109 protein-coding genes and 1 riboswitch (1 of these 110 running past the window's edge) are annotated in these 111066 nt (G+C 67.8%); of the genes, 60 read left to right on the forward strand and 49 right to left on the reverse strand.

The genetic code is table 11. The features are described 5' to 3' along the window. On the reverse strand, positions 1–460 hold the start of the coding sequence (locus tag GGR03_RS15510; protein WP_183209639.1) for an MHYT domain-containing protein. It extends 1085 nt beyond the left edge of the window; only the first 460 of its 1545 coding nucleotides appear in the window; the start codon lies at positions 458–460; its stop codon lies off the left edge, out of view. A gap of 391 nt (positions 461–851) precedes the next feature. Then, positions 852–1637, reverse strand: coding sequence for an ArsR/SmtB family transcription factor (locus GGR03_RS15515; RefSeq protein WP_183209641.1), 786 nt, complete (start codon positions 1635–1637; stop codon positions 852–854). Positions 1638–1770: 133 nt separating this feature from the next. On the opposite strand from GGR03_RS15515, the gene GGR03_RS15520 reads away from it, so the two are divergent. From GGR03_RS15520 to GGR03_RS15535, 4 genes are all read left to right on the forward strand, one after another. Beyond that, the gene (locus tag GGR03_RS15520) at positions 1771–2676 is read left to right on the forward strand and encodes a DMT family transporter (RefSeq protein WP_183209643.1); all 906 of its coding nucleotides are present in this window, start codon (positions 1771–1773) and stop codon (positions 2674–2676) included. 235 nt (positions 2677–2911) lie between these two features. After that, positions 2912–3310, forward strand: coding sequence for a DUF1622 domain-containing protein (locus GGR03_RS15525; RefSeq protein WP_183209645.1), 399 nt, complete (start codon positions 2912–2914; stop codon positions 3308–3310). A 380-nt stretch (positions 3311–3690) separates the two neighbouring features. Beyond that, on the forward strand, positions 3691–5220 hold the full coding sequence (locus GGR03_RS15530) for a cryptochrome/photolyase family protein (protein ID WP_183209647.1): 1530 nt from the start codon (positions 3691–3693) through the stop codon (positions 5218–5220). Beyond that, positions 5217–5399 carry a DUF2256 domain-containing protein gene (locus tag GGR03_RS15535; RefSeq protein WP_183209649.1) on the forward strand — a complete coding sequence of 61 codons (183 nt, stop codon included), beginning with the start codon at positions 5217–5219 and terminating at the stop codon, positions 5397–5399. Before GGR03_RS15530 ends, GGR03_RS15535 begins: the two co-directional genes overlap by 4 nt. 33 nt (positions 5400–5432) lie before the next feature. Here the strand turns inward: GGR03_RS15535 and recQ are convergent, their stop codons facing one another. Beyond that, complete coding sequence (gene recQ / locus GGR03_RS15540) at positions 5433–7337, reverse strand: DNA helicase RecQ (RefSeq protein WP_183209651.1); 1905 nt, start codon at positions 7335–7337, stop codon at positions 5433–5435. 136 nt (positions 7338–7473) lie between these two features. After that, on the reverse strand, positions 7474–8553 hold the full coding sequence (locus GGR03_RS15545; RefSeq protein ID WP_252920280.1) for an ABC transporter transmembrane domain-containing protein: 1080 nt from the start codon (positions 8551–8553) through the stop codon (positions 7474–7476). A 295-nt stretch (positions 8554–8848) separates the two neighbouring features. On the opposite strand from GGR03_RS15545, the gene GGR03_RS15550 reads away from it, so the two are divergent. After that, complete coding sequence (locus GGR03_RS15550) at positions 8849–10555, forward strand: HAD family hydrolase (protein WP_183209653.1); 1707 nt, start codon at positions 8849–8851, stop codon at positions 10553–10555. Positions 10556–10590: 35 nt separating this feature from the next. Here the strand turns inward: GGR03_RS15550 and GGR03_RS15555 are convergent, their stop codons facing one another. Then, positions 10591–11139, reverse strand: a complete 549-nt coding sequence (locus GGR03_RS15555; RefSeq protein ID WP_183209655.1) for a cupin domain-containing protein — start codon at positions 11137–11139, stop codon at positions 10591–10593. Between the two features lie 152 nt (positions 11140–11291). Here GGR03_RS15555 and hisD point away from each other — a divergent pair, with 152 nt between their 5' ends. Further along, positions 11292–12569: a histidinol dehydrogenase gene (gene hisD, locus GGR03_RS15560; RefSeq protein WP_246368071.1), complete on the forward strand. Its 1278-nt coding sequence runs from the start codon at positions 11292–11294 to the stop codon at positions 12567–12569. A gap of 199 nt (positions 12570–12768) precedes the next feature. Then, the gene (locus GGR03_RS15565) at positions 12769–13671 is read left to right on the forward strand and encodes an MBL fold metallo-hydrolase (protein ID WP_183209659.1); all 903 of its coding nucleotides are present in this window, start codon (positions 12769–12771) and stop codon (positions 13669–13671) included. A 1-nt stretch (position 13672) separates the two neighbouring features. Here the strand turns inward: GGR03_RS15565 and GGR03_RS15570 are convergent, their stop codons facing one another. From GGR03_RS15570 to GGR03_RS15580, 3 genes are all read right to left on the reverse strand, one after another. Next, a complete protein-coding gene (locus GGR03_RS15570; protein WP_183209661.1) occupies positions 13673–14770 on the reverse strand; it encodes a YeeE/YedE family protein in 1098 nt (365 codons plus the stop codon). Between the two features lie 130 nt (positions 14771–14900). Continuing rightward, complete coding sequence (locus GGR03_RS15575; RefSeq protein WP_246368073.1) at positions 14901–15275, reverse strand: ArsR/SmtB family transcription factor; 375 nt, start codon at positions 15273–15275, stop codon at positions 14901–14903. Between the two features lie 13 nt (positions 15276–15288). Continuing rightward, the gene (locus GGR03_RS15580) at positions 15289–15723 is read right to left on the reverse strand and encodes a thioredoxin domain-containing protein (protein WP_425486721.1); all 435 of its coding nucleotides are present in this window, start codon (positions 15721–15723) and stop codon (positions 15289–15291) included. Between the two features lie 91 nt (positions 15724–15814). Between GGR03_RS15580 and GGR03_RS15585 the strand changes: the two genes are divergently transcribed. The 11 genes from GGR03_RS15585 (at position 15815) to GGR03_RS15635 (ending at position 25285) form a co-directional block, all read left to right on the forward strand. Next, positions 15815–16549, forward strand: a complete 735-nt coding sequence (locus tag GGR03_RS15585) for a cytochrome c biogenesis CcdA family protein (protein ID WP_183209665.1) — start codon at positions 15815–15817, stop codon at positions 16547–16549. 39 nt (positions 16550–16588) lie between these two features. Continuing rightward, entirely contained in the window at positions 16589–17173 is a 585-nt protein-coding gene (locus tag GGR03_RS15590) for a thioredoxin family protein (RefSeq protein ID WP_183209667.1), read from the forward strand. Between the two features lie 153 nt (positions 17174–17326). Further along, positions 17327–17785 (forward strand): sulfur oxidation c-type cytochrome SoxX, encoded by a 459-nt coding sequence (gene soxX, locus GGR03_RS15595; RefSeq protein ID WP_183210059.1) that lies wholly within the window; start codon positions 17327–17329, stop codon positions 17783–17785. Positions 17786–17798: 13 nt separating this feature from the next. Continuing rightward, entirely contained in the window at positions 17799–18254 is a 456-nt protein-coding gene (soxY, locus tag GGR03_RS15600) for a thiosulfate oxidation carrier protein SoxY (RefSeq protein WP_183209668.1), read from the forward strand. A gap of 83 nt (positions 18255–18337) precedes the next feature. Further along, positions 18338–18664, forward strand: a complete 327-nt coding sequence (gene soxZ / locus GGR03_RS15605) for a thiosulfate oxidation carrier complex protein SoxZ (protein WP_183209670.1) — start codon at positions 18338–18340, stop codon at positions 18662–18664. A gap of 75 nt (positions 18665–18739) precedes the next feature. Further along, complete coding sequence (gene soxA / locus GGR03_RS15610; RefSeq protein ID WP_183209672.1) at positions 18740–19606, forward strand: sulfur oxidation c-type cytochrome SoxA; 867 nt, start codon at positions 18740–18742, stop codon at positions 19604–19606. Positions 19607–19686: 80 nt separating this feature from the next. Further along, complete coding sequence (gene soxB / locus GGR03_RS15615; protein ID WP_183209674.1) at positions 19687–21381, forward strand: thiosulfohydrolase SoxB; 1695 nt, start codon at positions 19687–19689, stop codon at positions 21379–21381. Between the two features lie 75 nt (positions 21382–21456). Then, entirely contained in the window at positions 21457–22743 is a 1287-nt protein-coding gene (gene soxC / locus GGR03_RS15620) for a sulfite dehydrogenase (RefSeq protein WP_183209676.1), read from the forward strand. Then, positions 22727–23416, forward strand: coding sequence for a c-type cytochrome (locus GGR03_RS15625; protein ID WP_183209678.1), 690 nt, complete (start codon positions 22727–22729; stop codon positions 23414–23416). Before soxC ends, GGR03_RS15625 begins: the two co-directional genes overlap by 17 nt. Before the next feature lie 51 nt (positions 23417–23467). Further along, positions 23468–23989 (forward strand): DsrE family protein, encoded by a 522-nt coding sequence (locus GGR03_RS15630; RefSeq protein WP_246368075.1) that lies wholly within the window; start codon positions 23468–23470, stop codon positions 23987–23989. 207 nt (positions 23990–24196) lie between these two features. Next, entirely contained in the window at positions 24197–25285 is a 1089-nt protein-coding gene (locus tag GGR03_RS15635) for a YeeE/YedE thiosulfate transporter family protein (protein WP_183209680.1), read from the forward strand. An 88-nt stretch (positions 25286–25373) separates the two neighbouring features. Here the strand turns inward: GGR03_RS15635 and phnN are convergent, their stop codons facing one another. From phnN to phnK, 8 genes are all read right to left on the reverse strand, one after another. Then, on the reverse strand, positions 25374–25994 hold the full coding sequence (phnN, locus tag GGR03_RS15640; protein ID WP_252920281.1) for a phosphonate metabolism protein/1,5-bisphosphokinase (PRPP-forming) PhnN: 621 nt from the start codon (positions 25992–25994) through the stop codon (positions 25374–25376). Further along, positions 25984–27123, reverse strand: a complete 1140-nt coding sequence (locus tag GGR03_RS15645) for an alpha-D-ribose 1-methylphosphonate 5-triphosphate diphosphatase (RefSeq protein WP_183209682.1) — start codon at positions 27121–27123, stop codon at positions 25984–25986. The genes phnN and GGR03_RS15645 overlap by 11 nt, the downstream gene beginning before the upstream one ends. Positions 27124–27201: 78 nt before the next feature. Further along, entirely contained in the window at positions 27202–28023 is an 822-nt protein-coding gene (gene phnE, locus GGR03_RS15650) for a phosphonate ABC transporter, permease protein PhnE (RefSeq protein ID WP_183209684.1), read from the reverse strand. A gap of 109 nt (positions 28024–28132) precedes the next feature. Continuing rightward, a complete protein-coding gene (gene phnD / locus GGR03_RS15655; RefSeq protein WP_183209686.1) occupies positions 28133–29140 on the reverse strand; it encodes a phosphonate ABC transporter substrate-binding protein in 1008 nt (335 codons plus the stop codon). Positions 29141–29178: 38 nt separating this feature from the next. Next, positions 29179–30033 carry a phosphonate ABC transporter ATP-binding protein gene (gene phnC, locus GGR03_RS15660; protein ID WP_183209688.1) on the reverse strand — a complete coding sequence of 285 codons (855 nt, stop codon included), beginning with the start codon at positions 30031–30033 and terminating at the stop codon, positions 29179–29181. A gap of 117 nt (positions 30034–30150) precedes the next feature. Continuing rightward, a complete protein-coding gene (locus tag GGR03_RS15665) occupies positions 30151–30768 on the reverse strand; it encodes a DapH/DapD/GlmU-related protein (protein ID WP_183209690.1) in 618 nt (205 codons plus the stop codon). Next, on the reverse strand, positions 30768–31490 hold the full coding sequence (phnL, locus tag GGR03_RS15670; protein ID WP_183209692.1) for a phosphonate C-P lyase system protein PhnL: 723 nt from the start codon (positions 31488–31490) through the stop codon (positions 30768–30770). The genes GGR03_RS15665 and phnL overlap by 1 nt, the downstream gene beginning before the upstream one ends. A gap of 3 nt (positions 31491–31493) precedes the next feature. Then, positions 31494–32267 carry a phosphonate C-P lyase system protein PhnK gene (gene phnK / locus GGR03_RS15675; RefSeq protein WP_183209693.1) on the reverse strand — a complete coding sequence of 258 codons (774 nt, stop codon included), beginning with the start codon at positions 32265–32267 and terminating at the stop codon, positions 31494–31496. Positions 32268–32551: 284 nt separating this feature from the next. Between phnK and GGR03_RS15680 the strand changes: the two genes are divergently transcribed. After that, complete coding sequence (locus GGR03_RS15680) at positions 32552–32962, forward strand: endonuclease domain-containing protein (protein WP_252920282.1); 411 nt, start codon at positions 32552–32554, stop codon at positions 32960–32962. A gap of 221 nt (positions 32963–33183) precedes the next feature. On the opposite strand, the gene GGR03_RS15685 is transcribed toward GGR03_RS15680, so the two are convergent. Continuing rightward, a complete protein-coding gene (locus tag GGR03_RS15685; protein ID WP_183209695.1) occupies positions 33184–34059 on the reverse strand; it encodes an alpha-D-ribose 1-methylphosphonate 5-phosphate C-P-lyase PhnJ in 876 nt (291 codons plus the stop codon). Positions 34060–34298: 239 nt separating this feature from the next. On the opposite strand from GGR03_RS15685, the gene GGR03_RS15690 reads away from it, so the two are divergent. Together GGR03_RS15690 and GGR03_RS15695 are read left to right on the forward strand one after the other, a co-directional pair. Further along, positions 34299–34493, forward strand: coding sequence for a hypothetical protein (locus tag GGR03_RS15690; protein ID WP_183209696.1), 195 nt, complete (start codon positions 34299–34301; stop codon positions 34491–34493). Between the two features lie 12 nt (positions 34494–34505). After that, positions 34506–34931, forward strand: a complete 426-nt coding sequence (locus GGR03_RS15695) for a type II toxin-antitoxin system HicB family antitoxin (protein ID WP_183209697.1) — start codon at positions 34506–34508, stop codon at positions 34929–34931. A 32-nt stretch (positions 34932–34963) separates the two neighbouring features. Here GGR03_RS15695 and GGR03_RS15700 read toward each other — a convergent pair whose 3' ends face one another. Genes GGR03_RS15700 through phnG form a run of 3 tightly spaced genes read right to left on the reverse strand, consistent with a single transcriptional unit; the run spans position 34964 to position 37153 of the window. Further along, positions 34964–36076 carry a carbon-phosphorus lyase complex subunit gene (locus tag GGR03_RS15700; RefSeq protein ID WP_183209698.1) on the reverse strand — a complete coding sequence of 371 codons (1113 nt, stop codon included), beginning with the start codon at positions 36074–36076 and terminating at the stop codon, positions 34964–34966. A gap of 1 nt (position 36077) precedes the next feature. Continuing rightward, on the reverse strand, positions 36078–36686 hold the full coding sequence (gene phnH, locus GGR03_RS15705; RefSeq protein ID WP_246368077.1) for a phosphonate C-P lyase system protein PhnH: 609 nt from the start codon (positions 36684–36686) through the stop codon (positions 36078–36080). Further along, positions 36686–37153 carry a phosphonate C-P lyase system protein PhnG gene (phnG, locus tag GGR03_RS15710; RefSeq protein ID WP_183209699.1) on the reverse strand — a complete coding sequence of 156 codons (468 nt, stop codon included), beginning with the start codon at positions 37151–37153 and terminating at the stop codon, positions 36686–36688. Before phnG ends, phnH begins: the two co-directional genes overlap by 1 nt. Before the next feature lie 117 nt (positions 37154–37270). On the opposite strand from phnG, the gene phnF (GGR03_RS15715) reads away from it, so the two are divergent. Continuing rightward, the gene (gene phnF / locus GGR03_RS15715) at positions 37271–37996 is read left to right on the forward strand and encodes a phosphonate metabolism transcriptional regulator PhnF (RefSeq protein ID WP_246368079.1); all 726 of its coding nucleotides are present in this window, start codon (positions 37271–37273) and stop codon (positions 37994–37996) included. Positions 37997–38061: 65 nt separating this feature from the next. On the opposite strand, the gene phnE (GGR03_RS15720) is transcribed toward phnF (GGR03_RS15715), so the two are convergent. The 3 genes from phnE (GGR03_RS15720) to GGR03_RS15730 are packed head-to-tail and all read right to left on the reverse strand — an operon-like array spanning position 38062 to position 40548. Further along, complete coding sequence (gene phnE / locus GGR03_RS15720; protein WP_183209701.1) at positions 38062–38868, reverse strand: phosphonate ABC transporter, permease protein PhnE; 807 nt, start codon at positions 38866–38868, stop codon at positions 38062–38064. Next, the gene (locus GGR03_RS15725) at positions 38861–39682 is read right to left on the reverse strand and encodes a phosphonate ABC transporter ATP-binding protein (protein WP_246368080.1); all 822 of its coding nucleotides are present in this window, start codon (positions 39680–39682) and stop codon (positions 38861–38863) included. Before GGR03_RS15725 ends, phnE (GGR03_RS15720) begins: the two co-directional genes overlap by 8 nt. An 8-nt stretch (positions 39683–39690) precedes the next feature. Then, positions 39691–40548: a PhnD/SsuA/transferrin family substrate-binding protein gene (locus GGR03_RS15730; RefSeq protein ID WP_183209703.1), complete on the reverse strand. Its 858-nt coding sequence runs from the start codon at positions 40546–40548 to the stop codon at positions 39691–39693. Between the two features lie 100 nt (positions 40549–40648). On the opposite strand from GGR03_RS15730, the gene GGR03_RS15735 reads away from it, so the two are divergent. Continuing rightward, positions 40649–41833: an alpha-D-ribose 1-methylphosphonate 5-triphosphate diphosphatase gene (locus tag GGR03_RS15735; protein WP_183209704.1), complete on the forward strand. Its 1185-nt coding sequence runs from the start codon at positions 40649–40651 to the stop codon at positions 41831–41833. Positions 41834–41837: 4 nt separating this feature from the next. Further along, positions 41838–42608 (forward strand): phosphonate metabolism transcriptional regulator PhnF, encoded by a 771-nt coding sequence (gene phnF, locus GGR03_RS15740; RefSeq protein ID WP_183209705.1) that lies wholly within the window; start codon positions 41838–41840, stop codon positions 42606–42608. 85 nt (positions 42609–42693) lie between these two features. Here the strand turns inward: phnF (GGR03_RS15740) and GGR03_RS15745 are convergent, their stop codons facing one another. Next, complete coding sequence (locus tag GGR03_RS15745; RefSeq protein ID WP_183209706.1) at positions 42694–42867, reverse strand: hypothetical protein; 174 nt, start codon at positions 42865–42867, stop codon at positions 42694–42696. 237 nt (positions 42868–43104) lie between these two features. Between GGR03_RS15745 and GGR03_RS15750 the strand changes: the two genes are divergently transcribed. Then, a complete protein-coding gene (locus tag GGR03_RS15750; protein WP_183209707.1) occupies positions 43105–44469 on the forward strand; it encodes an aspartate aminotransferase family protein in 1365 nt (454 codons plus the stop codon). A 22-nt stretch (positions 44470–44491) separates the two neighbouring features. Here the strand turns inward: GGR03_RS15750 and GGR03_RS15755 are convergent, their stop codons facing one another. From GGR03_RS15755 to GGR03_RS15770, 4 genes are all read right to left on the reverse strand, one after another. Beyond that, entirely contained in the window at positions 44492–46009 is a 1518-nt protein-coding gene (locus tag GGR03_RS15755; protein ID WP_183209708.1) for a tripartite tricarboxylate transporter permease, read from the reverse strand. An 18-nt stretch (positions 46010–46027) separates the two neighbouring features. Next, positions 46028–46516, reverse strand: coding sequence for a tripartite tricarboxylate transporter TctB family protein (locus GGR03_RS15760; protein ID WP_183209709.1), 489 nt, complete (start codon positions 46514–46516; stop codon positions 46028–46030). Then, a complete protein-coding gene (locus tag GGR03_RS15765; protein WP_418884985.1) occupies positions 46513–47466 on the reverse strand; it encodes a Bug family tripartite tricarboxylate transporter substrate binding protein in 954 nt (317 codons plus the stop codon). Before GGR03_RS15765 ends, GGR03_RS15760 begins: the two co-directional genes overlap by 4 nt. Positions 47467–47912: 446 nt before the next feature. Next, the gene (locus GGR03_RS15770) at positions 47913–48422 is read right to left on the reverse strand and encodes a winged helix-turn-helix transcriptional regulator (RefSeq protein ID WP_343058828.1); all 510 of its coding nucleotides are present in this window, start codon (positions 48420–48422) and stop codon (positions 47913–47915) included. Here GGR03_RS15770 and GGR03_RS15775 point away from each other — a divergent pair. Beyond that, positions 48421–49293, forward strand: a complete 873-nt coding sequence (locus GGR03_RS15775) for an NmrA/HSCARG family protein (protein WP_183209712.1) — start codon at positions 48421–48423, stop codon at positions 49291–49293. The genes GGR03_RS15770 and GGR03_RS15775 overlap by 2 nt on opposite strands. A gap of 377 nt (positions 49294–49670) precedes the next feature. On the opposite strand, the gene GGR03_RS15780 is transcribed toward GGR03_RS15775, so the two are convergent. Further along, positions 49671–50432: a Uma2 family endonuclease gene (locus GGR03_RS15780; protein ID WP_246368082.1), complete on the reverse strand. Its 762-nt coding sequence runs from the start codon at positions 50430–50432 to the stop codon at positions 49671–49673. 15 nt (positions 50433–50447) lie between these two features. Between GGR03_RS15780 and metH the strand changes: the two genes are divergently transcribed. Both metH and GGR03_RS15790 read left to right on the forward strand, forming a co-directional pair. Continuing rightward, positions 50448–54245: a methionine synthase gene (metH, locus tag GGR03_RS15785; protein WP_183209713.1), complete on the forward strand. Its 3798-nt coding sequence runs from the start codon at positions 50448–50450 to the stop codon at positions 54243–54245. 68 nt (positions 54246–54313) lie between these two features. Continuing rightward, positions 54314–54604 carry a DUF1289 domain-containing protein gene (locus GGR03_RS15790; RefSeq protein WP_183209714.1) on the forward strand — a complete coding sequence of 97 codons (291 nt, stop codon included), beginning with the start codon at positions 54314–54316 and terminating at the stop codon, positions 54602–54604. Between the two features lie 86 nt (positions 54605–54690). Here GGR03_RS15790 and GGR03_RS15795 read toward each other — a convergent pair whose 3' ends face one another. Together GGR03_RS15795 and GGR03_RS15800 are read right to left on the reverse strand one after the other, a co-directional pair. Further along, positions 54691–55173, reverse strand: a complete 483-nt coding sequence (locus GGR03_RS15795; RefSeq protein ID WP_183209715.1) for a Dps family protein — start codon at positions 55171–55173, stop codon at positions 54691–54693. Positions 55174–55270: 97 nt separating this feature from the next. After that, on the reverse strand, positions 55271–55744 hold the full coding sequence (locus GGR03_RS15800; protein WP_183209716.1) for a hypothetical protein: 474 nt from the start codon (positions 55742–55744) through the stop codon (positions 55271–55273). Positions 55745–55904: 160 nt separating this feature from the next. Here GGR03_RS15800 and GGR03_RS15805 point away from each other — a divergent pair, with 160 nt between their 5' ends. After that, complete coding sequence (locus GGR03_RS15805; protein ID WP_246368084.1) at positions 55905–56177, forward strand: DUF1289 domain-containing protein; 273 nt, start codon at positions 55905–55907, stop codon at positions 56175–56177. Between the two features lie 19 nt (positions 56178–56196). On the opposite strand, the gene GGR03_RS15810 is transcribed toward GGR03_RS15805, so the two are convergent. Then, complete coding sequence (locus GGR03_RS15810; protein ID WP_183209718.1) at positions 56197–58101, reverse strand: vanadium-dependent haloperoxidase; 1905 nt, start codon at positions 58099–58101, stop codon at positions 56197–56199. A 486-nt stretch (positions 58102–58587) separates the two neighbouring features. Between GGR03_RS15810 and GGR03_RS15815 the strand changes: the two genes are divergently transcribed. After that, positions 58588–58740, forward strand: coding sequence for a hypothetical protein (locus tag GGR03_RS15815; RefSeq protein WP_183209719.1), 153 nt, complete (start codon positions 58588–58590; stop codon positions 58738–58740). 195 nt (positions 58741–58935) lie between these two features. Here GGR03_RS15815 and GGR03_RS15820 read toward each other — a convergent pair whose 3' ends face one another. Together GGR03_RS15820 and GGR03_RS15825 are read right to left on the reverse strand one after the other, a co-directional pair. Further along, complete coding sequence (locus tag GGR03_RS15820; protein WP_183209720.1) at positions 58936–62190, reverse strand: autotransporter domain-containing protein; 3255 nt, start codon at positions 62188–62190, stop codon at positions 58936–58938. A 340-nt stretch (positions 62191–62530) separates the two neighbouring features. Then, positions 62531–63319 (reverse strand): DUF4394 domain-containing protein, encoded by a 789-nt coding sequence (locus GGR03_RS15825; protein WP_183209721.1) that lies wholly within the window; start codon positions 63317–63319, stop codon positions 62531–62533. A gap of 357 nt (positions 63320–63676) precedes the next feature. On the opposite strand from GGR03_RS15825, the gene GGR03_RS15830 reads away from it, so the two are divergent. The 3 genes from GGR03_RS15830 (at position 63677) to GGR03_RS15840 (ending at position 65691) form a co-directional block, all read left to right on the forward strand. Next, on the forward strand, positions 63677–64213 hold the full coding sequence (locus GGR03_RS15830; RefSeq protein WP_183209722.1) for a sigma-70 family RNA polymerase sigma factor: 537 nt from the start codon (positions 63677–63679) through the stop codon (positions 64211–64213). Beyond that, a complete protein-coding gene (locus tag GGR03_RS15835; RefSeq protein ID WP_183209723.1) occupies positions 64210–64935 on the forward strand; it encodes an anti-sigma factor in 726 nt (241 codons plus the stop codon). Before GGR03_RS15830 ends, GGR03_RS15835 begins: the two co-directional genes overlap by 4 nt. Positions 64936–65133: 198 nt before the next feature. Then, complete coding sequence (locus tag GGR03_RS15840; protein ID WP_183209724.1) at positions 65134–65691, forward strand: DUF3291 domain-containing protein; 558 nt, start codon at positions 65134–65136, stop codon at positions 65689–65691. 74 nt (positions 65692–65765) lie between these two features. On the opposite strand, the gene GGR03_RS15845 is transcribed toward GGR03_RS15840, so the two are convergent. After that, complete coding sequence (locus GGR03_RS15845) at positions 65766–68915, reverse strand: multidrug efflux RND transporter permease subunit (protein ID WP_183209725.1); 3150 nt, start codon at positions 68913–68915, stop codon at positions 65766–65768. Next, positions 68912–70306 carry an efflux RND transporter periplasmic adaptor subunit gene (locus GGR03_RS15850; protein ID WP_183209726.1) on the reverse strand — a complete coding sequence of 465 codons (1395 nt, stop codon included), beginning with the start codon at positions 70304–70306 and terminating at the stop codon, positions 68912–68914. The genes GGR03_RS15845 and GGR03_RS15850 overlap by 4 nt, the downstream gene beginning before the upstream one ends. Before the next feature lie 89 nt (positions 70307–70395). Between GGR03_RS15850 and GGR03_RS15855 the strand changes: the two genes are divergently transcribed. The 4 genes from GGR03_RS15855 (at position 70396) to GGR03_RS15870 (ending at position 74044) form a co-directional block, all read left to right on the forward strand. Next, positions 70396–71091: a TetR family transcriptional regulator gene (locus GGR03_RS15855; RefSeq protein WP_183209727.1), complete on the forward strand. Its 696-nt coding sequence runs from the start codon at positions 70396–70398 to the stop codon at positions 71089–71091. 166 nt (positions 71092–71257) lie between these two features. After that, entirely contained in the window at positions 71258–72082 is an 825-nt protein-coding gene (locus tag GGR03_RS15860) for a ferredoxin--NADP reductase (protein WP_183209728.1), read from the forward strand. 365 nt (positions 72083–72447) lie between these two features. Continuing rightward, on the forward strand, positions 72448–72858 hold the full coding sequence (locus GGR03_RS15865; RefSeq protein WP_183209729.1) for a hypothetical protein: 411 nt from the start codon (positions 72448–72450) through the stop codon (positions 72856–72858). A gap of 31 nt (positions 72859–72889) precedes the next feature. Further along, entirely contained in the window at positions 72890–74044 is a 1155-nt protein-coding gene (locus GGR03_RS15870) for a CaiB/BaiF CoA transferase family protein (RefSeq protein WP_183209730.1), read from the forward strand. A 26-nt stretch (positions 74045–74070) separates the two neighbouring features. Here the strand turns inward: GGR03_RS15870 and GGR03_RS15875 are convergent, their stop codons facing one another. After that, positions 74071–75630, reverse strand: coding sequence for a phospholipase D family protein (locus GGR03_RS15875; RefSeq protein WP_183209731.1), 1560 nt, complete (start codon positions 75628–75630; stop codon positions 74071–74073). Between the two features lie 204 nt (positions 75631–75834). Between GGR03_RS15875 and GGR03_RS15880 the strand changes: the two genes are divergently transcribed. Further along, entirely contained in the window at positions 75835–76698 is an 864-nt protein-coding gene (locus GGR03_RS15880) for an endonuclease/exonuclease/phosphatase family protein (protein WP_183209732.1), read from the forward strand. A gap of 19 nt (positions 76699–76717) precedes the next feature. Here GGR03_RS15880 and GGR03_RS15885 read toward each other — a convergent pair whose 3' ends face one another. The 4 genes from GGR03_RS15885 to GGR03_RS15900 are packed head-to-tail and all read right to left on the reverse strand — an operon-like array spanning position 76718 to position 81301. Then, on the reverse strand, positions 76718–77419 hold the full coding sequence (locus tag GGR03_RS15885; protein WP_183209733.1) for an ABC transporter ATP-binding protein: 702 nt from the start codon (positions 77417–77419) through the stop codon (positions 76718–76720). Next, entirely contained in the window at positions 77412–78188 is a 777-nt protein-coding gene (locus GGR03_RS15890; RefSeq protein WP_183209734.1) for an ABC transporter ATP-binding protein, read from the reverse strand. The genes GGR03_RS15885 and GGR03_RS15890 overlap by 8 nt, the downstream gene beginning before the upstream one ends. Beyond that, complete coding sequence (locus GGR03_RS15895) at positions 78185–80056, reverse strand: ABC transporter permease (RefSeq protein WP_183209735.1); 1872 nt, start codon at positions 80054–80056, stop codon at positions 78185–78187. Before GGR03_RS15895 ends, GGR03_RS15890 begins: the two co-directional genes overlap by 4 nt. A 36-nt stretch (positions 80057–80092) precedes the next feature. Continuing rightward, the gene (locus GGR03_RS15900; protein ID WP_183209736.1) at positions 80093–81301 is read right to left on the reverse strand and encodes an ABC transporter substrate-binding protein; all 1209 of its coding nucleotides are present in this window, start codon (positions 81299–81301) and stop codon (positions 80093–80095) included. Positions 81302–81488: 187 nt separating this feature from the next. Here GGR03_RS15900 and minC point away from each other — a divergent pair, with 187 nt between their 5' ends. From minC to GGR03_RS15975, 15 genes are all read left to right on the forward strand, one after another. Further along, a complete protein-coding gene (gene minC / locus GGR03_RS15905) occupies positions 81489–82250 on the forward strand; it encodes a septum site-determining protein MinC (protein WP_183209737.1) in 762 nt (253 codons plus the stop codon). Between the two features lie 27 nt (positions 82251–82277). Then, on the forward strand, positions 82278–83093 hold the full coding sequence (gene minD, locus GGR03_RS15910; RefSeq protein ID WP_183209738.1) for a septum site-determining protein MinD: 816 nt from the start codon (positions 82278–82280) through the stop codon (positions 83091–83093). Continuing rightward, positions 83090–83353: a cell division topological specificity factor MinE gene (gene minE / locus GGR03_RS15915; protein WP_183209739.1), complete on the forward strand. Its 264-nt coding sequence runs from the start codon at positions 83090–83092 to the stop codon at positions 83351–83353. The genes minD and minE overlap by 4 nt, the downstream gene beginning before the upstream one ends. Before the next feature lie 73 nt (positions 83354–83426). Beyond that, on the forward strand, positions 83427–83576 hold the full coding sequence (locus GGR03_RS15920) for a hypothetical protein (RefSeq protein ID WP_183209740.1): 150 nt from the start codon (positions 83427–83429) through the stop codon (positions 83574–83576). Between the two features lie 146 nt (positions 83577–83722). Then, positions 83723–83973, forward strand: a riboswitch (cobalamin riboswitch). 129 nt (positions 83974–84102) lie between these two features. After that, a complete protein-coding gene (locus GGR03_RS15925) occupies positions 84103–84744 on the forward strand; it encodes a HupE/UreJ family protein (protein ID WP_183209741.1) in 642 nt (213 codons plus the stop codon). Continuing rightward, a complete protein-coding gene (gene cobU, locus GGR03_RS15930; protein ID WP_183209742.1) occupies positions 84734–85270 on the forward strand; it encodes a bifunctional adenosylcobinamide kinase/adenosylcobinamide-phosphate guanylyltransferase in 537 nt (178 codons plus the stop codon). Before GGR03_RS15925 ends, cobU begins: the two co-directional genes overlap by 11 nt. Before the next feature lie 4 nt (positions 85271–85274). After that, the gene (gene cobW / locus GGR03_RS15935) at positions 85275–86360 is read left to right on the forward strand and encodes a cobalamin biosynthesis protein CobW (protein WP_183209743.1); all 1086 of its coding nucleotides are present in this window, start codon (positions 85275–85277) and stop codon (positions 86358–86360) included. Positions 86361–86369: 9 nt separating this feature from the next. Further along, positions 86370–91238 (forward strand): cobaltochelatase subunit CobN, encoded by a 4869-nt coding sequence (locus GGR03_RS15940; RefSeq protein WP_246368086.1) that lies wholly within the window; start codon positions 86370–86372, stop codon positions 91236–91238. Between the two features lie 18 nt (positions 91239–91256). Then, the gene (locus GGR03_RS15945) at positions 91257–91685 is read left to right on the forward strand and encodes a GNAT family N-acetyltransferase (RefSeq protein ID WP_183209744.1); all 429 of its coding nucleotides are present in this window, start codon (positions 91257–91259) and stop codon (positions 91683–91685) included. Positions 91686–91737: 52 nt separating this feature from the next. Next, a complete protein-coding gene (gene cobO / locus GGR03_RS15950; RefSeq protein WP_183210065.1) occupies positions 91738–92346 on the forward strand; it encodes a cob(I)yrinic acid a,c-diamide adenosyltransferase in 609 nt (202 codons plus the stop codon). Between the two features lie 213 nt (positions 92347–92559). Continuing rightward, the gene (locus GGR03_RS15955) at positions 92560–93570 is read left to right on the forward strand and encodes a type I restriction enzyme HsdR N-terminal domain-containing protein (RefSeq protein ID WP_343058830.1); all 1011 of its coding nucleotides are present in this window, start codon (positions 92560–92562) and stop codon (positions 93568–93570) included. Positions 93571–93998: 428 nt separating this feature from the next. Beyond that, the gene (locus GGR03_RS15960) at positions 93999–95000 is read left to right on the forward strand and encodes a sensor histidine kinase (RefSeq protein WP_183209746.1); all 1002 of its coding nucleotides are present in this window, start codon (positions 93999–94001) and stop codon (positions 94998–95000) included. 83 nt (positions 95001–95083) lie between these two features. Then, on the forward strand, positions 95084–95401 hold the full coding sequence (locus GGR03_RS15965) for an ArsR/SmtB family transcription factor (protein WP_183209747.1): 318 nt from the start codon (positions 95084–95086) through the stop codon (positions 95399–95401). Positions 95402–95414: 13 nt separating this feature from the next. Next, positions 95415–95954: an SRPBCC family protein gene (locus GGR03_RS15970; RefSeq protein ID WP_183209748.1), complete on the forward strand. Its 540-nt coding sequence runs from the start codon at positions 95415–95417 to the stop codon at positions 95952–95954. Between the two features lie 208 nt (positions 95955–96162). After that, the gene (locus tag GGR03_RS15975; RefSeq protein ID WP_183209749.1) at positions 96163–96870 is read left to right on the forward strand and encodes a DNA helicase; all 708 of its coding nucleotides are present in this window, start codon (positions 96163–96165) and stop codon (positions 96868–96870) included. Positions 96871–97114: 244 nt separating this feature from the next. Here the strand turns inward: GGR03_RS15975 and GGR03_RS15980 are convergent, their stop codons facing one another. Together GGR03_RS15980 and GGR03_RS15985 are read right to left on the reverse strand one after the other, a co-directional pair. Further along, a complete protein-coding gene (locus GGR03_RS15980; protein WP_183209750.1) occupies positions 97115–97501 on the reverse strand; it encodes an ester cyclase in 387 nt (128 codons plus the stop codon). Between the two features lie 26 nt (positions 97502–97527). Continuing rightward, positions 97528–98313 (reverse strand): helix-turn-helix domain-containing protein, encoded by a 786-nt coding sequence (locus GGR03_RS15985; RefSeq protein WP_183209751.1) that lies wholly within the window; start codon positions 98311–98313, stop codon positions 97528–97530. A 107-nt stretch (positions 98314–98420) separates the two neighbouring features. Here GGR03_RS15985 and GGR03_RS15990 point away from each other — a divergent pair, with 107 nt between their 5' ends. Together GGR03_RS15990 and GGR03_RS24340 are read left to right on the forward strand one after the other, a co-directional pair. Continuing rightward, the gene (locus GGR03_RS15990) at positions 98421–98780 is read left to right on the forward strand and encodes a nuclear transport factor 2 family protein (protein WP_183209752.1); all 360 of its coding nucleotides are present in this window, start codon (positions 98421–98423) and stop codon (positions 98778–98780) included. Next, on the forward strand, positions 98777–99115 hold the full coding sequence (locus tag GGR03_RS24340; RefSeq protein ID WP_183209753.1) for an antibiotic biosynthesis monooxygenase: 339 nt from the start codon (positions 98777–98779) through the stop codon (positions 99113–99115). The genes GGR03_RS15990 and GGR03_RS24340 overlap by 4 nt, the downstream gene beginning before the upstream one ends. Here GGR03_RS24340 and GGR03_RS16000 read toward each other — a convergent pair. From GGR03_RS16000 to GGR03_RS16010, 3 genes are all read right to left on the reverse strand, one after another. Next, positions 99112–100062, reverse strand: a complete 951-nt coding sequence (locus GGR03_RS16000; RefSeq protein ID WP_183209754.1) for a DMT family transporter — start codon at positions 100060–100062, stop codon at positions 99112–99114. The two genes, GGR03_RS24340 and GGR03_RS16000, sit on opposite strands and share 4 nt — an antisense overlap. 88 nt (positions 100063–100150) lie before the next feature. Beyond that, positions 100151–101176: a fatty acid desaturase gene (locus tag GGR03_RS16005; RefSeq protein WP_183209755.1), complete on the reverse strand. Its 1026-nt coding sequence runs from the start codon at positions 101174–101176 to the stop codon at positions 100151–100153. A 525-nt stretch (positions 101177–101701) separates the two neighbouring features. After that, the gene (locus tag GGR03_RS16010; RefSeq protein ID WP_183209756.1) at positions 101702–102763 is read right to left on the reverse strand and encodes an SDR family oxidoreductase; all 1062 of its coding nucleotides are present in this window, start codon (positions 102761–102763) and stop codon (positions 101702–101704) included. A gap of 97 nt (positions 102764–102860) precedes the next feature. Here GGR03_RS16010 and GGR03_RS16015 point away from each other — a divergent pair, with 97 nt between their 5' ends. Beyond that, complete coding sequence (locus GGR03_RS16015; RefSeq protein WP_183209757.1) at positions 102861–103241, forward strand: winged helix-turn-helix transcriptional regulator; 381 nt, start codon at positions 102861–102863, stop codon at positions 103239–103241. Positions 103242–103296: 55 nt separating this feature from the next. Here GGR03_RS16015 and GGR03_RS16020 read toward each other — a convergent pair whose 3' ends face one another. After that, complete coding sequence (locus GGR03_RS16020) at positions 103297–104196, reverse strand: AraC family transcriptional regulator (protein ID WP_183209758.1); 900 nt, start codon at positions 104194–104196, stop codon at positions 103297–103299. Positions 104197–104356: 160 nt separating this feature from the next. Here GGR03_RS16020 and GGR03_RS16025 point away from each other — a divergent pair, with 160 nt between their 5' ends. From GGR03_RS16025 to GGR03_RS16040, 4 genes are all read left to right on the forward strand, one after another. Next, positions 104357–105112, forward strand: a complete 756-nt coding sequence (locus tag GGR03_RS16025; RefSeq protein WP_183209759.1) for an SDR family NAD(P)-dependent oxidoreductase — start codon at positions 104357–104359, stop codon at positions 105110–105112. 286 nt (positions 105113–105398) lie between these two features. Beyond that, entirely contained in the window at positions 105399–106409 is a 1011-nt protein-coding gene (locus tag GGR03_RS16030) for a sensor histidine kinase (RefSeq protein ID WP_183209760.1), read from the forward strand. Between the two features lie 76 nt (positions 106410–106485). Beyond that, positions 106486–106896, forward strand: coding sequence for a DUF1801 domain-containing protein (locus GGR03_RS16035; protein WP_183209761.1), 411 nt, complete (start codon positions 106486–106488; stop codon positions 106894–106896). 10 nt (positions 106897–106906) lie between these two features. After that, positions 106907–107539, forward strand: coding sequence for a LysE family translocator (locus GGR03_RS16040; protein ID WP_183209762.1), 633 nt, complete (start codon positions 106907–106909; stop codon positions 107537–107539). Positions 107540–107567: 28 nt separating this feature from the next. Here the strand turns inward: GGR03_RS16040 and GGR03_RS16045 are convergent, their stop codons facing one another. Further along, complete coding sequence (locus GGR03_RS16045) at positions 107568–108797, reverse strand: MFS transporter (RefSeq protein ID WP_183209763.1); 1230 nt, start codon at positions 108795–108797, stop codon at positions 107568–107570. Between the two features lie 218 nt (positions 108798–109015). Then, entirely contained in the window at positions 109016–110779 is a 1764-nt protein-coding gene (locus GGR03_RS16050) for a peptidoglycan D,D-transpeptidase FtsI family protein (RefSeq protein WP_183209764.1), read from the reverse strand. Positions 110780–111066 lie beyond the last annotated feature (287 nt).

Below are 111066 nucleotides of genomic sequence, written 5' to 3' on the forward strand. Positions count from 1 at the left end.
AGGTGTCCATCCGCACCTCCGCCGCAGGCGTCAGTTCCAGGGCGGCCATCGCGGTGTAGTGCATTCCGACGATCGCCGCGCCGAGCGTCAACGCCGCAATGAGCCGCCAGAAAAACGCCTGCTCCCGGCGGGTTGCAAGCAGAGCCGCGGTGGAAGCTGCGATCGCGATCGCCAGCGAGAGGACGACCAGACGGGCGTCATAGCCCATGGAAACGGCGGTGCGCAGCGCTGCCATGCCGACGTAATGCATCAGACAGATGCCCACGCCCATCGCGGCGCCGGCTAGCAGCACATGCGCAAGTCGAGCACCGTCGCGCGCTGCAAAGAAGAAGGCGCCTCCTGTTGCACCGATGGCGAGAAGCAGTGAGACCACGGTCAGGAATGGATCGTATCGCACGGCCGAGCCCGGATCGAAGCCCAGCATGGCGACGAAGTGCATCGACCAGATGCTGAGGCCCATGGCGACGGCCGCCGTTGCCACCCAAACGAGCCTTGCCTGCCCGTGGTTTGTCCTCACCCGCCGAAAGAGGTCGAGGGCTGTCCACGACCCGAAGACCGCGACCACCAGGGACAGGAGGACGAATGTCGGATCGTGGCTGGTATGCATCTCACCTCGCTTCGATAGCTGGCTGCAGGAGCATGCCTGCAGACAGAAGCGCAGACGCTGAGGCGGGCTAGCGTCTTCACCTTGAACTCCACCTGAACAGCATGAAGCAGTGATTCGCGAGCGCGTTCTCTTTTCGCGGCTGTGGCCGGATCGATTGCCGTCGCCTCTGGTGCCGCAAACCGAGCTCCCGCGATGCAACGCGGAGGGGACGCCCGAGGCCGCCAGCCTGCAAGCTTCTGAGAATTCATGCCCTGCGGCTGGTCCGATCAGTGCTCCTTCTGGTTTGCGAGGCGGTGAGGATGATGCTTTCCCTTCTGGCCTCTGCCGGCGCCGGCGCGATCCACACCGGCTCGCACCGGAACGTCCCGGCAAAGCCGCGCTCGCCGGCCTGGCTGATCCGCAGCGTCCGGCTGGCCGGTACACGCAGGAGCCAGCCGAGCGCGATCGAACGGTCGAGCAGTGCAGCGCCGAGCCTGCCGGCCAGATGCGCACGGCGCTCGCTCCAGTCGAGGCAGGTCCGGCAGAGCGGCCGCTTGCCGGCGTGGAGCGCGCCGAGATCGATGCCGAAGTCCGAGAGGAAGCGGCGGCCATCGTCGGAGACGACGCCATCATCGAGCTGGATGAAGCCCTGCCGCTGGAGCGCGTCGGCGATGGCGACGCCGAGCCGGCCCGCCAGATGGTCGTAGCAGGAGCGGGCGAGGCGCATTGCCGCGTCGCGGGGGCCGCGCACGCGAGGAACCGGTCCCTTGCCCGAGAGCGCCATCAGCCCCTCCAGCGCCTCGGCGACCTGCGGCGACGCGAGGCGGAAGTAGCGATGCCGGCCCTGCCGCTCGACGGCGAGGAGGCCGCCGTCCCGTAGCCTGGCGAGGTGGCCGCTGGCGGTCTGCGGCGTCACGCCGGCATGGGCGGCCAGTTCCCCGGCGGTCAGCGCCTCGCCGCCCATCAGCGCCGACAGCATGTTGGCGCGGGCGGGATCGCCCATCAGGAAGGCGTTTGCGGCAATGCTGCCGCCCGTCGGTGGATCGATCATGAAAGCCAGGATAGGCGGCGCGGCACGGCTTGTCAGGCGCCTATGCTTCGGCGAAGACCGTAGCATCGTAGGCCGGCGATCCTCTAGCTTTCGCCATCGTCGACGCTCCTCCTCGAGACCCGAAAGATCCGACATGGCGGACCATCCCCCGCGCCTTGCCATCAGCCTCGTCATGCTGCTCGCCCTGGCGACGCTCTGGGGCGCCTCCTACAGCTTCATCAAGATCGGCGTCGAGACCATCCCGCCGGTGACGCTGATCGCCGCGCGCACGCTGATCGCCGGCGGCCTGCTGCTGGTCATCCTGCGGATGCGCGGGCTTCGCCTGCCGACGGACGGGCGCAACACCAGGCGCTTCCTGATCCAGGCCTGCCTCAACTCGGTGCTGCCCTTCACCTTCGTCGCCTGGGGCGAGCAGCACGTGGACGCCGGCCTCGCGGTGATCCTCAACTCGCTGACGCCGGTCTTCGCCTTCCTCATCAACGCGCTGGTGACGCGCCACGAGGCGGTGACCGGCCCGAAGCTGTTCGGCGTCGTCGCCGGGCTCGCGGGCATCTGCCTCGTCGTCGGCCCGGCAGCGCTCGCCGGTTTCGGCACGATGCTGACGGCGCAACTCGCCATCGTTGTTGCGGCCGTCGCCTATGGGGCGGCGGTGACCTTCGGGCGGACCTTCCGTGATCTCGATCCGATGATGCCGGCGGCGGGATCCTTGATCTGGGGCGCCGCGATCCTGATCCCCGTCAGCCTCGTCGTCGACCAGCCCTGGACGCTGGCGCCGTCGCAGGAGTCGATGCTCGCACTGCTGGCGCTCTCGGTGTTCTCCACGGCACTCGCCTTCGTCATCTACTTCACGCTGCTCCAGCGCCTCGGGTCGGTCGGCACGACGGCGCAGGCCTATCTGCGCGTGCCGATCGGCGTCGGCATCGGCATCGTCTTCCTCGGCGAGGTGCCGCAGCCGAGTGCCTGGCTCGGCCTGGTCTTCGTCGTCGTCAGCGTGATCGCCATGACGCTGCCGGCGCGGAGGCGACTGCGCGCGGCGTGAGGGCTCCGGGAACAGCCTCGTCTCGGAGGGTTCGAGGTGCCCTGACGCGTGCCGGACGAGAACCTGCCGACCCTCCTTGCCGCGGCGAGCCTTCCGACTGTTGCGGCGAACCCGGCAAATGGCGGGACGCCGGGTGCGTGCCGTCGCCGCCGGGCATGCTAGGAGGGTTTTGCGCGGCGCCGGTCCCTTGCCTGGCATGATCGTCGCCGCCTGCTTCGGGGAAGGGGAGTATTGGATGGACGAGACCCTCAGCCAGGCGCTGCACTGGACGACGCGCGGCATCGAAATCGCCGGCATCCTGGTGATCGTCGTCGGCACCATCATCGCCACGGTCACCTTCCTGCGGCAAAAGCTGCGCGGCGACAGCGCCGGTTCGTTTCACGAATTTCGCGCCAGCCTTGGACGGTCTATCCTCCTGGGGCTGGAGTTCCTGGTCGCCGCGGACATCATCAACACTGTCGCCATCGAGCCGACATTGGAGAGCCTGGCCGTCCTCGCCGGCATCGTCCTGATCCGAACCTTCCTCAGCTTTGCCCTGGAGGTGGAGATCGACGGCCGCTGGCCCTGGCAGAAGAGCCAGTCGCACGGTCGCGAGAAGCGGTTGGAGCCGTCGCGGGAGGGACATCCGGACTGAATGGCGAAGCCGGCATCGCCTGGTGGCGGGCCAGCCGAGGGGCATCCGCTGTTCGTCGGAACGCGCCGAAAGAAACGGTCATGGCCTTGTCGGCGAGGGCCGTCCGGGTGCGACAGATCGTGACACCGCGCTCCCTGCCGCTCCGCTCGCCGCCATGCCGGCCTATATCGCTCCGATGCTGGCGGGGAGCGCTCATGCTCCCGCTGCTTCGAAGCCGGGCCGGCATTTGCGAGATTCGTCCGTGAAAGGCTTCTCGCTTCGGAAGCTTGCAGCGTCCTGAACGCAGGAGGAAGACTTGTCGTGACAGCCTCGCGTCGATGCCATGACCGCTTCTTCCCGGCCGGCATCGCCGACACCCGGCGGCCGTCGCCACCCTGTTGATGACGAAACCCCGCAACCTCATTCTCGTCCTCGGAGATCAGCTGACGCCGACGCTGACCAGCCTCGCTGCCGGTGACCCGGCGCAGGATCGCGTGCTGATGGCCGAGCTGCACGACGAGACGACCTATGTGCGGCACCACAAGAAGAAGATCGCCTTCCTGTTCTCGGCTATGCGGCACTTCGCCGAGGAGCTGCGCCGCGCCGGCTGGACGGTCGACTATGTGACCCTCGATGCACAAGGCAATCGCGGCAGCTTCACCGCGCAGGTCGCAGAGGCCGTGGCCGAGCTGAAGCCCGAGCGCATCCTCGTCACCGAAGCGGGCGAGTGGCGGGTGGCGCAGATGCTGGAAGGCTGGCGGACGACTTTTCCGGTCCCGGTCGAGATCCTGCCCGACGATCGCTTCCTCTGCTCCCCGACCGAATTCGGCGCATGGGCCTCGGGCCGCCAGCAGCTGCGCATGGAGTATTTCTATCGCGACATGCGGCGCCGGACCCGGCTCCTGATGGACGGCGACCAGCCGGCCGGTGGCCGATGGAACTTCGATGCAGAGAACCGCAAGCCTGCCGACATCGACCTCTTCATGCCGCAGCCGAAAACCTATCAGCCCGACGCCATCAGCCAGGACGTGCTGGCGCTGGTGGCAACGCGCTTCGGCAACCATTTCGGCGACCTGCTGCCCTTTCGCTACGCGGTCACCCGCGCCGACGCCGAGGCAGCCTTCGACGCCTTCGTGCGAGAGGCGCTGCCGAATTTCGGCGACTTCCAGGACGCCATGCTGACCGGTCAGCCCTTCCTCTATCATGCCGTCATCGCGCAATATCTGAATTGCGGGCTGCTCGATCCGCTCCGCATCTGCCGGAAGGTGGAGGAAGCCTATCGCTCCGGCACCGTGAAGCTGAACGCCGCGGAGGGCTTCATCCGCCAGATTATCGGCTGGCGCGAATATGTCCGCGGCATCTACTGGCTGAAGATGCCGGGCTACGAGCGCAGCAACCATTTCGGCCACACGCGGCCTCTGCCGGATTTCTACTGGACGGCCGTGACCGACATGGCCTGCGTCCGGGCAGCGGTGACGCAGACGAAGGAGCTGGCCTACGCCCATCACATCCAGCGCCTGATGGTCACCGGCAATTTCGCGCTGCTGGCCGGGGTCGATCCGCACGAACTGCACGAATGGTATCTGTGCGTCTACGCCGACGCCTATGAATGGGTGGAACTGCCCAACACGGTCGGCATGAGCCAGTTCGCCGATGGCGGCCTGCTCGCGTCCAAGCCCTATGCCGCGAGCGGCGCCTACATCAACCGCATGTCGGATTATTGCGGACATTGCCGCTACGACGTGAAGCAGCGGACAGGGCCCGATGCCTGCCCGTTCAACGCGCTCTACTGGGACTTCATCGCTCGGCACCGCGAGAAAATCCGGCACAATCCCCGCATGGCGCAGATGGTCCGCAGCTACGAGAAATTCGCGCCCGACGAGCAGCAGCGCATCGCCGAAAGCGCAGCGACCTTCCTGGCCAGCCTGTGACCGGCAAGCGCTTCACCAAATCGACCCTGCCGCAGAAGACCTGCGCCGCCTGCGGCCGGCCCTTTGCCTGGCGCCGGAAATGGGCCCACGACTGGGACGCGGTGAAGACCTGCTCCGAGCGCTGCAAGGGCGATCTGCGGCATCGAAACGCCGCAGCACGGACCGACGCGGACGCATGACCCGGCGGGTATGTGGTCGCGGGGGCGGAGGCGTTACAGCGCGTCCGCTTCCCGGACGACGGCGATGAAGAGGTCGCCATATTTGGCGAGCTTGGCTTCGCCGACGCCGGAGATCGCCGCCATCTCGTCGGTGTCCGTGGGCCGGGCTTCCGCCATGGCACGCAGCGTCGCGTCGTTGAAGATCATGTAGGGCGGCAACCCTTGCGCCTTGGCGAGGCGGAGCCGCTCGCGCCGCAGCATCTCGAACAGCGCGCCATCCGCGTCCGAAAGGCCCTCGATGGCGCCCGACGTGCCGCGGAACCGCGTCGCCTTGCTGTCGCGATCCTTGCGGAAGGTGAGCTTGCGCTCGCCCCGGAATACGGCGCGGGCGCCTTCCTGCAGCTTCAGCACGCCGTAGCTGTCGGCATCGACGGCGAGCAGCCCGATCGCGGTGAGCTGCCGCGTGACCGACTGCCAGATCCGCGGCGCGACGTCCTTGCCCTGGCCGAAGATCGGGATCTGGTCGTGCCCGGCCTTCTTCACCTTATCGGTCGCCTTGCCGGTGAGGACGTCGATCACGTGCCCGGCGCCGTAGCGCTGGTCGGTCCGGTAGACCGCGGCGAGCAGCTTGATGGCGGCTTCGGTGGCGTCATAGGTCTCGACCGGCGACAGGCAGGTGTCGCAATTGCCGCAGCCGCCTGGATGGCTCTCGCCGAAATGCTTGAGCAGCGCCGAACGGCGGCAGTCGGCGGTCTCGCAGATCGCCAGCAGCGCGCTCAGCTTGGCGTGGCCGTTGCGCTTCACCGCCTCGTCCGCCTCGCCCTCGTCGATCATCCGGCGTCGCTGCACGACGTCCTGCATGCCGTAGGCCATCCACGCCTCGGCCGACTGGCGGTCGCGCCCGGCGCGGCCGGTCTCCTGGTAGTAGGCCTCGACGGAAGATGGCATGTCCATATGCGCGACGAATCGCACGTCCGGTTTGTCGATGCCCATGCCGAACGCGACCGTCGCCACCAGCACGAGACTGTCCTCCTGCAGGAAGGCGTCCTGGTTGGCTGCCTTCACATGGTGCGGCATGCCGGCGTGATAGGGCAAAGCGCGGATACCCTGCTCGTTGAGCCAGGAAGCCGTCTCCTCGACCTTGCGGCGCGACAGGCAGTAGACGATGCCGCTGTCGCCCTTGTGGCCGGAGAGGAAGGCGGCGAGCTGCTTCTTCGGGTTGTCGCGCTCGACGATCGAGTAGCGGATGTTCGGCCGGTCGAAGCTGGTCATGAACACGGGCGCCTCGACGAGCCGCAGTCGCTCGGCGATGTCGGCGCGGGTCGTGGGGTCGGCCGTCGCCGTCAGCGCGATGCGCGGCACGCCCGGATAGTCGTCCGCCAGCGTCTCCAGCTCGCGATATTCCGGCCGGAAGTCGTGGCCCCAGGAGCTGACGCAATGGGCTTCATCGATCGCGATCAGCGACAGCTTCACGCGCGACAGCGTGTTCTTGAAGCCGCCCATCACCATCCGCTCGGGCGTCACGTAGAGCAGCTGCAATTCGCCCGCGAGCAGCGCCCGGCGAACCTCCGTCCGCTCCTCCTCGCTCATCGACGAGTTGATCGCCGCGGCACTGACGCCCGCCTGCCGCAGCGCTTCCACCTGATCGCGCATCAGCGCGATCAGCGGCGAGACGACGATCGCCGTGCCGGGGCGGCAGAGCGCCGGCACCTGATAGCAGACCGACTTGCCCTCGCCGGTGGGAAACAGCACCAGCGCATCGCCGCCGTCGACCAGCTGGTCGACGACAGCACGCTGCTTGCCGCGGAAATCGGCATGGCCGAACACGGTCTTCAGCGCCTCGCGCGGATCCTCGAAGACGGCCTTCTTCGGCGAGGCGGCGACGGGCGCGAATTCCTCGTCGGCGAATGGCCGTTGATCCGACGTCGGCTCGAATTCCTCGGAAGCGTGTCTCGGCATGTGATTCTCCTCGCAAGCCGCAGCTTCCGCATTACGGCGCCCGTCGCAAGGCGAGGGTGGCTGGTCCGTCTGGTGGCGCAATCGCCCGCCGTATTCAAGCCGGGCGGTCGCTTCCTCCCTCGCGCCGGAGATGTCCCTAACCGACAGCAGGCTCTGCAGGAGGGGAGGGAGCCAAGGTCGAAAGTACCTGGGTGATCAGGCCGTATTTGGTCTGCGTGACGCGCAACTCGCGGTACCAGTCGACAAGATCGCCCCAGGGCGCGTTGACCTGGGCGAGGCCCGAGATGAACGCCACGACGGTGCCGATTTCCGTTTCGCCGCGCGCCACGAAATATCCGCCCACTCCGAGCGCCGCGGCGACGCCTAGATGGTGGAAGAGGTTCATCACGAAGTTCATCGAGTATTTCAGCTTGAAGATTCCCATGTTCAGCGCGAACACCGCGCCGATCTCCCGGTCGTAGGGTCGCTCGGCCAGCTTGGCGTCGACCGGCGCATCGATGATCTCGATGCTGAGGGTGCGCAGGGTGGCGATGCGCTGGCCGACACGCCGGTTGATCGCGTTCTGCATGAGCGGAACGAAGACGATCTGCGGCGAGAAGATCGCCACGGCCGCCAGCGCCATCAGCGGGTTCAGGTAGGTCAGGTAGCCGAACACGCTGAGCAGGATGCCGCCCTGCAGCAGCGGTTCGGATATGCTGACGCCGACGAAGCTGCCGATCGGTTCGGCTTCGCTGAGAACCAGTGAGACTTCCACGCCCGGCGGCAGCGGGCGGCGCGAGCCACCCCGGAAGTGGCCGATATCGCCGAGAATGGCCGCCCGAAGCCAACGCACCGCGCTCTCGCTGGTGCGCCCGCGATAGATGTTCATGCCGAGCTTCAGGAGGCCGAGCGTGATCGCCAGCAGCGCGTAGAGGCTGGCCATCCAGGCGATGTTCGTCCAGCCGGCACCGTCCGTCGCGTCGTTGACGATCCGGCGCTGCAACTCCAGCGGCAGGATGTTCACGAGGAACACCGCGACGGAGAGGGCGACGAGCAGGATCTGCTCGCGCCATCCACTGTGGAAGATCAGGCCGGCCAGGTCGCGGGGAACCGCCAGGGGAATCCGCTGGTCGGCAGCAATGGATGGCGGCGTTGCAGCCTTGGACCCCTGGCGCTCCTTCGGACCGAAAAGCGGCAGCAGGGCTCTGAACGCGTCGATCCATGAAGATTTACGCACTGACGGCTCCGCTCGCCCGGCGGCGGTCCTGCCCCGGAACGCGTCATCCTCTCTGCAGGCCCGACCGGTGCGGCATCATTGATCCTGATCAACCCGGCCGCTTGAATGGAGCTATACGAAGGGTACGGTACGCTGGAAGCAACGCCGGAAGTAGCGGCTTTCCTATCGCCGTGACGCGTCGGAATCGCGCCGATAGTATTGGCCGAGTGATCGAAAATTCGTGCGCCATTGGGCATCTCTCGACCCACCGGTGCGGCGACGCCGGATTGCACGTCGGACGTTTTCGGGAGTCAGCTTGTACTTTCTCGCACTCGCCACCGATTTCGACGGCACCCTTGCCCATGACGGCCTCGTCGTGGCGCAGACCTGCCGATCGCTCGAGCGGCTGAAGGCGTCTGGCCGCCGGCTGATCCTCGTGACTGGCCGCGAACTTCCCGATCTCGTCAGGATCTTCCCTGAGACCGCGATGTTCGACCGGGTCGTCGCGGAAAACGGTGCGCTCCTCTTCGACCCCGAGACCGGCCTGGAACAGCTGCTGGCGCCGCCGCCGCCGGCGCGTTTCGTGCAGAGGCTCCGCGAACTCGACGTCGGGCCGATCTCCGTCGGACGCGGCATCGTCGCGACCTGGGAGCCGCACCAGGGCGTCGTCCTCCAGGCCATTCGCGAGCTCGGCCTGGAGCTGCAGATCGTCTTCAACAAGGGCGCGATCATGATCCTGCCTGCCGGGATCAACAAGGCTTCCGGGCTCCGGGCAGCGCTGCGGGAACTGGATATCTCCAGCCACAACGTCGTCGCCGTGGGCGATGCCGAGAACGACCATGCGCTGCTCGCGGCGAGCGGCTGCGGCGCCGCTGTCGCCAATGCCGTTGCGTCGGTCAAGGAGGAGGCGGACGTCGTTCTGGCCGCCGATCATGGCGCCGGCGTCGTCGAGCTGATCGACCGCATCCTGGCAGAGGACGCAGCTATCGCGTCGCCCGGCCGCCGCGGGATCCGGATCGGCAGCGACCGACACGGGAGCGATGTCGTCATCGCGCCGGCCTGCGGCGGCGTTCTGATCGCCGGCCGCTCGGGCAGCGGCAAGTCATGCCTCGCCACGGCGCTCACCGAGAGAATGGCGGAACGGCAATTCGAGTTCTGCGTGATCGATCCCGAGGGCGACTATATCGACCTGGAGCACGCCGTGTTCATCGGCACGCTGCGCGCGCCGCCCCCGGCGGCGGAGGCGCTGAAGCTGCTGCGCGACGATGCGGTCAATCTCGTCGTCAACACCCAGGCGCTGCCGCTGAGTGAACGCCGGCTGCTCGTTGCGGCGATGCTCGCACAGATCGCGCGCCTGCGCGCGCGTACCGGCCGCCCGCATTGGCTGTTGATCGACGAGGCCCATCAGGTGCTGCCGGCCGGCACCGACGAGGACGGCCCGGGCGAATCGTTCGACACCGCGGCGTCCTTCCTCGTCACGGCCTACCCTGAAGCCGTCTCCCCCACGGTCATGCAGAGTATCCAGGCCGTCCTGCTGGTCGGAGGCCACGACAGCGACATGATGGCAGGCCTGGCAAAGGCACTGGGAGTGCCGGTGCCAGAAGGGATGCCGGCCTGCGGACCGGATGAGGTACTGTTCTGGCAGCCGCGTTCGGCCGAGCCGGCCGCGTGTATCGAGGTCGTGTCACCGGTCCAGGTGCATCGCCGCCACCGCGGCAAATACGCCGTGGGAGACGTCGGCGCGGACCGCAGCTTCTACTTCCGCGGCTCGCTCGAGGCGATCAACCAGCCGGCCCGAAACCTCTATCGCTTCGTCGATATCGCGGCCGAGGTGGATGACCCCGTCTGGGAGCATCATCTGCGGGCCGGAGACTATTCCGCCTGGTTCCGCCACGTGATCCGCGACGAGGACCTGGCGCTGGAGGCGATGCGTGTGGAGAACGACCGGACGCTGCCGCCGCAGGAGAGCCGCCGCCGCATCCGCAAGGCGATCTGGCGGCGCTACGCCGCCCCCGCCGGCTGAGCGCCGGGCGCTTCGTCTGTTCAGTAAAGGCAACGCTAGTAGGTCGGCGGCGAGATGGCGCTGACGATCTCGGCCACTTCGTCGCCGGTGTTGCGGAACCGGTGCCGTTCCCGGCTGTCGAAATAATAGCCGTCCCCCGTCTGCAGGACCCGCGTCCGCCCGCCGACCGTCAGCTCCACGGCGCCGGCGATCACCATGCCGCCCTCGTGCGCGGGATGCGCAAAGGCCTCGCCCGTGTCCGCGCCCGGGCCGTAGCGCTCGTGCAGGATCAGGATCTCCCGGTTCGGGTGGTTCACTCCGATCATCCGGTAGGAGATGCTCTTCGGATTACCGATCTCGACGAGCTCCGAGGACCGGTAGAAGGGGGAATAGCCGACGGTCGATTCCAGGCTGGCGAAGAAGCCGTTCAGGGTCGAGCCGAGGACATCGAGTATGGCGCTGACCGTGTTGACCGAGGGGCTCATCTTGTCCCGCTCGATCAGGCTGATCGCCGAGGCCGACAAGCCGGAGCGGCTGGCGACCTCGCGGATCGACAGGTCGCGGCGTCGACGCAGCTCCAGCAGTTTCGCCCCGATCTTCGGCATCGGCTTCCTCTCGATCCGGCCGCATCGCTGGCAGCCCGTCCATATCCGGACGCGAACCCATGCAGAATAATCAACGGCGCTTGCGATGCCATGGCATAGCGTCAGGCTTTCCGCAATTCTGGCGCCTACCTCCTCGCTCGATGGGCAGCAGAATGACCAAGCTCGATCCGGTCCTCGCCGACAAGATCAACTTCCTGAAAGCCGCGCAGCGCGATGCCGTGTCCGACACGGCTTCGATCGAGGCGCTGGTCAAGACGATCCTCGCCAATGTCCGCGAACGCGGCGATGCGGCGGTCCGCGATTATGCCAAGGAGTTCGACGGCTCGGACCTGCAGGATTTCGAGGTCACGGCCGAACAGCGCCAGGCGGCGCTCGCCGGCCTCGACCCGCAGACGCGCGCCGACACCGAGTTTGCCATCGAGCGCGTCCGGGCATTTGCCGAAGCCCAGCTGGCGACGATCCTGCCGCTCGAGGTCGAGCCGCTGCCGGGGCTGCATCTCGGCCACCGGGTCATCCCGATCCGGCGCATCGGTGCTTACGTGCCCGGCGGGCGCTACCCGCTTCTGTCGGCGCCGGTGATGACGATCGTGCCCGCCAAGGTCGCCGGCTGCGACGAGGTCATCGCCTGCCTGCCACCGACGGCCCATCCCGCCATGATCGCCGGCTGCCATCTGGCGGGAGCGGACCGGATCTTCCTCGTCGGCGGGGCGCAGGCGATCGCGGCGATGGCGTTCGGCACCGAGACCATCCCGGCGGTCGACAAGATCGTCGGACCCGGCAATGCCTTCGTCAACGAAGCCAAGCGCCAGGTCTTCGGGCCGGTCGGAATCGACCAGCTGGCCGGGCCGAGCGAGATCTTCACCGTTGCCGACCATACGGGCGACCCCGAGATGATCGCGACCGACCTTTTGGCCCAGGCCGAGCACGACGTGCGCACCCGCGTCGGCCTGATCACCACGGACCGTGCGCTGGCCGAGGCGACGCTGGCCGCCGTCGAGCGACAGCTCCTCGATCTGCCGACGGCGAACGTCGCAGCCCCGGCCTGGCGCGACTACGGCGAGATCGCGGTCTGCGCCGACGAGGCGACGATGATCGCCTATTCGGATTTCATCGCGGCCGAACACCTGCAGGTCCACACCGCCGATCCGCAGGCGACCGCCGCCAGGCTGCGCAACTACGGCTCGCTCTTCATCGGGAAGCTGGCGAGCGTCGTCTATTCCGACAAATGCTGCGGCACCAACCATACGCTGCCGACGATGGCCGCCGGCCGCTACACCGGCGGGCTCTGGGTCGGCTCGTTCGTGAAGATCTGCACCCATCAGTGGCTGGACGAGCGCGGGGTCGCGGCCGTCGCGCCCCCGGCGGTGCGCCAGAGCGCGGCCGAGGGGCTGGAGGGGCACCGCCGCGCCGCGGCCTTCCGCCAGAAATAGCCGGCGGGTTCTTCCTGCCGACGATCCTCGGAAACACGCGCGGAGGGGTGTTTCCGGTGGCCGGCTTCAACTCCGTTCAGGTCGCTCCGGAATTTCGACCGCGTCGCAAGGCCTGAGGCGACGCCGCCCTCGCCGCCTATACATTACAAATATTCTATATATCATGAGCCTCCTGTTTGCGGCCGTGCGGGAGGAAAGCATGCTCACCAGACGAAGCTTCGCGGCGGGTGCCGCCGCCGTGGCCGGGCTGGCCGGTCTCGGCCTTCGCTCGCGCGCCCTCGCTGCGCCCGACGCGCTGACGACGCTCAGCGACGGACAACTTGAGATGCCCACCGATTTCGTCCTGCGTGGCATTCCCGACGCGACGTTGGAGGAGATCGGCATCGATCGCGGCGCGCTCGGTGCCACCCATGCCTCGCCCTGCAATCTCACGCTGCTTCGGGGTGCCGACCGCCTCGTCCTGTTCGACGCCGGCGCTGGCACGAACTTCATGCCGAGCGCCGGCAAATTGCCCGAGAGCCTGGACGCGGCCGGCATCGACCCCGGCGAGGTGACCGACGTCATCTTCACCCATGCCCATCCCGACCACATCTGGGGCGTCCTCGACGATTTCGACGAGGTGCCGTTCGCCAATGCGGCATTCCATGTCTGCCAGACGGAGTGGGATTACTGGCGCTCCGACGCCGCGCTCGCCGAGATGCCGGAGGACCGCCAGAGCTTCGTCATCGGCGCCCGCAGCCGGTTCGAGGCGATCGAGGACCGCAGCACCCTGTTCAAGCCCGGCACGGAAGTGATTTCCGGCATAGAGGCAGTGGCCGCCTTCGGCCATACGCCCGGCCACTGCGCCTTCGTGCTGCACGGGGAGGGGGCGCCGGTCATGGTCGTCGGCGACGCGATCATCAACGATCCGATCTCCTTCGCGCGCCCGGACCTCTCATGGGGCGCGGACCAGGATCCCGAGACCGGCGCGAAGACCCGCTCCGCACTGCTCGACCGGCTGGCTTCGGAGAAGATGCGTTTCGTCGGGTTCCACCTGCCGAATGGCGGCCTCGGGCGCGTCGAGACCGAAGGCGCCGGCTACCGCTTCGTCCCGGACGCCTGAGCTATTCGGCCGGGCCGCGTTCGATCCGCAGGAAGGCGTGGCGGATCGAGCCTTCGAGGATGAAGGCAAGACCGAGCCGCGCTCCGACGGCGATCGATGCCAGCACGATCGGCGCCGAGATCGTCAGGAGCGAAGCCGCCGAGACGCCCTGGCCGATCGTGCAGCCGAGCGCGAACACCCCGCCCACCCCCATCAGCACCGCGCCGGCAAGGTGGCGGGACAGTTCGCGCGCATCGTCGCAGGCTTCCCACCTTATGTCGTGGCGCCGCACCGCTGCCGCGGCGGCGCCCAGCACGACGCCCACGACCATCCCGGCGCCGTAGTCGGGCAGGGCACCCGTCACCGCGATCAGCTGCAGGATGACGTCGCCGGGCGGCACCACGAAGGACGCGCTCTCGACCTGCACCGGATCGAAGGAGCGCGCGGCGATGAACGACGTCGCCAGCCAGCCGAAGGCGACGGCGACGCCGATGACCACGCCGGCGGTGATCTTGCCCCGGTCTTGCCGGAAGGCGGCGGTGCGGAACACCCAGGCCGCGAGGGCCCCGACGATGAGGAGCGTGACGAACGCGGAGATATCGAGCCCGGTGATCGCGCTCATCAGGCTGCCCAGCGACTGGTCCGTCGCGCCGACCCGGGTGAGATCGTAAGCCTGCGAATCCACGATCGCGATGCGGCCCATGGCGATGATCCCCCGTTGCGTGGCGAGGGCGGCAAGGCCGAGGACGATCACCACCACCAGGCCGCCCAGCGAGCCGCCGCCGAGCCGGACCAGCGCGCCGAAGCCGCAGGTACCGACGAGCGCCATGCCGAAGCCGAAGGCGAGGCCGCCGAGCACCGCGCCGGACCATCCGAAGCTCGGTGTCAGGTAGAAGCTCTGACTTGGATCGAACAGGCCGGCGAGCACCAGCCCCTGGGTGAGGATGATCGCGACGAGGATCGCCAGGCCCCAGGCCCGCACGCCGTTGTCGTCGCCGGCGTACCAGCGCCGCTCCAGGGCGGACAGGGTGCAGAAATGATGTCGCCGCGCGGCGTAGCCCATCGCCGCGCCGGCGAGCAATCCCGCCAGCGGCAGCGCCAGGCCGCTTTCGATCAGCATGTCGGTGCCTCCCGAGCGTCTTCTTGGAACGCTTCAAGAAAAAGCCTAGCGCTGCCGATGCCTTGGCACAAGCGGCACGCCACGCCGGGATCTGCAGGAAGGCAGGATCGGCGCCGCCGCGCCGATGGTGTCAGTCGCCGCTGCGGGTCGTGCGCACCGGGGCGCAGAACAGTTCGTACAGCGTGCCGATCAGCGAGGTGACTTCCTCGCTGGCGAGCCGGTAGTAGACGGTGCGCCCGTTGCGCCGCGTCTTCACCAGCCGGTCGAGGCGCAGGCGCGCCAGCTGCTGGGAGACCGCCGCCTGCGGCATCGACAGGATCGCCTCGATGTCGCCGACCGAACGCTCGCCCTCCGACAGGAGACATAGAATGACCAGGCGCGTCTCGTGCGACATCGCCTTCAGGAGGTCGCTTGCCTTGCGGGCCTGTGCGAAGAACGCCTCGGTCTCCTCCGGCGAGGTGGCGGGATCGAACTTCGGAACGGACCAGTTGCTCAGATTGCTCAATTCACTCGCTCGGTCAGATCGCTTCGGCGAGCGCGTCCGCGCCGCCGGGCAGTTTCGCCAGCATGTCGTCGAGAAGGCCCCAGAAGAACGCATCCCCGGGATAGCCTCGCATTCGGGCGATCTCCTGACCATCCTCGACGAGCACGAAGGTCGGGGTCACCCGCTCCTTCGCGACGTCTGTGAGGTCGTGCGGCCACGGCTCGGTCAGGTCGATGCGGCGCAGCGGTGCGATACGCCCGGCTGCCGTCGCCGGATAGGCCGGCGCGATCTCGGCGTTGAAGCGCTCGCACCAGACGCAACCGGGCCGCTCCAGCATCAGCAGTTCGGCGGCCGCGGCAGGCCCGCTTGGCATCGGCACGCAGGCCAGCAGCAGGGCGGCCAGCAGAGCCATGCGCCGTCCCCGCGACCCGATCGTCCCGCGCACGCCGTTTGCAATAGATGAAAACATATGCATTCTTCTATTTAATGCGAAGCCCGGATCGGCGCAATCACAAGCGCTTCCGAGAGCACCACATAATGTCGCACCCGGAAACGTCCAAATGCTAGATGTTGGCTACGGCGCAGCCTTGCTGGCGGGGCTTCTGTCCTTCGTCTCGCCATGCGTTCTGCCGATCGTTCCGCCCTATCTCGCCTATCTGGCGGGCTTGAGCTTTGACCAGGTCCGCGACCGCGGCGCCGAACCCGCCGTCAAGCGCCAGATCATGCTGGCCTCGCTCGCCTTCGTCGCCGGCTTCACCACCGTCTTCGTCGCGCTCGGGGCGACCGCCAGCGTGCTGGGGCAGGTCGTCGCCGAATGGTTCGACGTCCTGTCGGTGATCGCCGGCATCATCATCATCGTCATGGGGCTGCATTTCCTCGGCGTCTTCCGCCTGGCGCTGCTCTACCGCGAGGCGCGCGTCCAGGTGGCGCGCAAGCCGGCCGGGCCGGTCGGCGCCTATGTTATCGGCCTCGCCTTCGCCTTCGGCTGGACGCCTTGCGTCGGACCCGTCCTGGCGGCCATCCTGTTCGTCGCCGGCACGCAGGAGACGGCGCTGCGCGGCGCCGGGCTGCTCGCCGCCTACTCGCTCGGCATCGGCGTGCCGTTCCTGCTCGCGGCAGCCTTCGCCACGCGGTTCCTGGCCTTGGCGGCGCGGTTCCGGCAGCATATGGCGACGGTCGAGAAGATCATGGGCGGCGCCCTGGTGCTGACCGGCATCCTGTTCGTCACCGGCCAGATGGCGACGATTTCCTACTGGTTGCTGGAGACCTTTCCGGTCTTCGCCACGATCGGCTAAGTCCGGCGCCGCGCGCCGGGAACAAGGGAGGAGAAACGCATGGTGAGGCAGATCATCTTCGCCGCCGCGGCGCTGTTGTATCTTGGCTCGATGGTCCCGGCCGCTGAGGTCGGCGACGACGGGCTGCACAAGGAGCCGTGGTTCACCCTGACGTTCCGCGACATTGCCGAGGATATCGAGGCGGCCCGCCAGGACGGCAAGCGCCTTGCCCTGGTGTTCGAGCAGCGCGGCTGCATCTACTGCCGGCAGATGCACGAGGAAATCCTCGCCGACCCGGCGGTCGCCGACTACATCGCGGCGAATTTCCACGTGGTCCAGTACAACCTGTTCGGCGACGAGGAAGTCACCGATCTCGACGGCAGCACGCTGGCGGAGAAGACCGCGGCGCGGCGCTGGCGCGTGGTGTTCACCCCGACGATCCTGTTCATGCCGGAATCAGCCCCGTCGGAGGGCACGGCCGGCGATGCCGCCGTTGCCACCATGCCGGGCGCCTTCGGCAAGCAGACGTTCCTCCACATGTTCCAGTGGGTCCGCGAAAAGGGATACCAGGGCGAGGAGCATTTTCAGAAATATCATGCTCGCAAGCTGGCCGAGGCCGGTGGCACAATAGAGACGAGCCAGTGATTGCTGCGCTGCGGTGCAAACCGTGAGCAGTCGCAATACATTCGAAAATAACAATACTTGCATTCATTCTCCCGGACTGCTTTACTCACTGCGGGAAAACGAAGCAGTTTCGGCCGACGAAAGCCGGCATTCGGGAGGTATAATTTGTCCATGATGCGCCCGTTCGCGCTCGGCCTTGCTCTGACCATGGCGTTGTCGCCGCTGGCCCTTGCAGCCGAGACCGCTCCTGCCGATGTATCCTTTGCCGATGCCCAGATCGCCGATCCGCTGACCGACAAGGCTGGCGACCCGGCCGAGGGTCGGAGCGTCTTCATGGATCGCGGCCTCGGCAACTGCCTGGCCTGCCATGCCAATGCCGATCTCGACGACCAGCTGTTCCACGGCAATGTCGGGCCGGAGATGAACGGCGTCGCCGATCGCTGGGAGCCGGGCCAGCTGCGCGCGATCCTCGTCGACGCCAAGCAGGTCTTTGGCGAGCAGACCGTGATGCCGGGCTTCTACACGCTCGATGTCGGCGTCGACGTCGCCGAAAAATATCAGGGCAAGCCGATCCTCACGGCCCAGCAGGTCGAGGATGTCGTTGCCTATCTCGAGACGCTGAAAGGCGACTAGGAAGGAAATTTCCATGAACATGACGAGACGCCAGATCTTCGCGCTGTCCGCCGGCGCTGCCACCTACGGCCTGTTCGCCTTCGCCCCGAGCCGGGCCTTCGCGAGCGTCGAGGCGACCGAGCAAGCGCTCGCCGCCTTTACCGGCGGCACCGAGCCGAAGACCGGCACGATCAGCCTGACCGCTCCGGAGATCGCCGAGAACGGCAACACCGTGCCGATCTCGGTGACGGTCGAGAGCCCGATGACCGAAGACAGCTACGTGGAATCGGTGACGATCCTCGCCGAGGGCAATCCCAACCCCGAGGTCGCCACCTTCCACTTCACCCCGATGAGCGGCAGCGCGACGGCGACGACGCGCATCCGGCTGGCGCAGACCCAGAACGTCATCGCGGTGGCGAAGATGAACGACGGGTCGGTGTTTTCCGACCGCAAGGAAGTGAAGGTCACGATCGGCGGCTGCGGCGGCTGATCCGGCCTTCCGCCCGTCGAACCGAGATCGAGAAAGATGCGTGACCTCGCTTCGGGCGAGCGTCACCTGAGGAGAACCAGACCATGGCAACGCCGAAGCCGAGAGTGAAAGTCCCCAAGAGCGCCAGCGCCGGGGAAGTCGTCACCATCAAGACCCTGATCAGCCACGAGATGGAATCGGGCCAGCGCAAGGACGCCGACGGCAACGTCATCCCGCGGCAGATCATCAACAAGTTCACCTGCGAGTTCAACGGCACCAAGGTGTTCGAGTGCGATCTCGACCCCGCCGTGTCGGCCAATCCGTATTTCGAGTTCACCGCCAAGGTGCCCGAGAGCGGCACGTTCAAGTTCACCTGGGTGGACGACAACGGCGAGACCTACACGGACGAGCAAGAGATCACGGTCGGGTAGAAGCCGGATCCGCATCCGGGTGAAGGAAGAGGGGTCGGCCCGAGGGGTCTGGCCTCGTCGTGGGAGGAAAACTGCTTGAACAAGTCCGTCATCGCCCTTTTGGGCTTTTCCTGCCTCGGCAGCCTGGCGCTGGCGTCCATTGCCTTGGCCGATCCCGTCAACGAGACGCTGACGATCGACGGCGAGGAGATGATCACCGTCGCCCCCGCGCCGACCGAGCCACCCGGCCACGTCTTCGAGCAGGTGGAATCCGGCTGGCTCTACCGCGAGGCAGAGACTCGCGCGACGCAGATGGACAGCTTCGAGAATCCCGGCATGCTCAATGTCGAGCGCGGCGAGGAAATCTGGAACACGGTCGACGGCGCCGCCGGCAAGTCCTGTGCGACCTGCCACGAGGACGCGTCCGAGACGATGGCCGGCGTCGGCGCCAACTATCCCAAGTGGAATGCCAAGGCCGGCAAGCCGTTCAATCTCGAGCTGCAGGTCGATGCCTGCCGGACCGAGAACATGCAGGCCGAGCCCTACAAGTTCGACGCGCAGGACCAGAAGGATCTCGTCACCTTCATCCGGCACCAGTCGCTGGGCGAGCCGGTGGATATCGACCTCGCCGAGGGCGAGATGATGAGCTGGTGGGAGAAGGGCAAGGAGCGCTATTATTTGCGCACCGGCCAGCTCGACCTGTCCTGCGCCTCCTGCCACGAGAGCGCCAACGGCAAGTACATCCGCGCCGACCATCTCAGCCAGGGCCAGACCAACGGCTTCCCGACCTACCGCTTCAACACTGGCGGCATGGTCTCGCTGCACAACCGCTTCCGCGGCTGCGTCCGCGACACGCGGGCGGAAATGCCTAAGGCCTTCTCCGACGAGCTGATGGCGCTCGAGGTCTACACCGCCTGGCGCGGCCAGGGCCTGTCGGTCGAGACGCCGGCGGTGCGCCAGTAGCAGTTTCCCCGGCAGCTGCGGCTGCCAGACCGTGAACCGGCAAGTCCGGATCGCCTCGGCGGTCCGGATGGAGGATATCCATGTTTTCCAGACGCGAATTCCTGACGGCGACGGTGGCACTGGGGGCCCTGACCGGGTCCGGCCTGTCCGGCCGCTGGTCGTGGGCCGCCGCCCAGCAGAAGCTGACCGAGGACGATTTGCTCGGCGCCGCCGACTTCGGCAATCTGACGCTGCTCCACGTCACCGACATACACGCGCAGCTGAAGCCGGTGTATTTCCGTGAGCCCGCCGTCAATATCGGGATCGGCGCGGTCGCGGGTCTGCCGCCGCACGTGACCGGCGCGGACTTCCTGAAGCTCTACGGGATCGAGCCGGGCACGCCCGACGCCTATGCGCTGACCTCGGAGGATTTCGGCGCGCTGGCTAGGCAGTACGGCAAGATGGGCGGTCTCGATCGGATCGCCACGATCGTCCGCCGCGCCCGCGCCGAGCGCGGCGAGGACAATGTCCTGCTGCTCGACGGCGGCGACACCTGGCAGGGCAGCTACACCGCCAACAAGACGGCCGGCGCCGACATGATCACGGCGATGAACGTGCTGGCGCCCGACGCCATGACCGGGCACTGGGAGTTCACCTACGGCACCGACCGGGTGCAGGAGGCGATCGACTCCCTGGCCTTCCCTTTCCTCGGCTCGAACATTTTCGACAATGAATGGGACGAGCCGGCTTTCGAAGCCTGGAAGATGATCGAGCGCGGCGGCGTGAAGATTGCGGTGATCGGCCAGGCCTTCCCCTACACACCGATCGCCAACCCGTCCTGGCTGATCCCCGGCTGGTCGTTCGGCATCCGCGACGAGCAGATCGGCCTGCATGTCGAGGCGGCGCGGGCGGAAGGCGCCGATCTGGTCGTCCTGCTTTCCCACAACGGCTTCGACGTCGACCGCAAGCTGGCATCGCGGATCGCTGGAATCGACATCATCCTGACCGGCCACACCCATGACGCGCTGCCGGAACCAGTGAAAATCGGCAACACGCTGCTGATCGCCTCCGGCTCGAACGGCAAGTTCTTGAGCCGGCTCGATCTTGACGTCTCCAATGGCCGCCTGAACGATTTCCGCTACCGGCTGATCCCAGTGTTCTCCGACGTCATCGCGCCGGACGCCGAGATGGCGGCGGTCATCGACGAGGTGCGGGCGCCCTATGCGGACGAATTGCAGCGGGTGATCGGCCGCACCGAGGGGCTGCTCTACCGCCGCGGCAATTTCAACGGCACCTGGGACGACGTGATCTGCGAGGCGCTGCTTGCCGAGCAGGACGCCGAGATCGCGCTGTCGCCGGGCTTTCGCTGGGGCACGTCGCTGCCGGCGGACAGCGACATCACCGTCGAGGACCTGCACACGGTCTGCGCCATGACCTACCCGGCCGTCTACCGCAACACGATGAGCGGCGAGATGCTGAAGACGGTGCTCGAGGACGTCGCCGACAACCTCTTCAACGCCGATCCCTACTACCAGCAGGGCGGCGACATGGTCCGCGTCGGCGGCCTCGCCTACGCCATCGATCCGACCAAGACGATCGGCTCGCGGATCACCGACATGACGGTGCTCAAGACCAAGGCCCCGATCGAGGCCGGCCGCGACTACGTCGTCACCGGCTGGGCCTCGGTGAACGAGGGTACCGAAGGCCCGGCGATCTGGGACGTGGTGGAGAGCTATCTGGCGAAGAATCCGACCGTTTCGCCCGAGGAAAATCGCAGCGTCACCGTCAAAGGCTGAAGCCGGACGGTCGACAGCCGGGCTGCGCGCTGATATATGCAAAATATCATATAATTCTATGTCGGGAGGACGCCGATGACTGACAGGCCTGAGAGGACGGGGGAGGGAACATCCCGCCGCAGCTTCCTCATGCGCAGTCTCGCCCTTGGCGGCGCGGCCGCCTTTGCCGGGACGACGGGTTCGCGGGCCGCCGATGGAGGGGATCCGGCGATCACCGAGCTGAAGGACTGGAACAGCTATCTCGGCGAGGGCGTCGTCACGCGGCCCTACGGGACGCCGTCCCCGTTCGAAGCCGGCGTCGTGCGCCGCGACGTGCCGTGGCTCACCGCCGACGCGACCAGCTCGGTCAGCTTCACGCCGCTGCACGATTTGGAAGGCATCATCACGCCGAACGGGCTCTGCTTCGAGCGCCATCACGCCGGCATCGCCGAGATCCCGCCGGACGAGCACCGGCTGATGATCAACGGTCTCGTCGACCGGCCGCTGGTCTTCACCATGGACGATCTCAAGCGCTTTCCCCGCGAGAACCGCGTCTATTTCCTCGAATGCGCCGCCAATAGCGGCATGGAATGGCGCGGCGCGCAGCTGAACGGCTGCCAGTTCACCCACGGCATGATCCACTGCGTGATGTATACCGGCACGCCGCTGCGCTACCTCCTGGAGGAGGCGGGCGTGAAGACCGCCGGCAAGTGGCTGCTCGCCGAGGGCGCGGATGCGGCCGCGATGACCCGCTCGATCCCGATGGAGAAGGCGCTCGACGACTGTCTCGTCGCCTGGAAGATGAACGGCGAGGCGCTGCGGCCCGAACAGGGCTACCCGGTGCGCCTCGTCGTGCCCGGTTGGGAAGGCAATATGTGGGTTAAGTGGCTGCGCCGCCTCGAAGTCGGCGACCAGCCCTGGGAGCAGCGGGAAGAGACGTCGAAATACACCGACCTTCTCCCAAGCGGAAAGGCGCGCAAGTTCACCTGGGGCATGGAGGTGAAGTCGGTCATCACCAATCCGAGCCCCCAGGCGCCGATCACCCACGGCAAGGGACGCACGGTTATCACCGGCCTCGCCTGGTCCGGCAACGGGCGCATCGACCGCGTCGACGTCACGCTCGACGGCGGACGGAACTGGCACAAGGCGCGGATCGACGGGCCCAGCCTGCCGATGGCGCTGCACCGCTTCTACTACGACTTCGACTGGGACGGCTCGCAGCTGCTGCTGCAATCGCGGGCAGTGGACGAGCGAGGCTTCGTGCAGCCGACCAAGAACGAGCTCCGCGCGGCGCGCGGCGACAACTCGATCTACCACAATAACGGCATCCAGACCTGGCTTCTGACCGCGGACGGAGGGCTCGAAAATGTCGAAGTTTCCTAAGGCGCTGCTCCTGGCGGGAGCGATCGCCACCGGCGCGGCGGGCATTGCGGCGGCCTCAGCCGAGGAGCAGGCCGGCAGCAAGCTCGGCCTCGGCCGCGTCGCGACGGAGGCGGAAATCGCCGCCTGGGATATCGATGTCCGGCCGGACGGGCAGGGGCTTCCCGTCGGCAGCGGCACCGTGCTGGAAGGCGAAGCGATCTTCGAGATGCAGTGCGCCTCCTGCCATGGCGATTTCGGCGAGGGGCGTGACCGCTGGCCGGTCCTGGCGGGTGGCTTCGATACGCTCACCCGCGAGCGTCCGGAAAAGACCATCGGCTCGTACTGGCCGTATCTCTCGACGGTCTACGACTATATCCACCGGGCGATGCCCTTCGGCAGCGCCCAGACGCTCGGCGACGACGACGTCTACGCGCTGACGGCCTATGTCCTCTATCTCAACGACATCGTCACGGACGAGGAATTCGAGCTCTCCAACGAGAACTTCACCTCGATCGAGATGCCCAATGCCGACGCGTTCGTCCCGGACGACCGGGAACAGGAAGCGCACTACAAGACCGGGGCCGAACCCTGTATGGTGGACTGCAAGCCGGGGCCGGCGGAGATCACCATGCGGGCGCAGGTGCTCGACGTGACGCCCGACAGCGAGGGTGCTGCCGGCGGACAGGTGGACTGACGCGGACGGGCTTCTGCCCGCCGGGATCCGCCGCATCGGGAGTAGCTGGCCATGTTTCGAATTTTTCGCCCGCTCCGCGCGGCCCGTGCCGCCGGGTTCCGGCTGCCCGCAGCGGGCCTGATGCTGGCGCTCGCGGCGATGCTCTCTGCGCCGTCGGCGATGTCCCCCGCTGCCGCCCAGCCCGCCGAGGATGACGGCGGCTTCGTCACCCACCGCCTGGCGCTGCAGGTCTCCGACGACGACGAGGCGGCGATGCGCTCGGCGCTGGATATCGCCGCCAATGTCTCGCGGTTCTATTCCGACAAGGCGGAAGAGGTCGACATCCGCATCGTCGTCTACGGTCCGGGCCTGACCATGCTCCGCCCGGACAGGACGCCGGTGATGGAGCGGCTGACCTCGTTCGAGCAGAGCATGCCGAACGTCGCCTTCGTCGCCTGCGGCAACACGCTCGACACGCTCGAGCGCGAGGAGGGCAGCCGGCCGGAGATCGTCCCCTTCGCCGAAGTGGTCGAGGCCGGCGTCGCCGAGCTGATCCGCCTCGACGAGGAAGGCTTCACCATCGTCAAGCCCTGACGGGCTAGGGCCAACGCCCACAAAGGTGCTCCCTGGCGACCGGGCCCCGACCGCAGCTCCGTCCCGGCCCTGGAACCAGAATCCAACATTGTGATAAGCGGCAGGAAACTGGTTCGCTCGACCGGCAGCCTCGGCACATCTGTAACCTGAACATATTCGCTTATCCGCATATCTTCGCCGGAGCGGCAACCGGCAGGACTTCTCGCCATGGACTTCATCCCCCTGATCGACTCCATCGGCGAGAACGCCACGGCGCTCGTCGGCGGCATCGTCATTGGCGGCCTTTTCGGCTTCTTCGCGCAGCGCAGCGCCTTCTGCACCCGCTCGGCGGTGCTGGATCTGACGCGCCGGCGCGATTACGCCGCGCTTGCCACCTGGGCGGCGGGCTTTGCCGCCGCGGTGCTCGGCGTCCAGCTGCTTTTGAACTACGGCTATCTGGACGTGCGGGACACGCGGTTCTTCTCCACGGCGCAGAGCCTCTCCGGCGCGCTGATCGGCGGCACGCTGTTCGGCGTCGGCATGGTGCTGGCGCGCGGCTGCGTCTCGCGCATGCTGATCCTCGCCGCCTCCGGCAATCTGCGGGCGCTGTATGTAACGCTGGTCATCGCGATCGTCGGCTATGCCACCTATGCCGGCGTGCTGGTTCCGCTGCGCGACGCGGCGGGCGGGCTCTGGAGCACCGCGGCGATCGGCGGCAATGACCTCCTGGCGCATGCCGGGCTCGGCCCGTCGGCGGGCCTCGTCGTCGGTGCCGTCCTCGCCCTCGCCGCGTTGGCCGTCGCCTTCGCCGTCCGCGCCTCGGCATGGCGCGTCCTCGGCGGCATCGGCGTCGGCGCCAGCGTCGTCGCCGGATGGTACTTCACCTACACGCTGTCGCTGCAGGTCTTCGAGCCGATCCAGGCCGAGAGCCTCTCCTACATAAGGCCGCTGGCGACGACGAGTGCGCTCGCCATCAGCCCCGACGCCTTTGCCGGCCTCGACCAGGGCGTTCTGATCGGCACGCTGGTCGCCGCCTTTCTCGCCGCGGTCGCCTTCCGGGAATTCCGGGTGGTGACCTTCTCCGAGCCGGGCACACCGTCGATCCTGCGCTATACGGCGGGCGCCGCCCTGATGGGCTTCGGCGGCATCCTGGCCGTCGGCTGCACCATCGGCGCCGGCCTGACCGGCGGCTCCGTGCTCGCGGTCTCGTCGCTGGTCGGGCTGGGCTCGATGATCGCCGGCGCGGCGGTGGCGGATCGCTTCGTCGATCGCCAGGCCGTTGCGGTGCCTGCGCATGACGCCGTCGCCGTATCGTGACGTCCGGCTCAAGCCGGTCTGATATGGGGAAGCGGGGAATAATGCGGAACGGCGCGGCGGCCGGATGACGGCAGGTCGTCCGTCCAGTTTAGCCCGCGCGGCGAGGTGACGCCATCAGGATCGCGACCAGCCGCTCGCATCCCTCGCGGGCCGCGCCATCGTTCATGATGCGGTGGAAGGCCTCGGCACGGGCCGGAACCTCCAGCTCCACCTGACGGGCGATCCGCGCGGCCACCTCGTCCGGCGTCTCGCGTCCGCGCGCCGCGACGCGGGCGACGAGCACCGCCTTCGGCGCGGTGATCTCGACGATGGCAAGGCGGGCAAACCGCGCGGCAGCATCCGCGAGCGTTCGCCGCGAGATGTTGGCGACGACTGTCTTGCCGCACGATAGCGCGTCGTCGAGGCCGGCGGGCAGGCCGTAGGCGAGGCCGTGCGCGTGCCAGGAGAGGCAGAAGGCGCCGGAGTTCTCGGCCTCGGCGAAGTCCGCCCGGCTCATCACGGCGTGGTCCTCGAGCTCGGCCATGGCGTCGCGGGTGACGATCCGGCGGGCGAAGATGACGTTCGGCTCGTTCGCGAGCGCCTCGGCGGCCATGGCGAGCAACGTGTCCTTGCCGGCGCCGCTGGGCCCGACCACGGCGACGAAGGTGCCGGGCCGCTCAGCCGTCAGCGCGGCGTCGGCCGGGGGCCGTGTATCGGTGTCAGGAGACACGGTTGCCCTCGCGCCAGACGGACCGGACCACCGGCGGCTCGCCTTCGTGCGTACGCACGCGTACGAGGTCGGCGCGGCGGCCGACCTCGAGGGCGCCGCGGTCGGTGAGGCCGACGGCGTCCGCCGGGTTCAGCGTCACCAGCCGGATCGCGGCCGGCAGGCTCGCTTCGCCGCTGTCGACGAGGTGGAACACTGCCTGCAGCATCGAGAACGGCACGTAGTCCGACGACAATATGTCGAGGATACCGAGCCGCAGCAGCTCGATCGCCGAGACGTTGCCGGAATGCGAGCCGCCGCGCACGATGTTGGGCGCGCCCATCAGCACGTGGAGGCCGGCTTCGCGCGAGGCGGCGGCCGCTTCCACCGTTGTCGGGAACTCCGCCACGCTGGTGCCCAGCGCCAGCGCTTCGTCGACATGGGCAAGCGTCGCGTCGTCGTGCGAGGCGAGCGCGATGCCGCGCTCACGGCAGGCATCGGCGATATCGCGCCGGTGGCTCTCGGCGAATTCGGCGGACTCGCCCATCCGCTTCGTGCTGAAGGTCTCGAACGCCTCGTCCGAGAGGCCGAGCTTCTTCTGGTAATAGGTGCGGTACGCGCCGAGATCGGCGAACTGCCGCTGGCCGGGCGCATGGTCCATCAGCGAGACCAGCCGGAGCCGCGGATTGACCGCCAGCTTGTGAAAGCCCGCCAGCACGTCTTCGGCGGAGACCTCGCAGCGCAGATGGATGTAGTGGTCGGCCCGCACCCGGTCCTCGTCGACGGCCCTGCCGATCATCTCGCCCATCTCGGCCATGTCGTCGGCGGTCAGCGTGGCGTTCTCGTCGGTGCCGACCCGCAGCGCGTCGAACACCGTGGTGATGCCGGAGCCGGCGATCTGGTTGTCGTGCGCCTGGATCGCCGCCAGCTTGTTCCACAGCACCTTCGGCCGCGGCATGAAATGGCCTTCGATGTGGTCGGTGTGCAGCTCGATCAGGCCGGGGATCAGCGTGTCGCCGCCGATGTCCTCGCCGGCCGCCGACGGACCTTCGCCGATCTCGGCGATCAGCCCGTCGCGCATCACCAGATGCCCGTCGATCACCGCATCGGCGGTGACGATGCGGGCATTGGTCAGGATCATTTCGTCAGGCATGTCGGGTGGCTTCTGGGCTGGGGAATCGAAAGGCGAGGGGCGGCGACCGCTTCGTTGCGAGGCGGGCAGCGCCCACCGTCATGTAACGAAGCGCCGCAGCCGCTGCGAGAGGAGATCGGTCAGCACCACCGTCGCGACGATGATGATCAGGATGGCCGCCGATTGCGGATAATAGAAGCCGCGCACCGATTCGAACAGCACCTGGCCGATCCCGCCGGCGCCGATCACCCCTAGGACCGTCGCGGCGCGGACGTTGGATTCGAACCGGTAGAGCGAATAGGAGATCCACAGCGGCAGCACCTGCGGGATGACGCCGAACACCACTTCCTGCAGCTTCGAAGCGCCGGTGGCGCGGATGCCTTCCACCGGCCGCGGGTCGATCGCCTCGACGGCTTCGGAGAACAGCTTGGCGAGGATGCCGGTCGTGTGGATGAACAGCGCCATCACGCCGGCGAAGGGTCCGAGGCCGACGGCGACGACGAACAGCACCGCCCAGACGATCTCGTGGATGGCGCGGAAGAAATCCATCAGCCGGCGGGCCGGCTGCAGGATGTACCAGGGCACCATGTTGTGCGCCGACAGGATGCCGAACGGGATCGCCAGCAGCACCGACAGGACGGTGCCCCACAGCGCGATCTGAACCGTCACCACCATCTCGGTGGCGTAATAGCGCCAGTCGGTGAAGTCCGGATGGGCGAAGCCGCTGGCATATTGCGCCATGTTGTCGGCGTCGGTGAAGAGATAGGTCCAGCGGCCCATTTCCGCCGGCGCCCAGCTCCAGATCAGGCCGAGGGCGAGGCCGCCCCAGATCACCGCGTTCCAGACGCTGCGGGACCAGTCGCGGCCGGCATTGAGGTCGGGCACGGCGGGGCGGGAAACGGAAAGCGCGTCGTCGGTCATGGCAGCATCCTGCGGGTCGAAATGAACCGGCCGGCCCCTGTCAGGGCGCCGGCCGGATGGACGAGAACCAGTCGGCGGCAGGCAGGGTGCCCGCCGCCTGTCGTCGGTGTCAGCTCTGCTCGGCGCTCTTGATCTTCGCCTCGTAGCCGGCCTTCTCGGCCTCGAGCTTCTCGATCTCGGCCTTCTTCTCTTCGTCGCTCTTGCTGGTGTCGGCTTCGATCTGCGCGATCGACTTCGACAGTTCCATCACCCGGATCGGCAGCAGCTGGTCGTTGGTGCTCTCGCGGAACGGAGCCCATTCGAGGCCGGCGAGGACCGCCTTCTCGGCCGCCACGTCACCGTCCGACTGGTCGGTGCCGTAGGTCAGGAAGAAGGTCTTGATCTTGTCCTTGGTCTCCTGCGGCAGCTTGGTCGACCAGACCATCGGATCCGACGGGATCAGCGGCGACTTCCAGATCACCTTGATCTTGGCGAAGGCTTCCGGGTTGTTCTTCTCGATCAGCGCGAGGTTCTCGGTGTTGTTCGCCGCCGCGTCGACCTGGCCGTTGGCGACGGCCATGGCGTTGGTCTCGTGGTTGGCGTTGGTCACGTTCTTGAAGCATTCCTTCGGGTCGACGCCGTTGGCGGCGAAGACGAAGGTCATCGGCACGAGATAGCCCGAGGTCGAGTTCGGATCACCGAGACCGAAATCCAGCGACTGGTCGCAGGTGAGCAGGTCCTCGACGCTGGTGAGCTTGGAGTCGGCCGGCGCGAGGATCAGCGACCAGTAGCCGGGGCTGCCGTCGAGGGCGACGGTCTGGGCGAAGATCTCGCCGTTCGCCCGGTCGACCGCTTCCATGGCCGACTTGTTGCCGTACCAGGCGAGCTGCACCTTGTCGAAGCGCATGCCTTCGATGACGCCGGCATAATCGGAGGCGAAGAACGGCTTCACGGTGAGGCCGGTCTTCTCTTCCATGTCGGCCAGGAAGGGCTCCCATTTCGGGCGCAGGTTCTGCTGGCTCTCGGTGGAGATGATGCCGAACGCGATTTCGCTCGGCGCCGCGTCCTGGGCGAGGGCGGCGGACGACAGGCCGGCCACCAGCGTGGCAGCCGCAAGGCTCTTGAGGATCGTCTTCATGATGATGGTTCCCTGTTGATGGTGGCGAAGGGCTTCGGTCAGGCGATGGCGAGTTCAGGCGACCTGACGGATGGTTTTCTGGCTGCCGGGACGCGCTGGTCGTCGCTTGGCAGCGCGTCGGGCAGCACGAGCTCGTCGGAATCCGCGCCGTAGAGCTCGGTGAGGAAGGCGTTGGTGAGGGCCCCGGAGGGGCCGTCATAGACGACCTCGCCGCCCCTCAGCGCGATGGTCCGCGGGCAGTAGCGACGGGCGTATTCGACCTGGTGCAGCGAGACGACGGCGGTGATCTTCTCCGTCCGGTTGATGTCGGCGAGCGCGTCCATCACCCGCCGTGCCGAGGCAGGATCGAGCGAGGCGATCGGCTCGTCGGCGAGCAGCACGCGGGACTTCTGGACGAGGCAGCGGGCGATCGCGGCACGCTGCTGCTGCCCGCCCGACAAGGTCGAGGCGCGCTGCCAGGCGACCTCCGGAATGCCGACCCGGGCGAGCGCGGCGCGGGCGGCCAGGCGCTCTTCGCGGGTGAACAGGCCGAGCGTGCCGCGCCAGCGCGGGATGCGGCCGAGATTGCCGAGTAGCACGTTGGTGATCACCGGCAGGCGGGCGACGAGGTTGAACTGCTGGAAGATGACGCCGATTTCGCGCCGCATGACGCGGGCGCCGTTACCGATCCGGCCACCGGTCTGGATCGTCGCGCCGAACAGGTCGATGCAGGAATGGCTGTCCTGGTCGGCGCGCTCGAGCCCGGCGATGTGCCGGATGAGCGTCGACTTGCCGGAGCCGGAGGCCCCGATCAGCGCGACCATCTCGCCCTCTTCGATCGTCAGGCTGACCTTGTTCAGGGCCTGCTTGCGGCCGAAGCGTTTGGAGAGGTCCCGGATCACGATGGCAGTCATTCTATATCCCGTCGGCTCGTTGACGGGGTCTTCCTAGGCCTTGCGCATGTGAGTCGGATGACGTGCCGGTGACGGTTCGGTGACACCCGGACCGCTTGTCTGCCCGGCCCTCCGGGCCTAGCCGCCGTGCCTGTCCAGGAAGGCTTCGGCGTCGAGTTGGCGGAAGTCGTCGAGCGCCGTCCGCAGCGTCTCGTGCGGCCAGTCCCACCACGCGAGCGCGTCCATGCGCTGGCCTATCCCCCCGGCGAACCGCGGCCGGATCGGGCGGGCCGGCACACCCCCGACGATCGTGTAGGGATCGACGTCCTTGGAGACCACCGCCCCGGCGCCGATGACCGCGCCGTTGCCGATCGTCACGCCCGGCAGGACGGTCACACCGTGGCCGATCCAGACGTCGTGGCCGATGGTCACGGCGCGGGCCCGGCGGGCGGCGAAGAACGGCGCCTCGTCCTCGGCGTCGTCGAAATAATCCCCGGCGCGGTAGGTGAAGTGGTGCAGCGTCGCGCGCTCGACCGGATGGTTGGTGGCGTTCAGCCGGACGCTGGCGGCGATGTTGACGAACTTGCCGATCACCGTTCCCCAGACGCCGCAATCGCGCATCATGTAGGAATAGTCGCCGATCACCGTCTCGGCGACGCGGCACCGCTCGTCGATCTCGACATAGCGGCCGATCGTCGTCGTCTCGACGATGGCGGTCTCGTGGATCAGCGGCGTGTGTTCGGAAAGGCGCGGCATCAGGCGGCAGCCCGGGCGGAGAAGCTCGAGACGTCGACGATGCGCGTCGCGATCCGGTCGCGCACCTCGCCGTCGTGGAAGATGCCGAGAATGGCGGTGCCGGCCGCCTTCTTGGCCTCGATCATCGCGCAGACGACGTCGCGGTTTTCCGCGTCGAGCGAGGCCGTCGGCTCGTCGAGCAGCAGCAGCGGATGGTCGGTGATGAAGCCGCGGGCGATGTTGACCCGCTGCTTCTCGCCGCCGGAGAAGGTCGCCGGCGGCAGCTCGAACAGCGCCTCCGGCAGGTTGAGGCGGGCGAGCAGTTCCTTCGCCCTTGCCCGCGCCGCCTCGACCGGGGTGCCGCGCGAGACCAGCGGCTCGGCGACCACGTCGATCGCCGGCACGCGCGGGATCGCCCGCAGGAACTGGCTGACATAGGCGATGGCATCGCGGCGCAGCGCAATGATCTCGCGCGGATCGCCGTCGGCCAGGTCCGCCTCGCGGCCGCTCTTGGGATCGCGGATCAGGATCTGGCCGCCATCGACGGCGTAGTTGCCATAGACCATGCGCAGGATCGACGACTTGCCGACCCCCGACGGCCCGCCGAGGACGACGCATTCGCCGGCCCCGACCGTGAAGGCGGCGCCGGAAACCACCGGCAGGCGCAGCCCGCCGCGCAGATGCATGGTGAAGGTCTTGGCGACGTCGCGCACCGAAAGGATCGGCTGGATTTGGTCGGACATGGCTCAGCTTTCCGGGATCGAGGCGACGAGGAGCTGCGTATAGGCGTGGTGCGGGTCGTCGAGGACCCGGTCGGTCAGGCCGTGCTCGATGATCCGCCCTGCCTTCATCACGATCATGCGCTGCGACAGGAGCCGCGCGACCGCGAGGTCGTGGGTGACGATCACCACCGACAGGCCCATTTCCGACACCAGCGTGCGGATCAGGTCGAGCAGCCGCGCCTGCACCGAGACGTCGAGTCCGCCGGTCGGCTCGTCCATGAAGACGAGGCGCGGGCGGGTGACGAGGTTGCGGGCGATCTGCAGGCGCTGGCGCATGCCGCCGGAAAACGCCACGGGCTGGTCGTCGATCCGGTCGGCGGCGATCTCGACGCGGCCGAGCCAGTCGGTCGCCGTCGCGCGGATCTCGCCGTAGTGCCGGTCCCCCACCGCCATCAGCCGTTCGCCGACATTCGCCCCGGCCGAGACCCGCATCCGCAGGCCGTCGCTCGCATGCTGGTGGACGAAGCCCCAGTCGGTGCGCATCAACAGCCGCCGCTCTGCCTCGCCGAGGCTGGCGAGATCGCGCATCGTGCCGTCGCGCATGGCGTAGGAGATCGTGCCCGACGTCGGCGCGAGGCGCGTCGAGATGCAGTTCAGCAAGGTCGTCTTGCCCGAGCCGGACTCGCCGACGATGGCGACGACTTCGCCGGGCCACACGTCGAACGACACGTCCTCGCATCCGACGCGTGCGCCGTAGCTCTTGGTGATGTCCCGGACGGAAAGGAGGGGGGAAGTCATCGGGCCTGTCTCCTCGGATATGCGGACGGAGGTTGGTCGCTGTCCCGGGCGTAGGTCTTCAGCGCGGACACCCCCCTCTGGGCTGCCGCCCATCTCCCCCACAAGGGGGGAGATCGATGCGGCGAGGGGGGCACTTCCTGGAGAAGCGCCGTTAGGCCGAACGTCGAGAGCGGGGCTTTGCAGTCTCGATCTCCCCCCTTGTGGGGGAGATGCCGGCAGGCAGAGGGGGGTACAAAGCAGCCGCCGCCACTGGCAGAATGATCTCCGCCGCAGGAGGCCGATCCGTGTCGCATGCCGATATTTCGCGCAGGCACCGCGCCATTGCCCGGACGATGCGCAAGGCGATGACCGAGGCCGAGTTGAAGTTCTGGAACGCGGTGCGGGCGCACCGGCTGATGGGCCTCGGCTTCCGCCGGCAGGTGCCGATCGCGGGCAGCATCGTCGACTTCGCCTGCCCGACGCACCGGCTGATCGTCGAGATCGACGGGACGCGGCACGGCGACTACGCAACGCTGGCGCGGGATACTGCCCGGACGGCGCGACTGGAAGCGGACGGTTGGACCGTCGTGCGGTTCTGGAACCACGAGGTCATGACCGACATCGATGGCGTCTGCGCGCATATCCTCGCGGTGATCGAGGCGCGGGAGCCGGGCTGTTTCAGCGATGGCGGTCGCGAAGTCGGCGATGTCGGATAGGACAGCGACCCCCCTCTGTCCTGCCGGACATCTCCCCCACAAGGGGGGAGATCGGAGCGGCGACGGTCTCGCCTTCTGGAGAAGAGTCGTGCGGCCGATCGTCGAGCGCCTTGCCGGGCAATTCCGTCGATCTCCCCCCTTGTGGGGGAGATGCCGGCAGGCAGAGGGGGGTAGGATCCGGGCCCCTGGGCCAAACGATGAGTGCAACAAAGGAACCGTCCTCATCGCACCGCCTCCGGCCCGCCATCCCCGACATGTCCCGCCTCGCGGCGCGTCTCGCACCAGTCGGTGTCGGAGCAGACGAACATCCGGCCGCCTCTGTCGTCGGTGACGACCTCGTCGAGATAGACGTTTTCCGCCCCGCACAGCGCGCATGGTTTTTCGAAGCGCTGCACCGCGAAGGGATGATCCTCGAAGTCGAGGCTGACGACGTCGGTAAACGGCGGCAGCGCGTAGATACGCTTCTCGCGGCCGGCGCCGAAGAGCTGCAGGGCCGGCGAGCGGTGCAGTTTCGGGTTGTCGAATTTCGGGATCGGCGAGGGGTCCATAACGTAGCGCCCCTCGACCTTCACCGGATAGGCGTAGGTCGTGGCGATGTGGCCGTGCCGGGCGATGTCCTCGTAGAGCTTGACGTGCATCAGCCCGTATTCCTCCAGCGCGTGCATCACCCGCGTCTCGGTCTCGCGCGGCTCGAGGAAGCGCAGCGGCTCGGGGATCGGCACCTGGAAGACCAGCGTCTGGCCGGCGGTCAGCGGCGTCTCCGGCATGCGATGCCGGGTCTGGATGATCGTCGCCAGGTGAGTCTTCGTGGTCGTCGCGACCTTGGCAGTCTTCTCGAAGAAGGCGCGGATCGACACGGCATTGGTGGTGTCGTCGGCGCCCTGGTCGATGACCTTGAGAACGTCGTTGGGCCCGATGATCGCCGCGGTCACCTGCACGCCGCCGGTACCCCAGCCATAGGGCATCGGCATCTCGCGCGAGGCGAACGGCACCTGGTAGCCGGGGATCGCGATCGCCTTCAGGATGGCGCGGCGGATCATCCGCTTGGTCTGCTCGTCGAGATAGGCGAAGTTGTAGGTCGGAAGCGCCGCCGTCATCGTGCCGGGCCTTCTGCTGGAATGAAACGCGCGGGAACCCGCGAAGGAGAAAGGCGATGGGAGCCGGCTGGCTGGCACTCGGCGAACTGGTGGCCATCCTCGGCGGCCTCGCGGTGGGCTGGTATCTGCTGGAACGTGGAGGCCGTTAACCTTGCGCGTCGCCACTCCAGCAGGAGTTGCCAATCGCTCGTATCCGGACAATAATGTCCGAGATTTGAAGCCTTCCCGGAAAGGCGGGGATGACGCGCGAAGCCTTGCTGCGGGAACTGCGTGCCTACGCTCGGGCGCAAAAGCTGAAGCTCGAAATCGACACGAAGCTCGGCAAGGGCAGCCACTACCGCGTGACGCTCGGCGACAGGCGTACGATCATCCAGTCCGGCGAACTCGGTCCCCTGCACGTTCGGACGATCAAGCGCCAGCTCGGGGTCAAGTGAGAAGGAAACGCCATGCGCCTGATCTATCCCGCTCGCCTGGAAGCCGATCCGGATGGCGGCTTCGTCGTGACCTTTCCGGACGTGCCGGAAGCGATCAGCGGCGGAGCGACGCGGGAGTCGGCGATCGGCGCGGCGAGCGAAGTGCTGGGCATCGCTCTTCGATGGGCCCTGAGGGACGGCAGGGACCTGCCGGCCGCTTCCGAGACGATCGGCGACCTCGCCATTCCCGTGGGGGCAAGCGATGCGATGAAGCTCGCTGTCTGCGAGGCCTTCCAGCAGAGCGGCATCAGCCAGGCAGAGCTGGCGCGTCGGCTCGGCAAGGACGAGAAGCTGGTGCGCCGGATCCTCGACCCGGACCATGCGACCAAGCTCGCCATGCTGGAAGCGACGCTCGCCGTGCTCGGCCGCCGTGTTGTCATCGAGACGATCGCCGCCTGAACCAGACGGCCGTTGCAGTTGCGGCTGGGCGCTCATTCGGCTGCGTCCTGCAGCTCGTCGTCGGCTTCGGACGAGGCTGAAGACGCCGCGTGCTCGCGGCGCATGCGGCGGACGAGGTCGAGTTCGGCCTGGAAGTCGACGTAGTGCGGCAGCTTCAAATGCTCGACGAAACCCGTCGCCTGGACGTTGTCGGAATGGGCGATGACGAATTCCTCGTCCTGCGCCGGGGCGTTGCGCTCCTCGCCGAACTCGTCTGCCCTGAGCGCCCGGTCGACGAGGCTCATCGCCATCGCCTTGCGCTCCGACTGGCCGAAGACCAGGCCATAGCCGCGGGTGAACTGCGGCGGCTCTTCGGCGGAACCCTTGAACTGGTTGACCATCTGGCACTCGGTCAGCCGCACCCGGCCGATGGTGACGGGAAAACCCACTTCCGGCATCTCGATCTCGACATCGACCAGGCCGATGCGGATCTCGCCGACGAAGGGGTGCGAGCGGCCGAAGCCGCGCTGGGTGGAGTAGGCGAGGGACAGGAGGAACCCTTCGTCGCCGCGCGACAGCGCCTGCAGCCGAAGATCGCGGCCGGCCGGAAACTCCAGCGGCTCGCGGGTGAGGTCGCCCGGCTCGCCGGCCTCGGCCGCAGCGTCGGGCTCGATCAAGCCGTCCTCGCCGAGGATGTCGGTGACCCGCGCGCAGCGCTCGCCCGGCCAGTCGCGCCGGGCCCCCGGCTCGACCGTCTCGTCGCCGGCCATCGACGGGTCGATCAGCCGGTGCGTGTAGTCGAAGGTCGGCCCGAGCAGCTGGCCGCCCGGCAGGTCCTTGTAGGTCGCCGAGACGCGGCGCTCGATGCGCATCGCGCCGGTGTCGACCGGCACCGAATAGCCGAAGCGCGGCAGCGTCGTGCGATAGGCGCGGATCAGGAAGATCGCCTCGATCAGGTCGCCGCGCGCCTGGCGCACCGCCATCGCCGCGAGTTCGGGATCGTAGAGCGAGCCCTCGGCCATCGCCCGGTCGACGGCGAGCGCCAGCTGGCCCGCGATCTGCGCTAGCGTCAGCGCCGGGACATTGCGGTCGCCGCGGCGGCGATCGGCGAGCAGGCGGTGGGCGGCGCCGATGGCGGCCTCGCCTCCCTTGACGGCGACATACATCTCAGCGCTCCGCGATCTGTGTGGTGCGCGGCAGGCCGAGTGCCTCGCCGCCGGCAACGAGCAGCACGTCGATGCCGCAGGGATAGAGGCCGCGATTGCCGGCCCAGTCCGAAAGGAAGCACTCCGGCAGGCCCTGCGGACTGGCGGAAGCCTCCGTCTCGATGCCGGGCCCGGTGAGCCGCAGCGTCGCGCCGCCGCGCAGCTCCGGCAGGCAGAGGATCAGCGTCGCCGAGCGGTCGGGGAAGTCGGCCGTGCCGACGGCGAAGCGCGACAGCGACGGCAGCGCGGATGGCTCGCAGATCAGCGCGAAGGACGCCGCCACGGGATCGGCAAGGATCGCCGCGCCGGTATGGAAGATCAGCCAGTCGGCGATGCCGGTGGCCTTCGCCGCTTCGTCGAGCCAGACCGGCGTGTCGTAGTCGGCCAGCGCGGCCAGAAAGGCGCCGGCCGCCGGCGGGACGGGAGCGGGAGGCTGTGCAAGGCCTTCGAGTTCGACGATCGTGCCGGGGCGGGCAAAGGCGCCCATGATCGCGGAAAACGCCGCCTGGGCGTCGAAGACCGGGTCGGCGAAGCCGCCTTCCAGCGGGGCGGAAGCCATCGTGTCGGCCATCAGTCGTCTCCCCGGACCATGGTGAAGAAGTCGACCCGCGTCGCTTCCGTTTCCTCGGCGGAGTGCCGGTCTGCCTCCGCCTGCCTCTGCAGCGCCGGCTCGACGACCTCCGCCTCGATTGCGGCGCGCCAGTCGTCACGCTGCCAGCCGGCATCGAGCTGGGCGGCAAGCCGTGCATGGTCGGTGTCGCGGCCGAGCACCATCGCGTGGCCGACTTCGCCCGAGGCGAGGCGGACGCTGGCTCTCGTGACGCTGGCTTCGCCGAGATTGAACGGCGCGCCACCGCCGCCGATCCGGCCGCGCAGCATCACCAGTCCGGCTTCGGGACCACGCAGGCTGGTGGCCGTCGTCTCGCCGGCGATGGCGTCCCAGGCGGCGGCGAGCGTCGGGGCGTCGCTGGCGGCGAAGGCGCCCATGGCGCGGCGGCGGGCGGTCTGGTCGGACGGATGGCCGGGAGCGGCTGACATGAAGGCTTCGTTCCTATTAGTCTATTGGAGTAGACAACTAGATCTGTTAGATGATGGATACACCCGCCACGATGACGTGACAATGACGATCGTGCGGCGGACCGCAGGAGCATGACCATGGACGACACAGCCGACGGGATCGCGCGCTGGCGGAAGGTCGCCGACGAAATCCGCGCGATGATCGGTGCCGCCGGGGCGGGCGGACCTGACAAGCTGCCGGTCGAGACCGAGCTGGCCGCCCGCTTCGGCGTCAACCGCCACACGGTGCGCCGCGCGATCGCGGCGCTGGCGGCCGAAGGGCTGCTGCGGCCGGAGCGCGGCCGGGGCACCTTCGTCGAGCGCCGGCCCGAGCGGATCGTGTATCCGGTCGGTGCCCGCACGCGATTCACCGAGAACGTCTCGCAGAACGCCCGCCAGGCGGCGGGTCGGCTCATCGGCTCCAGCCGGGAGGGCGCCGACCGGCATGTCGCCGGCCGGTTGCAGCTTGCTCCAGGCGCGGCGCTCGTCCGGCTCGAAAGCCTCAACGTCGCCGACGGCGTCCCGCTGTCGGTGGCCACCAGCTGGTTTCCGGCCGAGCGCTTCCCGCGCATCGTCGCCGCCTATGCCGAGACCGGCTCGATCACCAAGGCGCTCGCCGCCCACGGCGTCGAGGACTATCGCCGCCGCAGCACACGAATCACCGCCGAGCGCGTCTCGCACGACGACGCCGAGCATCTCGGATGCGCGGCGGACGCGATCGTCATCGTGTCGGAATCGGCGAACTACGATGCCGATGGCGTGCCGATCCAGTTCTCCCGCAGCCGCTTCCTGGCCGACCGGGTGGAGCTCGTCTTCGACAGCTGAGCGCGGGGTCATGAGGCCACCGGCCCATCGTGCCGCAGTCGGTCCATCACCATCCGGCCGCCGCCCTACTGGAACCGGGCGCGCAGCCGGTCGGTGAAATACTCCATCACCAAGACGATCACGAAGATGGCGAGGATGATCGCCGAGGCGTTGCGGTACTGGAACAGGTCGAAGGCGACCTTCAGCTCCTGGCCGATGCCGCCGGCACCGACGAGGCCCAGCACCACCGAGGAGCGGACGCCCTTCTCGAAGGCGAACAGCGAGCTGTTGATCAGCGTCGGCATGATGCTCGGCAGCGTCGCGCCGAACAGCACGCTCACCTGCGACGCACCGATCGCCCTGAGCGCCTCCTGCGGCTTCTTGTCGGCCTCCTCCATCGCTTCGGCGAAGAACCGGCCGCAGAAGCCGACCGTATCGACGACGATGGTCATCGTGCCGGCGACGGCGCCGAGCCCGACCGTCGAGACGAAGATCAGCGCCCAGACCAGGTCCGGCACGGTGCGGAACAGCGAGATCAGCGCACGCGGCAGCTGCCGGAACGCGCCGAGCGGCGAGATGCCGCGCGCCGCGAGCCAGCCCATCGGCAGGCTGATGACGACGCCGATGACCGTGCCGACCAGCGCGATCTGCAGGGTCTCGAGGATGCGCCAGCCCATGCGCTGCAGGAACGCCGGCTCGACGTTCGGCGGCAGCATCCGGCCGACCAGGTCCATCATCCGCGGCGCGCCGGCGGCGAGCCGCTCGGGCGACGGCCCGACCTCGCCGAGCGAGACGAGGAACACCGCGGCGAAGGCGACGAGCAGGGTGAAGGTGACCGGCGAGATCGACGGCAGGCGCGAGGGTGCGCGCGGCGGGACGGAGGCCTCAGCCATGGAAGACGTCTTCCATCTGCTGCCGGCAGACCATCGCGGTCGGAAGGTCGAAATGCACCCGGCCGGCCTTCAGCGCGATGATCCGGTCCGAGTAGTTCAGCGCGTGCTCCATGTCGTGCGTCGTGTAGACCAGCGTGATGCCGTGCTCGGAAGCGAGGTCGGAGAAGATCGTCATGATCTCCCGCCCGACGGCCGGGTCGAGGCTTGCGGCGGGTTCGTCGGCGATCAAGAGCTTCGGCTTGCGGATCAGCGCCCGCGCGATGGCGATGCGCTGCGCCTGGCCGCCGGAGAGCTGGTCGGCGCGGGAAGATGCCTTGTCGGCGAGCCGGACTTCGGCGAGCACGGCCATCGCCTCCTCGCGCCAGTCCTCGCGCGCCAGCGAATGGTGCCAGGCCCGCCAGCCGCCGGGCAGGCCGAGCTTGCCCTGGATGACGTTGGTCAGCACCGTCTGCCGACCGACCAGCCCATGGTTCTGGAAGACGAAGCCGATCTGCCGCCGCAGGCGCTGCAGCTGCGTCGCGCTCGGCGCCGATTGGAAGGTCTCGCCGAGCGTCATGATCTCGCCGTTGCTCAGCGGCAGCAGGCCGACGAGGCATTTCAGCAGCGTCGACTTGCCGGCGCCGTTCGACCCGATCAGCGCAACGCGCTGATCGGATTTGATGTCGATCTTCAGCCCGGCGAAGACAGGCTTCCCGTTCGCATAGGACTTGCCGAGATCGCGGGTGCTGATGATGGTCGAGGCCGGGACACCGTCCATCGCCTGCAGCACCTCGACGGGCGGCCGATAGCGGCTGCCCGTCGCGTTTTCGTCCAAGGCGGCGCTCATTCGACGAAGGCGGTGAAGGTGTCGACGCCGATCGTGCGGTACATCGAGCGCACGTAATCGTATTCGCTGTCGTCGATGTCGGTGAGGAACGTGCCGCCCTTGAACTTCTGGTTGTCTTCGCCTTTCAGCACGGCGCCCATCAGCGCGTTGCCGTTCTCCAGGAAGGCCTCGCGGATCTTCTCGAAGATTTCCTCCGGAATGTCCTTGCGGGCGACGAGGATGTCGTTCGGCAGGTCGCGGCCGCGGGCGACGACGGCGAAGGCTTGGTCGGGGAAGGCCTCGCGGATCGAGTTGAGGTGCCCGAAATTCAGCCCCATCGCGGCGATGTCGCCGCGGATCAGCGCTTCGGCCGCGACGTTGCGCGAGATGATCACCGGCTCGTAGTCCTCGCCATAGACGACGCCCTGGTCGGCGAGCGCTTGTGCGGGTCCGAGATGCTGCGAGGTCGAGCCGACCGAGCCGAAAGCGACCTTCTTGCCCTTCACGTCCTCGATGCTGCGGATCGGGCCGTTCGCCATGACGGCGATCTGGGCGAAATAGTCGGGGCGCTGCCAGGCGACGACGATCCGCGGATCGCTGAGTTCCTTCATCACCACGTATTCGGCCGGGCCGGTCAGCACCAGCTCGACCTGGCCGGCGTTCAGCGCCTCGACGGCCGCGGTGCGCGAGCTGACGGCGATGAGCTCGATGTCCAGCCCGGTCTCGGCTTCGAGCGCTTCCTGGAAGCCGCCGAATTCCTGCTGCAGGGCTTCCAGCCCCTCGATGTCGGTGACGGCGAAGCGTACCGGGTCGGCGTGGGCCGAAACCGTTGCCGCCACCGTGGCGGCGAGGGCGAAAACCAGGGAACGAAGCATTTTTGACGGTCCTTCTGTATAGACAGGAGAGTGGGTTCGGGGTTACCTGTATAGACAGCAGATGACGCGTCGATGACACGCGAGGACGAGGCGGCGGACAATGAACTGGGTGATCGAGAACGGGCTGGCGCTGGTCGGCAACGACTGGAGCGAGCACGGCCTGTGGATCGACGGCGGGCATGTCACCGACCGGAGGGCGGAGCGCCCCCGCCGGCTGGACGCGGCGGGCCTGCTAGTGCTGCCCGGCATCATCGACATTCACGGTGACGCCTTCGAGCGGCAGATCATGCCGCGGCCGGGCGTGCGCTTCGACGTCGGCCTGGCGCTGCGCGACACCGACCGCCAGCTGGTGGCGAACGGCATCACCACGACGTTTCATGGCGTGACGATTTCATGGGAGCCGGGCCTGCGCTCGCTCGAGGCGGCGCGCAGCTTCATCGCGTCGCTCTACGCGCTGCGCCCGCGTCTCAGCTGCGACACGCGGCTGCATCTGCGCTGGGAGACCTTCGCGCTGGACGCGGTGGCGGAAGTCACCGAGTGGCTGTCGCTCCAGCCGTCGCCGATCCTCGCCTTCAACGATCACACGACCGGCTCCGTGCTGAAGGGCACGATCGCTCGCAAGATCGGCCAGATGGCCGAGCGCTCCGGCCTTTCCCGCGAGGACTACATGGCGCTGCTCGACGCGGTCTGGGCGCGGCGGGACGACGTGCCCGGCGCCATCGCGGAACTGGCGGCGGCCGCAAGGGCAGGGGGCAACGTGCTGCTCGCCCACGACGAATCGTCGCCGGAGGAGCGCGCGCGCTTTCGGGCGCTGGGTGCGCGCTCCTGCGAGTTTCCGCTGAACGTCGAAACGGCGGCGGCGGCCCGCGCGGCGGGCGAGGACGTCATCCTCGGCGCGCCCAACGTCGTGCGCGGCGGCAGCCACAACGGCGCCATGGATGCGCGCACCGCGATCGAAGCCGGCAATTGCTCGGTCCTGACCAGCGACTATCACTACCCGTCGCCGCTGCATGCGGCCTTCGCCCTGGCGGATGGTGACCTTGCCGCCTTGGCGCGCTATTGGCCTCTCGTTTCGACGAACGCGGCGCGGGCCGCCGGCCTGCCGGATCGCGGCAGCCTGACCAATGGCAAGCGGGCGGATCTCATCCTGGTGGACATGGCCGACAAGCACCACCCGGAAATCGTCGCGACCATGGTCGCCGGGCGCATCGTCCACGCCCGGCGGGCACTCGGGGAATCGCCCGTCGCGGCGCCTGCGAGGGCCGTCGCGGAACTGGCGGGATAGGCCGATGAGCAGCAACGTCTCCCGCAGGATTGCTGCCGACGCGCCGGACTTCGGCGAACTGGTGTTCCGGCCGCGCAGCGACGCGCCGATCTGGCAGCAAATCCATGACCACGTGCTGGCGCTGATCGAGGACGGAAGGCTGCGCCCCGGCAGCCAACTGCCGGGCGAGGTGCACCTGGCGGAGATGTTCGGGGTCACGCGGATCACGCTGCGCCAAGCGCTGCTGCAACTGCAGCAGGAGGGGCACCTGACCTCGCGCAAGGGCGTCGGGGTCTTCGTGCGCAGCCCGCCATCGGCGCTGTCGGTGCGCGACGGCAGCCGCTTCTTCGACAGCCTGCGCGCCGACGGCAAGCTGGTCGAGACGCGGACGCTGCATCTGGAGGAGGAAAAGGCGGACGCGGCGGCGGCTGCCCAGCTGCATCTGCCGGTGGGCGCCCCGGTGATCCGTCTGCGCCGGGTGCGCGCCGCCGACGGGCAGCCGATCCACGCCAGCACCAAGATCCTGCCGGCGAAACTCCTGCCGGATTTCGCCGCCGTCTATGCGCGGCGGCAATCGGTAACCGACGTCTTCGTCGCGCACGGCATCGGCAAGTATCGCCGCATCGAGACCCGGATCAGCGGCGGCTTCGCGACCCCCGAGGAGGCGAGCCAGCTGGAGCTGACCCCCAGCACCCCGGTCTTCCGCACCAGCGCGGTCAACGGCGATGCGGCGGGCAACCGGATCGAATGGGGAACCGGCTGCTGGTTGCTCACCTCGGTCGACTTCGTCTTCTGACCTGCCTCGCTTGCGGCGACGGCAGTTCACGGAGTACGCAGCGGCCGGCACGGCGTCGCGGCCTGAGCCGCGACGAGAAGTCGGGTCAGAAGCGGTCGAAGCTCGCCGGGTCGATGCCGAGCGCCTTCAGCGAACGCGGATCGGGACGGCGACCGGCCTCGACGGCGGCGGCGCAACGATTGGAATGCACCACGATGCTGGCGAAGCCGCGGATATGACCGGCGACCTTGCGGGTGAAGCTGCTTGCGGAACGAGACATGGAACTCTCCTCGAGTGATGACCTCAATATCGCGATGCAGCATGGCTATCGGTAGAGACGAAAACAGGCAGCTTCCATGCGGTCGCGGAATAGCTCGCGCCCGTTCTTGACCCCCGTGCCCGCAAGGGCCTACCGCTAGGCATGAGCCGTGCGGGGGGATGACCAGCAGCGGCCGTGCCTGGCACGGCTCGATGCAGGGTTGCCGCCGCGCCGCTGGAACGGGACCCGGAGACCTTCATGACCGTGCAGCCGAATTCGATCGAGGCCCGCGATATCGCGTACCACCTCCACTCCTACACCAATGCCCGCCAGCACGAGGCGATCGGGCCGATCGTCATGGAGAAGGGCGAGGGGGTGTTCGTCACGGACACCGACGGTAACCGCTATATTGAGGCGATGGCCGGGCTCTGGTCGGTGGCGGTCGGCTTTGGCGAGAAGCGCCTCGTCGAGGCGGCGAGCCGGCAGATGGCGCAGCTCAACTACTACCACACCTTCACCCACAAATCGCACGGGCCGGCGATCGAGCTCGCCGAGCGGCTTGTCGCCATGGCGCCGGTGCCGATGTCGAAGGCCTATTTCACCAATTCCGGCTCCGAAGCCAACGACACGATGATCAAGCTGGTGCGCTATCGCTCCAACGCGCTTGGTCAGCCGCAGAAGAAGAAGATCATCAGCCGCATCCGGGGCTATCACGGCGTGACGCTGGCCTCCGCCAGCCTCACGGGCCTGCCCAACAACCACCGCGCCTTCGACCTGCCGATGGAAGGCATCTTCCACACGACCTGCCCGCATTACTGGCGCGAGGGCCGTGACGGCGAGAGCGAGGAGGCCTTCGCCACCCGCTGCGCCGAGGATCTGGAAGCGCTGATCCAGGCCGAGGGCCCGGACACGATCGCCGCCTTCATCGGCGAACCGGTGATGGGCGCGGGCGGCGTCGTGGTGCCGCCGGCGACCTACTGGGAGAAGATCCAGGCGGTGCTGAAGCGCCACGACATCCTGCTGGTCGCCGACGAGGTGATCTGCGGCTTCGGGCGCACCGGCGAGATGTTCGGCTGCCAGACCTACAATATCGAGCCCGACATCATGACGCTGTCGAAGGCGCTGTCCTCGTCATACCTGCCGATCTCGGCGCTGCTGATCAACGACCGCGTCTACCAGCCGGTGGCCGACCAGTCGTCGGAGATCGGCACGTTCGGCCACGGCTACACCGCGTCCGGCCATCCGGTGGCAGCCGCCGTGGCGCTCGAAAATCTCGACATCATCGAGGAGCGCGGCCTCGTCGGCCGGGCCCGCGAGATGGGCGAGCTGTTGCAGGCGGGGCTGAGGACCCTCGAAGACCATCCGCTGGTGGGCGAAGTGCGCGGCGTCGGCCTCATCGCGGCGGTCGAGCTGGTCACCGATAAGGCGGCCAAGACCGCGCTGGAGAAGCCCGGTGCGCTCGGCGCCCAGGCCTTCGCCATCCTGCAGAAGAACGGCGTCATCTCCCGGCCGATCGGCGACTCGCTCGCCTACTGCCCGCCGTTGATCATCGAGAAGGCGCATATCGACCTGATCGTCGAGACCACCCGCAAGAGCCTCGACGAATTGCACGCAACGCTCTGAGACGAGAGCGCCGGCGGGGACCTCAGTCCTCGTCGGCGGCCATCTGGCTGAGCACCTGGCCGCGGCCGCGGGCGCGCATGATCAGCGGCACGACCAGGGCGATCAGCGCCAGCGACAACAGGATGATGGTCAGCGGCGAACTGACCAGCACGGTCGGGTCGCCCTGACTGATCGCCAGCGCCCGACGCAGCTGCTGCTCGGCGAGCGGCCCGAGGATCAGCCCCACCACCACTGGCGCGATCGGATAGCCGAAGCGCCGCAGCATGTAGCCGAGCAGGCCGAAGCCGAGCAGCATGCCGAGCTCCACGGGCGAGGGATTGGCGCCGATCGTCCCCAGCGTCGCGAAGACCAGGATACCGGCATAGAGCCACGGCCGCGGGATCGTCAGCAGCCGCACCCAGAGGCCGACCAGCGGCAGGTTCAGCACCAGCAGCATCAGATTGGCGACGAGCAGGCTGGCGATCAGGCCCCAGACCAGTTCCGGCCGCGTCGCGAAGAGCAGCGGCCCCGGCTGCAGGCCGAACTGCTGGAAGCCGGCGAGCATGATCGCCGCCGTCGCCGTGGTCGGCAGGCCGAGCGTCAGGAGCGGCACCAGCGTGCCGGCGGCCGAGGCGTTGTTGGCGGCTTCCGGTCCCGCGACGCCCTCGATGGCGCCGTGGCCGAACTCTTCCGGGTGCTTCGACAGCTGCTTTTCGGTGGCATAGGAGAGGAACGTGCCGATCTCGGCGCCGCCCGCCGGCATGGCGCCGATCGGAAAGCCGATCGCCGTGCCGCGCAGCCAGGGCTTCCACGAGCGCTGCCAGTCGGCCTTCGTCATCCACACCGAGCCGCGGATCGCCTCGACCTTCTCCTGCAGGCGCTGCGAGGAGGCGGCGACCGTCAGCGTCTCGCCGATGGCGAACAGCGCGACGGCCAGCGTCGTCACCTCGATGCCGTCATAGAGGTCGGGGACGCCGAAGCTCAGGCGCGCCTGGCCGGTCTGCAAATCGATGCCGACGAGGCCGAGCGCCAGGCCGATGCCGAGCGCGGTGAGGCCGCGCAGGGTGGAATCGCCGAAGGCGGCCGAGACCGTCACGAAGGCCAGCACCATCAGCGCGAAATATTCGGCCGGGCCGAATGACAGCGCGAAGCGCACGATCACCGGCGCGATGAGCGCAAGGCCCATCGTCGCGATCAGCCCGGCGACGAAGGAGCCGATGGCCGCCGTCGCCAGCGCCGGGCCACCCCTGCCGGCGCGGGCCATCTTGTTGCCCTCCAGCGCGGTGACGATCGAGGCGCTCTCGCCGGGCGTGTTGAGGAGGATCGAGGTGGTCGAGCCGCCATACATGCCGCCGTAATAGATGCCGGCGAACATGATCAGCGAGCCGGCCGGATCGAGCTGGTAGGTCACCGGCAGGAGCAGCGCGACGGTCAGCGCCGGCCCGATCCCGGGCAGGACGCCCACCGCGGTGCCGAGCGTCACGCCGATCAGCGCGTACATCAGATTGGTGGGCTCGAGGGCGGTGAAGATGCCCTGGCCGAGAAGCACGAACGTGTCCATGGCGATTCCTGCCGGCCCTCAGCCGAAAAGTCGCTCCAGCACGCCTGCCGGCAGCGAGAGCTTGAGAAGCTTGGTGAACAGCAGCCAGAGCGAGAGCGACAGGAGGATGCCGATCGGGATGGTCTTCCAGAGCGGGCCCCGCCCGAAGGCCTTGGCGGTGGCGGCGAACAGCAGGCCTGTCGCGATCGAAAAACCCGCGACGTTCAGCAGCAGCAATTGCGCGGTCAGTCCGCCGACGATCCAGACGATCGGCCCGATCGCGTCATGCTCGCGCTCGGGAAAACCGCCCTTGAGCGCGCTGGCGATCGTCCAGATCGACAGGACGCCGAGAAAGGCCGCGATGGCATAGGGAAACGCCTTCGGGCCGATCTGCGTATAGGCGCCGCCGGTGACCAGCAGCGTGTTCCAGAAGATCACCCCGGCGAGCGCCAGCAGCGCGACGCCGATGGCGACCGCCGCCCAGTCGGGGCGGCGGCTGGTCCCGGAGGACGGGACGTTCTCGCTCATTCCTGGACGAGGCCGATGGTCTTGAGGATGGCGCGCGTCGTCTCGACGTCTTCGGCCAGCTGCGCGGTGAAGGCGTCGCCGGAGAGATACGTGTCCTCCCAGCCGTTGCGCTCCAGCGCTTCCTGCCACTGTTCCGACTTCACCATCTTCTCGATGTCGGCGGTGATCTGCGCCTTCTGCTCGTCGGTGATGCCCGGCGCGGCCGCGACCATGCGCCAGTTCTGGATCACCACGTCGAGGCCCGAGCTCTTCAGCGTCGGGGCGTCGATGCCCTCGATCGGCTCCTCGCTGGTCATCGCCAGGAGGCGCAGCGTGCCGGAAGCGATCTGCGACTCGAACTCGCCATAGCCGGAGATGCCGGCCGCGACCTGCTGGCCGAGAATCGCCGCCAGCGCCTCGCCGCCACCGGAGAAGGCGATGTAGTTCACCTGCTTCGGGTCGACGCCGGCGGCTTCCGCCAGGAGGCCCGCGGCGATGTGGTCGGTGCCGCCGGCCGAACCGCCGGCGATCGCCACGGCACCGGGATCGGCCTTCATCGCAGCGACGAGATCGTCGATCGTCTGGAACGGCGAGGCCGCCGGCACGACGATCGCCTCGTACTCGCCGGTGAGCCGGGCGATCGGGGTGACGTCGTCGAGCGAATAGGGCGCGTTGTTGGTCAGGATCGCGCCGACCATGACATAGCCGCCGACGATCAGCGCGCTCGGATCGCCGCTGCTCTGCGAGATGAACTGCGCGAGGCCGATCGTGCCGCCGGCGCCGGGAACGTTGACGACCTGCACGTTGCCGGCGACGCCGGCCTCCTGCATCGCGGTCTGCATGGTGCGGGCGGTCTGGTCCCAGCCGCCGCCGGGGGCGGCCGGCGCGATGATCGTGTAGCTTTCGGTCTGGGCGAGAGCGCCCGTCGCGGTGATGCCGGCAATCAGCGCGGCACCGAGCAAGCGTTTCAGCATGGTCTTTCCTCCCAAGGTGGTCCGCCCGGCTCGGCCTGCCGGGTCGCCCCGCGCCCGCGTCCCAACGCGTTCGGCGAGGCAGCTCCTGACGACAGGCACCGACGGATCCTGCACAGGATGCCTAGCGCCAGATTTGGGAAACTTGCAAGCGCCTGGATGGGCGAGGCGCGCTTGCCCCGGCGTTTTGCCTCGCAAGGTCGTGGGCAGGGGCAGGCGTGAAGGCGACGCTGTGAGGTTAGCCAGGGCAGGCGAGATGAAGGCGTGCGCTTGTCTCCCGCGTCGGACGGGTTGAAACGGAACTGCTCATTCTTTTTCAGATTGGTGGCCTAGACAGCAACGGCGGCGTTCGACCCTTCCAGGTCATCCTGAACGAAGGATTCCAACGAAGGCGGTCATCAACGGTATGAAACTGTCACATATTGTTGCCATTCCCGATCCGCCAATTACCGGCACTCCTGCCCTTTGTCGTAAACGCGGCGGTTCCGCTCGACGACCGGCATGTTGCTCCGGACCCAGCGATTCACGCCTTGCAGCGCCTGGAGGATCCCCACACCTAGCCCGGTTAACTCGTATTCGACCCTCGGCGGAACTTCTGGATAATAGTGGCGTGCCACCAATCCGTCTCGCTCGAGGTTGCGGAGAGTGAGCGTCAGCATGCGCTGCGTGATGCCCTCGGTCTCCCTTTGAAGGGCCGAGAAGCGGAGACGTCGCTCATCGGCCAGCGACAGGCGCCACAAGACCTGTACGGTCCACTTATCCCCGAGGCGTTCGCATATGCCGTTTGACGGAAGGGGGCGGAAGGACTCGTCGAGGTTCGTCTCGTCGGTCCCGCGATCCCCGGAAACGTCTGCCGAAGGTATCATCCGTGTGCCTCGCGCTGACAAAAGTGCCGTCTTCCCTCGGTTTTCCATCTCTATACAAGGATGACCTTTGCCAACAAGGGTTCTGGCCATGCGATGCAAGACCGTATTGGTATTGGGCGCAACCGGGCGCCAGGGTGGATCTGTCGCGCGGACTCTGCTGAATCGGGGATGGGGTGTCCGCGCCTTCGTGAGGGACCCGTCGACGCCAGCCGCCGCCGAACTTGGCGCGGCCGGTGCTCGCCTCGCATCCGGCACGTTCGATGACACGGCGTCCTTGCGTGCCGCCATGGATGAAGTCCATGGCGTCTTCAGCGCGCTGCCGGCCACATTGTCCGCAGAGGACGAGGTTCGTCACGGAACCGCCATCGTAGACCTGGCGGCAGACGAAGGTATCGCGCATTTCGTCTACTCGTCCGGTGCCAGCGCCGGGACGGTGCCCACGGGCATTGCGCGGTTCGACGCCAAGCCGAGGATCGAGGCCCATGTTCACCGCCTCCTGCCCGAGGCGACGATCCTCCGTCCGTCGATTTTCATGGACATGCTCTTGCGGCCGGGTACGGGCCTCGACAAAGGGCGCTACACATCGCTCGTCGAACTCGACGGTGCCATGCAGGTCGTCTCCGTGGCAGATATCGGCCGATTCGTCGCCGCCGTCTTCGACGACAGGGACCGTTTTGCCGGACAGGTTGTGCCGCTGGCCAGCGATCGGCTGACGGGCCTCGATCTCGCCGCAGCGCTCACGCAGGCGAGCGGACGACCCATCCGCTATGCGCGCCTGCCCGACGCCGTTCTGTCCGCCAATCCCGATCTGGCCCACATGGCGGAAAGCCTGAAATGCGGCCCGCTCTCGCAGCCCATCGACCTGGATCTGATGCGGGCCATCAACCCGGACCTCACGAGCTTTCGCGCCTGGCTGGCGACGCAGGGACGGCCTCTCCTCGACGAAGCGTTGAAAGGGTAACTGCGGTCAGGAGGACCAGACCCAATCGATCAGACTTCGCAAGAAGCGATCACGACGTGAGGGAAGCCGCTCGCCACTGTGCGAACCACAGCTGAGGCGTTCGGCGCGATTGTCGTTCCAGTTGCCATCAGCAGCGATGAACGGCAGCTATCCAGCCGCCAAATCGAAAAAGCTGCCGGACCGCTTCCCACCCAATCGAGATGTCGGGAGGCAGGGAAGTGGACATCTGAAAGCGGTCCGGCAGGTTTTGCCACCAAACACACCATTAAAGCCGGGTAGAGTTCTCGAAAGCGGACGTTGCAACATTCGGGACTGGTCCAATCCATGCGCGATGTGGGTCAGGCCACGCGTCGGTTTGCCGTGCTTAGCCTGCCGCATCACCCCACGAACCGCTCGAACGCCGCCAGCCGTACCATAAAGCCCGGCACCTCCAGCGGCTCCAGCGCCTCCCCCGCCTCGACATCGCTGACGACGCGATACCCCTCCGCACCCGGCTCCCGAAACACCCGGGTCTCCAGTCGCCGCCCATCGATCACCCACAACTCCCGAATACCGAACGCAGCGTAGATTTCGGCCTTGCGGCCACGATCGTAGGAAAGGCTCGACAGGCCGATTTCGATCGCCAGCAGGCACGTGGCGCCGTCGAGGCGCTCCAGCCCCGCGGCGCGTTCGAAGACCACGAAGTCGGGTTCGAGAAACGTGTCGTCGGCCAGCCGGAAGGTCGTCTCGGGGTTGGTGGCGAATTGAGCCGGGAGGTTGCGGACCAGCTGTTCGTTCAGCCACATCTTGATCCGCTCGTGCGTCATGCCTTTCGGTGACATCGGGACGATCTCCCCGCCGATCAGTTCGAACCGTTCTTCCTCGGGAATGACGCCGGTCTCGACGAAGGCCTCGATCTCGGCGACGGTGAACCGGCGGCGCGGCAGGCCCTCCGCGGCGCGCGTCGTGTTGAGCGGCACGGCGGTGTCGTCGTCGAGCGGGACGAGTTTGGACATTGCGCGACCCTTCGCGGTGGCGATGGCGTAGTAATCCGTGGAACCGAGGCCCAATTCAAGCCGGAACGTCGGCGCGGTCGGGCAGTGCTCGAGCTGCGTTTGTTGACATAAGCATATCTTTATGTGATTTCCTGCCGTGAACAAGGAAGGCACGTCCCCATGACCGACACGCTCGACCAGCTCTTCGGGGCGATGACCGAAGGGCGTTCGCCGGCAGAGGCCGCCAAGGCCCTGCGCAAGGCGGTTTCCGAACGGATCCTGATCCTCGACGGCGCGATGGGCACCGAGATACAGCTGCTCGGCCTCGGCGAGGACGATTTCCGCGGCCATCGCTTCGGCGCCTGCGCCTGCCACGTCCAGGGCAACAACGACCTTTTGAACCTGACCCAGCCGCAGGCGATCGAGGACATTCACTACGCCTACGCCATCGCCGGCGCGGACATCCTGGAGACCAACACCTTCTCCTCGACCACCATCGCCCAGGCCGACTACCAGATGGAGGAGCAGGTCTACGAGCTGAACCGCGACGGCGCGCGGCTGGCGCGGCGCGCCTGCATCCGCGCCGAGCAGAAGGACGGCAAGCGCCGCTTCGTCGCCGGCGCGCTGGGACCGACCAACCGCACCGCCTCGATCTCGCCGGACGTCAACAATCCGGGCTACCGCGCCACTTCCTTCGACGATCTGCGCATCGCCTATGGCGAGCAGCTGCGCGGCCTCATCGACGGCGGCGTCGACCTGATCCTGATCGAGACGATCTTCGACACGCTGAACGCCAAGGCGGCGATCTTCGCCTGCGAGGAGATCTTCGCGGAGAAGGGCGTCGTGCTGCCGCTGATGATCTCCGGCACGATCACCGACCTCTCCGGCCGCACCCTGTCCGGCCAGACGCCGACGGCGTTCTGGCATTCGGTGCGCCATGCGAGGCCCTTCACCATCGGCCTCAACTGCGCCCTCGGCGCGGCCGCGATGCGCGACCATCTGTCGGAAATCTCGGCCGCCGCCGACACGCTGGTCTGCGCCTATCCGAATGCCGGCCTGCCCAACGAGTTCGGCGAATACGACCAGAGCCCGGAGGCGATGGCCGCCGAGGTCGAGATCTTCGCCAAGGAAGGCCTCGTCAACATCGTCGGCGGCTGCTGCGGCTCGACGCCCGACCACATCAAGGCGCTCGCGACGATGCTGGAGGGCTACAAGCCGCGTCCGATCCCGGTCATCGAGCCGCTGATGCGCCTGTCGGGCCTCGAGCCCTTCACGCTGACCTCCGAGATCCCCTTCGTCAATGTCGGCGAGCGGACCAACGTCACCGGCTCGGCGAAATTCCGCAAGCTGATCACCGCCGGCGACTTCGCCGCGGCGCTCGTCGTCGCGCGCGACCAGGTCGAGAACGGCGCGCAGATCATCGACATCAACATGGACGAGGGGCTGATCGACTCCGAGCGGGCGATGGTCGAGTTCCTCAACCTCGTCGCCGCCGAGCCGGACATCGCGCGTGTTCCGGTGATGATCGATTCCTCGAAATGGTCGATCATCGAGGCCGGGCTGAAATGCGTCCAGGGCAAGTCGATCGTCAATTCGATCTCGATGAAGGAGGGCGAGGAAGCCTTCCTGAAGCAGGCGCGTCTGGTGCGCGCCTATGGCGCCGCCGTCGTCGTCATGGCCTTCGACGAGGAAGGCCAGGCCGACACCGAGGCGCGCAAGGTCGAGATCTGCACGCGGGCCTACAAGCTGCTCACCGAACAGGTCGGCTTCCCGCCCGAGGACATCATCTTCGATCCGAACGTCTTTGCCGTCGCGACCGGCATCGAGGAGCACGACAATTACGGCGTCGACTTCATCGAGGCGACTCGCCGGATCACCGCGACCCTGCCGCATGTCCACATCTCGGGCGGCGTCTCCAACCTCTCCTTCTCGTTCCGCGGCAACGAGCCGGTGCGCGAGGCGATGCACGCCGTGTTCCTCTACCACGCCATCCAGGCGGGCATGGACATGGGCATCGTCAATGCCGGGCAGCTGGCGGTCTACGACACGATCGAGGCGGACCTCCGCGAGGCCTGCGAGGACGTCGTCCTCAACCGCCAGCCGAAGGGCGGCGGCACGGCCACCGACCGGATGCTGGAGATCGCCGAGAAATATCGCGGCACCGCCGGCAAGGAGGCCCGCGTCCAGGACCTCGCCTGGCGCGAGAAGCCGGTCGGCGACAGGCTGGCCCACGCCCTCGTCAACGGCATCACCGAATATATCGACGTCGACACCGAGGAGGCGCGGCTCGAAGCCGCCCGCCCGCTGCACGTCATCGAGGGGCCGCTGATGGACGGCATGAACATCGTCGGCGACCTGTTCGGCGCCGGCAAGATGTTCCTGCCGCAGGTGGTGAAATCCGCCCGGGTGATGAAGCAGGCCGTCGCGCATCTGCTCCCCTTCATGGAGGAGGAGAAGCGGCTGAACGGCGGCGAGGGCCGCAAGAACGCCGGCAAGGTGCTGATGGCGACCGTCAAGGGCGACGTCCACGACATCGGCAAGAACATCGTCGGCGTCGTTCTCGCCTGCAACAATTACGAGGTGATCGATCTCGGCGTCATGGTGCCGGCCTCGAAGATCCTCGAGGTCGCGCGCACCGAGAAGGTCGACATCATCGGCCTCTCCGGCCTGATCACCCCGTCGCTCGACGAGATGGTGCATGTCGCCGCCGAGATGGAGCGCGAGGGCTTCGACATCCCGTTGTTGATCGGCGGGGCGACGACCAGCCGCGTCCATACGGCGGTGAAGATCCACCCGCGCTACGAACGCGGCCAAAGCGTCTACGTCACAGATGCGAGCCGCGCCGTCGGCGTCGTCTCCAGCCTGATCTCGGAGGAGACCCGCGACCAGACCATCCAGACGGTCCGCGACGAGTACAAGAAGCTCGCCGACGCGCATGAGCGCAGCGAGCGCGACAAGCAGCGCCTCGCGCTGGTCAAGGCGCGGGAAAACCGCTTCCGGACCGACTGGGCTTCCTACGAGCCGACCGCGCCCACCTTCAGCGGCACGCGCGTGTTCAGCGACTGGGACCTCGAGGAACTGTCGCGCTACATCGACTGGACGCCGTTCTTCCAGACCTGGGAGATGAAGGGCCGCTATCCGGCGATCCTCGAGGACGAGCGCCAGGGCGAGGCGGCGCGCTCGCTGTTCGCCGACGCGCAGGCGATGCTGAAGCAGATCATCGCGGAAAAGTGGTTCCGCCCGCAGGGCGTCATCGGCTTCTGGCCGGCCAATTCGGTGGGCGACGACATCCGCCTCTATACCGGCGAGGACCGCAAGGCCGAGCTCGCGACGCTGTTCACCCTGCGCCAGCAGCTGACCAAGCGCGGCGACCGGCCCAATCTCGCGCTCGCCGACTTCGTCGCCCCGGCCGAGAGCGGCCGGCCCGACCATGTCGGCGCCTTCGTCGTCACCGCCGGCATCGAGGAGGAAGCGATCTCCAACCGCTTCGCCAAGGCCAATGACGACTACGCCTCGATCATGGTCAAGGCGCTCGCCGACCGCTTCGCCGAGGCCTTCGCCGAGCGGATGCACGAGAAGGTGCGTCGCGAGTTCTGGGGCTATGCGACGGACGAGACCTACAAGCCGGACGAGCTGATCGGCGAGCCCTATCGCGGCATCCGCCCGGCGCCGGGCTATCCGGCGCAGCCCGACCACACCGAGAAGACCACGATCTTCAACCTTCTCGACGCGGAAGCGGCGATCGGGGTGAAGCTCACCGAGAGCTTCGCCATGTGGCCGGGCTCGTCGGTCTCGGGGCTCTATCTCGGCCATCCGGAGGCGCATTATTTCGGCGTCGCCAAGGTCGAGCGCGACCAGGTCGAGGATTATGCCGCCCGCAAGGGCATGGATGTCCTGGAGGTCGAGCGCTGGCTGGCGCCGGTGCTGAACTATGTGCCGAAGCCGGCCGAGCAGCCGCGCGCCGAGGCGGCGGAATAGGCGAGGGGCTCACGCCCCGGCGTCCGGCTCCCTATATGCGGCCGGACGCCAACAGATCCCGAGCATCGATGGATATCACCGAGACCATGACCGCCGACGAGGTCTGGGCCAGCGCCCCGTCGCCCTGCGTCGACATCTGCAAGTACAAGCGCCAGGGCCGCTGCGTCGGCTGCTCGATGACGCAGATGGAGAAGCAGGCCTTTCCCCACTCCGGCAGCGCCGACGCCAAGAAGGCGTTTCTCGAGACGCTGATCGCGCGCCTCGCCGAGACCGGCCGCAACCCGGCCTTCTGGGTGATGTCCTACCGCCGCAAATGCGAGCGCGAGGGCGTGCCCTGTCCGCTCGATCTCGAAAGCTGAGACCCACGAACGAAAAGAGCGGGGCGCCCTTCGGCAGCCCCGCTCTGTTTCATGGCGACGGCGCGGCTAGCGCCGATCTCGGCTGATCAGGCCGCAGTGGTCTTCAGGTGGGCGCGCAGCATCCAGGCGAACTTGTCATGCGCCTCGATGCGGGCGGTGGCGAGATCGTTGGTGGCATAGTCGCCATGCTGGTCGGCAACTTCCGCCAGCGCCGAGAGCGTCGCCGACAGCGTCTCCTGGTCCTTCAGCATCACCTCGATCATCGTCTTGGCGTCGGTGCGGCCGTCATGCTCCTCGACGGCGCTGCGCTCCAGGAACACCGAATAGCGGCCCTCGGCGTGGACGTCGAACTGCTTGATGCGCTCGGCGAGCGTGTCCTGGCCCTCGAAATGATCCTCGTAGATCTTCTGGAACAGCTCGTGCAGCGGGCCGAAAGCCATGCCGGTGACGTTCCAGTGGAAGTTCTGCGCCTTCATCGTCGTGACGGAGGTTTCCGCCAGCGCCTGGGTCAGGCCTCCGACGATCTCTTCCCGGGCGGTCGGCTCGATCTTCGCGGCGATCAGTCCCATGCGATATTCCTTTCGTAGAGCGACATCTTAGAATGACTCCAAACTATGCCGCCGCGCATCGCGGATCAAGTCGTCGTGACGCCTTTTTAGAACTTTTCTAAAGAGCGTCCGCCAGGGATCCGGCGAGGAAGCGCATCCAGCGGCGCGCCTCGGGGCGGACCCGCCAGGCGATGAGCGCGGCGGCCGCCGAATCCTGGCCAGATGCGGAGGCGTCGAGCAGCCGGATGAGCCAGATTTCGTCGTCGGAAACGCTGGCGGTGCCGGGACGGTACAGCGCGATCTCGCGGCTCGCCTTGTCGGCCAGGCCGCGGAAGAAGGCGGTGGCGAAGCGCTCTAGTGAAACATTGGCCTCGCCGGCAAGCAGGAAGCACGCACGTTCCAGATCCGGCTTCGGCGCCAGCCGGCTCTTCAGCGCGAACCAGCGCAGCCGGTCCAGAAGCGCGCGCTCGGTCGCGTTGAGCGAAGGCGCGGCGGCCGAGCCGGCGGGCAGGGCGGCGCCGGGAAAGGCGAGGATGCGGGCGGTTCCCTGAACAGGAGCGTCGGCAAGAAGATCGACAGCAAGCGCGGTCATGGTCATCCGGATGAACAGTTGCGGCCGCGTCAGTTATTTTTGAACGGTTCTAAACTTGACAGCGGCTGTCATGTATCTTCATAGCAGCGGGACAGGCGATTGCAAAGCGCGACAATCCGCGCGGCACGCCCATCCCCGGCATCATCGAGGAGCATCGCTCTTGGCCAAGCGTTGGCGCGACGCGCCGTCCCCCTGCATCGACATCTGCAAGTACCGCGACGCCGGCCGCTGCATCGGCTGCGGCATGACCAAGCCGGAGAAGAAGTCCTTCAAGCGGCTCGGCGGCAAGGCCGAGAAGAAGGCGTTCTTCCGCGAGCTGATCGCCCGTCTCGGTTCCCGCTATGACCGCTGGGCACATGTCTACCGGCGCAAATGCGGCAAGAAGGACGTGCCCTGTCCGCTCGACCGGCTGGAGACCCGCGCCGACGCCTGAGCATCGGCGCGGCGCGTATTCAGTTGCCGTAACGGTCGTACCAGTCCGCAGCATGTGATCCGTCGACGACCACCCGCGAGGTGTCACCGTTGGAGGAGATGGTGATCGGCTCGCCGTCGAAAGTCGTGAAACTCATCGAGACCGGCTCGTCATAAAGCGACAGCTGCTCCTCGATGATCGACACCGCGACGCGCTCCCCGAGGCGCAACGACTCGTAATAGTCCGTATAATAATGGACGCCGGCCATGTTCCGGGCATTGGCGATATTCATCGCCAGCTTGTCGAGTTCGCCCTGCACCGTGTAGCCGCCGGCATCGGCAACCGGGACCAGTTCGCCACCCTCGTTCTGGTTGCCGCTCGAGAACGCAGGCCTGAAGATGGGCCAGGGCCAGGCCTTCTCGGTCACGCCGTCGGCCTCGAACATCTCGAAGAAGGCCTTCAGCATCGTGACGCAGGCGCCGGCCACCGTGGCATGGCCAGCCCCGTAGGCGGGATGGGTTGGCGAGCCCTCCGGAAAGGCCATCGGCAGGAGATAATTCGTATTGTCAGGAATGGTCGGAAAGCCCTCTGGAGGCGAGGCTTTCGGCTTGATGCGGCTTGCGGCGTTCTGATCCACATTGTGAGCGGCGATCGCCGTCAGGATGGAGGCTGGAATGGCCCCGCTCAGCATGCCGACACGATCCGCCAGATCCCCGTGGCCGAGGAGGTTCGGATCGGCAGCATGAAGCGTGATCAAGGCCGCGGCGACTTCCGGACGCATGCGCCGGTGATGCATCCATTTCTGCCGCCATACGGCCTTCAGCGCACGGGTCGCCACCTCGGTCACCAGGCTGAGGATGTGCGGCCCTCCGAAGGAGGCGAAGGCGCTGCGCGTGCTGCTGCGCGTTTCGGGCATGCCGCGATCCTTGGGGAAGCTGCGGCCGTCGTTTGCCATCATCAGGCAGGCGACGAGGTAGGCCTGGTAGAGCGCGTCATAGTGGACATAGGTTGCGATGTCCCGCCCTGTCGTCAGATAGCGTCGGCGGCCGAGGAAGATGTCGAAATTGTTGCCGTCCACGCCGTTCTGACAGTCCAGCCACGCTGCCCAGTTGGTCAGGTAATCCACCCCCGGTTGCGCGACGATCGAGCGCTGGTCGATGATCTGGGTACCGAAGAACAGGAAGCCGTCATTATGGCCGACTTCGGCGAATATGCCGCGGAAGGCCGGGCCGGCGGCGTTGTTGGGCGCGTTCGCTCCGTTGAGGTTGACGAATTTCCCGGCGGGGGAGTCGTTCGAATTTCCGCTCAGCATGAATTGCGAGACCCAGTGGCCGTGCTTCGAGCCTGGCGTCGAACCGCGGAAGAGGGAGTTCCCGTCGGTGATCGTTCCGCGGCTCTCGTAGCGGCGTCGGGCAGCGCGGGACAGCTTGCCGGTAACGCTGCCGTTGAGAAACGGAACGCTTCCCAGGGCGTCGATGATGGTCTGGACGGCGATGCCGCCGGCGGCGGTGCCGGTACCCGTGGCGATGTCGGTGAAAGCAGTGTCGCGCAGCAGCGCCATTGCGTAGAGCTCGGCCATCTCGGCGGCGAATTCGGGGCTGGCGATCTCGGGCGCTGCACTGATGGCGAGCGCGCCGGCATCGGCTCCCTGCGTGTCGTAGACCAGCCCGGTCAGCGGGCTTGTCAGCTTGCGGTAACCCGGTGCGCCGCCCGGATACTCGGCATATTGCGGGGGATTGGTGTCCGTGAACGGTTCGGCATTGGATCGATTGGCACCCACGGGAAGCGTCTCGAGCGATCCGGCATCGCCGCTGGTCAGCGCGGCCACCATTGCCTGGTAGGTCGGGGCATGGACGCGGCCCAGCACGTCGTGAGGCAATGATTTGTGGTAATTGCCGAGCCGGCCTGCGCCGAAGCTTGTCTCTTCGCCATTGGGCGACGTCACGCCGGCACCGCGTCTACCGGCGAGTTCCGCTAGCGAAGTTCGTCGTTCTGTGGACCGTGTGCGGCGGGAATGACAATCGGGCCGGGGAATACCGAGCGTGTTGGTCATGGCGCAAATCCTGTCAGAGTGAATGGACGATGCAGGTGCTCGCCTTGTCAGCCAGTGCGAACCAGGATCACGTACGCACGCCGATTATACTCGGAACAGCACTTGCGTCACACCAAAAATATACGATTTACTTATTATATATTGTAATGACGAAGTCTAATAAGTGGGCTTCTGTGTCAAGATCACCTGAAGGACAGGATGGCGCTCGATCTTCGGTCCGGCGGATCGCCTGCGCGCCGGCGACCCGACCGACGGTCCGCGGGCTTCCGTTCCGCCCGCCATGGCTGTGCCTGGGGAGGTGGCTTGGCGCTCGTCGCCAAACCTCGATAGAGGACGTCATGGAAACGCCTTCGACGGCACCAACCAGACGGAGCCACCATGGACCAGAATCCCCAGCGCCAGGACAAGCCGTGGCCGGCTTTCCTCGACTTCATCTTCAGCGCCAACATGACCGCCGGGACCATCCGCATGGTCGCCACCATCGCGGTGTTCGTGGCGGTGTTCGGGACGCTGTTCTGGCTGTTGGACTGAACGCTCGCCGCGCGGCGTCCCGGAGCCGCCGATGGCAGCATGCTGTCGCCGCAGCTGCCCGTTCCGCGCTAACGCGCCCGGCAAGGTCGCAGATCATAAAGGTCGCAAGGCAGGTCGGCCGGCAGTCTACACGCCGGCCGGCCGAAACAAGGCAACCCCGGGACAGGATTCCCGGAGTCGCCGCTGCTTGCTGCATCAGAAGCGGAAGGTGAAGTCCGCCCGAGCCTTGTTTTCCGACGCATCGCCGGAGAACTCGCCGTGATAGGACACGCCGAAATCCGCGCTGTCGCTGAGTTTCATGCCGACGCCGACGGAGAGCTTCGCCGCATCGCGGCCGATCGGCGCGCCCTCGACGGCGAAGTTGCCCCCGTCGGAAAACGCCACAAGGGTCTCCGGCGCCAGATCGCCGAAGGCATGGCGCCAGCCGGCCATGGCGTCGACGGTCATCGCGGTGCCTGCGAGATCGAAATCCCCCGAAGCCCTCAGACCCACCGTGGTGAAGGTGGCGTGAGCGTCGCTGTCGGTTGCCGAGAGCGCCGCGGCGCCGCCGGTTTCGGAGAAGTCGTCCGTCGACAGGATCGCATGCGACAGATTGGCGAAGGGCGACAGTTCCGCGGTTTCGCTCAATGCGAGGCCGTAGCTGGCCTCGCCGAAGAACTGCGTCACCCCGGCATCGTAGTCGGCCTCCAGCCTGTCGGAGAAGCCGCCGAAGCTGAGCGAGCGTTCCGTGTCGACCTGGCTGAAGCTGTAGGCGGCGCCCGCCTTGAACGACAGCTGGCCGACACCGGTGCTGCTGTAGATGCCGACGTGATAGCTGTCGATGTCGGCCGAGCCGGCGTTGCCGTCGCTGTCGAGGGACGAGCGTCCCCAGCCGGTCATCAGGCCGAGAAGCAGGTTGTCCGCGACATAGCCGTCGCCGCCGAAGAAGACGCCGCCGCCGTCCAGGTCATAGGAGGCGGTGTTGTCGTTGCCGTCGAACTGGCCGAGGGCGCCGTAGCCCGAGGTCCAGATGCCGGTATTGCCCGCGCTCATGCGGTCGAGAACCGTGTCGCTGACGATCCGGGAATTGGACAGCAGCGCCGACTGGACGCTGGCGTGCAACTCGCCCGAGACCTGGTCGAAGGCGTCGCGGGCTTCGGCTTCGTTCATGAACAGAACGGCGTTGTAGAGGGCGAGGCTGTCGGATCCCGCCGTCTGGTCGAGCGCGTCGAGCCCTGAGGCCGCGGCGCGCTGGTTGGCGGTCTGCGCCGCCGTGGCGAAGGCGTTGCCGCTCCATGTGGACAGGCGCAGCGTCACATCGGTCGGCGTGTAGAAGAGCTTCGAATCGATGAAGGCCGAGTCGATCAGCAGGCTGGCGAATTGCCCGGTCACGTTGCCCGCGGTGAGGAAGCTGTAGCTCTGTCCCGCCGCATAGCTGACCGTGCGATCGAGCACGATGGCGTTGAGCGTCGCGCCGTCGATCGCGGCGGTGCCGCTGACGATGGTGCGGTCGGAACTGCCGTCGCTGCCGAGTTCGAGGTCGTAGGTGGACCCGGAGGCGAGCGACAGGTCACCATTGACGGTGATCGTGCCGATCGAGTTGCCTGGCGACAGACGGCTGCCCCTGTCGAGCGTCACGCTGCCGACCGTGCCGGTGCCGCCGAGGATACCGTCGCTTCCGACATTGAATGCCCCGCCCCAGGAGCCGTCGACGGAGAAGCGTCCACCGCTGACGAGCGTCGTGCCGGTGAACTGCGAGCCGTCGCCGGTATAGACGAGATTGCCCGTGCCGCGCTTGTCGAAGCTGCCGGTGCCGGCGACGTCGTTGGCCATCGTGCTGTCGACGAGGGTGTTGACCACCAGCTGACCCGTCGCATCGACCTCGATGTCGCCGGTGCCGAAGGCCTGGCCGTTGGTGCCGACGAGCATGCCGCCGCTGACGCGAGTGCCGCCGGTGTAGGTGTTGAGGCCGGTCAGCATCAGCGTGCCGGTGCCATCCTTGGTCAGCTTGCCGCCGCCGCCGATGTCGTTGCGCCAGGCGTCGAAGGCGTTGAAGCCGTCGAGGCTCTTGTCCATGGTGACGGTGACGTCTTCCGGGAAGGCGCCGTAGCCGTCGGCCGCGGCGAACAGGTTGAGACGGCCGTAGCCCTCCGGATCGTCCATCACCGGCAGCCCGGATGGCAGGCCCGTCGTCGCCAGGACCGCACGGCGCTGGTCGGCCGTCAGATAGGGCATGCGGGTTTCCAGCAGCACTTCGGCGCCCTTGGGAACGTGCATCGGCTGGTCGGTAGCGCCGATCGGCGCGAAGCCATAGGTGAGGCGCCCGGCGACATAGGCGGCATTGGCATCGCGGTCGGCGAAGCGGTCGACCGACAGGTCCCCGCTATGGGCGGCGACATAGAGATCGGCCGCCGTCGCGGAACCGGTCTCCTTCATCAGCCAGGCCTGCGCCTGCTCATAGGCGTCGTGCTTGACGTCCTGCCAGTTGAAGCCCTCGTCGCCGTTCGCGCGGTTGAGGTTGTAGACGACGGAGGCGGTACCCAGCATGCGGCCGCCGATGACGTCGAGCGGCGAGTGCATGCCGGCGAGGATGCGGCTGTCGCCCATCGACACGGCGCGCGTCACGAGCTCCTGGAAGCGCTGCGGCACCATGTAGGCAAGGGCGAGCGTGTCGCGCCAGGCTTCGGCGGTATGACCGCTCGGGAAGCCGCCGTCGTTGATGGCCGTCGGACTCTTGGCCGGCTCCAGCGTCGGCGCGACGGAAACCTCGTCCGACCAGCGCCAGGGGCGGGCATATTTGAAGTAGCGCTTCGAAGGCTCGGTGGAGGCATGATAGCCCATCCGGCCGACGAGTTCGACGGCGATGCCGAGATCCTCGTTGCCATCCCACCAGCCGACGCCGTTGTTGTTGCCCTTGTCGTCATATTTGACCGTGGTGGCATCGTCGGCGACGCCGAGGATCGTCGTGTACTGCTTGCTGCCCCTGACCCAGGCTTCCTGGAGGGGCCCAAGTCCCGTCAGGACGCTGTAACCCTTGGCCCGGCGGTCATCGAGATAGGCGTCGGTCGCTTCCTGTTCGGTGCGATTGCGCGTCACGTCGATGACGTACTGGATGTTGTGGTCGTGTACGGCCTGGTTCAGGATCCTGCCATCCGTCGCGCTGCCGGGAATGCCGTCCCAGTCCGACTTCGGCACGGCCGGGAAGCCATAGCCACCGTTGATCGCGTTGTCGGCATCGACATAGGGCGTCCGCGGTTCCCAGATATCGAGAAAGCCGTCCAGCAGCCTGACCGCTGCGTTGGTTTCCTTCGTCGCATAGCGAGGGTCGTTGCGTTCGTTCGAATACCCGGTGTCCATGAACGCCGGGACATCCCTGTTCAGATACGCTTCCTGCGCCAGGGCGATGGAAGGGCAGACGGTGAGCAAGACGGCAAGTGCCGTCGAGACTTTGAGCTTCTTGATATCAGACAATGGTGGTGCCCCCTGAAAAGACTGCGTTAGGACAGTCAGGGAGGCTGCCTATACGGGCTCGGTAACATCGCCGTGACGTGACCAAGATGCTGATGGTGCTGAGGTTTTCCGGTACGCCGAAGCCGTCATGGTTGCGATGGCTTCAGTTGCGATTCTCAATCGCCGTCGAAAATCGACCGTCGGGCGATGCCGGGGGCGCCCTTGCGTTGCCGCCCCCGGAGTTCATCTCCGGCCCGAGCTCGGAGAGCGGCCGTCCCGGACACGCCCTGGCGGCGCCTGCCGGACGGAGCGACCACAAGAAAAGGGATGGCAGGCGTGCCCCGCCATCCCGTGTGGCTTGTTACTCGCCCGGCATCGCCGCGATGTCGCGGACAACGCCGTCGACGCCGGTGATGGCGCCGGCTTCGGTCGCCGCGCCCGTCTCCAGATCGACCGTATAGAGCGTGGTGCCGTTGACCAGCCAGGCGGTGTTGGTGCCGTCCTCGCTCGTCTGCACGTCGAAGGCGTAGGTGTCGGCCGGCTCGGCGATGCCGAACTTGCCGACGGCCGCCAGCGTGCCGTCATTCGGCGACGTCTGCTGGATCAGCGCGCCGATGGTGGCGTCGACGTCGTACATGGCGGTCGATTCCGGTTTGCCGAACGAGTTGATATAGGCGGCCGCCACGATCGCCGGCGCTTCGCCCGAATGCATGTCGGCGGCGTCGAAGGCGAGTTCGCCATCGACGGTGACCTCGCCGGTATCGACATTGACCCGGTGGTTGGTGGTGCCGGTCATGTAGCGCAGGCGGTCCGCCATCGGGTTGAAATCGACGACGACCGGCGCGTCGCCGATCTCGAGCGGCGTGTCCATGGTGGAGAGTTCGGTGGCCGCGCCCGTCTCCGGGTCGATGGTGACGATCGTGTTGTCTGCGGTGACGCCGATCAGCGTGTCGTTGGCCGGACGCCAGTCGATGCCGACCAGCCGGTCGACGCCCATGACCTCGACGGTCGCGCTCGCTGCCAGGTTGTCGGTGTCGAGCATCACCAGGGTCTTGTCCCCGGTCAGCCCGACGAGCGGTGCGGCGAGGCCTGCCGTGGTCGCGGCGAACAGGGCGGTGGAGGCGATCATCGCTGTTTTGACGGTCTGCATTTTCGTATCTCCCGGAAGATCGTTGAGGACAGCGGTCGACGGACGAGTTCCACCGACGCTTCCTGATGGGGAGACACGGCGCCACGCCGATCGGGTGCAGCATCAGCAGAATTTTTTCGACGTTTCGTGAGAGGGCGCCGCATGGCCGGGGTATTTTCGCGCGTCGCCGCTGCACCCGTTCCGCCCCGGCGCGTGTAACCACCACGGATGAAACGAGAACCGGACACCGCAAGGGAGATGATCGGTCGGCCGGCGCCGGTCGTCCCGGCCGCGACTTTTCTAAAGGGATCGCGTATTCCGGCAGTCTCGCCGGCTGCGACCGGTGGCCGTCCGCCTGAGAATTCGTGCAGGGCTGAAATGGGATTTGATCACGCGGCCGCCATCCTTGCCTGCGCTAGGGGACGCCATGAAGCGCTGAAGGCGCTCTACGACGAGGACGCCGCGCGCCTTCTCGGCATCGCGATGCGGATCCTGCGGCGGCGGGACGTCGCCGAGGACGTCGTGCAGGAGGTCTTCATCAGCGTCTGGCGCAAGGCCGACAGTTTCGACGCCGGGCGCGGCAACGGCCGGGCCTGGCTGTCGCGCATCACCCGCAACGCCGCGCTGAACAGGCTGCGGGCGATGCGCCCGACGGCCGAGCTGGACGAGGCCCGCCTGGACGAGGTGCCCGACGACGCCGACGATCCCCACGCGGCGCTGTCGCGATTAGAGGACGCCAGCCTGCTGAAGGCGTGCCTTGAGCGACTGGACGAGGCGAAGCGCAGGGCCATCCTCCTCGCTTATGTCGACGGCTGTTCCCAGACCGAGATCGCCGAGCGAATGGCCATGCCGCACAACACCGTCAAGTCGTGGATCCGGCGCGGCCTCCTCCTGCTTCGGGAGTGCCTGCAATGACCCGCCGGAAGGACGCGCGCACCGATCTTCGCGCCATGCTGGCCGTGCTCGGCCACGAGGGTCCCGTCGGGTCCGCCCGCCAGGCTGTCGACCCGGAAGCGCTGGCGCACTGGCAGGAGACGTTCGAGCCCCTGACCGCGCTCGCGCCCCCCGTCGAGCCTTCGCCGGAACTCTGGACCCGTATCGCGGCCGCGACCGCGCCGGAAGCCGCCGCGTCGGCAAGCGCTGCCGCGCAAGCCCGTCCCCGGCAGGTCGCCGCCACGCCGCTGTGGGAGCGCCTCTGGTCGAGCCTCGGCCTGTGGCGCTTCGCGACGGCGGCGCTCGCCGGCGTCGCCGCAGCCTTCCTGTTCTTCGCATCGCCGGAGACGGGCCCGACCGACCCCGCCGCCTATGTCGCGGTGCTGCAGGCGCCGGAAGGCGAGCGCCAGGCCGGCTGGATCGTCGAAGTGGCGGCGGACCGGAGCATCCGCCTCGTCGCGCTCGGGGATACGCCCATCGGCGAGAACCAGGCGCTGGAGTTCTGGACCAAGGCCGTCGACGCGGCGGGGCCGACCTCGCTCGGGGTGGTGCCGGGCAGCGGCGTGACCGAGATCCCCCGCGACGCGGTGCCGCCGATCGGGCCCGACCAGCTGTTCGAGATCACCCTTGAGCCGGCCACCGGATCGCCCATCGGCCGCCCGACCGGCCCGATCCTCTTCATCGGCCGCGCCAGCGCCGTTTAGCTGCCGCGCGGACCAGCTTCGCCGTGCCGCGGGCACGCGGACTGCGTGTCAGGAGCGGGAGACGGGTAGCATCGCCGGCTTGCCGCTGACGCCTCGATCGGGTGCCGGCTCAGCCCGGCGATCGCCGGCGATGCTTGTCAGCCGCGCTTTGGCTCCCGATAATTGCCGCAACTCGCTACCGATCCGACGGACCACCCCTTGCCCCATCTCGCCCTCTACAACTTCAACAATTTCCGCGTGCCGTCGCAGGAGCCCGCTAATCAAGGTTTTCACGACCGCAACGACGTCAACTTCGCGGCGGCGGAGCTGAGCGAAGGCTTCGTTGCGCGGTCCGGCCATCCGGACGAGCCGGGGCCGCAGAGCTGGGGCGAGCAGGTGTATCCGCGGTTCCATGTCGAGAACGGCGATGGCTGGGCGCCGGCGACGCTGTCGCTGTGGCGCGACCTGCCGGCGCTGTTCGCGTTTTCCTATGCCGGCATCCATGCCGAGGCGCTGCGCCACGCCCGACAGTGGTTCGACCGGCAGGCCTCGCCGCCTTACGTCCTGTGGTGGGTGGAGGAGGGGCATGTTCCGGACTGGCGCGAGGGCGTGGAGCGGCTGGAGCATCTGCACGATCACGGCCCATCGCCGCACGCCTTCGACTTCAAGCGGCCCTTCGATCCGGCGGGCAGTCCGACCACGGTCGATCAGGAGGCGGTAAGACGCTGCCGGGAAGCGAACGAACGGGCGCAGGTACTTCTGACCGATCCCGTGTAGCGATCGGGGTCATAGCTCCGAGAGAAGGCGGCGCGGCAACCGGCCGCCGCCTCCCTTGCCCGATCCGCGCGACCTTACTCCGCCGGCACTGCCTCGCCGGCCGGCTTGGCCGGCGGCGCGACCGTGCCGCGCGGCCGGTCGTTGCGCGCCAGCAGCTTGTAGAACAGCGGGATGAAGAAGATCGCGACGAAGGTCGCGGCCAGCATGCCGCCGATGACGCCGGTGCCGATCGAGTGGCGGCTGGCCGAGCCCGCGCCGGTGGAGATCGCAAGCGGCACGACACCGAGGATGAAGGCGAGCGACGTCATGATGATCGGCCGGAAGCGGAGCTTGGCGCCTTCCAGCGCGGCATCGAAGGCCGACAGGCCCTCGGCCCGCTTCAGCACGGCGAACTCGACGATCAGGATGGCGTTCTTGGCCGCCAGCCCGACCAGCGTCACCAAGCCGATCTGGAAGTAGACGTCGTTGTCGAGGCCGCGAATGCTGATGGCAATGAGGGCGCCGAGCATGGCGAAGGGCACCGCCAGCAGCACCGCGATCGGCAGCGACCAGCGCTCGTACTGCGCCGACAGGATGAAGAACACCATCAGGATGCCGAAGCCGATGGCGATCAGCCCCGTGCCGCCCGAGGCGATCTCCTGGTAGGCCGAGCCCGTCCAGGCGACCTGGTAGCCGGGCGGCAGGCTGGACGCCGCGATTTCCTGCATTGCCGCCAGCGCCTGGCCGGAGGAGTAGCCGGGGGCCGGACCGCCCGAGACCTTCGCCGCGTTGAAGGCGTTGAACCGCTCGATCAGGTCAGGGCCGACCACGCGTTCGACCGTCAGCAGCGTGTCCAGCGGGATCATCGAGCCGTTGGAGGCCTGCACATAGACGAAGCGCAGATCGTCCGGCTTCTCGCGGAAATCCGATTCCGACTGCAGCGACACGCGATAATTGCGGCCGAGCAGGGTGAAGTCGTTGACGTAGAGCGAGCCGAAGGTCGACTGCATGGTCTCGAAGATCGACGAGATCGGCACGTTCAGCGCCTTGGCCTTCTGGCGGTCCACGTCGATCTGGTACTGCGGCACGTTGGCCGCGAAGGTGGTGCGTACGCCGGCAAGCTCCGGCCGCTCGGCGGCAGCTGCGACGAGCGCGTTGGTCGCCTCGATCAGCGCCTGCGCCCCGGAATTCTGGCGGTCCTGGACGAACAGGTCGAAGCCGCCGGTGGTCGACAGGCCCTGGATCGGCGGCGGGTTGAAGGCCAGCACCATGCCGTCCTCGATGCCGGCATTCATACCGATGAACGGGCCGACGAGACTGCGGGCATCGAGCGAGGGATCCTCGCGGTCCGCCCAGTCCTTGAGGCTGACGAAGGCAACGCCTGCGCTGGATTTCTGCGTGCCGGCGAGAAGGTCGAAGCCGGCAAAGGCGGTGACGTCCTGCACCGCCGGGTGCTGGCGGAGATTGGCGCTGACCTGTTCCATCACCTCGGTCGTGCGCGCCAGCGAGGCGGCCGGCGGCAGTATGGCGATGACGAAATTGACGCCCTGGTCCTCGTCGGGGACGAGCGAGCCGGGGATCGTCTGGAACAGATAATAGCTGCCGCCGAGGACGCCGGCGAACAGCACCAGCGCCAGCACCGCCCGGCGCATGATGAAGGCGACGCCCGCCCCATAGGCGTTGGTCAGCTTGTCGAAGCCGCGGTTGAACCAGCGGAACGGCGCCCAGGGCTCGGAATGGGTGTTCTTGAGGAGGACGCCGCACAGGGCCGGCGTCAGCGTCAGCGCGACGATGCCGGAAATGGTGACGGACACGGCGATGGTCACCGCGAACTGGCGGTACATCGTGCCGGCGAGGCCGCCGAGGAAGGCGACTGGGATGAACACGGCGCACAGCACCAGCACGATGGCGATCACCGGCCCGGCGACCTCGGTCATCGCCTTGGCGGTGGCGTCCTTGGCGTTGAGCCGCTCCGTGCGCATGATCCGCTCGACATTCTCGAGCACCACGATGGCGTCGTCGACGACGATGCCGATCGCCAGCACCAGGCCGAACAGCGTCAGGAGGTTGATCGAGAATCCGAGCGCGAGCAGCACGCCGAACGTGCCGATGATCGATACCGGCACGGCGATCATCGGGATCAGCGTGGCGCGGAAGCTCTGCAGGAAGACGAAGACGACGATGAAGACCAGCACCATCGCCTCGATGAAGGTGATCACCACCTCCTCGATCGACGCCTCGATGAACTTGGTCGTGTCGTAGGGGATGGCATAGGCGATGCCGCTCGGGAAATTGCCCGAAAGCTCGTCCATCCGGGCCCTGACGCCGGCCAGCGTGTCCAGCGCGTTGGCGCCGGGCTGCAGGTAGATGCCGATCGGCACGGTCGGGATGCCGTTGTAGGTGGCGTTGAAGCCGTAGTCCTGCGCCCCGAGCTCGACCCGCGCGACGTCCTTGAGCAGCAGCGAGGCGGCGTTGGCGTCCGAGCGCAGGATGATGTTCTCGAAGGCCGCGGCGTCGGGCAGGCGCCCGGCCGTGGTCACCGAATAGGTGAAGGCGAGGTCGCTGTCGGAGGGCTCGGCACCGAACTGGCCGGCGGCGAACTGGGCGTTCTGGTCGCGGATCGCGGTGGCGACGTCGCCGGGCGTCAGGCCGTAGGAGGCGAGCGCGTCCGGGCGCAGCCAGATGCGCATCGAATAGTTGCGGGCGCCGAAGAGCTGCGCCTCGCCGATGCCCGGCAGCCGCTTCAGCTCGTCGAGGACGTTCAAGAGCGCGTAGTTCGACACGTAGGTCGCGTCGTAGCGCGGGTCCTGCGACGACATGGTGAGGACCGCGAGGATCGACGAATTCTGCTTGGCGACGGTGACGCCGAGGCGCTGGACCTCCTGCGGCAGCGACGCGTTGGCCTGCTGCACGCGGTTGTTGACGTTGATCGTCGCCTGGTCCGGGTCGGTGCCGCTGGCGAAGGTCACGGTGATGGTCGCCGAACCCGTCGAGGAGTTCGTCGACTGCATGTAGAGCATGTCCTCGACGCCGTTGATCTGCTGTTCGATCGGCGCGGAGACGGTCTGGGCGATGGTCTCGGCACTGGCGCCCGGATAGGAGGCGCGCACCTGCACCTGCGGCGGCACCAGCTCGGGATACTGCTCGATCGGCAGCGAGGTGATCGACATGATGCCGCCGAGCACGATCAGGATCGAGATGACCGCCGCGAAGATCGGCCGGTCGACGAAGAAGCGGGCGTTCACTGGCCGGTCTCCGCACCGTTCTGCTCGTCGCGGGCGGCCTGGCCGTCGGGGAGGGCGGTCAGCGGCACGGGCGGGCCCGCCGAGGCGTCTGCCGACGCGGTCTCGGCATCGCTCTCCAGGGCGCTGCTGTCCCCGGTGGCCGGCGCTGCGTCCTCGGCTGCCTCCGGTGCCTCCGGCGTTCCTGCTGCCGGCGGCTCCGCCGCGCCCTCTTCGGGCCCGGCGCTCGCTTCTGGCGCGTTTGCGGGCTGGCCGCCGGCGGGCGCCTCCTCTGCCTCGTGCGGCGCAACGGGTGCGTTCGGACGGACCTTGACGACACCCTCGACGATCACCCGGTCGCCGTCCTGGAGGCCGTCGGCGAGCAGCAGCGAGCCGTTCAACTCGCGGTCGACCCGCACCGGCCGCACTTCCGCGACGTTCTCGGCATTGACCGTATAGACGAAGGTGCCCTGCGGGCCCTGCATCAGCGCCTCGGTCGGCACGGTGACGGCGTTCTCGACCGACAGCCCTTCGAGCTGCAGCCGCACGAACTGGCCGGGCAACAGCTTGTCGTCCGGGTTGGGCAGCACGGCGCGCGACAGGATCGTGCCGGTCTGGGAATCGATCGAGGTGGAGGTGAAGTCGATCGTGCCGCTCTGCTCGTAGGTCGCGCCGTCACCGAAGGCGATCGTCACCTTCAGGTCGGAGGGGTTGGTGCCGCCCTGCAGCCGGCCGCTGTCGATCAGGTCGCGGATCGAGGCCGCCTCGCGGTCGGCAGCGGAGAAATTGACGTAGATCGGGTCGAGCTGGCTGATCCGGGTGAGCAGATCGCCGGTGCTCAGCAGGCTGCCCTCGGGCACCTGCTCGAGGCTGGTGATGCCGCTGACCGGCGCCTCGACCGTCGCATAGCCGAGCGACAGCGTTGCCGTGCGCAGCTGCGCCTCGGCGGCGGCGACCTGCGCGGCCGCGAGTTCGCGCGCCGAGACCGCGTCGTCGAGCGCGGCGCGGCTGGAGGCGCCGCTCTGCGCCAGCGTGCGGGCGCGCTCCTCCGTCCGCTGGGCCTGCCCGAGCTGGGCCTCGGCCTGCATGACTTCCGCCTTCGCCAGCGCGACCTGCGCCTCGTAGGGCGCCGAATCGATGCGGAAGAGCAGGGTTCCCTGCGCGATGCGGGCGCCCTCTTCGAATTCGCGCTGCAGCAGGATGCCGCCGACGCGGGCGCGGACCTCGACCTCGCGCGACGCGGCGACCCGGCCGGCGTACTCGTAGGTCACCGGCAAGGTGCGGCTCTGGATCGTCATCACCGTGACGGCGGGCGGGGGCGTCTCGCCGCCGCCTTGTGCATGAGCCGGCACGCCGGCGGCCACGAGCAGGCCCGTCAGGGCCGCGATCCGAAGGAATGCTCTCGATCCGGACATTCTTAATCACTTTCCGGCCACAGCGGCCCCGTCCTCTTGCATTGCAGCATACATACAGCCATAAATGTATCTGAGCAAGGGAGGCACATGTGCGACGCACCAAGGAAGATGCACTGCTGACCCGCGAGGCGATCCTCGATGCGGCCGAAGCGCGCTTCTACGATTTCGGCGTCGCTTCCACCACCCTGTCGCACATCGCCGCCGCAGCCGGCCTGACGCGTGGCGCGATCTACTGGCACTTTCCCAACAAGCTGGAACTGTTCCGCGCCATGCACGAGCGGGCGAAGCTGCCGCAGGAAGCGTTCTTCAGCGACGGATCGCCCGGCGCGCGGCGATCCCTGGAGGAACTATACACCAATTCAATCGAGGCGTTTCGTCATCTGGAGCGCGACGAACGGGCGCGCCGGGTTCTGACCATCCTGCTGCTGCGGTGCGAATACGTCGGCGAGATGCAGGACGCGATGATGCGGCGCACCGACGCGGACAACGCCATGCACCGCACCATCACGGCGATCTTCGCCGCCGTCCAGTATCGCGGCGAGCTGAAGCCGGAATGGAAGCCGGAGATCGCGGCGACGGCCTATGTCTGCGCCGTCGGCGGTGTCATCCTGGAGTGGCTGCGGTCGGAGCGGGGTTTCGACCTCGTCACGGTGGGCGGCAACGTGGTGCGCAGCGTGATCGTCGGCTTTGCCTGTCCCGGGGCACCGGTTGCTTGCCTGGAGGAGAATTCGTTCGCGGCCGAAGCGGCGCGCGGCGGCGAGGATCAGGCGGTCGCCCGAAGCTGATCGGGCCGGCGGGGGAGCCGGCGCGGGTGATTTCTTTTCCGCATCGGCAGATTATTGGAATGCCTGCCGCTGACCTTGAGCCGATGAGGTTCTATGTAGCGGCGGCCTGCCTGGCTTGTCGTGCCCCGCGAGGCGTCGCCTGCCGCGGAATGAAAGGACGTGTTCGATGAATTCTCTCGCCGCTCAGTCGGAACCGACGCAGGAGCCCGCCTTCCCGATTCCGGCAGGTGTCTTTGCCGAGCGCGTCACCGCCGTCCGGCACTACACCGACACGCTGTTCTCGTTCCGGATCACCCGGCCGCAGAGCTTTCGCTTCCGCACCGGCGAGTTCGTCATGATCGGCCTGCCGAACGCCGAGAAGCCGGTGTTCCGCGCCTATTCGATCGCCAGCCCGTCCTGGGACGAGGAGCTGGAGTTCTTCTCGATCAAGGTGCCGAACGGCCCGCTGACCGAGCATCTGCAGAAGATCGCCGTCGGCGACACGGTGCTGATGCGCAAGAAGTCGACCGGCACGCTGGTCCTCGACGCGTTGATCCCCGGCAAGCGGCTGTTCCTGTTCTCCACCGGCACCGGTATCGCGCCCTTTGCCGGAGTCGTCCGCGATCCTGAAACCTACGAGAAGTTCGACCAGGTGATCCTCACCCAGACCTGCCGCAGCCAGGCGGAACTCCGCTACGGCCGTGACCTGGTGGAGAACGCGCGGTCCGACGAGCTGATGAGCGAGTTCATCGGCGACAGACTGCTGTTCCACACCAGCGCCACCCGCGAGGGCGAGACCCGCGGCCACCGCATCACCACGCTGATCGAGAACGGCCAGCTGTTCGAGGCGCTGCAGATCCCGCCGCTCGATCCCGCCACCGACCGCGCGATGATCTGCGGTTCGATGGCGATGCTGAAGGACACCGAGAAGCTGCTCGACGGCCTCGGCTTCGAGGAGGGCGCCAACAACAAGCCCGGCACCTACGTGGTTGAGCGGGCGTTCGTGGACTAGACGAGCCACGACAAGCCATTATGCTGCACGCGAGAGCATCCTGGGCTATGTTGAGGTGCTGGTCGTAGTGGGTGTCTCGGGTCCCAGTGAAGGGTCTGAAATGACGTCTGATACCAAAGCAGGCGGAACTGCAAGGCCGGGGAGGCTTGCCGCGGGTTCCGGCAAGGACCGGCAGACGGCCGGTGCAATGGCGACGCGAGACAGCCGCAACGGCAAATTCGTCGAGCGGCAAGTTCTCGGCCCGGATGGGACTGTCCGCACGAGGATATCTCGCGACGTCATCTACGAGGCTTTGGCCGACTCCGCGTCCCGTAAAAAACGTTAGTGAAGTGCCGGGGGAGCATTCCACCGCATTCGAACAGATCGTGAAGCTCGACGATCTCGATGAAGATGTTGTTGGCCATTTGGCCTATGCCTACTACAAGCGAGACAAACGGGACCTCGCACTGAAGGGCGACCTGACCGAGGAAGCGCTGGCTCGCCACCACCTCACTCTGACGCCGCGATTGATCCACCAGTACCGAGAAAGTGCCTTGCTTCGGCTCGAGAGCTACGCGGAAGCGGTTCTCGACAGGTCGCGCCCGGAAATCCAGGAAGCGACCCGCATCGATGCGATCCGCGGCGTCGAGGAGCGATTGAGCGAACGCATCCGTTCGGCAACCGCATGGTGGCAGACGATCATCTGGAACGTCATCGCCTGGCTCATCTCCCTGGCCATCACCTTTCTCGTACTCACATCGACCGGCGCGATCACGATCAACGTCGGCAGCGCTTGACACGCCGGCCGCGTCTCGGCACGCCGCGAGGATGACCCACGCTCCCCATTCCGGCCTGAAAGTCCTCGAACTCGCCCGCATCCTTGCCGGTCCCTGGATCGGCCAGACGCTTGCTGATCTCGGTGCCGACGTGATCAAGGTCGAAAGCCCCGCCGGTGACGACACGCGCGGCTGGGGCCCGCCTTTCGTCGAGCGGGGCGGCGAGCGGACGGCGGCCTATTTCCACGCCTGCAACCGCGGAAAGCGATCGGTGGTGGCCGATTTCGCTACGCCGGAAGGGCAGGCGCTGGTGCGAGGCCTCGCGGCCGAGGCCGACGTGCTGATCGAGAACTTCAAGGTCGGCGGGCTCGCCCGCTTCGGCCTCGACTACGACAGCCTCAGGGCGATCAACCCGCGGCTGGTCTACTGCTCGGTCACCGGCTTCGGCCAGGACGGGCCCTATGCCGGCCGCGCCGGCTACGACTTCATGATCCAGGGCATGGGCGGGGTGATGAGCCTCACCGGCGAGCCGGGGGGCGAGCCGCAGAAGATCGGCGTCGCCTTCGCCGACATCTTCACCGGCCTCTACGGCACGATCGCCATCCAGGCGGCGCTTGCCGACCGGGCGCGGACCGGGCAGGGGCAGTATGTCGACATGGCGCTGTTCGACTGCATGGCCGGCGTCCTCGCCAACCAGGCGCTGAACTATCTCGCCTCCGGCATCGTGCCAAGCCGGCTCGGCAACGCCCATCCCAACATCGTGCCCTACCAGGTGTTCCCGGTCGCCGACGGCCATCTGATCATCGCCTGCGGCAACGACCGGCAGTTCGGCCGGCTCTGCGCCGTGCTCGGCCGCGATGACCTCGCGCTCGACGAACGCTACCGGACCAACGAATCCCGTGTCGCCAACCGCGAGAGGCTGGTCGCCGCGCTGACGACGGCGACGGGCGCGTTCCAGCGCGATGCGCTGCTCGCGGCGCTGGAGGCGGTCGGGGTGCCGGCCGGGCCGATCAACGACGTCGCGGAGGTCTTCGCCGACCCGCAGATCGTCCATCGCGGCATGCAGATCGCGCCGGCAGGGCTGCCCGGGGTGCGCACGCCGATCCGCTTCGGCGAGGCGGGGCTGACGCTGGACCGGCCCGCGCCCAGCCTCGGCGAGCATCAGGGCGCGCGTTTCGGCGACGGCGGCGGCAAGGGGGACCGCTAGCCGCTCCGGCGGTTCCCGGTGAGGTCCTACAGCTGCGACTCGATCGGCAGGAAGCCGATGATCGCGACCGCCATGCGCCGCCAGATCGTGGTCTCCGGGTCGCGGCGTTGATCCCGCCCCTCCGGCCCGTCGTGCCAGGCCAGCGAGCCGTTCTTCAAGGTCAGGCGATAGCTGCTCTGCGGCGCCATCTGCTCCATCATCACCGCCCGCACCTCGCGGGTCAGCGCAGCCTGCCGGAAGAGCACGCCCATCTCGGTGTTGAGCGAAACCGAGCGCGGATCGAAGTTGAACGAGCCGATGAAGCCGAACTCGCCGTCGACGGTGAAGGCCTTGGTGTGGAGGCTCGCCGTGCTCGAGCCGAACAGCGAGATGTCGTCCCGCCGACGCCGGGGCCGCAGCTCGAAAAGCGCGATGCCGCCCTGCAGCAGCGCCGCCCGGTAGTTGGCATAGGCGCCGTGCACCGCCGCGACGTCGGTCGCCGCCAGCGAGTTGGTCAGGACGGTGATAGCGACGCCCTTGGCCGCCAGATCGGACAGCCGCCGCACGCCCTCGTAGCCCGGAATGAAATAGGGCGAGACGATCTCCAGATGCGAGCGGGCAGACAGCACCACCGGGTTGATCTCGTTCCACAGCCAGTTCTTGTGGCCGCGTTCGTGGGCCTTTTCCGGCGGATCGGAGATCACCCGCGCCTCGGGCGTCCAGTGGAAGGCCGGGGCGTCGCGGAGCATCGTCTGTGCGTCGCCTTCTTCGACGACCCGCTTCATGTAGGGCGCCGCGCGCTCGGTCGTGATCAGATCGCCCCACCGCTCCTTGAGGGTCGGCAGGTCCTGCCTGCCGTAGCGCGCCAGCTTGCGGATCGGCAGGACGGCATTGCTGTTCCAGAAATCGTCGAAGACGGCAGCCGCTTGTTCGACCACCGGACCGACCGCCAGAAGGTCCAGGTCGCGGAAATTCGCCGTCTCGGAAGCGTCGAAATACGCGTCGCCGACATTGCGTCCGCCGACGATCGCCAGCCTTCCGTCGGCGATCCACGCCTTGTTGTGCATGCGCCGCGTGGCACTGAACGGGCGCAGCAGCGTGTCGACGCCGCGATGCAGCGCGTTCGACCGGCTCTTGGCCGGGTTGAACAGCCGCACCTCGACATTGGGATGGCGGTCGAGCGCCAGGTAGCTGCGATCCTTGCCGCGCGTGTTGATGTCGTCGAGGAGCAGCCGCACCCGCACGCCGCGATCGGCGGCACCGATCAGTTCCTTGGCAAGCAGTCCGCCGGTCAGGTCGTCCAGCCAGTAGTAGTATTGCAGGTCGAGACTGCGCCCCGCGCTGCGGGCGGCGAGCACCCTGGCGGCAAAGGCTCTCGTGCCGCCGGAGACCAGCATCAGCCCGCTCTCGCCCGGATGTTGGCGCAGCATCGCCGCAACGTCCCGGTCGAGCGTCGTCGCATCGTCCTCGGGCGGCAGCGCGAAGGACGGCGCGCCGAAATCGACATGCGCAACCCGGCCGAAGGCATAGAAGAACAACAGGACCGCGAGGCCCAGAACGACGACGCATCCCGCGATGATGGCGACGATGCTCACCGGGTCACTCATTCCTGCGGTCCATTCCCGTTTTGCCGCGATGCACGCGGCTGTGAGGGAACATGGGACTCCCGCGCTCGTTGGGTGGCTTCAAAGGCACGTCGCCTTATAGGAGCAAAGCTCGAGCGTAACCATATCGGTTGCGTCCCGCCCGGTCGGCCCATATGCGTTGCCGCCTAAGATCAGCCTACAAGAACGTCGTCGGAGCCGTGCCGCATGCGCCGAACCAAGCAGCCTCAACCGGACAAGAGCAGGAAACTCCGGCCTCTGCTCGTCTCCACGCTGCGCCAGGAGCGCCAGACCTTCGTTTCCGAAAGCTGCAAGGGTCTCGGCGAGGCGACGACGATCGCCTCCTACAACGTGCATAAATGCGTCGGCGTCGATGGCCGCTTCGACCCCGACCGCACCATCGCCGTCATCCGGGAACTGGATGCCGACCTGGTCGCCCTGCAGGAGGCAGACCAGCGCTTCGGCGAGCGCGCGGGGCTGCTCGACCTGCATTCACTGGAGCGCCAGACGGGCCTCGTGCCGATCTCGCTGCCGATCTCGCAGGGCGGCCATGGCTGGCACGGCAATGTGCTGCTGATCCGCAGCGGCACGGTCACCGCCGCCCACCAGCTGTCCCTGCCGGGGGCCGAGCCGCGCGGCGCGCTGGTCGTCGAGCTCGATCTGGATTGCGGCCCGCTGCGGATCATCGCGGCGCATCTGGGACTCCTGCGCCGCTCGCGGGCGCTGCAGGCGCATACCCTGCTCCAGGCCATCGAGCCGGGCGACGACGTGCCGACGCTCCTGATGGGCGATCTCAACGAATGGCGGCTCGGCAAGCGCTCGTCGCTTTCCGGGCTAGAGCCGCATTTCGGGCCGCTGGAAGCCGCGATCCCGAGCTTTCCGTCGCGCTTTCCGATCTGGGCGCTCGACCGGGTCCTCGCCAAGCCGCACGATCTGATCTCCAGCATCGCCGTTCACAACACGCCCAAGGCCCGGATGGCGTCCGACCATCTACCGCTCAAGGCAGTGGTCCGGCTCGGCAACAGGTCGGACAAGCAGGCCGGCAGCGACGCATTGGCAGCCGTGGCCTGAAGACCGCCGGCTGCATACGTCAGACAGCCAGATAGCGCGCGAGAATGGCGGGATCGGCTTCGATGGCGGCGAAATCGCCGTCGAAGCGCACGGTGCCGGTTTCGAGCAGCACCACCCGATCGGCGATCATCCGAGCAAAGCCCAGATTCTGCTCCGACAGGAGAACCGCGAGACCGGCGCGCTTCAGGGTCAGCAGTGCCTCCGCCATCGCCTCGACGATCACCGGCGCGATGCCCTCCGAGGGCTCGTCCAGCAGCAGCATCGACGGGTTGCCCATCAGCGTGCGCGCAAGGGTCAGCATCTGCTGCTCGCCGCCCGATAGCCTGCCGCCCTTCTGGCCGCGCCGTTCGGCAAGGTTTGGAAACAGCGCGTAGAGCCGCTCCGCCGACCAGCCTTCCGCGCCGCCGGGACCCGCCTTTCGCCCCACTTCGAGATTTTCGGCGACGGTCAGGTCCTTGAAGATCCGCCGCTCCTCCGGCACGTAGCCGAGGCCGAGCCGCGCGCCGCGCCACGGCGCCATGCCGGTGATGTCCTGCCCGGCGAAGGTGACGCGCCCGCTCCGCGGCCGCACGAGCCCCATCGCCGATTTCAGCGTCGTGGTCTTGCCGGCACCGTTGCGCCCGACCAGCGCCACGACCTCGCCCTTCGCTACCTTGAGCGACACGCCGTGCAGGATGTGCGCCTCGCCGTAGAAGCTGTCGATCCCGTCGAGCTCAAGCATCGGTGCCCTGCTCCGTTGCCGGCACGGCCCCGCCGCCGAGATAGACCTCGCGCACCCTTGGATCGTTGCGGATATCCTCGGCCCCGCCCTCGGCGATCAGCGCGCCGCGGTTCATGACGAGGATCCGGTCGGCATGGGCGAAGACGACGTCCATGTCGTGCTCGGTGAAGAGGACGCTCGGGCCCTCGGCCGCGCTGGCGATCTTCCGCACCAGCGCCATCAGCGCCTGGCGTTCGCCGGGCGCCATGCCGGCGGTCGGCTCGTCCATCAGCAAAAGGCGCGGCTTGCCGGACAGCGCGACCGCCAGTTCCAGCCGCTTGAGGTCGCCGTAAGCGAGCTGCGCGGCGGGACGATCCGCCGCCTCCGACAGGCCGACGGTCGCCAGCAGCGCATCGGCTGCCGCCGGGTCGAAGGCGACGGCGCGCGAGAACAGGTCGAAGCCGCGGCGGCGATGGGCGATGAGCGCGGTCTGGACGTTCTCGCGCACCGTCATCGAGCCGAAGGTCTGGGTGATCTGGAAGGTGCGCCCGACCCCCTCGCGGGCGATGCGGCGGGCCGGCCAGCCGGTGATGTCCCTGCCGAACAGCCGGATGCTGCCGCGATCGGGCGTCAGCTGGCCATTGAGCATGTTGAAGCTGGTGGACTTGCCGGCGCCGTTCGGCCCGATCAGCGCCACCATCTCCCCCGACTCGACGGCAAAGGACAGATCGTCGACGGCGACGACGCCCTGGAACGCCTTGGCGAGGTTGTCGACGGAAAGCACGCTCATGCCGGCGCCGTCTTCTGGCCGGGGCGGCGTCGAAGCCGGTCGGCGATCTGGCGGCCGAAGCCGGCGAGGCCGCGCGGCGCGAACAGGCAGACCAGCAGGATCATCCCGCCGAAGATCGAGCGCCAGTGGTCGAGCCGGCTGATCCAGTCCTCGACGCCGGTGAACACCAGCGCCCCGACGATCGGCCCGGAGAGCGACTGCACGCCGCCGATCAGCACCATCAGGAGCGCGTCGACGGAGCGGGAGACGGACATCTCGTTGGGAAAGATGCTGCCCTTGGAGAAGACGAAGATCGCGCCGGCCAGCGCCGCGAAGGTCCCGGCGAGGACGAAGGCGCCGAGCTGCCAGCGCCGCACGTGGATGCCGAGCGCCTCGGCCCGCAGCGGCGCGTCGCGGCCGGCCCGCAGCACGTAGCCGAAGGGCGAATGGGCGATCCGCCGCATGAGCCAGAGCCCGATCGCCACCAGCGCCAGCGTCAGGAGGAAATAGGCCGGGCGCGAGGCGAAGGCGGCGTCCGGCCAGACGCCGAGAATGCCATCGTCGCCGCCGGTGACACCGCGCCACTGGATCGCCGTCGACCAGAGGATCTGCGCGCCGGCGAGCGTCAGCATGGCGAGATAGACGCCCGACAGCCGCACGCAGAACCAGCCGAGCACCAGCGCTCCGATCCCGCCGACCACGACGCCGAGCGCCATCGCCGGCAGCATCGGCAGGCCGAGCAGCTTGGCCGCCAGCGCCGCGCCATAGGCGCCGAGGCCGAAATAGGCGGCATGGCCGAAGGAGATCAGCCCGCCGACGCCCATCAGCAGCTGCAGGCTGGCCGCGAACAGCGCCGCGACGAGGATGTCGGTCGCCAGCACCAGCGCGAAGCCGGTGGTGACCAGTGGCAGCAGCGCCAGCGCGACGAAGCCGCCGGCGAGGAGCAGCGCTTGCACGCGGCCGGGCAGTCGCAAGGTCGCGCCGCGCTCGGAGGCGGCCGGTGCCGCCAGCGCCTGGCTGCCGAACAGGCCGACGGGGCGGATCACCAGCACCGCCGCCATCACCAGGAACGGCAGCACCATCGCCAGCGTCGGGAAGAACAAGACGCCGAAGGCGTTGGCGACGCCGATCAGCACCGCCGCGGCATAGGCGCCGCCGATACTGCCGAGGCCGCCGACGACCACCACGACGAAGGCCTCGACGACGACGTCGAGATCCATGGCAAGGCTCACCGTCTCGCGCGGGATCTGAAGCCCGCCGGCGAGACCGGCCAGGAACGCCCCCAGCATGAACACGCCGGTGAACAGCTTCGCCTCGTCGACGCCGAGCGCCCCCGCCATCTCGCGGTCCTCGGTGGCGGCGCGCACCAGGATGCCCCAGCGCGTCCGGTTGAGGGCGAGCCAGACGAGGCCGAGGACGAGGGGCCCCGCGGCGATCAGCACCAGATCGTATTGCGGCACCGGCTCGCCGAGGATGCGCACGGCGCCGCCGAGGCCGGGCGCCCTCGGGGCAAGGAGGTCGGTCGGCCCCCAGATGGCGAGCGCCGCATCCTGGATGATCAGCAGGACGCCGAAGGTCGCGACCAGCTGGTAGAGCTCGGTGGAGGCATAGAGCCGGCGCAGCACGACGATCTCGACCAGCCCGCCGATCAGCGCGACGGCAAGCGCGGCCAGCAGCACGCCGCCCCAGAAGCCGAGATGGCCGGTCGGGAAATACGTTACCGCCGAATAGGCGACATAGGCGCCCAGCATGAAGAACGAGCCATGCGCGAAATTGACGATCCGCGTCACGCCGAAGATCAGCGACAGGCCGACGGCAACGAGGAACAGCGCCGAGGCGTCGGCGAGGCCGGCCAGCAGCTGCGCGAGAAAGAAGCCGAGCGTCGTCATGCCGTCATCGCCGGCAGGCGAGGCGGGGCCAACGGATCATTCGGCCGGCCGCAGCGCCCTTGCCGCCTCGTCCGACGGCAGATAGTCCGCGCCGTCGGCATAGCGCCAGTCGACCATGATGCCCTTGCCGTCCTCGACCGCGGTCCTGCCGACCCAGGCGCCCATCGTCGACTGGTGGTCGGAGGCGCGGTAGCGGAACGTGCCGGAGGGGGCGCCCGCCACTTCGAGGTCCTCGAAGGCGTCGACCAGCGCCTCGGCGTCTTCCGAGCCCGCCTTGCGCAGCGCCGCGGCGAGCGACAGCATCGAGTTGTAGCCGACCAGCGAGCCCGCATAGGGGTGCTCGTCATAGGCCGCCTCGTAGGCTTCCGCGAAAGCCTTATGCTCGGGCGTGTCGATCGCGTACCAGGGATAGCCGGTGACGATCCAGCCTTCCGGCGCCTCGGCGCCCAGCGGCTCGAGATATTCCGGCTCGCCCGACAGGAGGCTGACCACGTCGCGGTCCTCGAACAGGCCGCGGATCTCGCCCTCGCGCACGAACTTGGCGAGGTCCGGCCCGAAGGTGACGTTGAAGATCGCGTCGGGCTTCATCGCCTCCAGCGCCCGCACGGTCGGGCCGGCGTCGATCTTGCCCTGCGGCGGCCACTGCTCGCCGACGAACTCGACATCCGGCTTGCGCTTGGAAAGCTCGGCCTTGAAGGCGGCGACGGCGTCGGTGCCGTAGGCGTAGTTCGGCGCGACGATCGCCCAGCGCGTGGCGTCGAGCTTGGCGGCTTCCTCGGCCAGCATCGCCGCCTGCATCGCCGTCGAGGGCCGCAGGCGGAAGGTGTAGCGGTTGCCGGCCGACCAGACGATGGCGTCCGCCAGCGGCTCGGTGGCGAGATACGGCACCTTGCGCTGCTTGGCGAAGTCCGTGAGGGCGAGGCCGACATTGGAGAAGAAGCCGCCCCAGATCACCGCGACGCGGTCGGAGGAGACGAACTCCTCGGCGATGCGGATGGCGTCGCCCGGCTGGGCGTTGTCGTCGCGGCTGATCACCTCGATCGGCCGCCCGTCGATCCCGCCGGCGGCATTGATCTGGTCGAGCGCCAGCTGCCAGCCTTTGCGGTAGGGCAGGGTGAAGGACGGCAGCGCGGTGTAGCTGTTCATCTCGCCGAGCCGGATCGGCTCCTGCGCCACCGCCGCTCCCGGCAGCCACGCCAGCATCGCCGCCGCGCCTGCCATAATGATGCTGCGTCTGGTGATCATGGCTCTCTCCCCGGTGGCGGAACGCTGCCTTGCGTCATGGCGCAGTTGCGAGTGTCTCACAAGCCGATCGGTTACCGCGGCGGCGAAGCGTCGCCGGTTAAAGCGTCAGCCCGGCGCATGGTCCGGCCGTTAACCATCGCTTAACCGATCGCCGTTTACATGAAGTTCTAACCGAAAATTAACCGAGATGACCAAGAGCTTAACCGACACCCGCCCGATACGCCTCAAGGGTCGCTCGTTCCTGGCCCTCGTCCTGTCGCCCGAGCTGCCCTTCGATGGCTGGCTGGCGCGGCTCGACGATCTGGCGTCGCGTTCCACCGGCTTCTTCCTCGGCCGTCCGATCGTCCTCGACGTCGAGGGCCTCGAGATCAGCCAGGAGCAGCTGAAGGAGCTGATCGGCGAACTCGGCGAGCGCAGCGTCCGCATCATGGGGATCGAGGGCGCCCGTTCGTCGCTGCTCGGCATCGGCATGCCGCCGGCCATGAAGGGCGGCCGGCCGGCCGCCGATTTCGAGGCCCCGGCAGCGGAAGCCGCGCCGGCCGCGAAGAACGGCGGCAAGGCCGGCACGGCGCCCGTGGCCAAGGCAGCGGCCGCACCGGAGCCGCAGGCACCGCGCCCGGTCGCCTCGATCATCGTCAACCAGCCGGTGCGTTCCGGCCAGTCGATCATCTTCCCGGAAGGTGACGTTACGATCATCGGCTCGGTCGCGTCCGGCGCGGAAGTCGTCGCCGGCGGCTCGATCCATATTTACGGCGCGCTCCGCGGGCGGGCGATGGCCGGCTCGGTCGGCAATGCCGACGCCCGCATTTTCTGCCGCAAGCTCGAAGCCGAGCTTCTGGCGATCGACGGCCTCTACAAGATGGTCGACGACATGGACGCCAAGCTCAGGGGGCAGGCCGTCCAGATCTGGCTCGAAGGCGACACGATCAAGGCCGAGACCGTCGCCTGATGGCGCGGTCGGTATGAGGAGAACAAGATGGCAAAAGTAATCGTCGTGACATCGGGCAAGGGAGGCGTCGGCAAGACGACGTCGACCGCCGCGCTCGGGGCGGCACTGGCGCAGCGCGGCGAAAAGACCGTGGTGGTCGATTTCGACGTCGGCCTGCGCAATCTCGACCTGGTGATGGGCGCCGAGCGCCGCGTCGTCTACGACCTGATCAACGTGGTGCAGGGCGACGCCAAGCTGCCCCAGGCGCTGATCCGCGACAAGCGGCTGGAAACGCTGTTCCTGCTGCCGGCCTCGCAGACGCGCGACAAGGACAACCTCACCTCCGAGGGCGTCGAGCGGGTGATGAACGAGCTGAAGAACAGCTTCGACTGGATCATCTGCGACAGCCCCGCCGGCATCGAGCGCGGCGCGACGCTGGCGATGCGCCACGCCGACGTCGCGGTCGTGGTCACCAACCCGGAAGTCTCCTCGGTGCGCGATTCCGATCGCATCATCGGCCTGCTCGATTCCAAGACGGCCAAGGCCGAGCGCGGCGAGCGGATGGAGAAGCACCTCCTGCTCACCCGCTACGATCCCGCCCGCGCCGAGCGCGGCGACATGCTGAAGGTCGACGACGTCCTCGAGATCCTGTCGATCCCGCTGCTCGGCATCATCCCCGAGAGCATGGACGTCCTGCGCGCCTCCAATCTCGGCACGCCGGTGACGCTCAGCGACGGCAACAGCGCCCCGGCGCTGGCCTACAAGGATGCCGCACGGCGCCTCGCCGGCGAGCAGGTTCCGATGACCATCCCCGGCGAGAAGCGGGGGATCTTCGGCAAGATCTTCGGTCGGAGGGCCGCATGAACCTCTTCAGCTTCTTCAGCAAGCAGACATCCGCTCCGATGGCGCGCGAGCGCCTGCAGGTCCTGCTGGCCCACGAGCGCGCGACGGTCGGCCATTCCGACCTCGTCGGGCTCCTGCGCGAGGAGATCCTCGCCGTCATCGCCAAGCACGTCCAGGTCGACCGCGAGAAGGTGATCGTCAAGATGGATCGCGGGGAACAGGTCTCGACCCTCGAGGTCGATATCGAGATCCCGGTGACCGCGAGTGTGCGGGCGGCCTGACGGCGTCCGTTCAACGCGCCTTCGTGCCACGTCCGACGCGGCATGAAGGCGCCGATAGACAAGGAGATCGATCATGAGCCGAGCCACGCTCCTCGAAAGGCTGCAGGAGCTGCAGCGACTGCCGAAGTTCCAGAACCGCGACATCAAGTCGATCAGCGCCATCCTCTCCAACGAGGCGCTCGCCAAGCATATCGAGGCCTGCGAGCAGACCGCGGCGCGCTGAGGCGCGATTGCCACGACTGACAGACAAGCGGCCCGGGCGTTCCTCGCCCGGGCCGCTTGTCTTTCGGCCCCCGACCCTGCGGCGAAATGACTTGCGCGCCGAAGGCCGATCGTTACTGTCGCCGACTGACCGGGGTACGGGGAATCGTGCCCCGGTCGAAGGACGGTTCCCCGGCTGCAAAACGGCTGGGGCGAAGAGGGAATGCGACGGGCCGACCCAATCAGGGGGTCCATATCGCAGCCGACCCCGCGACTGTAGAGCGGCGAGGTCGTCACCGCCGGACGAGCCAATTCATTGGCCCGCCCGGGAAAGCCACTGGAGCCCCTAAGCTCCGGGAAGGCGAGGCGACGACCGACGACCCGCGAGCCAGGAGACCTGCCGTCCAACGCCAGAGCCTACAGGACGGGCGTTCCTGTCGGACCCGTGTTTCGATCTGCCGGACCCCTTGTCCGGTGGAGCTATGGGGGAAACGCGCCGGTTCGACGGAATGCCTGCGTCCAAATCAACTGGACACGGGAGTTGTCTGATGCCGAACCTCAATCGCCTCGCCTTCGCGGGGTTTCTCACCTTTCTGCCCTCCGCCGCCTTCGCCCATCACCCGACCGGTGGCATGGCGCCGCAAAGCGCCATTGACGGGTTTTTGTCAGGCCTCGCCCATCCGGTGATCGGCCTCGACCATCTCGCCTTCATCGTCGGCGTCGGCCTGCTTGCGGCGTTGACTGCACACCGCTTCCTCACGCCGCTGCTGTTCGTCGGGGCGACCGTCGCCGGCACGCTCCTGCATTTGATGGCCTTCGACCTGCCGGCCGCCGAATTCGTCATCGCGCTGTCCGTCGCCGCCATCGGCGTCCTGGCGCTTTCCGGCCGCAGCTACGGCATGCTCGTGACCGGCGGGCTCTTCGCCGTCGCCGGCCTGTTCCATGGCTATGCCTATGGCGAGGCCGTGGTCGGGTCGGAATCCGGCGCGGTCATCGCCTATCTCGTCGGCTTTGCCGCCATCCAGTACGCCGTCGCCATCGCCGCCGGCCATGTCGCGGTAAAGCTCCTCGGCGAAGGCCGCTCGGCGCGCGAGAATTTCGGCCTGCGCGTTACCGGCGGCGTCGTCGCCGGCGCCGGGGCGATCATCCTCGGCGAGCAGATGCTGGCGATCGTCGGCCTTGCCGGCTGAGCCAGGCGCGGCAAGCCACTCGGTCTTCGTCCTCGGCGGCGCGCGCTCCGGCAAGAGCGCGTTTGCCGAGCGGCGGGTCGTCGAGAGCGGCCTTGCGCCGGTGTATCTCGCCACGGGCCAGGCCTTCGACGCCGAGATGACGGAGAGGATCGGTGCGCACCAGGCGCGCCGGTCGGCTTCCTGGCGCACCGTCGAGACACCGCTCGACCTGATTGCTGCCATCGAGCGGGAGGCGGCGCCGGAGACGGCGCTGCTTGTCGACTGCCTGACCCTGTGGGTCACCAATCTGATGCTCGCCGAGCGCGACGTCGACGCCGAAGCCGAGCGCCTGGGCGAATGCCTGCAGGCCCGGCCGAAGGGGCTCATCGTCCTCGTCTCGAACGAGGTCGGGCTGTCGATCGTGCCGGAAAATGCCATGGCGCGGCGCTTTCGCGACCACGCCGGGCGCCTCCACCAGATCGTCGCGGCCGCCTGTGACGAAGCGATCTTCATCGCCGCCGGGCTGCCGCTCCAATTGAAGGGTTGAACCCATGCAGAAAATCCCCGCCACGGTCATCACCGGCTTCCTCGGTGCCGGCAAGACCACGCTGATCCGCAACCTCCTGCAGAATGCCGGCGGCCGGAAGATCGCTCTGATCATCAACGAGTTCGGCGATCTCGGCGTCGACGGCGACATCCTCACCGGCTGCGGCATCGAGACCTGCACCGAGGACGACGTCATCGAGCTGACCAATGGCTGCATCTGCTGCACCGTCGCCGACGACTTCATCCCGACCATGACCAAGCTGCTCGCCCGCGACCGGCTGCCCGACCACATCGTCATCGAGACCTCGGGCCTCGCTTTGCCGCAGCCGCTGGTCGCCGCCTTCAACTGGCCGGAGGTCAAGACCCGCGTGACCGTCGACGGCGTCGTGACGGTGATCGACACCGCCGCCGTCGCCGAAGGCCGCTTCGCCGACGACGAGGACAAGGTCGCCGCCGCCCGCGCCGCCGATACGAGCCTCGACCACGACAACCCGCTGGAGGAACTCTTCGAGGACCAGATCCGCGCCGCCGACCTGATCGTCCTCAACAAGGCCGATCTCGTCGACGCCGAAACGCTGGAGCGGGTCCGCGCCGAAATCGCTGGGCAAGCCGCTGCCGGCGTCAAGATCGTCAGCGCCGAAGCCGGCAGCCTGCCGGCCGACGTGCTGCTCGGCATCGCCGCCGGCACCGAGGATCTGATCGCCGGCCGCAAGTCGCATCACGAGATCGAGCACGAGGCGGACGGCGCCGAGCATGACCACGACGAGTTCGAGAGCTTCGTCGTCGACGCCGGCAGCGTCGCCGACCCAAAGGCCTTCGCGGACGGGCTCGCCGGCCTGATCGCCGCGCACGACATATTGCGCGTCAAGGGTTTCGCCGAGGTGCCGGGCAAGGCCATGCGCCTCGTCGTCCAGGCCGTCGGCCAGCGGATCGAGACCTATTTCGACCGGCCATGGAAGTTCGGCGAGACCCGCGCCACGCGCCTCGTCGTCATCGGCCTGCATGACGGGCTGGACGCGGCGACCTGCGCCACGATCACCGCGGCGATCCGCGGCCTGACCGACGACGCGGCGCGGGACGCCGCCGAGTAGGAGCAGCTTTTGCATCTTCTCCTCGCCCAGCAGGGCACGATCGACGACGGCGGCGAGGCCATCGATCTCGGCCAGTCGCCGGCGGACATCGTCGTCCTGTCGGCGGCCGACACCGAGATCGCCGGCCTCGCCTTCGCCGCAAGGCGCCTCGGCGCGGCGGCACCGTCGCTGCGCCTCGCCAATCTCCTGCGGCTGAAGCACCCGATGTCGGTCGACGTCTATGTCGAGCGCACGCTCCGCCACGCCAAGCTGGTGGTCGTGCGCCTGCTCGGCGGCGCCGCCTACTGGCCCTACGGCCTCGACGCGCTGCTCGCCAACGCGCAAGCCTCGGGCGGCCAGCTCGTCGTGCTGCCCGGCGACGACAAGCCCGATCCGGGCCTCGACCGCTATTCGACTGTGTCGCCCGAAATCCGCGACCGGCTCTGGGCCTATCTGGTCGAAGGCGGCGCCGCCAACGCCGACAATTTCCTCCTGTCGCTGCGCTGGCTGCTGGACGGCGGCGACGCGCCGGCCGAAGCGCAGCCGCTGCTAAAGGCGGGCGTGCTGGAACTGGGGGGCGCTTCCGGCGTCGGCGATTGGCCGATCTCCCCCCTTGTGGGGGAGGTGTCCGGCAGGACAGAGGGGGGCAGGTCGCCCGCCGACCTCAGTTCAACGAAGGAAGTGATCGAGCGCACCGAGGGTGACACGCCAGCCAAACCGGCCAGCGAAGCCCACCCCCCTCTGCCTGCCGGCTTTGGGGACGAGCCACGCGTCTCGTCCCGTCCTGCGGACCCCGCCACAAGGGGGGAGATCGAAGGTGGCGAGGGCAGCGGGCTTGCCTCGACCGCCGAGCCTGAAGTCGAAGACGCCGAGGCCAGCGATGAGCCGATCTCCCCCCTTGTGGGGGAGATGTCCGGCAGGACAGAGGGGGGTACGCCTCCCGCCAGCCTACATCCGTCCGAGCAAGCGCTCGAAAGCGCCGGCTCTGGCAACCTGACCGCCCCAACCAAAGTGGCATCCGAAGCCCACCCCCCTCTGCCTGCCGGCATCTCCCCCACAAGGGGGGAGATCAATGGTGGCCCAGGCGGCGCGCTTGCCTCAACTGCCGAGCTTGAAGTCGAAGTCGCGGAGGCCAGCGACAAGCTGATCTCCCCCCTTGTGGGGGAGATGTCCGGCAGGACAGAGGGGGGTGAGTCCCCCAAAACCGCAGATAAACCCGAAAAACCCCTCGCCGCCATCGTCTGCTACCGGGCGCTGGCGCAGAGCGGGCAGACGGAGCCGGTGGAAGCGCTGGCGCGGGCGCTGGCGGAGCGCGGGCTGGGCGTGCTGCCGGTGTTCATCTCCAGCCTCAAGGACCCGGTTTCCGTCGAGACGGTGCGGGCGCTGTTCGCAAGACGCGCGCCGTCCGTCGTGATCAACCTCACCGGCTTTGCGGTCTCCTCGCCGGGCGGCGAGCGGGTGCCGACGGTGCTGGAGGAACAGGGCGCGGTGGTGCTGCAGGCGGTGCTCGCCAGCGGGGCGCGCGAGACCTGGGCTGCCTCGCCGCAGGGCCTGTCGGCGCGGGACCTCGCGATGAACGTCGCGCTCCCCGAAGTCGACGGCAGGGTGCTGAGCCGCGCCATCGCCTTCAAGTCGGCCGGCGACTGGGACGCCCTGACCGAGACCGACATCGTCGCCCACCGCGCGCTGCCGGACCGGGTTGCCTTCGTCGCCGAACTCGCTGCGCGCTGGGCAAGGCTTAGGGCCAAAACGCCGGCCGAGCGCCGCGTCGCGATCCTTCTTGCCAACTACCCCAACCGCGACGGACGGCTCGGCAACGGCGTCGGGCTGGATACGCCCGCCGGCATGATCGAGGTGCTGCGGGCCATGGCGGACGCCGGCTACGCCGTCGCCGGCATCCCCGCGAACGGCGACGCGCTGATCGATCATCTGATGGCCGGCCCGACCAATGCCGGCACCGCGGCGCGGACGATCCGCGAGACCATGTCGCTGGGTGCCTATCGCCTGTTCTTCGCTACGCTGCCGCAAGCCCTGCAGGACGCCGCAACGGCGCGCTGGGGCGATCCCGCCGACGATCCCTTCGTGGTCGAACGTCCCGAGGGCGCGGCCTTCGCGCTGCCGCTGGCGCGCTTCGGCGAGACGCTCGTCGGCATACAGCCGGCGCGCGGCTACAATATCGACCCGAAGGAGACCTACCACTCGCCCGACCTCGTGCCGCCGCATAATTATCTCGCCCTCTACGCCTTCCTGCGGACCGAATACGGCGCCGACGCCATCGTCCACATGGGCAAGCACGGCAACCTCGAATGGCTTCCCGGCAAGGCGCTGGCGCTGTCGGCCGAATGCTGGCCGGAGGCGGTGCTGGGCCCGCTGCCGCATCTCTACCCGTTCATCGTCAACGATCCGGGCGAGGGGACGCAGGCCAAGCGCCGGGCCGCCGCGGTGATCATCGACCATCTGACGCCGCCGCTGACCCGTGCCGAAAGCTACGGCCCGCTGAAGGATCTCGAAGCCCTCGTCGACGAATATTACCAGGCCGCCGGCAGCGACCCGCGCCGCCTCGAACTCCTCAAGGGCCGCATCCTCGACCTCGTCCGGGACATCGGCCTCGACCACGACGCCGGCATCGGGATCGACGACGGCGCGGCCGCGGCGCTGGCCAAGCTCGACGCCTATCTCTGCGACCTCAAGGAAATGCAGATCCGCGACGGGCTGCACGTCTTCGGCCTGGCGCCCGAGGGGCGGCTGCTGACCGACCTCGTCGTGGCGCTGGCCCGGCTGCCGCGGGGCATCGCGGCGGCGGATGCCTCGTTGCATCGCGCGTTGGCGGCGGATGTGTTGTCTCGTGCGACGTCAGAGCGCGGTGGTGCGCCTTACCCCCCTCTGCCTGCCGGCATCTCCCCCACAAGGGGGGAGATCGATGATGCTACCGACAGCAGCCTTGCTGTCTCGGCCGAGCAGATCGAAAGAGCCGAGGCCAGCGACAAGCCGATCTCCCCCCTTGTGGGGGAGATGTCCGGCAGGACAGAGGGGGGTACGCGGCCCGCCACCCTCAGCCGATCCGAGGAACCCTCTAAAAGCGCGGCTCATGAACTGGCCACCCCGGCCGAGCAGGTCCCCGAAGCCCACCCCCCTCTGCCTACCGGCATCTCCCCCACAAGGGGGGAGATCGAAGCGAGCACCGGTGGCACGTCTGCCTTATCCGCCGAGCAGAAGAACGAAAGCGGCAAGCCTGGCGATTATCTGATCTCCCCCCTTGTGGGGGAGATGTCCGGCAGGACAGAGGGGGGTACGCCTCCCGCCAACCTCAGCCGGACCGAGCAACCGACCGGCAGGACAGAGGGGGGTACGCCACCCGCCGCACCCGCGAGCCCGAACACCCCCTTCGACCCGCTCGACTGCGACATGGCCGCCCCATGGGCCGGTCCGCGCCCACATCTCCTGCAATCCCTCTCCCCCGACCCATGGCGCACCAACGGCGACACGGTCGAGCGCCTCGAACTGCTGGCCGCAAGCCTCGTCGCCGGCGAAACCACACCCGACCCGGCCTGGACCGCCACCACCGCCGTCCTCGCCGAGATCGACGCGCGCCTCCGCCCCGCCGTCACCAGCTCCGGCCCCGCCGAGATCGCCGGGCTGCTCGCGGGCCTTGCCGGTCGCTTCGTCGCGCCCGGGCCCTCCGGCGCGCCGACGCGGGGGCGGCCGGACGTGCTGCCGACGGGGCGCAACTTCTACTCTGTCGATACGCGCGCCGTGCCGACCGAGGCCGCGTGGGATCTCGGCCGGCGCTCGGCGGAGCTGCTGGTGACGCGGCACCTGCAGGACAATGGCGACTGGCCGGGTTCGATCGGCATCACCGCCTGGGGAACGTCCAACATGCGCACCGGGGGTGACGACATCGCCCAGGCCTTCGCGCTGATCGGCGCGAGGCCGGTCTGGGACCGCGCATCGCGGCGGGTCACCGGCTACGAGATCATCACGCTGGCCGAACTCGGCCGGCCGCGCGTCGACGTCACGCTGCGCATCTCCGGCTTCTTCCGGGATGCCTTCCCCGACCAGATCGCGCTGTTCGACCGCGCGGCGCGGGCGGTCGGCGCGCTCGACGAGCCGGCCGAGGAAAATCCCGTCGCCGCCCGCATGGCGGAAGAGCGCGCGGCGCTGGTCGCCTCGGGCGTTCCGGAGGCGGAGGCCGCGCGGCGCGCCGGGTTTCGGGTCTTCGGCTCGATGCCCGGCGCCTACGGGGCCGGACTGCAGGCGCTGATCGACGAGAAGGGCTGGACCGACAAAGCAGATCTTGCCGAGAGCTATCTCGTCTGGGGCTCTTACGCCTACGGCGCCGGCACGGAGGGCGAGGCGGACCGGCAGGGCTTCGAGGCGCGGCTTTCGACCGTCGAGGCGGTGGTGCAGAACCAGGACAACCGCGAGCACGACCTCCTCGATTCCGACGACTACTACCAGTTCGAGGGCGGCATGACGGCGGCGGTGGAGCATGTCTCCGGCCGGCGGCCGGTCGTCTACCACAACGACCATTCGCGGCCCGAGCGGCCAGTGGTGCGCACGCTGGAGGAGGAGATCGGCCGCGTCGTCAGGGCGCGGGTGGTCAATCCGAAATGGATTGCCGGCGTCATGCGCCACGGCTACAAGGGGGCCTTCGAGATCGCCGCCACCGTCGACTACATGTTCGCCTTCGCCGCCACCACCGGCGCCGTCCGCGACCATCATTTCGAGGCGGCCTATCGCGCCTTCGTCATCGACGAACGGGTGCGGGCATTCCTGATGGACCATAATCCGCATGCCTTCCGCGACCTGTGCGACAGGTTGGCGGAAGCCATCGACCGAGGTCTGTGGAAACCGCGCTCGAACTCGGTGGCGGCGACGCTCCAGAGCGCTCCTTCGTGAGCAGACAGGCTAATTCCCGTGACCGTACGCATCGAGCGGATCGAGGGGCTGGACGGCGACCGCCGCGCCGCGATCACCGCCCCCTTCGCGGAGGCCGCGACCGTCAAGCGCTTCGCCTTCTCGCCCCACCATTTGACGCTGGCCCTGACCGACGAGCATGGCATCGACGGCGGGCTGATCGCCCAGCTCTACTGGGACTGGATGCATGTCGAGATCCTCGCCGTGCCGGAGCGCTATCGCGGAAAGGGCCTCGGCCGGGCGCTGCTCGAACAGGCCGAATCCGTCGCGGCGGCGTCTGGCTGCACCGGCGCCTGGGTCGACACCTATTCCTTCCAGTCGCCGGGTTTTTACGAAAAGATGGGCTACAGCGTCTTCGGCCGCCTGCCGAACTATCCGAAGGGCGAAGAGCGGATCTTCTTCGCCAAGCAGCTCAAGGCTGCCGACTGAACAGGGGAGGGACTTCATGAGCGAGAGCGAACGCACCCGCATCACCGACGGCATGAGCGAGGCCGAGCTCGACGCACGCCACGCCGAGAAGATGAAGAAGAAGAAGGCGGCGCGCGACAAGATCCTCGCCACCAAGACGGTCGAGAAGGGCCTGCTGATCGTCCACACCGGCAAGGGCAAGGGCAAGTCCACCGCCGCCTTCGGCCTGGTCTTCCGGGCGCTCGGCAACGGCATGAAGGTCGCCATCGTGCAGTTCGTGAAGGGCAAGTGGGAGACCGGCGAGCGCAAGGTGCTGGAGAAGTTTCCCGGCGAGGTGACGATGACCGCGATGGGCGACGGCTTCACCTGGGAGACCCAGGACCGCCAGCGCGACATCGCCGCCGCCCGTGCCGCCTGGGACCGCGCCAAGGCGCTGATCATGGACGACGAGCACGACCTGGTGCTGCTCGACGAGCTCAACATCGTCCTGCGCTACGACTATCTCGCCGTCGCCGAGGTCGTCGAGTTCCTCAAGGCCAAGCCGGCGATGAAGCACGTCGTCGTCACCGGCCGCAACGCCAAGGACGAGCTGATCGAGATCGCCGACCTCGTCACCGAGATGGAAATGATCAAGCACCCGTTCCGGTCGGGCGTGAAGGCGCAGCGGGGGATCGAGTTTTAGGGGGCTTCGCGGATCGTCCGACGCCCGTAAAGGAAATCCCTCCCAATGCCTTCGCAATATTATTTGGCGGATGCTGGTTGCTTTCTTGTTTAGACTCAACTCCCATGGTCGCTGCGTTCAGCCTAGGGGGGTGCAATGAGTATAGACGAAAAGCTAAGGGGGCTCGCCGATCGCGTCCGTAACCACTCCAGCGCGATGGTGACCGAGGAGGCAGTGAAGACCGCCGTCGTCCTGCCCTTCCTGGCCGCACTGGGCTACGACGTATTCGACCCTTCGGAAGTGATTCCGGAATTCACCGCCGACGCGGTCGGCAAAAAGGGCGAGAAGGTCGACTACGCGATCAAGATCGATGGCTCGATGCGCATTCTCGTCGAGTGCAAGCCGATCACCTGCAAGCTCGAGAAGCAGCACCTCGCGCAGTTGTATCGGTATTTCTCGGTCACGGACGCGAAGTTCGCCATTCTGACCAACGGCAGGACCTTCCATTTCCACACTGATCTGGAAGCGCCGAACAGACTCGACGACCGGCCGTTCCTGACATTCGATTTGGCGGAGTTGAATACCAATCTCCTTCCGGAATTGAAGAAGTTTGCGAGGGAAGGCTTTGACGTCGAGGGCGTCTTGCAGTCGGCGAACAGGCTCAAATACACCTCTGCGTTGAAGGCGGCTTTGACTAGCCTGATCGAGGACCCGAGTGAGGACTTCGTCCGCCTCGTCATCGCGGATGTGCATGACGGTAGGTTCACCGCTGCGGTCCGCGATCAGTTCACGCCGATGGTCAAGACCGCTTTCCGCGAGTTGATCCGCGACATGGTCCAGAGCCGGATTTCGACGGCGCTGGAGAGCACCAGCGCGGTTGAAGCCGAACCGGAGGTAGAGGTGATCGATGAAGCCGAAGTCGTGACCACCGAGGAAGAAAAGGAGGGCTTCATGATCATCCGCGCGATCGCGCGCGAGGTCATCGCCCCCAAGCGCATCCACATTCGCGATCAGAAGTCATATTGCGGCGTGCTGGTCGACAACAACAACCGCCGGCCGCTCGCCCGGCTATGGTTCAACAGAAGCGTAAAGTATCTCAGCCTCTTTGACGGCGACAAGGAAGAGAAAGTCAGGATCGAGACGCTCGATCATATCTACGATTACACCGACCGCATCCGGGCGACGGCGAAGCGCTACGTGGACTCGGTGGCGCGAGAGGACGCGCCGGCGATGGTGGTGGAGTGACGTTGTCCGCTATCCCTTGGATGTAATTTTCATTCAAAAGACGCCGACCCTCCCGTTATTAGGCGGCTTCGCGGCTCCCCTCCACTGCAATGGGACGGCGCCGCGCCCTGCGTCGATGGCGACGGGCCGATCTCCCCCCTTGTGGGGGAGATGCCTGGCAAGGCAGAGGGGGGTATTCCCGGCACCGACCCATCGGATGGTGCCGCAAAGCCACCCCCCTCTGGGCTGCCGCCCATCTCCCCCACAAGGGGGGAGATCGAAGCGCCACTGGCGTGCCGGTAGCTCGCCCGCCGCTGAGGCTTGGCCGCGACCATACGCGCCGCCCCCTCCCGCAGGAGCCCTCCTTCCGTAGCTGCCTCCAAGAATAACGCGCGCATTTCGGCAAGACGCGGTAGAAGCGATCCATTCCCCCTAAGAGCGATGCCGACATGCCCTTCAGCGATCCGAACCATCCGCTGTCCAAGCCCGAGAATCTGCGCCGCGCCATTCATGCGGCGGGGGTGGCGCTGTGGTCGTGGACGGTGGCCAGCGATCATTTCGCCATGGACAAGCGGGCCTTCGAACTGTGGGGGCTGGAGCCGAGCGGGGAGGTCAGCTTCGAGGATCTGTCGGCGCATATCCATCCGGCCGACCGCGACCGGGTGCGCGCCGCCTTCACCGCGACGCGCGGCATCGTCGGTCCCTACGAGATCGACTTCCGCATCATGGTCGGCGAGGAGATTCGCTGGATCTCGGCGCGCGGCCTCGGCGACGACGAGGCGCTGCACAACGGCCAGATGTTCGGCATCTTCCTCGACGTCACCGGCCGCAAGCAGGCCGAGGAGGGCCATGAGCTGCTCGCCGGCGAGATGAGCCACCGGGTCAAGAACCTGCTCGCCATCGCCTCCGGCCTCACCACCATCACCTCGCGCTCGACGACCACGGCCGAGGAGATGGCGAAGGAACTGACCGGGCGGCTGGCGGCGCTCGGCCGCGCCCACGATCTGGTGCGCCCGCTGGCGAGCGGCCAGGGCACGGCGGCGCTGCTGGGCGACCTCTTGACGGTGCTGCTCGCCCCTTACGAGGATCTCGGCGCCTTCAGCGGCCGCATCCGTGTCGCGGTGCCGCGCATGGGCGTCGGCGAGAAGGCCGCGACGACGCTGTCGCTGATCATCCACGAACTCGCCACCAACTCGCTGAAATACGGCGCGCTGTCGACCGATACCGGCATTCTCGACCTGTCGGGCTCCACCGACGAGGACGCGGTCACGCTGGTCTGGACCGAGCGCGGCGGCCCGTCGGTCGAGGCGCCGGAGAGCGCCGAGGGCTACGGCTCGAAGCTGGTGCGCCGCAGCGTCGCCGGCCAGCTCGGCGGCACGATCGACTACGACTGGTCCGACGAGGGCGTGGTCGTCAAGCTGGCGTTGAACGGCGACCGCTTGGCCATCTAGGCGCCGCGCCGCCCGGGCAGCCGCGCGCGAAACTCCTCAACCGATCGGTTGACTTTTCCGCCGCCTCGCTCATACTCAACCACATGGTTGATCTTGACGCCACTTTCGTCGCCCTCTCCGATCCGACGCGGCGGGCGATGCTCGCAGCCTTGTCGGACGGCGAGAAGTCCATCGGCGAGCTCGCCGCGCCGCACGCCATGAGCTTTGCCGGCGCGGCCAAGCATGTCGCGGTGCTGACGAAGGCCGGGCTGGTGGCGCGCCGCAAGGTCGGGCGCCAGCAGCTCTGCCGGCTGCGCCCCGGCCCGCTGCGCGACGCCGATGCCTGGCTCCGGCAATGGGAGGGCTTCTGGACGACGCAGCTCGACGCGCTGGAAGAGGCCCTGAAGGAGAAGCCGCAATGAGGCAGGAACGGGAATGAGCAACACAGTCACCGACGTCATAACCCCGAACGAACTGGTCTTCGAACGCCGGCTCGACGCGCCGCTCGAGCGGGTCTGGCAGTTCGTCGTCGACCCGGATCTGCGCGCCCGCTGGTTCATGGCCGGCCCCGGCGATGTTCGCCCCGGCGGCACGCTCGGCCTCACCATGGACCACGACCGGCTCTCCGACGGTGAAGTGCCGACGCCGGAGCGCTACCGCGCCTATGTCGGCCATGCCTGGAGCGAGCGCATCCTCGCCTTCGAGCCGCCGCACCGCATCGTCTTCACCTGGGAGGACGGCGCGGCCGGCGAGGTCGAGATCAGGCTGACGGCGGAAGGCGCGGCCACCCGCCTCGTCCTCACCCATACCGGCCTGCGCGGACCGGACGACACGATCAATTTCGGCGGCGGCTGGCACGCCCATCTGGCGGTGCTGGAACGGCGGGTGGCGGGCAAGGGCGTCGCCGACTTCTGGGCGCTCCACGCCGCCGCCGAGAAGGCGATGGCCGAGGCGCTGGAGAAGCGGGAGGCGTAGGGGCGGGCGGCCCTTTCGGAAACACGAAGCGCAGATCGCCTTGTCGCCATCGCGAGTCTTGGATAGGTTTCGCGGACAGGCTCGCCCGCGCCTCCTCCCTCCGATCCGGGAAGTACCGCACGTACGGGGCAATTTTCGTCATCGAACCGTCCGTTCGAGCGTCCGCATGAGGAGGGGTTGCGTTTCCGGCTCGCGATGGAGGTTTGCGATGCGCCTTTCCGTGCCTGTCTACCAACTCAAGCGTCGGGCGAAGCTTCTCGCCCGCAGCGAGAAGATCGCCCTTCACGACGCGCTGGACCGCGTGGCGAGGGCGGAGGGCTTCGCCTCGTGGAGCCTGTTGGCGTCCCGCCTGGAGGCGAATCCGCCGGACCGGACCATCCTCTCGCGGCTTGCGGCAGGCGACCTCCTGCTGCTCGGCGCGCGTCCGGGCCACGGCAAGACGCTGCTCGGGCTGCAGCTTCTGATCGACGCCGCCCGGGAGGGCCGGCGGGCGGTGTTCTTCACGCTGGAATATTCCGAACGCGAGGCGCGGGAGCGGATCAGGTCGCTGGGCGGCGGCGATCGGGGTGACCGGCTGGAGATCGTCGCCGCCGACGACATCTGTGCGGACTCAATTGCCCGGCATCTCGCCGGTTCGCCGAGCGGCACCGTCGCCGTCGTCGACTATCTGCAGATCCTCGACCAGCAGCGCCACAAGCCGCCGCTGTCGGAGCAGGTTAGCAGCCTGGAAGCCTTCGCCCTGCGCAGCGGAGTCGTTCTGGCGTTCATCACGCAGATCGACCGCTCCTACGATCCGCAGAGAACGCCCATGCCGGGGATTGGCGACATCCGCCTGCCGAACCCCGTCGACCTCGGGAGCTTCTCGAAAGCCTGCTTCCTGCACGAGGGCGCCGTGCGCTTCGAGGCGATCGCCTGAGCCTTAACGGCTTTCAGCGTTCCTCCTGCCGCAGCGGGCGGCGCAGGTCGCTGACCGTGCCGGTGAGGATGGCGCTCCGCATCGAGCGGGATCGCTTCGGCGGCATTCCGGCGGCTGGCGCAAACGGCCGCGACGGTCACCCGGATCATGTTCGATGCCGGCTGCCTGACGATGTCCGACGTCGCCCGGGAATGCCGCCGGCCCCGCACCTCTTCGGCCGGCGGCGCAGTGACGGGGCGGTCGTTCACAGCTGGGCCTCGATGGCCGCCTTGTCGATGACCGACCAGACGGAAACGATCTTCGATCCGGTAAATTCGTAGAAGACGTTCTCGGCAAAGCTCACGCGGCGGCCGTCGACGGCAAGGCCGAGGAAATCGCCCTTCGGCGTACAGTCGAAGGCGAGGCGCGCGGCAAGGCGCGGCGGCTCGCAGACCAGCATCGCCGCCGTGAAGCGCAGATCCGGAATGGCCGCGAAATCCTTGACCAGCATGTCGCGATAGCCGTCGAGGCCGAAGGGACGGCCATTGTGCTCGACCGCATCGTCGACATGCTGCCCGAGCGCCGCCCAGTCCTGGCGGTTGAGGCAATCGAGATAGGCGCGATACTGCGCGGTCAGTTGCTCGGAAGTCATGGGGCAGGTCTCCTCGGAAATTCTGGTCAGCGGCCGCCGGCGAGTGCCTCGCGGGTCGCCGGGTCGGCGGGCAGGAAGGCTTCCAGCGTCAGCTCGGCGAGCGCCACGTCGGTGGCGGTGCCGAACACGGTGGTCGTCGACAGGAACGACAGGGTCGTATCGCCGCGGCGGAGCACCAGCGGCACGGCAATCCCCGTGGCGTTTCGGTGCGGGGGCCGCATCGAGGCGGCGACGGGGATGGCGCGCAATTCGTCGTGGAGCTCGATCAGCCGGCCGTCGCCGGACGAGGTGGCGTCGTGGCGCAGGCGCTCCAGCAGATGCTGGCGCCATTCGGCGAGGTTGACGATCGACGGCGCCAGACCCTCCGGCGAAAGGCTGAGGCGCAGCACGTTGACCGGCGGCTCCAGCAGATTCGGCGCGACATCGGCGAGGAGGCCGTTCACCGCCCGGTTGGCGGCGACCAGCGTCCAGTGCCGGTCGACGGCGAGCGCCGGATAGGGGTCATGCGCGGCGAGGATCGCCTCGACGGCCTCCCGCGCCGCCGCCAGATCCGGCGCATCGAGCCCTCGCTCGGGGTAGAGCGGCGCGTAGCCGCCGGCGAGCAGCAGCCGGTTGCGCTCGCGTAGCGGCAGGGCGAGGGGCTCGGCAAGGCGCATCAGCATTTCGCGGCTGGGCGCGGCGCGGCCGCTTTCGACGAAGCTCAGATGCCGCGTCGAGATGTCGGCCTCGCCGGCGAGCGCCATCTGGCTGAGCCGCCGGCGCCGCCGCCAGTCGCGCAGCACGTCGCCGACCGTGTCGGATGTCGTTGTCATGCCAGCGATCCTACACGCGGCCGGCCCCTGCGCCATGACCTTCGAGGTAATCGCGCCGCCTCGCTTGTCCCGTCATCCTCGGTCTCGTCAACAGAAGGAAGACGACCATGCCGACACCCCAGGACATCGCCGCCGACTATCTCGCCGTGTGGAACACCCCGGATGACGAAGAGCGCCGCCGGCGCCTCGAGCAATGGACGCCGGACGCCGAATATCGCGACCCGCTGATGCGCGGCAGGGGACGCGACGGCATCGCCGCGATGATCGCCGGGGCCCGGGCACAGTTTCCGGGCCACGAATTCCGGCCGCGCGGCACGCCGGACGGGCACGGCGCCTTCGCCCGCTTCTCCTGGACGCTGGCCCCGACGGGCGGGCCCGCGGTCGCCGGCGGCACCGACATCGTGCGGCTCGACGGAAGGGGACGGATCGCCGAAATCGTCGGCTTTCGCGACGGGGGCGGGACGTGAGCGTCGCCTACGTCATCGAGTTCGAGGTCCGGCCCGGGGAGCGGGGCCGCTTCCTGGCGCTCCTGACCGGCGTGCTGGAGGCGATGCGGCACGAGGCGAACTATCGCGGCGCCACGCTGCACGTCGATCCCGACGACCCGCTCCGCTTCCTGCTCCACGAGGTCTGGGCCGATCACGAGGAGGTGGTGAACGTCCAGCTCCGCCGGGATTATCGGAGGGAATGGCACGCAGCCCTACCGGAACTGCTGGCGGTGGAGCGCCGGATCTCGGTCTGGCAACCGATCGAGCTGGAGAGCCCCGCGCAGCCAGTGGCGAGATATGCCTGTCGCCTCTAGGCGCCCTGCGTCCGCTCCGTCCGCTCTGGGGCAACAGGTTCAGCTCGTCGGGGCCCGGAGAGGACGAGGATCCCGGCGGCGATGATCAGCCCCATGCCGAGAAAGGCGAGCGCATCGAGGCGTTCGCCGAAGGCGAGGACGCCCCACAGGGCGGCGAAAAGCAGATAGGCGTAGTCGAACGTGCCGATGATCGCCGGTGGGGCGGACTGGTAGGCCCGCGCCACGCCGATCGCGACGACCACCATGGCGCAGCCGAGGCCGAGCATCAGCGCCCAGTCGGCGCCCTGCATCGGCGCCCATGGGCCGAACAGGAACTGGTTGGCGAGGGTCTCAGGGAGGAGCGAAGCGACGAGCGCGCCGGCAAGGCCCGCCGCCAAAAGGCAGCCATGAAGCGACAGCGCCAGTACCCGCGCGCTTTCGTCGGCGCAGCGCATCCGGGTGACCACGGCGGCGAGCGCGTAGAACAGCGCCGCCAGGATCGGCAGCAGCATCCAGGCCGAGAAGTCGGCGCCGGTCGGGCGCAGGATGACGATGACGCCGAGAAAGCCGATGGCGATGGCGGCCATGCCCCGCCACCCGATCCGGTCCCCGGTCAGGAAGGCCGACAGCGCCGCGATGAACAGCGGCGTGGTGTAGAGCGCGGTCGCGGCGACCGAGAGGTCCATGTTGGGGAGGGCGGCATAATAGGCGACCCACATCGCCGTCAGCAGAAGACTGCGCAGAAGCGTCCAGGGCCGCAGCATCCCGGGCGCCCTGCCGATCCCGTCGGGAACGAGCAGCACCAGCAGGATCGGCACGGCGAAGAGCGAGCGGGCGATGTAGATCTGCCAGAGCGGGAAGTCGGCCGAGACGGCCTTGACCACCGCGTCGGCGCCGGACAGCAGGAACACCGACAGGAGGATGAGGCCGATCGCCAGACCAAGCTGGCTGGTTCGAATCATCCGCATGCGTCGTCTCCTTCCGTTTCCAGACGGAGACGTACCATGCGCAACGCAGCGTCGGGGCTTCGACCGCCCCGACGCTGCGTCTCCATTCTCAGGCGATGGCGGCTTCCCGGAAGGAGACCAGCCGCTTGGCTTTCTCGTCCCAGAGGACGAGCTTCACGCAGGCGAGGCTTTCCCAGAGCGTGATGCGGCCGATGTCGCGCAGTTCCGGGTGGTTCTTGAGGACTTCCGGCAGCCGGTAGAACGGCACCGTGCTCGACAGGTGATGCACATGGTGGATGCCGATATTGCCGGTGAACCAGCGCAGCACCGCCGGCAGGTCGTAATGCGACGAGCCGTGCAGGGCGGCGTGCTGGAAATTCCACTCCTCGCCTTCCGACCAGTGCGTCTCCTCGAACTGGTGCTGCACGTAGAACAGCCAGACGCCCAGCGTCGCGGCCATCAGCGTGATCGGCAGCTGCACGGCGAGGAACGGCACGAGGCCGACCGTCCAGATCAGCGACGCCGCGATGATCGCGATGCCGAGATTGGTCGCCAATGTCGACGTCCAGGGCTGGATGCCGCCGCGCATCAGGCCGATCGGCAGCCGGTACTGGCAGACGAACAGCCAGGCCGGGCCGATGCCGAACATTACCACCGGATGGCGATAGAGCCGGTAGCGCACGCGGCCCCACCAGGAGAGCGCCTTGTACTCGCCGACGGTCAGCGTATCGACGTCGCCGATGCCGCGCTGGTCGAGATTGCCGGTCGTCGCGTGATGCACCGCATGGGTGCGGCGCCAGTAGTCGTAGGGCGTCAGGGTGAAGACGCCGAGCACCCGGCCGGTCCAGTCGTTGGCGCTGCGGCGGGTGAACAGGGCGCCATGGCCGCAATCATGCTGCAGCATGAACAGCCGCACCAGCAGGCCGGCGGCGGGCACCGTCAGAATCAGGCCCCAGTAATGGCCGTTGACGAAGGCCAGGGCGGCGAGGACCCACAGGACGGCGAACGGGATGACGGTGATCGCGATCTCGAACACGCTGCGGCGCGTGTCGGGCTTGCGGTAGCCGGCGAGGACGCGGGTCCACGGGGGGGATTTGGCGGCAGGAACTGCCCCGGAAGTTTCGATCGAGGGCAATGGATGTCCAAGCTAGGAGAGGGTGCTGCCGAGGCGAATAGCATCGCCTGCGCGGTGTCGATAGTCACAGTTTGGTAGGGAGCACCCTGAGCGTTGGCGCCTGACCGACGCTCGCCGTGCAGTAAGATAACCGCAGACGCAGCGCTATGTTCCCGCAATTTATGCACTATCGACATGGCGCTTCCGTGAACGGGAACGGAAAGGCGCGAGCGGGCCCGCCGGCAGGGGATCGCTGCCGGCTCGCCTGGGATGATCGGGGAGCACTGCGGCCGCATGCCGCAGCGCCTTGGCCGTCGTTAACGCTCCCGCACCCCTCTCTTGCCATTTCTGCGACTTGGCCCTCGGCAAGCCTCGGGACCAAGACCGCGAAAAGGCTTTCTCTCCCTCAAGGGGAGAGAGGGTGCTTCCCCTCGGACGCCGCGCCCCTCTCCCCCCCTGAGGGGGAGAAAGCGATTTCATCGGATTAGTGCCGAAGGCGCTAAACGATAGAAATCGCAAGAGAGGGGGCCGCAACGCTCCTTCGGCTTAAGGAATCAGCCGGTCGGCCCGCAGCCGCTCGAAGAGGTCGCAGAAGGCGTCGTCGGTCGGCTCGTAGGCGGTGAAGCCCATCCGCCGGCTCTTGCTCATGTCGGTGACGACCTCGATCGGCCGGCCGAGATCGGCGTCGGTGTGCCACGGCGAGGCAAGCCGCGACAGATCGGGTTCGGCAAGGTTCTCCCGCGCGGCGATCTCGCGCCAGACCTGATCGTCGTCGCGCATCTGGTCCGCCAGCGGCACGATCGTGCCGTCGAACGGCGCCGGCTCGAGGTCGAACCACTCGGCGATCTGTCCCCACATCCATTTCCAGCGGAACACGTCGCCATTGACGACGTTGAAGTCCTCGTTCGCCGCCGCCGGCGTCGTCGCGGCCCAGAGGAGGTGCCGGGCGAGCTGGCTGGCGCTGGTCATGTCGGTCAGGCCCTCCCACTGCGCCGCCGAACCCGGAAAGCGGAACGGCCGGCCGGTCTCGCGGCAGATCGTGGCGTAGACGGCCAGCGTCGTGCCCATGTTCATGGCGTTGCCGACGGCCTTGCCGATCACCGTGTGCGGGCGGTGGACGCTCCAGGTAAAGCCGTCGCGTGCGGCGGCGGCGAAGACCTCGTCCTCCTGCGCATAGTAGAAATTCGCGACGTCGAGCCGGCCCTGTTCCTCGCGGAACGGCGTCTGCGGCAGCGCGCCTTTGCCATAGGCCTCGAAGGGCCCGAGATAGTGCTTCAGGCCGGTGACCAGCGCGACGTGGCGAGCCTTGTCTGTGGGGCGGAGCCCGTCCAGCAGGTTCTTCACCATCGCCGAATTGACGCGGATGTTCTCCGCTTCGCTGTCCTGGCGCAGCCATGTCGTCAGGAACACCGCGTCCGGATCGACGTCCGCGAGGGCCTTCGCCGTCCCGGCCGCGTCCTGCAAATCGGCGACGACCGGCGTCACGCCGGCCTGCTCGACCGGGCGCCGGGCCAGGCCATGAATGGTCCAGCCCTCCTTGACGAGAAGCGTCGCCGTCGCGCTGCCGATGATGCCGCTTGCACCCACTACCAGTGCCGTCTTGGCCATGTCCGTCTCCTTGATCGCTTGACGACGGAGCTAGGCGGCGTCTCGTGCGTTCGCCAGACGGCACCAAACAGGGACCTAGCCACCAGGAGGTAACCACATGCTGCCCGGATCACCCGAGGACGACTGGCGCGAGGACTGCGCGCCGCGCCGCGTCCTCGAGCTTTTTGCGACCAAATGGACCAGCATGGTACTGCACACGCTGCATGCCCGCCACGCCGGCCGCTCCCGCACCGGCGTCCTGCAGCGCAGCCTGCCGGGCATCTCCAAGAAGATGCTGACCCAGACATTGCGCGAGATGGAATCCAGCGGCCTCGTGACGAGGCATGTCGGAAGCACCGTGCCGCCGGCGGTGGAGTACCGCCTGACCGAGCTCGGCAACCGTTTCGTCGAGCCGGTCGAGCTGCTCTACGGCTGGGGCCGCCAGAACGCCGATGCCCTCGACCAACTCGGCAGCCGCTCGACGGCGCGGCGGGTGTAGGATCGGCTTGTACCTATGGGAAGAAGAACAAGCTGAAGACGGTTTCGGCCTTCCGCTAGATGGACGCCTGACGCCGCTCGCCCCCCGACATATCGGTTCTGGTGTCCTTGACGGGCGGCAGGCCGAACAGCCGCCCGTATTCCCGCGTGAACTGCGGGACGCTTTCGTAGCCGACGGCAAAGGCCGCGGCGCTGGCGGACGCGCTTTCGGACATCATCAGGCGCCGCGCTTCGATCAGTCGGAGCTGCTTCTGGAACTGCAGAGGCGACAGCGAGGTCACGGCGCGAAAATGATGGTGGAAGGAGGAAGGTCCCATCATGGCCTCCGCCGCGAGTTGCCGGATCGACAGTTTCTGTGCGAAGGCCGAGCGGATGACGGCCACGGCCCGGGCAATCCGGGCGACGTGACTGTCGGGCGTTCCAAGCTGGCGGATGGCCTGCCCGTGCCGGCCAGCCAGCAGCCAGTAGTGCATCTCGCGCATGAGCTGGGCTTGCAGGATCGGCACCGAGCGCGGTCGGTCGAGCAGCCGCATCAACCGAAGCGCCGCGTCCGCCACCTCCGCATCGGTCGGATCGACGCGCACCGGCGCGTTCTCGGACACGAGGACGGCCTTCATCTCCAGCGCAAGCTTTGCAATCACCGCCCTGTCGAGCTCCATGACGAGTGAATAATAAGGCGCCGCCGGGCTGGCACGGGTGATCTGGCTGACCGTCGGGACATCGGCCGTTATCAGCAGGGACTCGCCCGCGGAGAACGCGAACTGCCGTGTGCCCATGGTCACCGCCTTGCTGCCTTGAACGACGAGACAGACAAGCGGCCGCGAGATGTCATGCACGAGGCCGCTGGGCGTCGTGGCCCAGACCGTCGACAGGCCGGCGATGGGCGTCGGAGCCATTCCGGTCGTGCTGCGATGGGTGTCGGCGTGATGCCGGATGGCGTCCAGGAGCGTGTTCATGCCCCGGACGTTAGGCGGAAGCGCATGTCGTTGCCTAGCCGTTTTGGAGTTTCAGGCAAGACTCCGCGAGCTTCAGGCAACAATGGCGAGGAGGCGGGGGCGATATCCGTCTCGGCACACAAGATGTGCCGATCCGGAAATTGCATCAGGGAAACCAGCCATGGCAAAGATCACTCTCGTCACCGGCGGCAGCCGCGGCCTTGGCCGCAATACCGCCCTCAGCATCGCCCGTCGGGGCGGCGACGTCGTCATCACCTATCAGAGCCGTACGGAGGACGCCGCGGCCGCCGTCGCGGAAATCCGCGCCCTCGGCCGCAACGCCGCGGCGCTGCACCTCGATGCGGGAACGGTGTCCACCTTCCCGGCATTCGCCAAGAGCCTCGGGCAGGCATTGCGGGACACCTGGCAGCGCGACAGCTTCGACGCCCTCGTCAACAATGCCGGCCACGGCGACCATGCGCTTATCGCCGACACCACCGAAGAGCAGTTCGACAGGCTCGTCGACGTTCACTTCAAGGGCGTTTTCTTCCTGACCCAGACGCTGCTGCCGCTGCTGGCCGATGGCGGGCGCATCGTCAACCTGTCGTCCGGGCTCACCCGCGTCTCCGCCCCGGGTTGGGCGGCCTACGCCGCCGTCAAGGGCGCCGTCGAGGTGCTGAGCCTCTACATGGCCAAGGAACTCGGCAGCCGGGGCATCGCCGTCAACACGGTGGCTCCGGGCGCGATCGAGACCGACTTCTTCGGTGGCGCCGTCCGCGACACGCCGGACTTCAACAAGTACTTCGCCGAGCTGACGGCGCTCGGCCGCGTCGGCTTGCCGGATGACATCGGCCCGATGATCGCAAGCCTCCTCTCCGAGGACAATCGCTGGGTCAATGCGCAGCGGATCGAGGTCTCCGGCGGTCAGGGAATCTAGGCCGCGCAGATTGCCGGGCCGCATGGGCCGCCGGGCACCGTGCGGCCCCGCAATCCTCGTCGTCTGAAGCCGAAGCCCAGAGGAGTGCTAGCAAGAGCGTCCCCGCCATAATTCAAGACAAAAGGCATGAGCGGAAGTGCCAAAGCAGGACGTCTGTCCTGCAATGGCAGGGGGAGCGCGAACGGCTGTGGCAACACTGGCAGTTGCAACTTGGTAGCCGACTTGCGAAACAGCCGTCGTGAGGGACGCCTCTGCCTGCCGGGCCGCGCAGGAGCCTGGAGATCAGATGACCACCACCGCCGAGAGCCTGAAGCCGCTTCTGTGGGAACCCAAGAACCTGGTGCGCGCCGTGCAGGCGGCCGGGGTGACGCTCTGGTCCTGGAACGTCGATACCGACGCGCTGGCGATGGACGACCATGCCTACGATCTGTGGGGCATCCCGCAGGGCAAGGACGTCAAGTTCGAGGATCTGTCGGCGCATATCCACCCGGCTGACCGGGACCGGGTGCGGGCCGCCTTTAACGCCACGCGGGCGATCGTCGGGGCCTACGAGATCGACTTCCGCATCATGATCGGCGACGAGCTGAAATGGATCTCGGCGCGCGGGCAGGGCGACGATACCGGCATGGTCAGCCGGATCATGTTCGGCATCTTCATCGACGTGACCGGCCGCAAGCAGGCCGAGGAGGGGCGCGAGCTCCTCGCCGGCGAGATGAGCCACCGGGTCAAGAACCTGCTGGCCATCGCCTCCGGCCTCACCGCCATCACTTCGCGCTCGACCGAGACCACCGAGGACATGGCCCGCGAGCTGACGCAGCGGCTGACGGCGCTCGGCCGGGCCCACGATCTCGTCCGGCCGATCGCCGGGCAGACCGAGGCCGCCTCGGCACTGCTCGGCGACCTGCTCACCGTGCTGCTCGCGCCCTACGACGATCTCGGCGCCTTCAGCGGGCGGATCCGGGTCTCCGTGCCGCGGATGAGCGTCGGCGACTCGGCGACGACCATCCTCGCACTGATCGTCCATGAACTCGCCACCAACTCGTTGAAATACGGCGCGCTCTCCGTCGACACGGGCACGCTCGACGTCTCCTGCTCGGCGCATGACGAAGCCATCACGCTTGTCTGGACCGAGAGCGGCGGGCCGCCGGTCTCGCCGCGGACAGGCGTCGGCGGCTATGGCAGCAAGCTCATCGAGCGCAGCGTCATCGGCCATCTGCGCGGCAAGATCGACTATAACTGGGCGAACAGCGGCCTCGTGGTGACGCTCAAGGTCGACCCCGCCCGCCTCGCGGAGTAGCTTGAGGATGATCGGTCCCGGCGGCGGCAAGACGGTCGTCGGAGGGGCCGAGAACCGACCTTTTTGGCATCCCTCGATGATCCAGACCCCGCCGAAACTGCTGTCCAGCGGCAACCCGCAGATCCCCAAGGGCGACGGCAACGAACCCGTCCAGGCCTATATCGCCGCCATGCCCGGCTGGAAGAGCGACCTCGGGCGGCGCCTCGACCGGATCGTCGAAACGGCCTTTCCTGCGGTGCGCAAGGCGGTGAAATGGAACACGCCGCTCTACGGCAAGGAAGACGGCTGGTTCTTCGCCATGTACTGCTACAAGAACCACGTCCAGCTGACCTTCATGCAGGGTGCGTCGCTCGATCCCGTGCCGCCGGTGGCCTCGAAGGTCGCCGGCACCCGCTATGTGAAGATCCGCGAGGGCGACGAGCTGGACGAGGCGCAGATCGCCGACTGGCTGCGCCAGGCCGTTCGGCTGCCGGGCGTCAGGCTGTAGGGAACCGACCATGCCGAGCATCGAGATCCTGGCAGCCTTCCTCGTGACGACGGCGGTGTTCGCCGTCATTCCGGGGCCGGCCATGCTCTATGCCGCCGCGCGGACGATGGCCGGTGGGCGCCGCTCGGGCCTGATGGCGGTGCTCGGCCTGCATCTTGGCTGCTATGTCCACATCGCCGCTGCGGCCGGCGGGCTGTCGGTGCTGTTCCACGCGGTGCCGACCCTCTATCTGGCGGTCAAGCTGGCGGGCGCCGCCTATCTCGTCTGGCTCGGCATCCAGCTGTTCCGACCGGACCGGGCGGCGAATGCCAACGCCATCCAAATGAAGCCCCGCTCGGGGCGCCGCGCCTTCGCCGAGAGCATGACGGTCGAGATCCTCAACCCGAAGACGGCGATCTTCTTCCTCGCCTTCCTGCCGCAATTCGTCGATGCGGCGGCAGCCTTCCCGATCTGGCTGCAGATGGCGCTGCTCGGCGTCGCGGTGAATGTCGTGTTCTCGCTGACGGACATCGTCTGCGTCGTGCTGGCCGGGCTGGCGGTCGAGCGGCTGAAACGCTCCGGCCGCGCCCAGCGCCTGGTCCGCCGGGCCGGCGGCGCGGTGCTCGTCGGTCTCGGCACCCATCTGGCGCTGCAGCGAGGCTGAACCGGCAGGTCCGCGGCCGGGGCCGGGGTCAGGCCTTGGCCGGGGCGCCCGGCCCGTCGTGCTCGATTCGGGGCAGGAACCAGGCGAGCAGCCCGGCCAGCGGCAGGAACGAGCAGAAATGATAGACCGCCTCGATGCCGTAGCGGTCGGCGAGGCCCCCGAGGATCGCCGCGGCGATGCCGCCGAGACCGAAATTCAGCCCGTAGAACAGCCCGCCGATGAGGCCGATACGGTTGGGCAGCAGCTCCATCGCGTAGATCAGGATCGAGGCGAAGGCGCTCGCCATCACGAGGTTGATCGTCACCGTCAGGACACCTGTCCAGAACAGATCGGCATACGGCAGCATCAGGGTCAGCGGCAGCGGCCCGAGCACCGAGATCCAGATGATCCGGTAGCGCCCGATCCGGTCGCCGACGATGCCGCCGATCAGCGCGCCGGCCGCCGAGGCCATCAGGAAGACGAACAGCATCATCTGCGAGGCGGGGATCGAGAGCCCGAAGCGCTCGATCAGATAGAAGGTGTAGAACGAGCGGAAGCTCTCGCCATAGGCGTTCTTGGAGAACATCAGCAGCGTCAGGACGACGAGCCCGATGGCGATCGTCGACGTCGCGTGGCGCGGCAGGTTCGCCTGGTGGCCGGCGAGCGATTCCCGCACCTCGGCGAAATGCCGACTGATCGCCGCCTGCTGCCGGCCGATCCAGCCAAGCAGCAGCATCGCCGCGAGCGCCGCGGCGGTGAACCAGGCAAGGCTCGGCTGCCCCAGCGGCACGATGATCAGCGCCGCGCAGACCGGGCCGAGGGCGCCGCCCGCCTGGCCGCCGACCTGGAACATGCCCTGCGCCAGCCCCTGCCGGCCGCCCGCCGCATAGCGCGCCATGCGGGTGGCCTCGGGGTGGAATATCGACGAGCCGATGCCGATCAGCGCCACCGCGACGAGGATCGCCGTGTAGCTTCCCGCGAAGGCAAGGGCGATGAGGCCGGACAGCGTGAACACCATGCCGATGACCGGCGAATACGGTGCCGGGCGCCGGTCCGTGTAGACGCCGACCAGCGGCTGCAGCAGCGAGCCGGCGATCTGGAAGGTGAGGGTGATCAGGCCGATCTGCGCGAAGTCGAGATCGTAGCTGCGCTGGATGATCGGATAGATCGCCGGGATCAGCGACTGCATCAGGTCGTTGAGGAAATGCGCCACCCCGAGGACCGCCAGGACGGCCATATAGGTGCGCGGCTTCAGCGATAAAGCAGGGGCAGTGTTCATCTCGGACCGTCCGTCACGCCTCCCGGCACCGATGCCGGGCGACAAGCGGCGTACGCCGAAGCGGCGGCGACTGCAAACCCTATGGCGACCTTACCGGGGAAAGCAGGGCGAAGCGATCGCCGGCGCCGGGCGCGAGACAGGCCGCCGCCGGGCCCCACGCCTCCTGCAAGCTGCCGGACTTGCGTTCGCGCCCACTGCCGGGCGCCGTCGGCAGCGCCTCAGTAATTGGCGAGGACCGCGTCGGACGCCGGCATGCGAAGGCGCTCGAGGCCGTAGGCCCGCTGCGCCACCGTGTGCGGGAAGGGCTGGGACGGATTGCCCATGGTCGGCGGCATCCGCATGATCGGCAGGATGCGGCGCAGGATCCGCCCGGCCGCCGGCACTGCGTTCCAGCCGGAGGTGCGGAAGCCGTGCGTGCCCTCGACGGCCTTCGGTTCGTCGAGGATGACCAGGAACAGGTATTTCGGGTCGTTGGCCGGCAGGATGCCCATGAAGGACGTCATCACGCGGCTCTTGTCGTAGCGTCCGTTGACGACCTTCTCGGCGGTGCCGGTCTTGCCGCCGATATAGTAGCCTTCGATATTCGCGCCCTTGGCCGAGCCCGAGATGGCATTGAGGCGCATGAGGTAGCGCAACGCTTCGCCGGTTTCCGGCGTCACCGCCTGGTCGTGGATCGTCCGGGCGGCCGGGTCCGTCCCCTTGACGAAGGTCGGCCGGATCAGCCGGCCGCCGTTGACCAGCGCGCCGACCCCCATCGCCGCCTGCAGCGGCGTCACCGCCAGCCCGTGCCCGAAGGCGATGGTCGCCGTGTTCACCGCCTGCCAGTTGCGCGGCACGATCGGGCTGGCGCTTTCCGGCAGTTCGGTCGTCAGCCGGTCGAGCTGGCCGAGCTGGCGCAGGAAGCTCTTGTGCCCTTCGACGCCGACGCCCATCGCCATACGGCCGAAGGCGATGTTCGAGGAGACGAGGAACGCCTCCGGCAGGTTCAGCGGCCGCTTCTCGCCGCGAAAATCGTTGATGCGGAAACGTCCGAAGCTCAGCGGCTTGCTGGCGTCGAGGACGGAATGGATGTTGAAGACACCCGAATCGAGCGCCATCGCCGTGGTCATCGCCTTGAAGGTCGACCCCATCTCGTAGACGCCGACATTGATCCGGTTGATGTTCTCGGGCTTCTGCGCCTGCGTCGCATCATTGGGATCGAAATCGGGGAGCGAGACCAGTGACACGACCTCGCCGTTGGTCACGTCGAGGACGAGCCCCGCGCCGCCGACGGCCTTGTAGCGGTCGATCTCCCGGCGCAGCTCGTCGGTGAAGGCGTGCTGCACCTTCAGGTCGATGCTCAGCTGCACCGGCTCCAGATCCTGCCGCTGCAGGTCCAGGCCGGCCATCTGCAGCACTTCGAGGCCGCTCTGGTCGATCCAACGCTCGATGCCGGCGATGCCCTTGTTGTCGATGTTGACGGCGCCGAGGACCTGCGCGGCCGCGGTGCCGTTCGGGTAGAGCCGCCGCGTCTCGCGCCGGAAGCCGACGCCGGGAATGCCCTGTTCCCAGAGCGCCTGCTGCTGGCGGGCGGTGATCGACCGCTTGATCCAGGTGAAGCCGCTGCGCCCGCTGAGGCGCTGGTAGAGGCTGCGGGCGTTGAGGTCGGGAAGCACCGCGAGGATCTTCTCGACGGCCTCGTCGGTGTCGACGATGCGGCGCGGCTCGGCGAAGGCCGAGAAGGAGGGGATGTCCCGCGCCAGGAGATCGCCGTTCCGGTCGAGAATGTCCGGCCGCGCGATCGAGGGGGGAGCGGGACTGCGGCTCGCGTCCGCCATGTCGATCGAGCCGAACCATGCCAGCCGCAGGACGAGCGTCGCGTAGATCCCTGCGAACGCAACGATGGTGATCGCCGTGCGAACCCGGTTGCGCCCCGGTTCGATGACGCGGCGACGGCGTGTCGATGGCGTCGGCGCAGCCGGAGCGGGGTCGAGTTCGGTCATGCATTCTCGCAAAGGTCGGACGGGGCGACGCCCGCCTGTTGCGGCCGGCGCTGGCCCCCATCCTTCGCTTCAGGACGGTTAAGGCGGGTTTAACGTCCCGGATGATCCGCCCGGCTGGACGCAGCGGACCGCTCCAGTTTTCCGGCGAGGCGGCGGTCCGGGTTCGGGCAGCGGGGGCAAGCGGGGCTCGCCATCCCGCCGATCCCGGCGCAGGCCGCCGTCATGCCGTCGACGATCTGCCGGATCTGGCGCATCGGCTGGCCGCGGTCGCCGCCCGCGACTTCCGG

It is taken from the genome of Aurantimonas endophytica (assembly GCF_014196845.1).
GTDB lineage: Bacteria > Pseudomonadota > Alphaproteobacteria > Rhizobiales > Rhizobiaceae > Aurantimonas > Aurantimonas endophytica.

What these genes read in the sequence shown, in the direction of transcription:
- GGR03_RS16030 (WP_183209760.1), top strand. Translation starts at nt 105,399, where the DNA reads ATGACCACCACCGCCGAGAGCCTGAAGCCGCTTCTGTGGGAACCCAAG.
- soxX (WP_183210059.1), top strand. Translation starts at nt 17,327, where the DNA reads ATGCGCCCGTTCGCGCTCGGCCTTGCTCTGACCATGGCGTTGTCGCCG.
- GGR03_RS15625 (WP_183209678.1), top strand. Translation starts at nt 22,727, where the DNA reads ATGTCGAAGTTTCCTAAGGCGCTGCTCCTGGCGGGAGCGATCGCCACC.
- phnG (WP_183209699.1), bottom strand. Translation starts at nt 37,153, where the DNA reads ATGTCAGCCGCTCCCGGCCATCCGTCCGACCAGACCGCCCGCCGCCGC.
- minC (WP_183209737.1), top strand. Translation starts at nt 81,489, where the DNA reads ATGACCAAGAGCTTAACCGACACCCGCCCGATACGCCTCAAGGGTCGC.
- phnK (WP_183209693.1), bottom strand. Translation starts at nt 32,267, where the DNA reads ATGACTTCCCCCCTCCTTTCCGTCCGGGACATCACCAAGAGCTACGGC.
- GGR03_RS16020 (WP_183209758.1), bottom strand. Translation starts at nt 104,196, where the DNA reads ATGAACACGCTCCTGGACGCCATCCGGCATCACGCCGACACCCATCGC.
- GGR03_RS15515 (WP_183209641.1), bottom strand. Translation starts at nt 1,637, where the DNA reads ATGATCGATCCACCGACGGGCGGCAGCATTGCCGCAAACGCCTTCCTG.
- GGR03_RS15770 (WP_343058828.1), bottom strand. Translation starts at nt 48,422, where the DNA reads ATGGCCAGAACCCTTGTTGGCAAAGGTCATCCTTGTATAGAGATGGAA.
- GGR03_RS15895 (WP_183209735.1), bottom strand. Translation starts at nt 80,056, where the DNA reads ATGACGACGCTCGGCTTCTTTCTCGCGCAGCTGCTGGCCGGCCTCGCC.
- GGR03_RS16000 (WP_183209754.1), bottom strand. Translation starts at nt 100,062, where the DNA reads ATGCGGATGATTCGAACCAGCCAGCTTGGTCTGGCGATCGGCCTCATC.
- GGR03_RS15850 (WP_183209726.1), bottom strand. Translation starts at nt 70,306, where the DNA reads ATGTCCGGATCGAGAGCATTCCTTCGGATCGCGGCCCTGACGGGCCTG.
- GGR03_RS15645 (WP_183209682.1), bottom strand. Translation starts at nt 27,123, where the DNA reads ATGCCTGACGAAATGATCCTGACCAATGCCCGCATCGTCACCGCCGAT.
- GGR03_RS15835 (WP_183209723.1), top strand. Translation starts at nt 64,210, where the DNA reads ATGACCCGCCGGAAGGACGCGCGCACCGATCTTCGCGCCATGCTGGCC.
- GGR03_RS15525 (WP_183209645.1), top strand. Translation starts at nt 2,912, where the DNA reads ATGGACGAGACCCTCAGCCAGGCGCTGCACTGGACGACGCGCGGCATC.
- GGR03_RS15730 (WP_183209703.1), bottom strand. Translation starts at nt 40,548, where the DNA reads ATGCTTCGTTCCCTGGTTTTCGCCCTCGCCGCCACGGTGGCGGCAACG.
- cobW (WP_183209743.1), top strand. Translation starts at nt 85,275, where the DNA reads ATGCAGAAAATCCCCGCCACGGTCATCACCGGCTTCCTCGGTGCCGGC.
- GGR03_RS15755 (WP_183209708.1), bottom strand. Translation starts at nt 46,009, where the DNA reads ATGGACACGTTCGTGCTTCTCGGCCAGGGCATCTTCACCGCCCTCGAG.
- recQ (WP_183209651.1), bottom strand. Translation starts at nt 7,337, where the DNA reads ATGCCGAGACACGCTTCCGAGGAATTCGAGCCGACGTCGGATCAACGG.
- GGR03_RS16040 (WP_183209762.1), top strand. Translation starts at nt 106,907, where the DNA reads ATGCCGAGCATCGAGATCCTGGCAGCCTTCCTCGTGACGACGGCGGTG.
- soxC (WP_183209676.1), top strand. Translation starts at nt 21,457, where the DNA reads ATGACTGACAGGCCTGAGAGGACGGGGGAGGGAACATCCCGCCGCAGC.
- GGR03_RS15775 (WP_183209712.1), top strand. Translation starts at nt 48,421, where the DNA reads ATGCGATGCAAGACCGTATTGGTATTGGGCGCAACCGGGCGCCAGGGT.
- GGR03_RS15970 (WP_183209748.1), top strand. Translation starts at nt 95,415, where the DNA reads ATGAGCAACACAGTCACCGACGTCATAACCCCGAACGAACTGGTCTTC.
- phnL (WP_183209692.1), bottom strand. Translation starts at nt 31,490, where the DNA reads ATGTCCGACCAAATCCAGCCGATCCTTTCGGTGCGCGACGTCGCCAAG.
- GGR03_RS15900 (WP_183209736.1), bottom strand. Translation starts at nt 81,301, where the DNA reads ATGATCACCAGACGCAGCATCATTATGGCAGGCGCGGCGGCGATGCTG.
- minD (WP_183209738.1), top strand. Translation starts at nt 82,278, where the DNA reads ATGGCAAAAGTAATCGTCGTGACATCGGGCAAGGGAGGCGTCGGCAAG.
- phnE (WP_183209701.1), bottom strand. Translation starts at nt 38,868, where the DNA reads ATGGCTGAGGCCTCCGTCCCGCCGCGCGCACCCTCGCGCCTGCCGTCG.
- GGR03_RS15695 (WP_183209697.1), top strand. Translation starts at nt 34,506, where the DNA reads ATGCGCCTGATCTATCCCGCTCGCCTGGAAGCCGATCCGGATGGCGGC.
- GGR03_RS15965 (WP_183209747.1), top strand. Translation starts at nt 95,084, where the DNA reads ATGGTTGATCTTGACGCCACTTTCGTCGCCCTCTCCGATCCGACGCGG.
- GGR03_RS15920 (WP_183209740.1), top strand. Translation starts at nt 83,427, where the DNA reads ATGAGCCGAGCCACGCTCCTCGAAAGGCTGCAGGAGCTGCAGCGACTG.
- GGR03_RS15980 (WP_183209750.1), bottom strand. Translation starts at nt 97,501, where the DNA reads ATGACTTCCGAGCAACTGACCGCGCAGTATCGCGCCTATCTCGATTGC.
- GGR03_RS15690 (WP_183209696.1), top strand. Translation starts at nt 34,299, where the DNA reads ATGACGCGCGAAGCCTTGCTGCGGGAACTGCGTGCCTACGCTCGGGCG.
- GGR03_RS15745 (WP_183209706.1), bottom strand. Translation starts at nt 42,867, where the DNA reads ATGTCTCGTTCCGCAAGCAGCTTCACCCGCAAGGTCGCCGGTCATATC.
- GGR03_RS15925 (WP_183209741.1), top strand. Translation starts at nt 84,103, where the DNA reads ATGCCGAACCTCAATCGCCTCGCCTTCGCGGGGTTTCTCACCTTTCTG.
- GGR03_RS16025 (WP_183209759.1), top strand. Translation starts at nt 104,357, where the DNA reads ATGGCAAAGATCACTCTCGTCACCGGCGGCAGCCGCGGCCTTGGCCGC.
- GGR03_RS15530 (WP_183209647.1), top strand. Translation starts at nt 3,691, where the DNA reads ATGACGAAACCCCGCAACCTCATTCTCGTCCTCGGAGATCAGCTGACG.
- GGR03_RS15815 (WP_183209719.1), top strand. Translation starts at nt 58,588, where the DNA reads ATGGACCAGAATCCCCAGCGCCAGGACAAGCCGTGGCCGGCTTTCCTC.
- GGR03_RS15565 (WP_183209659.1), top strand. Translation starts at nt 12,769, where the DNA reads ATGCTCACCAGACGAAGCTTCGCGGCGGGTGCCGCCGCCGTGGCCGGG.
- GGR03_RS15555 (WP_183209655.1), bottom strand. Translation starts at nt 11,139, where the DNA reads ATGCCGAAGATCGGGGCGAAACTGCTGGAGCTGCGTCGACGCCGCGAC.
- GGR03_RS15585 (WP_183209665.1), top strand. Translation starts at nt 15,815, where the DNA reads ATGCTAGATGTTGGCTACGGCGCAGCCTTGCTGGCGGGGCTTCTGTCC.
- GGR03_RS15885 (WP_183209733.1), bottom strand. Translation starts at nt 77,419, where the DNA reads ATGCTTGAGCTCGACGGGATCGACAGCTTCTACGGCGAGGCGCACATC.
- GGR03_RS15795 (WP_183209715.1), bottom strand. Translation starts at nt 55,173, where the DNA reads ATGGGACTGATCGCCGCGAAGATCGAGCCGACCGCCCGGGAAGAGATC.
- hisD (WP_246368071.1), top strand. Translation starts at nt 11,292, where the DNA reads ATGACCAAGCTCGATCCGGTCCTCGCCGACAAGATCAACTTCCTGAAA.
- GGR03_RS15985 (WP_183209751.1), bottom strand. Translation starts at nt 98,313, where the DNA reads ATGACAACGACATCCGACACGGTCGGCGACGTGCTGCGCGACTGGCGG.
- GGR03_RS15830 (WP_183209722.1), top strand. Translation starts at nt 63,677, where the DNA reads ATGGGATTTGATCACGCGGCCGCCATCCTTGCCTGCGCTAGGGGACGC.
- GGR03_RS15870 (WP_183209730.1), top strand. Translation starts at nt 72,890, where the DNA reads ATGACCCACGCTCCCCATTCCGGCCTGAAAGTCCTCGAACTCGCCCGC.
- GGR03_RS15685 (WP_183209695.1), bottom strand. Translation starts at nt 34,059, where the DNA reads ATGACGGCGGCGCTTCCGACCTACAACTTCGCCTATCTCGACGAGCAG.
- GGR03_RS15630 (WP_246368075.1), top strand. Translation starts at nt 23,468, where the DNA reads ATGTTTCGAATTTTTCGCCCGCTCCGCGCGGCCCGTGCCGCCGGGTTC.
- soxY (WP_183209668.1), top strand. Translation starts at nt 17,799, where the DNA reads ATGAACATGACGAGACGCCAGATCTTCGCGCTGTCCGCCGGCGCTGCC.
- GGR03_RS15580 (WP_425486721.1), bottom strand. Translation starts at nt 15,723, where the DNA reads ATGTTTTCATCTATTGCAAACGGCGTGCGCGGGACGATCGGGTCGCGG.
- GGR03_RS15735 (WP_183209704.1), top strand. Translation starts at nt 40,649, where the DNA reads ATGAACTGGGTGATCGAGAACGGGCTGGCGCTGGTCGGCAACGACTGG.
- GGR03_RS15800 (WP_183209716.1), bottom strand. Translation starts at nt 55,744, where the DNA reads ATGACCGCGCTTGCTGTCGATCTTCTTGCCGACGCTCCTGTTCAGGGA.
- GGR03_RS15825 (WP_183209721.1), bottom strand. Translation starts at nt 63,319, where the DNA reads ATGCAGACCGTCAAAACAGCGATGATCGCCTCCACCGCCCTGTTCGCC.
- phnF (WP_183209705.1), top strand. Translation starts at nt 41,838, where the DNA reads ATGAGCAGCAACGTCTCCCGCAGGATTGCTGCCGACGCGCCGGACTTC.
- soxZ (WP_183209670.1), top strand. Translation starts at nt 18,338, where the DNA reads ATGGCAACGCCGAAGCCGAGAGTGAAAGTCCCCAAGAGCGCCAGCGCC.
- GGR03_RS15880 (WP_183209732.1), top strand. Translation starts at nt 75,835, where the DNA reads ATGCGCCGAACCAAGCAGCCTCAACCGGACAAGAGCAGGAAACTCCGG.
- GGR03_RS15570 (WP_183209661.1), bottom strand. Translation starts at nt 14,770, where the DNA reads ATGCTGATCGAAAGCGGCCTGGCGCTGCCGCTGGCGGGATTGCTCGCC.
- phnD (WP_183209686.1), bottom strand. Translation starts at nt 29,140, where the DNA reads ATGAAGACGATCCTCAAGAGCCTTGCGGCTGCCACGCTGGTGGCCGGC.
- GGR03_RS15760 (WP_183209709.1), bottom strand. Translation starts at nt 46,516, where the DNA reads ATGAGCGAGAACGTCCCGTCCTCCGGGACCAGCCGCCGCCCCGACTGG.
- phnC (WP_183209688.1), bottom strand. Translation starts at nt 30,033, where the DNA reads ATGACTGCCATCGTGATCCGGGACCTCTCCAAACGCTTCGGCCGCAAG.
- GGR03_RS15990 (WP_183209752.1), top strand. Translation starts at nt 98,421, where the DNA reads ATGCCGACACCCCAGGACATCGCCGCCGACTATCTCGCCGTGTGGAAC.
- minE (WP_183209739.1), top strand. Translation starts at nt 83,090, where the DNA reads ATGAACCTCTTCAGCTTCTTCAGCAAGCAGACATCCGCTCCGATGGCG.
- GGR03_RS15875 (WP_183209731.1), bottom strand. Translation starts at nt 75,630, where the DNA reads ATGAGTGACCCGGTGAGCATCGTCGCCATCATCGCGGGATGCGTCGTC.
- GGR03_RS15520 (WP_183209643.1), top strand. Translation starts at nt 1,771, where the DNA reads ATGGCGGACCATCCCCCGCGCCTTGCCATCAGCCTCGTCATGCTGCTC.
- GGR03_RS16010 (WP_183209756.1), bottom strand. Translation starts at nt 102,763, where the DNA reads ATGGCCAAGACGGCACTGGTAGTGGGTGCAAGCGGCATCATCGGCAGC.
- GGR03_RS15975 (WP_183209749.1), top strand. Translation starts at nt 96,163, where the DNA reads ATGCGCCTTTCCGTGCCTGTCTACCAACTCAAGCGTCGGGCGAAGCTT.
- GGR03_RS15635 (WP_183209680.1), top strand. Translation starts at nt 24,197, where the DNA reads ATGGACTTCATCCCCCTGATCGACTCCATCGGCGAGAACGCCACGGCG.
- phnE (WP_183209684.1), bottom strand. Translation starts at nt 28,023, where the DNA reads ATGACCGACGACGCGCTTTCCGTTTCCCGCCCCGCCGTGCCCGACCTC.
- metH (WP_183209713.1), top strand. Translation starts at nt 50,448, where the DNA reads ATGACCGACACGCTCGACCAGCTCTTCGGGGCGATGACCGAAGGGCGT.
- GGR03_RS15750 (WP_183209707.1), top strand. Translation starts at nt 43,105, where the DNA reads ATGACCGTGCAGCCGAATTCGATCGAGGCCCGCGATATCGCGTACCAC.
- GGR03_RS15665 (WP_183209690.1), bottom strand. Translation starts at nt 30,768, where the DNA reads ATGCCGCGCCTTTCCGAACACACGCCGCTGATCCACGAGACCGCCATC.
- GGR03_RS15700 (WP_183209698.1), bottom strand. Translation starts at nt 36,076, where the DNA reads ATGTATGTCGCCGTCAAGGGAGGCGAGGCCGCCATCGGCGCCGCCCAC.
- phnH (WP_246368077.1), bottom strand. Translation starts at nt 36,686, where the DNA reads ATGGCCGACACGATGGCTTCCGCCCCGCTGGAAGGCGGCTTCGCCGAC.
- soxB (WP_183209674.1), top strand. Translation starts at nt 19,687, where the DNA reads ATGTTTTCCAGACGCGAATTCCTGACGGCGACGGTGGCACTGGGGGCC.
- GGR03_RS15860 (WP_183209728.1), top strand. Translation starts at nt 71,258, where the DNA reads ATGAATTCTCTCGCCGCTCAGTCGGAACCGACGCAGGAGCCCGCCTTC.
- GGR03_RS15790 (WP_183209714.1), top strand. Translation starts at nt 54,314, where the DNA reads ATGGATATCACCGAGACCATGACCGCCGACGAGGTCTGGGCCAGCGCC.
- GGR03_RS15890 (WP_183209734.1), bottom strand. Translation starts at nt 78,188, where the DNA reads ATGAGCGTGCTTTCCGTCGACAACCTCGCCAAGGCGTTCCAGGGCGTC.
- GGR03_RS16035 (WP_183209761.1), top strand. Translation starts at nt 106,486, where the DNA reads ATGATCCAGACCCCGCCGAAACTGCTGTCCAGCGGCAACCCGCAGATC.
- GGR03_RS15590 (WP_183209667.1), top strand. Translation starts at nt 16,589, where the DNA reads ATGGTGAGGCAGATCATCTTCGCCGCCGCGGCGCTGTTGTATCTTGGC.
- GGR03_RS15960 (WP_183209746.1), top strand. Translation starts at nt 93,999, where the DNA reads ATGCCCTTCAGCGATCCGAACCATCCGCTGTCCAAGCCCGAGAATCTG.
- cobO (WP_183210065.1), top strand. Translation starts at nt 91,738, where the DNA reads ATGAGCGAGGCCGAGCTCGACGCACGCCACGCCGAGAAGATGAAGAAG.
- GGR03_RS16015 (WP_183209757.1), top strand. Translation starts at nt 102,861, where the DNA reads ATGCTGCCCGGATCACCCGAGGACGACTGGCGCGAGGACTGCGCGCCG.
- GGR03_RS16050 (WP_183209764.1), bottom strand. Translation starts at nt 110,779, where the DNA reads ATGACCGAACTCGACCCCGCTCCGGCTGCGCCGACGCCATCGACACGC.
- phnF (WP_246368079.1), top strand. Translation starts at nt 37,271, where the DNA reads ATGGACGACACAGCCGACGGGATCGCGCGCTGGCGGAAGGTCGCCGAC.
- GGR03_RS16045 (WP_183209763.1), bottom strand. Translation starts at nt 108,797, where the DNA reads ATGAACACTGCCCCTGCTTTATCGCTGAAGCCGCGCACCTATATGGCC.